Below are 115,343 nucleotides of genomic sequence, written 5' to 3'. Positions count from 1 at the left end.
CCGAGGTGGGGCCGTTGATTAAACTGGTCGATCATCGACTTCTCAACGATGTCGAAGGACTGGAGAACCCGACCGCCGAGATCATTGCCAGTTGGTTCTTTGAGCGCATTCCTGATTGCGAGAGCGTGCGGATTTATGAGAACGACGATTGTTGGGCGGAGGTTAGCTGATTGAGTTTGGGCCGGTCCGAGACGACTGGATCGCCTTTAACGACCCAACGCCTTCTCCAGCGTGATGTTGATCTCCGGCAATACGTAGCCGCGATGGTCGACCCGCTCGACCGCGAGGATGGACTTTGGGACAATTGGTGCCCGTACCAGGAATGCCGAGGAGAACCGAGTCTGATAACGGCCGCCGATCACAAGCTCGTTGGCGGCATGTGCCGCGATGACCTCGTCGTCCTGCCGGGCTAGGTCAAAGCACCCGATCCGTCCCTGGGTATCAGTGGCCGGGAGTGACCAGGCGCGATCAGCATAACGAAGGATTGCCGGGCCAAATAGTCTCCCAAGTACGCCTCGGCTTGCATCAGGATTTCCGAGCTGAAAGACGGTCGCGAGGAAATCTCGCCCGTCGATGACACACATTCCGCGTGTTGTAACGAATGTCCAATGCGACCGCGAGGATGACGCCGGTGCAGCCGACCTACGTTCCGCCGCCACGTATCCCGGTGCCGGCGCCGACCTATGTGCCGCCGCGCATTCCGACGCCGCCGATCGTGACTCCTGCGCCGCGCGCTCCGATTGATCTTCGCCCGATCAATCGCCCGTCGGCACCGGATGTCGTGCACCTGCCGCCCCAGCCCGTGCCTGCGCCGGCGCCTCGCTCCAGCCGGCTCACCGGCCCCACCGGTGAGCCGCCCAAATGGACGTCCTTTTTGCTGTCTAATCCCATCCAAACCTCCGTTCCAAGCCGGAGGCTTCTTCGCACATTCATTCTAACTCTGAAGCCAGGGTATCGGCTTCGCGCTTACGTTTGTTCTGTCGCGGGTGCCATTGTTGGGATGATTTGTTTGAGAGTTTGAAGCGCTTTGGTGGTCTGGACGCCAAGTTGGCTACGCTGCAACCAGTTTGGGGATGCGGATCAGGTTGTAGGCGATCAGATTGACCTTGGCTTCCTTCAGGCGTTGCCGAAGGGGCTCGTCGTCGACGAAGCGCCAAGCATTTTGCATCGCATCGATGAGGGTGCCTTCGTTGTAACGCGGCGGCGGCCGAGTTTCCTTGTCGTCAATTTTGGAATTCTGCAGTTGTGCGGTCTCACCTTGGCGCAGCTCCGGAAGCAATTGTGCTTCATCGCCATTTTCGTCGACGGGCTGCCAGTCCGGGAATGCTGCGTGCCAACCGAGATCGATGCTCTGGCGGCCGGAGGCGCGGAGCTCGAAGCCATGGACGTCGAGAGTTGCGTTTGTCTGCCGATAGCGGAAGTCGAGCATCAGCGCTGCCAGATAGGCCCGCGCGACGAGGTCGAACAGTTTCTTCTTATCGGATGACAGACGAAGCCAGACCTCGCGCAGCTTATCGATCGTGTTGACATTGGGAATGACGGCGTGATGGCTCGCGCCCTCCAGTCCCTTATCGTAGAAACTGCCGCTTGCACCTTTGCGGATCATCGGAGGCTCTGGCATGGGGATTGCGCTGAACGCTTGGCCTACCTGCAGTCCGGTCACGATCTTCGGAACGTCCGCTATCAAGCTCTGCGGCAGGTAGCGTACCTCCGCGCGCGGATAGGTGATGATCTTCTTGCTCTGACCGTCATAGAGTTCCTGCGCCACCTCGAGCGTCTTGCTGGCCGGCCAGCCGAAGCGAGAGCCGCACAGTTTCTGTAGTGACGGCAAATCGTGCAGCTTGGGTGGCCCATGCCGCTTTTCTTCGACGCGCACCGCAAGCGCGCCCTCGAAGCCCTGAGCTGCATTAACGATATCCTGGGCGACCTCGCGACGGACAATCCGCTCCTGCGGCGCGTGACGCATCTGGAATTGCCCTCCGGCAACCTTCGCGGTCGCAACAACCTCAAAATAGGAGAGCGGCACGAAGTTTCGGATTTCCAGTTCGCGCGTGCAGACAATCGCCAAGGTCGGCGTCTTCACGCGACCAACCCCGATCACACGCCGAGCACCTTGCCCCAGGATGACGGTCGCGGTGCGCGTGAGCGACAGGTTGTAGATCTGGTCCGCCTGCCGTCGGGCGACGGCCGCGGCGTAAAGCCTGGCATATTCGGCATTGGATTTTGCCCGCACGAACGCGTCGCGGATGGTCTGCGCGTCCTGCGCGGTGAATAGTACCCGGAGCACCCGGCCGCGGTAATTGTAATGCTCGAGAATTTCCTGACCGATGAGCTGGCCTTCGCGGTCGCAGTCGGTGGCGAGCCAAACCTGCTGGGCGGTGCGTAGGGCCTCTCGGATGGCTTTGAGCTTGGCGGCCTTGTTGCCGCCCTTTGCCGGGCGAGTACCATAAAGACCCTCCGGCCGCAGGAGAATCGGCGACCAGCGTTTCCATTCCGGCGCCACATCTTCCGGTTCGAGCAGGTCGAACAAATGACCCTCGGCCGGCAGAACATCTGCCGTAGCGCGACCCAACGGCTTCTCCAAGGAGGAGTGCGCCAACTATCTCAAAAATTCAGGGTACGTTTCCGTATAAACACATCATGCTCTAGCTGTACCGCCATTTCCGCTAGCCCGTCCTATTCGTGAGAGTGCGTTTTTTTAGTCCGATTGATGTGGCCGCACATCTGCTCTGACGAGGCGCGCGGGATTGCCTTCGGCTTTCACCGCCTGACGACCGGTACTTTGCAACGCGCTTGAGGGATGGGTTGGGCGAACGGGGGGCGGACGCCCCGCCGGTCAAGGACCGAGCGGCAGCAGCGCGCCTGGCAAGCCGCGGATCAGGTCGGCTTCGGGACATGCCGCGGCAAACGCAAGGCGAATGCGGCTCGTGGTCTCGACGACACGGGCAGCGAGTTTCAAGAGACGAAGACGCAGCGTCGCGAACTCGGCTGTGGCCAATTCCCGGGCTTTGGGAATCGCGTCGCGCACGGTCAGCATCAGCCAATAAGCGGCGGTGTCGAGAACGAGGCGGACTTGATTGGCGAGCGCCGAACGGCAGCTGGTGCGATCGGAGGCGAGCTGTGTCTTATGCACCTTGATCAGATTCTCGGCTTGGCCGCGCGCGCAATACAGGCTGTCGTAGATCCACTCGGCCGAGCCGACATCGAGGCTGGTGACGACGAAACGGATGTCGAGGCCGAGCATCGTCGCCTCAATACGGGCGACGGTACGTCGTTCGCGATCCCAGGACTTTGCCTTGTGGCGCGTCTCGGTATAGCCACGCAGAACCGGCAGGTTCTCGATGGCGCGTCGCGTGCGGATGCCGTCGGCGGCCTCGTCGACTTTTCTGGCGAGCGGCTTGGTGCCGGACAGACCGAAGATGTAGTCGATGCCGTTGGTCTCGCACCACGCCATTGCCTCCGGTGCCTCCGGCCGGGCATAGTGCCCGTCGCCACGGAACGTAATTCGCGTGTTGTGCCACCGCGTCCGGATATGCCGTATCAGGCGGCGCAGATGGGCACGCACCTCGACGCCGCCCGGCGTCTTGCCGGGCCGCAGCACGACCGCCACGGGCCGGCTCTTCTCCGTGTCGTAGACGTGGATCGGCAGGAAGCAGCGTTCGTCATAATGAGCGTTGAACAGCGAGAGCTGCTGATGGCCGTGGACGACATCGAAGGTATCATCGATGTCAAGCGTGACGGATGCCGGCTCGCGCGGGTAGCTATCCATCCATGCGTCGACCAAAGTGTAGGTCAGTCGGATCACGTCGCGCAGGCGCGGAGCATTCTCCAGCCGCGACAGCGTCGGTTGGGAACACAGATCGCGACCCGTGTCCGGCAGCCGTCCGCAGGCCAGCTTGAATGCGGGATCGGACCGCAGATGATCGAGGTCGTCGGCGTCCTCGTAGCCGCAGCAGATCGCGAACATGCGCGCGCGGAACATATCGACAAGGCTGTGCACGACCCGCGTCGGATCGCGCCGATCCGGGAACACGCGGGCCAAATTGTCGGCCAAGCCGAGACGCCGCTCGGCCATCGCCAGAAGCATCACGTCCCCGTTCGAGGTCAGCCGACCGCCATCGAAGGCAGCTGTGACTTTCTTGGCGTGAACGGCTGGAAACGAGAAGGGCAGAATCATATCGTCGGTCATGGCGGGCGTGGCGTTCGCGGTTGAGGTGATGGGGTTGGCTTCGCAACCGAATCCTACGCCGCATCAGCGCTTTACACCACGCTCGCCAGCCTCTCAGGCGCCCTCTGACGAATAAGACGGGCTAGCTCCTTTAGGTCGACGACTGTCATTTCTTTGCCTCAACCGATTCTCAACCGGCCGGCGGAACGTCGCCTAATCACTGCTTCTCTGCAGGGGCGCTGAGGCCACTAGGCGGTGCAGGCGGGGGTGATGGCGGTGGTGGAGTTTCCGCGGCGGGTGCCGCAGCAATGCAGTCGCCCGCCCAGATCTTGGTGCCCCTGACCGTGCCGACCAGTTTGCAACCCATTGGCGCTTGCGGCCTGATCTGAACGGGCGGCCTTTTAGCCGCCTTCGGGGGAGCGGCTTGTGCAAATGCGCCGGTCGTAAAGAGCAGCGCGATAAGTCCGATTAGCGGTTTCATGGGTAGGCCCGTTCTAGGGCGTCTTCCATGATATTTTCCCCACTGCTTCAAACATCGGCTTTCAATCTTAATGCAACCCAAGGGCGCGCGAAAGCCGCCCCGGGAGGGGCTTTTGGCTGGGCTGGCGGGGAGATCCAGTGCCATGCCGACAAAAGTCGCTAACCCCAATGGCTAATGGCGCGAAGCTGCGTTTTGATACAACCTGACGATGCTGCCTATTCCGCGTGGGCGGCGCCGAGTGGAAGCATCCCTGGCTTCTTTACCTGAAGAAGCCAGGGAATCGCTGAGGCACCCTTGTGGCTTGAGCGCGATCAAGAAAGCGACGCGATTAAGTTGCTGCGGCGCATCCGCCATTTTCCGGCATCGATCGGCGGGGCACAGGTCGTAGCTCCGCCTCATTCTTTCGCTGACATGGTCAGTAAGTCAGCGCGGGACACAGGCGCGCGGGCGACTGCGCCCGGAGTGAAGCGCTTGCACCGCCAGCCGCGATCGCGCTCCTCCGGGCTGCGCTTCGCGTTGCAACCGCCGCTTTTCGCTACGGTTCTCCGTTGAATAGCTCAATACGCGGCGTAGCGTAGGGAAGCGCCACACTGGCCCGCCGCCCAGCGAGGCGTTGCCCCGGCTCGGCCGCCCACGGCCCCCAGCCAGCCGGGCTGGGGCAGCCGGCTCCATCGACTACGAAGATTAGGACGGTGCCAAAGCAGCTCAAAAACCTGCGCGTAGCCCGCCAGCAATATGATGGTGGATACCGATCTCAGCGCAGCGCAAACGGCTGAAATACTCCTCGGGCTGATTAGTGCAGCTCAGCGCTCAGGAGAGCGAGATCCGGATGCTGCAGCGGGCCGGCGTCCCGACGGCATCCGCTGAACTGCTGCTCGTCCGGATGCGAGCCAAGGTCGATAATCTCTGTCGGGAGCGGGATGCCCTCAAAAAGGCTGCCACTGGGCAAGCTACCCACCCGATCGAGATCCAGCGGACCTGAGAGCTGGTTCACACTCGCCGAAGCTGCCCTCGGCTATCCTCGTCACGCCGCTTACTCTCGAGGAGACCGACGATGATCGCATTCGCCAAAGTGCTGTTGCGTTCCGCGAGCGTGGACGTCGGCGGCTCCGATGGGCTCAAGACCATCATGATCTTTTGCGGCGCAGGCCTTTTGCTCTCCCTTCTTGCGGCGATGACCTATGGCCTGAACCTCGCTGCAGACTTTTTCTGAAGGTCTGGCCGCCGCGCTGCACATCCCTATCCTTCCTTCAGCACCGCCTTGACCTCACCTGCCGACCAGCTTTCGCCCTCGGCGATCGCCCGCACCTTTGCGTCTCCGCCGACCAGCAGGTGAGAACTGAGATCATCGTCAGCCGGCATGACGACGATTTCCGTCACGGGCTTCCAGTTCAGCGTCAGATCGAGGTCGCCGGGAAATATCTTCCAGCGCGAGCCATCGTCGAGCTCGACGATGTGGCTCTCGGAATGAGATCTGATCTTCACGGCGCAGCCCAGGTGCTCGCGCGCTACTTCTGGCCCGAGGGAGCCTGAGCGTTCGAGTTGTTCGGGTTCTGCTTGTTGGCTTCGTGATATCCGACGACGCATCCCGCCGCCGCGCCGAGCTTGCCATGGCCGGCCATGTGGCCAGCGACACCGCCGACGATGGCGCCCTTAATGCATCCCTTGGCTTCCGCCGGCGACGCGAAGGCGAGTGCGGTCAGGCAGGCTATTGCCAATATCGTCTTCATGGTTCCTCTCCGAATTTATGCCTCTTCGGGAGATCAAGTCGCCTGACGGAGGGCCGTTCCGCTCTGGACGGCGGATGGTCGCCGAAAATCGTGAACATGCCGGCGAGGGCGCGACGAATTGCGCGGCTTTGCGCCACCCCGTGCACTGCGGACACGGTATTGTACGACCTTACCGAGCCTATCGGATCGCATTCCCTGAAAGATATGCTTCAGGACGCATCGGATCTGGCCGCGATGGCCGAGGCTTTGAGCCAGTCGGCCGACTACCGAGTGTTGCGGCGCCTGATACCGCGGGCCGCGTCCCAGCCGACCATCGGGCAGGTTGCAAGACCAGCGTCCTAGTGGACACCGAGACGACCGGCCTCGATCACGCCAGAGACGAGATGATCGAGTTCGGGATGCTCAAGTTCGACTATACGCCGGACGGGCGGATCGTCGGCGTCCGCGACACCTTCTCCGCCTTCCACGAGCCGAGTGGTTCTATTTTCGGCGGACGTTACGGCACTCACGGGCATCACCGCCGAGATGGTGGCCGGTCACAGATTCGACGATGCGGCCACCGCGACCTTCGTAGACGATGCAGTCATCGTCATAGCGCACAATAGCGGGTTCGACAGGAAGTTCGCCGAGCGCTACTGGCCGGTGTTCGAGCACAAGGCCTGGGGCTGCAGCATGAGTGAGATTGGCTGGCGCAAACACGGCTGCGCGGGTGCTCAACTCACTCCGCGGCAGGCAACGTAGGCAGAGCTACCTGGGTTAAACTTTGGCGGTCCTTGCATTCGTATTTATGGCCAGACTTTGATCGGGAACCGACAGTATATTGCGCCTCGATAAAAGCTTCTCGTCGACATCCAGTAGGCGAGGCAGGTCCGAACCCGGTCGAGCTCGTTGCAGCCGACGAGTCTGCGCCGGAAAGAGCGCGCCAAAAACATACGCTTCAGCAGGACATCGACGGACGAATTGGCGTGACCGTACAAAGTCAGCTCGCAGCACTTGAACGTTGCCGTGCTCGCACGATCAGGCGTCGAGCTGCACAAGCGCTTCCCGATCCAGCAAAACGAGTTGACGCTGGGTTTGTCCATCGAACCTTAGCATCTTATCATCACGCAAGATCGAAAACGCGCGCGACACGGTTTCGAGGGTCAATCCAAGATAGTCGGCGATGTCGCGGCGATTCATCGGCAAGCTCATGACGTTCGGATGAGCAAGCCGCTCGTCCATTTCCAGAAGGAATGCGGCTAACTTCTCGAGCGCCGTCTTTCGTCCTAGCAGAAGCATGTGGTTCTCGGCGTGCTGAAGATTACGCGTGACGAGGTTGAGAAGGCTTGCCTGGCCCGGCTCCCGCTGCGCAATCGTATCGAGCAGGCTGCTTCGGCTCGTGATGCGAACCTTGGCCTGAGTCACTGCTTCGGCGGTGAAGCGGTGAATTATCCCATTCTCAAGCCCGAACATATCATCCGCGAGATGGAACGAGTTGATTTGCCGGCGGCCATCGCAGAGCATCTTGTAGGTCCGGATTGTACCAGAGACGATCTGGTAGACGTACTCGGCCTCCTCTCCCTCCCCAAATACTTCCATCCCTCTGCGATAGGTAAATTCGCTACAGATGATCTGCTGGCCGGCAAGGGCCGCCAATTGCCCATCAACCGCAGGGCGGCTCACTGTGGTAGTCCTGATCAACATCGCAGAACTCCGTACAAAATGGACGTGGCGGTGAACTCGGGAACTTTAGGCAACGGGCGCATGAGCGCACTTGATCTGGCGCAATTCAAAGCAGCCTACCGTGCCCGCCATCATCAGCGAGATCGCGGAAGTCCGTCCGACGGCAAGGTGACGCGAGGGACCCGAGCAGCGCATAGCCGAGGCTGCCCAGCATAAGACCGAAGATGCCGACCTGCGGCGGCAAGCCTGATAGGGGGTATCAAGATTCGGCAATGGCAATTCTTAAGTCGTATTAATAGCTTGTCCTCGAACTTGGCCGGCGAGTGTGGCTTCGCCGGTACAGCCTACCGGCAGCATCTCCCCTACAATTAGAACTGGAATAGTGAAGTAGGCGCTCCTGCCTGGCCTCAACGCTTCGGGGACAACTGAAGCGGACTGGGAGAAACACATATGAAGAAGATTTTGGTTGGCGCGATGGCGCTGAGCCTGTCGGTACCGGCAAGCGCGGCGGATTTAGCGGCCCGTCCCTACACCAAGGCGCCTCCGCCGATGGTGGCTCCGATTTACGATTGGACCGGCTTCTACATCGGCGCCAACGGCGGCTGGGGCCAAAGCCACAACTGCGTAGATTTCGTCACTGCTGTGGGGACCGTCGCGAGCGGCTGCGGTGATCGTTCCGGCGGCGTGGCCGGTGGACAAATTGGATATCGCTGGCAAACCAATCAGTTCGTATTTGGATTGGAAGCTCAAGGCGATTGGGCCGACATCAAGAACACGCGCGTGAGCCTTTTCGATCCGACGCTCTCGACCACCGCGAAGACTGATGCAATCGGTCTCTTCACCGGCCAGCTCGGTTGGGCCTGGAATTCGGCGCTGCTCTACGTGAAGGGCGGCGCTGCTGTGACCAGCAATCGCCTGACCATATTCGACAACACCACCGGGATCGGTTTGGTCTCGGCGGATAGCACGCGCTGGGGCGGCACCTTGGGTGTCGGCTTTGAGTATGGCTTCGCCCCCAACTGGTCGATCGGTGCGGAGTACGACCATCTGTGGATGGGGCACGCAAATAACTCCTTCTCGGTGGCCGATCCCCGCCTCGCTGCCGTACTCAACGACCGGATCAGCCAGGACGTGGATATGGTCACCGTGCGCTTGAATTATCGCTTTGGCGGCTACGGCGCTCCGGTCGCGGCGAGATACTGACCTTGTCCTAATACTTTTCTCCAATCAATTAGGCCGGCATCTCTGCCGGCCTTTTGTTGGAGAGAATATGTCTGAAAGATCATCTCCCAGATCGCCAATCTGGCCGGCCTAAAGCCGTCACGAGGTGGCCGACTACATCAATCTGGCCTTTGAGACGTCGGGCATCGCCGAAATTGTCAGGGCACCGGCGCGCCATCAAATGCGTTGATTCCGGATTGCGTGTATCGACGATCGTCGCGGACCAAAACTTGTTGCTCCGCGACGCGTCACGCCAGGTAGTCTAGTCGTCGTCATCTTCGGTTTCGATCTGATGTTCAATCGCATCTCGCATCCCGCGCATCGCCGCGTATGTCGCGAATGCCATCCTCTTCTTCTGGTCCGGTGTTAGCGTCTTATAAAGCGGTTCCCACGTGTCGGCGAGCTTCTTGAGGTCAACCGCGCGTTGACTCAGTATTTCTGCTCGACGTTGCATAAGTTCGACCGGATTGCGTTCACCAATCGCTTCCATTGGGCTGCTATCGCGCAGTTCGGCCACCCGCTCGAAGCGGACTTGTCGGTTCTTCGCTCTCGCACGGATGATGGCCCCTTCCACGGGCGGCCAGTATTTTTCCTGATCGGGCGTAAGCTGCAAGGCGGCCTTGATCATGCCGACGCGCGCATCCGTCAAGGCGTTGAGGTCGGCGGCGCTAGGATGCCCCATTCCTACCGTGGAAGAGGTCTCCGCTGCGTAGGCAAGTGTTGATGCTGTTAAGAGAACTGCGGTTGCTGCAAAGGCTATCGTTCTGATCCTCATCGCAAACTCCTGGGTCTCGTGTCGTTCGCCCCCCAAGCAGAAGGCCATAGGAGTTCTGAAGCAGATTGATTTGGGTCAAGTAGACCCTCACTTACCGGCGAGTTCCGCCGGCTGTCGACTCGGACGCTCGAAAGCAGCAGGCGCAGACCTGACCGGCAAACCGCGGCTCGATGTCGGACAGCCCGTCCGGCCAGCGGTCAGCGTTCAGTAGTGCAATGTGACGCTTGCAGTGGCAGTAGGCGCGATGGCCCGCGATCGATCAGACGTTGTCCAATTCCATGTCGCCGAGAACGATGAACCGCCCGGGGGCATCCCATTCGATGCATGGCACCAGACGGGTGACAAGCTGAGCGATCAACACCGGTCGGCTTGCGGGAATGGTCCAAGCTGATTTACTGTCAACGCGATTGCTTAAGTAGGAGACGGACGGTGGCGACAGGTGTTGTGAAGTGGTTCAACGCGACCAAGGGGTTTGGCTTCATTCAGCCGGATGACGGCGGTCAAGATGTTTTTGTGCACATAAGCGCGGTTGAGCGGGCTGGCCTCTCAGACTTGCGTGAGGGGCAGAAAGTCTCTTACGAGGTCAAGGTGGATCAAAGGCGTGGTAAGAGCAGCGCAGAAAATCTGCGTGTTTGATCTTGTGTTGTAGGCACCTGATTCTCGGCCCCAGCCTCAGTCGGGCGCCCACTCGAAATGGTCCCACTGCGTTCACAGCGCTGGGGGCCGTTTCATCCTATAGATCCAGGGGCGCAGGATGCGGTCAGATCAGGCCGAGCTTCGTCGCGAGTGCCGTGGCTTGGGCGAGACTTCCCGCATCGAGCACCTTGCGGGCGTTGTTGAGATGAAAATTCACGGTCGCGAACGACATATTTTCGAGGGTGGCGATCGACTTCATCGGCTTTCCCTCAGCCGACCATTTGAGGCAGAGGGTCTGCTTGGCCGTCAGCTCGAAAGTTGGCTGCGCGGTCGGCTTCGCATTGTGCTCTTCAAGCTTGGCATGCAGGAACGCGACCGCCGTGACGGCGGCGATCTGATCGATATCCTTATCGAGGGTCAAGGACGGTTTGCTCGATGCGAGCGTCAGCATCGACATGTGCCGGCAGGCCGTCCGTATCGGGATGCTGATACCCGATCTGATCCCGAAGTCGCCGGCCTCGGAATAGAAACGCCGAACCTCCTTCGTTTCCGAATGGCGGGAGCCTCCGGAGCACCAGGTGAATGGGCGCAAAGTCGTGCTGGCGGTTTTTACGACCGGATCAATCGTCGTGTAGTCGCTGTCGAAATAGTGCTTCAGCCACTCCGGCGAATAGTTCGAGTAGGCATAAGTTCTGGATGGCTGGATGTAGAGATAGGCGTAGCAGTCAAAGCCCAATTCCTCCACGAGATCCGGCAGCGCGTCCCTCAGAACTTCCTGCGTTCTCGCGGCAGAAGTGACGTCCGTCAGTCGCTGAAACCAGGTTTTTAGGTCCATTCTCCTCGTATCCATTATTTCTCTGAAGACTTCTTTCTGGCGGCGAGCACCCGGCTCGATTCGGCGCAGGACGCAGTGATGGTGAGATTGATGTCTGGTGGTGGTGCCGACTGTGAACGGTAAAAGCTGGCGATCTTCCACGCCACACAACGATTTTCGCTGCGCCGCTTCTTGTGCACATTGTCGCGAGGGTTCAACGTGAAGCGCTACGCGGTTCGGTTCACCGCGAGATCCTCATGACACATCGTGGACAGATAGATTAAGTTGACTCGCCAACTCGGCGAAGCTCCTGTTTTCGTGGTTATGACGTTGGTGCATAGGTGTCGTTCCACTCTCCTCGCGTCTCATGCAGTTTGACGTAGCTTGTTATTTATAATTGGCGCAACAAATGCGAAAATTTAGAGGCCGGATTGCAGAAACTGGTGGATCGAGCATCGCGATCGATGGCGGCTTCAGTCGCATTGCGTGTGATCAGCCCCGATAAGCGCCCGGGAACACGATGTCCTGATCGACAAGGACGTTGAACTGATAACCGGGGCGAATCTCCAGCGTCGGCTGCACGTCGAGGTTCTTGTTGATGGTGCGCTCGGCGACGCGGCCGAAGGTTTCCGCAAAATTCCGCCTTGCGGCGTCCGACGCGGTCTGCTGCGTCGCGAGCGTCGAGCTTTGCGGGGCCGCCATATCCATGCCCGTGCCGATGATCGCGAGCAGGATCGCGGAGCCGAAGGTCTTGAAGTAGTGGTTGTCGACCTGGTCGGTGAAGCCGCCATAGCCTTCCGCGTCCGTTCCGGCCATGCCGCCGATCTGGAGCGTCGAACCGTTCGGGAAGATGATGTCGGTCCAGATGACGAGGACGCGGCTCTGGCCGAAGGAGATCTTGCTGTCGTAGCGGCCCATCAGTTTCGTGCCTTGCGGGATGAGCAGGCGGTAGCCAGTGGCGCTGTCGAAGACGTTCTGGCTGACCTGAGCGGTGATGCGGCCCGGCAGATCGGAATTGATGCCGGTGATCAGCGTCGCCGGGATGACGGAGCCGCGCTTCAGCTCATAGTAGGAGCGCGGGGGAACGACCTGGTTCGGCAGATAGCCGAGCTTGGCGAGGTCGGAGTTGAAAAAAGTCTCCTTCTTCGCTTGCCCGTTGGGATCGAGGTTCTGGCCGTTGAGCCCGGTCAGAAGCGCCAGGCTGTAGAGGTCGGTCGGCGAGGATGAGGCCGGTGTCATCGCACCCGGTTTCGCCGGCGACGTGGCCGCCGACGCAGCCTTAATCTTCTGCGTGTCGATGGCGAGCGGCGAATCCAGCGCGATGTTGCTCGCCTGCAGACGCGCCATTCTCTGGCGCTGCCGCTCCCGGAGGAGCTGTTCCTGTCCTTCGCGGGCCAGACGCGCCCGCCAGGCTTCTTCGGATTCGAGTGCGCCGCCCCTCGGCTCGGCGACGGCAGGCTGTTGCGGGACGAAGGGATTTTGCGGGGCAGGTTTCGGCTCGGGCGTCGGCGCCGCGGGCGGAGGCTGTTGGCCGTCGCCGATGAGGCCGTCGGCAACGCCGCGCTTCATCTGATCGGCGAAGGTCGTGGCGGGCGCGCCGCCGATCGAACCCGTGTCGGACGTTGAGCGGAATACAAGTCCCCGCGAGGTCAGTCCGTAGAAGATCACCGCGAGGAACACGATGCCGAGCACGGCCGCGGCGATGATCGGCAGGCGGTTGAGACGGCGAATGTCCTTCGGCGCGCCCGTCCCGCCGGAGCCGCCGCCGAGCTGCAGAGATTGGGTCATGCCTCCCCTCCCCTCAGCTGCGCTTCATCACCGAGACCGGGCTTGCCGGCAGCGCGCTGGTCGCGGTCGTGGAATAGACGCGACCGATCTCGATCGATCCGGTCGAGAGGCGGGCGAGCATCTGTCCGTCCATGGAGGCGAGCACATAGGCGAGCCGGATGGCTTTAGGATCCTTGGTGTCCTGATCGGTCGTGACCGCGTAACCCCAGCCCCGCAGCGAAGTCTCAAGGGCCGAACCGAAGGCGGAGCCGTCGGGCTTTAGGACAATCGTCGCCTTTCCCTGGCCGATTTGTTCGGCAAGGCGTGGAACGAGATCACCGGCGACGGCCGAAGCAGCGGGGGCCAAGAGTTCGGCTGGGGCGGTGCTGGCAACGAGTCCGCCGGTTCCGAAAGTCGCGCATCCGGAAAGAAGGGCGGCCGTGAGGAAGAAGGCGGCCGCGCGTGCCGGGCGAAAGGTGGAGAAGAAAGGGCGGATCATGCCGTCACCCTCGCCTCTGGATCGTGATTTTTTCCTGGCTCCAGCCGACGCCGGAGACAAGGATGGCCCTGTCGACCGCATAGTCGACGATCATCATGTTGCTCTTCATCCGATAATTGACGATGCGGTTCTGCCCGCCCGAGACTACGAACAGGACCGGCGCGTCGCGCGAGGCGACCGACTCCGGGAACTGGATGTACGTCTTGGTGCCGTCGCTATAGACTTGAGTCGGCCGCCAGCCCGCGCTGCCCGAGACCGAATAGCTGAAGTTCAATTGCTCTGCCGGCACGCCGGCGCCGCCCGTCTCGATCCGGGCGTTCACATCCGCCAGGCGCGAGGACACGTCCTCGGGATAGTCGAAGCCGACCCGCGCCATGTACTGCGTGGCGTGGGACTTGAGCTGGATGTGATAGGTCCGTCGCGACGTCGTCACCACCATGGAGGTGACGAGGCCTGGCTCGGTCGGCTTGACGATGAGGTGGATCGCCTGGCCGCCCGTCGCGCCGGAGGTCGCGGGCTCGACCTTCCAGCGCACGGTGTCGCCGACGAGCACGTCGCGCACGACCTCCCCGCCCTCCAGCTCGAGGTCGCAGACCTGCAGCGGTGAGCAGACAACAGATGGCTGCACTTCGCCATAGAGGAAGATCACCTTGCCATCGGCGCCGCGCGTCACGAGCCCGGTTCGGCCGCGCCATTGGCCGGAGATATCCATCCCCTTCGCTTCCTTCCGGTTGAGGCTCTGGGCATCGGCGCTGTGGAGGCCGGTGATGGAAACGAGGGCGGTCGCGATCAGAAGGGCCGCCCGGAATGTTGGTCTTGTTGCAGTCATAGGTAAGGGCGCGCCTTTCAGATCTGAGCGGTCCAGTCAAAATCCTTGAGGTAGAGACCGATCGGGTTGAGCCGGATCACCGCCTCATCCTGCGGCGGGATCAGCACGACGCTGGCCACGCCCCGGAAGCGCCGGGTCGCCACTTCCTTGCCCTTGCGGTCGCGCTCATACTCGGTCCAGTCGATCTGGAAGGACTGCGGCGACAGTGGCACGACATTGTTGACCTCGATCGCGACCGTCGCGGTCTTGGCCTTGTCGAAGGGAGAGCTCGAGCGGAACCAGGCGTTGACCTTTTCGGTCGCGGGGTCCGTCGTGCGCAGCATGGCGTAGACGCGGTCGATATATTGCTTCTGCACCACCGTGTCCGGCGTCACCGATCGGAAGTTGGTGATGAAGCCGGCGAGCGTGGCGCGCACCACGCGCGGGTCGGCGTATTCGATCTGGGCCGGAAAGCCCGCACTTACGGACGAACCGAGCTTGTCGACCTCGACGATGTAGGGAACGAGCTTGACCTTCGTGCTCTGGTAGAGCGCATAGGCCGTACTCATGAGCGCGAGGCCGAGGCTCGCGATGCCGACAATGCGCCAGGCGCTGGCGGCCTTCACATAGGAGCCGTAGCGCTCGGTCCATTCCTGCCGTGCGGCGATATAGGGATTTTCGGGACTGTTGGGGGAGGCCAAAACGCGTTTCTTCCGTCATTTCTCGTGTTTTTGGGGCGGAGGGGGCGGCGATCCGCCGCCGCTCTTCTCAAGCTTGGCGTTGGCGAGCCCGAGCAGAGATCCGGCATAGGCGCCGGGCGCACCGATCGCCTTGTCGTGGGCGGCCGAGGCGAGCGCGCCTCCGGCCGAGGCCGCGCCACGCAGCCCGGCAAGGGCGGCGCCGCCGACCGATGAGCCGCTCGCGCGCGCCGCCGAGAAGGCCGCTGCGCCGGCGTTGGCCCCGCCCATCGCGAGGGCAGCGCCTCCGGCCGCGAAACTCGCAGCCTGCGCGCCGTGCCGGATCACTTCCATGCCGCTGCTGACCGAGGCGCCTTGAACCACGCCCTGGACGATGGACGGCACGTACATCGCGAGGATGAAGACGACGACCGCGATGCCGGCGATGGCGAGCGCGGTCTGGTACTGGTCGCCGACCGACGTATCCTGGGCGAGGCCGATCAGTACGTCGGAACCGATCTTGGCGATCATGACGAGCGACATGAGCTTCATGCCGACCGAGAAGGCGTAGACGAGGTAGCGGATCGCAAAGTCCTTGGTGAAGGACGATCCGCCGAGGCCGAGCATGATCATGCCGGCGAGAAGGCCGACATACATCTCGACGAGCACGGCAAGGAAGATCGCCGCGACGAGCGAAAAGGCGATGACGCTGACGATCATGGCGAGCGAGGCCGAGAGCGCCAGTGCGTTGTCCTGAAACACGCCGAAGGAAATCTTCTGCGACATGGCGGAGGCGACCGTCAGGCCGGCATTGAAGACGTTCGCCGGTGAAGCCGAGCCGCTGCCGCCGCCGATCTGGAACAGGCTGTCGACCACGGCTTTGGCGAAACTCGGCCCCTCCGCCAGGACGAAGGCGAAGAAGCCGATGAACATGATCCGGCGCACGAGCTCGGCGAACCAGGCTTCGATCGTCGCGGCCTGGATGGCGAGCCAGACCGCGGCGATGCCGACCTCGATGCCGGCGAGGATCCAGAACAGCGATTTTGCGGCGTTTGTGACGGTCGATTCCCACCCCTTCGCGGCCGTGACCACCTGGTTCTCGACCGTCGTCAGCACGCCCCCATCCGCGGCGGCGATTGCCGGACCGACGGTGTGAAGAAAGACGGCCGCTGTGACAACAATGGCAAGCACCGTCGAAGGACGGGTGAGAAAGGAGGCCGTCACCATCTCGGACGCATCTCCTGCCCGCCCGACATCGACGGCGCCGTCGATTTGAAGAACTCCTGCCGGCGCGCCTGGGAGAGATCCTTCTCGGCCTGCTCCGACTGATACCAGGTCGCCATCATCGTCATCTGTTGCGAGACTAGCCCGCGCAGCTTCTGCATCTGGGCGACCTGCTGTGTCGCGATCTGGTGGCCGACCTGCAGCGCCTTCATCTGACCGTCGGCGCCTTCCGACATCGTGCGGAGCTGCGACATGGTCGCCTCCTCGCTCGAGAATTGATCGGCGGTGAGGCTGGCGGCGCGCAGCGTGCCGCCGATCGTGTCGCGGTTGGTCGAGGACCAGTTCTGATAGGTCTGCGAGAAGCTGGCGTTGTTCGGCAGACTGGTCTTGAAGTCGGCGTAGCTCTGGAAGCGTTGCTTCAACACATCGTCGATATTGCCCATCGAGAAGGCGATGCCCTGCCCCTGGCTGACGACGTTCCTGAGCTGGTTAAGATCGTTCTGGACCTGTCCCCAGACGTGGTTCGGCAACTGCGCGGTGTTCTGCAGCATGTTGCTATAGATCTTCAACTGGTTCTGAATCTGCTCGGCGAGCTGCGTGATCTGCCTGATCTGATTGTTCACCTGCTCGGCCGATTTGCCGACCAGCGAGACGAGTTCGCTGTTGTTGAGCATCTGCGTCCACTCGGTCGCGCCGCCACTGAGGGCGCCGCCGCCGGCGACGGCGGATCTCGCCATGAACGGCAGCGCCATGGCCGCGACCGCCGCGCCGCGCAAAAATTCCAATCTAGTCATGGGCGAGTAGCGTATCGGCATGAGCGATCCCCCTGGTCTGGAGCCAGTTTGCCGGCCAGGTGCGGCCGTGCGCTGTCTTGAGTTCCGTGATGCGTTTGAGATCGTCCCGTCCGGACGCGCCGACGAAGGCGAGCGCGACCGGACCCAGCGCCATCTCGAACAGACGCCGGCCGGCGGGAGAGGTGACGTAATATTCGCGCTTCGGGATCGCGTTCGAGACGATCTCGACCTGGCGCTCGTTGAAGCCGAGGCGTTCATAGAACTCGCGCGTTCCTGGTTCGCGCGCCGCTCCGTTCGGCAGGCAGATCTTCGTCGGGCAGGATTCCTTCAGCACGTCGATAATGCCGGAACGCTCGGCGTCCGAGATCGACTGGGTGGCGAGCACGACGGCGCAATTGGCCTTGCGCAGCACCTTCAGCCATTCGCGGATCTTGTCGCGGAAGACGGGATGACCCAGCATCAGCCAGGCCTCGTCGAGCAGAATAAGGCTGGGTGCGCCGATCAGGCGCTTCTCGATCCTCCGGAACAGATAGGTGAGCACGGGCACGAGGCTGCGCTCGCCCATGTTCATCAGCTCCTCGATCTCGAAAGTCTGGAAGCCGCCGAGGGTCAGCCCATCGCGCTCGGCGTCGAGCAGGTGCCCCATCGGGCCGTCGACCGTGTAGTGGTGCAACGCGTCCTTGATCTCGCGCATCTGCACGCCCGACACGAAATCGGCGAGCGACCGTCCCGGTGCCGCCGCCATGAGGGCGACCTGGCGCGAGATGGCATTGCGATGATCCGGCGTGACGCTGACGCCCTGCAGCACCACGAGTGTCTCGATCCATTCCGACGCCCAGGCGCGGTCGGCGTCGGTCGCAAGTTCGGCGAGCGGGCAGAAGGCGAACTGTATCCCCTCCCCGGCCCCGCCGCCGATCTCATAGTGATCGCCGCCGGCCGCGAGCGTCAGCGGCATCAACGACCGGCCCTTGTCGAAGGCGAAGATCTGCGCGTCCCTGTAGCGGCGGAATTGCGCGGCGATCAGCGCCAGCAGGGTCGATTTGCCCGAGCCGGTCGGACCGAAGATCAGGCTGTGACCGACGTCGTCGGTGTGAAGGTTCAGCCGGAACGGCGTCGAGCCGGATGCGACCTGCATCAGCGGCGGTGAACTTTCCGGATAGAACGGGCATGGCGCGACCGGGCTTCCCGACCAGACAGAATTGAGCGGCAGGAGGTCGGCGAGGTTGCGGGTGTGGATCAGTGGCTCGCGGACGTTCGCATACCAGTTGCCGGGCAACGAGCCGAGAAAGGCCTCCGTGGCGTTCAGCGTCTCGATGCGAGCGCCAAAACCCTCGGCCTGGACGACCCGGCGAATGCCCTCGCACTTCTCGCGTAGCCGTTCGGCATCGTGATCCTGCAGCACGATGACGGGCGTGTAGTAGCCGTAAGAGACGAGCTGCGAGGCGGCTTCCGCGATTGCGTCCTGCGTCTCGGCGACCATGGCCATGGCGTCCTGGTCGACCGAACGCGACTGGGTCTGGAACAGCTGGTCGAAGAAGGGCCGGACCTTCTGCTGCCATTTCTTCCGGGTGCGCTCGAGCCGTTCGCGCGCTTCGATCTCGTCGAGGAACATGAAGCGCGATGACCAGCGGTAGGTCAGCGGCATCAGGTCGAGGATGTTCAGGATGCCGGGCCAGCTCTCGGCCGGCAGGCCGTCGATCGCCACCACGCCGACATAGCGGCCGTCGACCGTCGGCGTCAGCCCGTGCTGATATTCGGCGGTGACGAGCCAGTCGAGGTACATCGGGACCTCGGGCAGCCGAACCGGATGGTTTTCGCCGGTGATGCAGAAGCGCACGAACTGAAAGAGTTCGTCATAGCGTGCGCTGCGGGACCCACCGCGCTCCTCGACTGTGCGGGTCCGCATGCGCTGGATCGAGAGCAGGTTCGACAGATATTGCTCGATCTCGCGGACCGAGGCCCTGAAATTGCCGAGCGCCGTGTCGGCAAAACTCGCCGAGCGGCTGTCCTTGTCGGAATAGACGTATTTGGCGAGCCCCGACTTACGCCGCTCCGGCGGCCGCCAGCTCAGGATCAGGGCGTGGCGGCTTTCGTAATGTCCGCTCTCCCGTTCGAAATGCGCGCGCCGCTCCTCGTCGATCTCGCGCGTGACCGCGTCGGGAAAATGGCCGTCCTTGCGGGCGGGATAGTCCGTGGTCGGAATGCGCAGCGCCTCGACCTGGATCATCCAGCCCGAGCCGAGGCGGGCCAGGATGGCGTTGATCTGGCGGGAGACGTCGTTGCGCTCGGCGTCGGTCGAGCTCTCCGAGTCCGGCCCGGCGAAATACCAGCCGGCCATCAACGATCCGTCCTTAAGCAGGACGATGCCGTCGTCGACCAGTCCCGCGTAAGGCACGAGATCGGCGAAGGACGGACCGGAATGGCGGAAGGAATGCAGCGCAACCATGCTCGATCCTCAGAAGCGCCGCCAGGGCGATGAGGTCGGGCGATAGAGCTGGCGGTAGCCGACATGACGCATGTAGACGCGCCGCATCGCCGGATCGGCCTTCGCCATCATCCGCAGCAGACCGACGGTGAAGGTCTAGATCGCGATGCCGAACAGCGCCGCGTACCAGGTGAGCACCACGAAAATCAGGATGACGGCCGCAAACCCCGTCAGCAGCACGAGTTCGCGGTCGGCGCCCATCAGCAGGTTGGGGCGCGAAAGGGCGCGGTGAATGCGCGAGCGGGCGAGAGCGGAGCCGGCTTCAGCCATGTGCCGCCTCCCCTGCCCGGCTGCCGGGCGAGACGGGGGCGGCCGTTGTGGCGGTCGCAACCGTGCCGATCGAGGCGCCGGTCGAGCCGAACAGGGCGACGATCTGCGTAGCACCGAGCAGGATGCCGGCGACAAGCACAATGTAAATCAGCCGCCGCGCGAAATCGTTGAGCTCGCCGCCGAAGATCAGCATGCCGCCGGCGACCGCCACGGCCGCGAGCGCGATGAAGCCGGCGACCGGGCCGGTGATGGATTTCTGGATCTGCTCGAGCGGACTTTCCCACGGCAGGCTGCCGCCCGAGGAGGCAAGCGCCGGATGAGCGATCAGGAGGCCGAGCGCGAGCCCCAATAGGATGTGGGCGGCAAGGCGTTCAGACGACATCGGCTTGCGCCTTTGGGACATAGGATTCGGTCTGGTAGCGGTCGTTGACGAAGCCCTCGACGTGGAGGATGTCGCGCAGGACGCGGCCGCTCGTGGTCCGCTCGATCGAGACGATGAGGTCGACAGCTTCGCCGATCACTTCACGCATCGGCTGCTGGCTCGCTTCGGCAGTGAGCTGCTCGAGTCGGCGCAGGGCCGACTCGGCGGTGTTGGCGTGGACCGTGGCGACGCCACCGGGATGCCCCGTGTTCCAGGCCTTCAACAGAGTAAGCGCGGCGCCGTCGCGAACCTCGCCGACGATGATGCGGTCGGGCCGGAGCCGCATGGTGCTCTTGAGGAGCCGGGCCATGTCGACGGTGTCGCTGGTGTGCAGCGCGACGATGTTGTCGGCCGGACACTGGATCTCGGCGGTGTCCTCCAGGATCAGGATGCGATCCTCCGGTGCGGTTTTGGCGATCTCCGCGATGACGGCGTTCGCCAGCGTCGTCTTGCCGGAGCCGGTGCCGCCAGAAATGACGATGTTGAGGCGCGAGGCGACGGCGTTACGAATGATGTCGGCCTGGCGCTCCGTCATCACCCGGCTCTTCACATAGTCGTCGAGCGGTATCAGCCGCGAGGCGCGCCGGCGGATCGTGAAGGTCGGCGCCTTGACGATCGGGGGCAGCAACCCCTCGAACCTGTGGCCGCCAATCGGCAATTCGCCGGAGATGATCGGCTGCTCGTCGTCGGCTTCGGAATTGAGCGCATGCGCCACGCTGCCGATGACGATCTCCGCGGCGGCCGCGGTCATCTCCCCGGCGGCAGCCATGCCGTGGCCGAGCCGTTCGATGAACAGTCGGCCGTCCGGGTTGAGCATGATCTCCACCACCGAAGCATCATCGAGGGCGACGCAGAGCTGGTCGCCGAGGGCTTCCTGCAGCTTGCGGATCAGGCGCGGATGGGAACGCAGTTGCGTCATCGCGACGGACTCCCCTCAAGCCGCATGCCGGAGCGGGTAGATCGAAAAGGCGTAACCTTCCGGCCGCACACGTTCGAAGCTCGCCTGGCCGGTGGGCAGCGGGCCGCCGTCGCCGCCGTATTGCCGATCGGCTTGGGTTCTCCGATCCGCGCCATGGGCCATCCCGCGCGGCGCAGGATCTGTTCGATGCGGACATCGGTCACGGTGACGAGCTCGGAATAGCCGTTCGCCATCGACCATTCGATGATCGCGGCGAACATCGTCCAGGTGGCGTCATGGAGCGCCTGCCCTGCCCTGCCCCTCCCCGCCTCGATCGACGTATCGACGCAGAAGCGCGAGCTCTCGATCATAGCGGCGTGGGGCTTGAACAGTCCCGACGCTATGAGTTCAGGAAGGGGCACCGACAGCACGTTCGGTCCGGTCGCCGGCAGCAATCGGGCGCAGCCCGTGACCTCGCTCCGATCGGATAAAGTCAGGATGTAGGTCGGCCGGCAATTGTCGAACTGGTCGGCTTCTCGGCCGTCCCGAACCTCGACCTCCCAGTTCATACGCTCGCGGAAGGCGCGGGCGCGAAATCTATGCATCGAATCGAGCAGGACGGCCGAGTTACTGTATGTTTTGGGTGGGACGGCGATTGCCCGCATGCGTATTGCTCCGAATCTCTCGAGTTCGGAGGCCTAAAGGCCATCATCGTCAGGGCGGCGCGACTAATGAAATTATGAGTGCGATTCGCGCCTGCGGGGGTGAGTCGGGGCAAAATGGCCCCGAAAACGGTCTCGCAACGCGGAAATTTGGGCTTTGAACCCTAATAAAAGTATGAGTGTCTCGGCTGGAGTTTATAAACGGCCGCGCGCCGGCATGGCATTGAATTCGTTTGATGATTCAGGAGACTAGCCCAGCTGAGAGGTGCAACTCTGGCACGAGGGTTAACGCCTCGTTAACTTTAATTGGCTGGACGGAATCGCAAAATCATGTCCATCCTCAAATCGGGTTGATGGCGATTTGCGGGCTATAACCCGAAAAGAGGGTTCAAGTTCGAATGCGAAGGCAAAGTGCGATTGCTGCGAGTCCTGAAGCACCCGAAGACAAGATCATACGGCACGCCGCGTTGCTGTCGGGTCAGCTTCAGTCGATTCGCGAGAAAATGTACCCGCCCGAGGCGCAAAAGACCCTCCGGCGGTTCATGACGCATGAAGTCTCGAAGCTGATCTCGCTCTCCGAAGCGACGCTGCGTGCGTTGCTACGCACCCTGTCGTCGGAGGGCAAGGGGCCGCTGCCCACACGCCTCGACAACAATTATCGCGTTTACACGCTCGACCAGGTCAACGAACTCAGGCGTCTGCTTGCGGAGCAGAGACCGTTAGAAGCGCTCCGCTTTCTCCCCCATCGGCGTGATGGCGACCACCTGCAGATTATCGGCGTCGTCAACTTCAAAGGCGGCAGTGCGAAGACGACGACGGCTGCGCACCTCGCCCACTACCTAGCGCTGAATGGCTACCGCGTTCTGGCGATTGATCTCGATCCGCAAGCTTCGCTTTCGGCAATGTTCGGTGCGCAGCCGGAGGTTGACGTCGGCGAGAATGAGACGATTTACGCTACGCTACGCTATGGGCCGGAGCGCCGGCCGATGGCCGATATCGTGCGCAAGACCTACTTCCCCGGCATTGATCTTGTTCCGGGCAATATCGAAGTCATGGAATACGAGCACGAAACACCGCGTGTGCTCGCAACGAGGTCAGCACCAAAGGATGAAATCTTCTTCGAGCGGCTGCGTCTGGCGATCGCGGAGGTGGAAGACGCCTACGACGTCGTCGTGCTTGATACGCCGCCATCCCTAGGCTTCCTCACACTCGGCGCCATCTACGCCTCGACTGGCATGATCGTTACCGTTCATCCAGCCATGCTCGACGTCATGTCGATGAGCCAGTTCCTGTTGATGATGGAAGGCCTCATCGGGACTATTCGCGACGCCGGCGGACGGCTTCAGCAGGACTTTCTGCACTACCTCATCACCCGCCACGATCCGAACGACCAGGCGCAGGCGCAGGTCGTCTCATTGTTGCGGCATCTGTTTGCCGATGATGTCCTAGCGCCAACCGCGGTTGAAAGCACTGCAGTTGAGAGCGCAGGGCTCGCCAAGCGAACGCTGTACGAACTCGAGTCTGGCAATATCGGGCGCGATACGTTCCGGCGCGCCAAAGATTCCATGGACGCTGTGAACGATAGGATTCTCGATCTGATCAAGCAAAGTTGGGGACGGTCATGACTAAGAAGCCGGGAGGCAAGTCGATCATCGCTAGCTTCGGCGCGTTGTCCGCGAACGCGGCCGAAGAACGAGATTCGCCGCCCGCATCCGGACATGGCGAGCCACCACGTCCGCTCGGCAGGGTTGGTGCGGGTATCATCGGCGCGACCCAGCGCACGCTCCAGGAGATGCGCGAGGAGCGCGATCGCCTACAGGCGCTTGTTGCGAAGGGCGGCGACCAAAAGCTGGCGCCGGACACAATTGACCCCTCCCCGTTTATCGACCGTTTGCCCGACGACGGCGAGGCGGATTTCAGAGCTTTCAAGACGTCCTTTAGCGAGCAAGGACAGAAAGTTCCAATCCTTGTCCGTAATCATCCGTCGAATCCCGGTCGCTACCAGGTCGTTTACGGACGCCGGCGTCTGCGGGCGGCCCGCGAGCTTGGGATGCCGATCCGCGCACTGGTGGCCGACCTGAGTGATCACGAATTGGCATTGGTCCAGGGCATTGAGAATTCGGAGCGCCAAGACCTCAGCTGGATTGAGCGCGCGTTATTTGCCGCTCAGATGGATGCGCAAGGGCTCAGGCCGCGGGACATCAAGGCTGCGGTCAAAGCTGATGATGCGGAAATGACGAAGTTTCGAACGGTCGTTCAGGTCGTTCCGGACGACGTGATCCGGTCGATCGGCCGGGCTCCGAAGACGGGTCGACCGCGATGGACCTTGCTGGCGTCGTTGGTCAAGAGCGATGCCGCAGCGGGGGATCGGATAAGAGAAACCTTGGCAACTGCCAAGGTTTCGTCGTCCGACGAACGCTTTCAGAGCGCTCTCGCCGCGGCTTCAAGCAAGGTGGATGATGGGAAGGCAACCGACGAGATCTCACTCCAAGCGACGAACGGTCCGGTGATTGGCAAGGCCACTTTCGGGCGCTCCGGCGTGAGGATTCAGGTGCAAAATGAGCAAGGAGCGGCGTTTGCGACCTTTCTTCGTCAGGAGTTGCCAGAGCTCGTCGAACGGTTCATCGGGCAAGCCCGGTGAATGAGGCCGGGGCCAAAACCTTGGCAGCTGCCAAGGTTTTGGCCTTGCAGGCGACAAGAAAGTCGCCCTGCCACTGTGTGCAACGAAGGAAAGGACGTAACCGCAAAAGAAAAAGGCCCCCGAAACGAATTCCGGAAGCCCTTCTCGTCTACCTAGCAGTGTTGAGAATCGCACTTCCCCGAATCGCAGTCAAGAGTCCCGCGAGGGAATAAGCGCTGTTTCGGCGAGCAGATTTCTTTTGCCTAGCGATAGGTGAAGAAAAATGGAGACGCACATTACAACGACGCCCTTCGGGCGGCGGCCGATGACGCTCGGCCAAATCTCAAATCAGATGGCTGCACGGACTGCGAAGCCCGAAGCGATCGTGCACAAGTGGCAGGTCTTCCAGAACATCCGGGAGGCGAGGGAACTTCTAGGCGCGACGGATCGATCGCTCACGATTCTCAACGCGCTCCTGACCTTTCATCCGGAGACGGCGCTCACGGGGGATGCCGAGATCGTGGTTTGGCCCTCAAACGTGCAGCTCATGGCGCGGGCCAACGGCATGCCGGCGACGACGCTGCGGCGTCACATCGCTGTGCTGGTCGACTGCGGTTTAGTCGTCCGGCGCGACAGCCCGAACGGCAAGCGCTTCGCCCGGAAGGGCCGGAGCGGGGAGATCGAGCAGGCCTATGGCTTCGACCTCTCGCCGATCGTGGCTCGGGCTGAGGAGTTCAAGGACCTAGCGGAGGCTGTTGGGGCCGAGAAGAAGGCGTTCCGTGTTGCAAAGGAACGCCTCACGCTGCTGCGCCGGGACATCGTCAAGCTGATTGAGGCCGGCATTGAGGAGGGGGTGCCAGGCAACTGGGGTAGGGTTCAGCAAAACTACCAGACGATTATCGGTCGGCTACCACGATCGGCGCCCAGGCAGCTTCTAGATGACGTCTGCATGGATTTGCATGCGCTCTATGCGGACATACGCGCGGAGCTGGAAACATTCACGAAATCACAGAATCCGGACGCCAATGAGTCCCATTCTGGTCGTCACATACAGAATTCAAATCCAGATCCTAATTTTGAATCTGAATATAGCCTTCCAAAACAAGTTGAAGCGCGCTGCACCGTCGAGGAAACCGACAACGTTCGGAGCTTGCCGAAACGTGAGCTGCCCTTGGGAATCGTGCTCGATGCCTGTCCGAATCTGCTGGAATTGGTACGAGGCGGCGAAATCCGCCACTGGCGTGACTTCCTGGCGGCGGCGGAGATTGCTCGGCCGCTACTGGGGATCAGTCCCAGCGCCTGGCGCGAAGCACGTGAGGCCATGGGTGAACAGCATGCGGCGATCACGCTGGCCGCGATCTACCAGCGGGCGGATCAGATCAACAGCGCCGGAGGGTATCTCCGCAGCCTGACCGACAGGGCGAGGGACGGTAAATTCTCGACCTGGCCGATGGTCATGGCGCTGCTGCGGGCGAAACTCGATGCGCAGAGGACCGCGGGGAATGCCGGCGGACCTCGATCTGAACGTTCGGTTGGCACCGCGCCAAGCCTCCGCGTGTCGGAAGCGCTGCTGAAAAACCTGCAAAGGCCAAAATCGCGATGAGGGCCGAATTCATCTTCCACGGAAGCCGCGGCGCTACGCCAGATCCGTTTCGGCGAAATCATTGCCCTTGTAGAGCAGGGGCAGGTGATAGGCCTTGGCGCCGGCATAGGCGAAGCAGTCGCCGAAATTCAGGTCCGCCTTGTGGCCGACTACCTTCCCGTAGCATTTGGCGGCATCCACAGCCTTTCGGCCGATATCGGCTGAAACCATGATCTCCTTGATGCCGAAATCCTCCAAGAACTTTGCGACAGCCGACTGTGAGGTTTCGATGAAGTGCACAGGCACTGGCTTACCCTTCATGCCATTCTCGTCCGCCTTCTTCCGGGCGAGGCTGATCACCGCCTCATAGACGGTCGGCGGCGACACGAGTAACTGGGACGAGGAGCTATCAAGCCGCGCCAGCAGATCCCCGGCGTCATTTTCTTCTCCCAGGATGGCCACGATCGCGGAGGCATCGATATACATCAGATGTCGCCCCACATGTCGTCGGTGAAGGTTTTCATGTCGAAGGAGCCGCCACCCGGCCCCATTGTCCTGGATATGGCAATGCTCGCTGCCGCGCGCTCGCTTGCCGGCTGTTTCTCACGGACGCGCTGCAGCTCATGCTCGAGCGCGAGCCGCACAGCCTCGGTCTTGGTCCTAGACTTTGTGGCCGCCTGCAGCTTCGCCGCAAGGGCGTCGACATCATCATCACGAATGAACAGAGGCATCAGATATCCCTTCCGAGATATCTGAATATCGCAAATTAAATATCTACGCTAGGAGATTGAGATATCTTGGCCTCAGTCGAGCCAGTTCTCAACGATCAGGCCGTCGACACGGCTGAACTCGTCGATATCGGCGGTCACCAGCGTCAAACGGTTTGGTCGCGCGCAACCTTTATAGTAAAGTAGCGCGCAACTGATGGAGATCTCATATGGCGCGGCCCAAGCATACCGATGACGGCCTGACCAAGTTTCAGCGCTACCGCCAACAGCAGCAGCATCGCGGCATGAAGCAGCTGCGCATCTGGGTGCCTGATCCCCACAAGCCGGAATTTGCCGCCGAAGCGAGGCGGCAGGGATTGCTGCTGCGCGGCCGGCCCGAGGAATCTGAGGCGCTGGATTTCATTGCCGCCGCGACTGAATGGCCTGAATCGTGAGGAGAGGGGATCTCGTCACGGTTTCGGCACAGGGCGACTACGGGAAGCCCCGTCCGGCGGTCGTCATCCAGTCCGATGTGCTCAATGCGGCGGACAGCGTGCTCGTGGTCTTGCTCACCGGCACGATCGCCGATGCCCCGCTATATCGTCTCACCATCGAGCCGACGGCCTCGAACGGTCTCAAACTCGTCTCACAGGTCATGGTCGACAAGGTTCTGGCCTATCCGCGGGCCAAATGCGGCCCGGTGATAGGCCATCTGTCAGGCGCCGATATGCTGGCGCTGAACAACATGCTGTCCGTGATGATCGGGCTCGCCGACTGATTGGACAGCAATAAAGAGGGGAAGGCCCGATGAAGATCATCTTCGACTGGAAGACACTGAGCCTTGGCAAGCCGCCAATCCACGCTCCAAAAGAATCGGCGACTAACCGTTCTCTCGAACTGTGTAGAGTCTGCACGTCGAGTTGATCCTGGCTTTTGAACGTCTGGCAGTTCCTTCGTGACAACTGGCTTTCGAACCGCGTGTTCAAATCCTACAACGACATCATCGATCACTGTTGCTACGCGTGGAACAAACTTATCGACCAGCCGTGGCGCACCATGTTTATCGGAATGCGCGATTGGGCATATCGGTTCTAATCAGCGGAGAGCGGCCTCAGAGGCCTGCCGCCTTGGTCAGATTGACGCGGAACCGATCCCGGCGGCGCTGATAGCGCCGGGTCATCTCGGCGGAGGCGTGGCCGAGCTGCTTCTGGACATAGCGCTCGTCGACCTCGGCCGAGGAGGCGAGGCCGGCGCGCAGCGAATGTCCAGCGAACTTCGTCTCTCGTTCGCCTTCGGGCAGGTCGGCGCGCACCCCGGCGGCGAGCGCCGCGCGTTTGACCAGTCGGGCGACCTGCTGGTCGGTCAGGCGATCGGGCCCGACGTCCTTGCCTTGCCCGCGCACCCGCCGAAACAGCGGGCCGTGGCCGATCCGGGCCAGTTTCAGCCAGATCTGTAGCGCGACGACTGGGCAGGTCGAGTCCGACGAGCCGCGGCCGATCTCGATCTCGCGCCAGCCGGTCTTGCCGCGCAGGGTGACAATCAGGCCTTGGTCGAGGATTTCGACCCAGCCACGGCCGTCCTCGGTGTCGTCGCGGTGGAGGTCGAGGCCGACGATTTCCGAGCGCCGCAGGCCGCCGGCGAAGCCCAGCAGCAGCATGGCGCGGTCCCGCAGGCCGCGGAGCGTGCCCCGATTGAGCGTCTCCAGCATGGCGATGACGTCCTCCGGCAAAACGGCTTCCTTCTGTCGGGGCGGGGCGGCGTGGATGTTGCGAATGCCGGCCAGGACGGTGGCGATGTGACGGTCCTTGCGGTCGAGCGGCGTGCCGCGCTGCGCGTAGGTCCAGGTCAGGGCCGAGAGGCGGCGCTCGATCGTGGACACCGAATTCGGCTTGCGGTCGGCGGTCGCGGCGCCGGAGGCGCAGGCGGTGATGTAGAGCCCGACCGTCTGCGGGGCGGGCGGAAAGACCTCGAGGCCCTGGCGCCGGCACCAGCCGGAAAAGTGCGTCCAGTCGGCGGCATAGGCCCGGCGGGTGTTGGCCGAGCTCGCCGCCTCGACATAGTCGCGGGCCCGGTCGGCGAGCCGTTCGAGATGCGCCGGCACGCCGGATTCCGCAGCCGGGAGCGGGGAGGGGAGGCCGCCGCGCGGCTCGGCCGACACCTCCGCGGTCGACAGATCGGCTTCCGCCCGCGGGCTCTCAGGCGGTGCGGCGCTCTGCGGAGCGCGATGTTCCGGGTTCTGGGCGCTGAAAACGGGCATGCCCTCTATAAAGAGCAAAACGACCGATAAGGCAACATTATCGGTCGTTGTTATCCACTGACAGGCCCGGCGGTTTCATGTAAAATGGATAGCAAAAAGCGCCGCGCAGGCTTACCCTTTCGCATGCTCGCGCGTCGCCGAATCGTCCCCGACCCGCCGCCGACCTTCGCCCCCGCGCCGGCCTGGTTGCGTCGTCGCGCACCGCCCGACTTCGTCACGGAAGCGGTGTTTTATGCCGGCGCGGCGCTGGCGGCGCTGCATCCGATCGCCCGTGACGAGCACCCGCTCGGCAGTCTTTGGCGCCAACGTCTCGCGCTCACTTGCGCGGCCGCGCTCGCGCGTCAGGGCGGGCGGACGGAGGACGAGGCGGCGCTGCGCGACCACTGGTACTTGCGCCGCGACGCCGACGACCCCGGACCGGGCGGGCGTATTCTCGCCGCCTGGCGCAAGCTCGGCGAACGCGCCTCCTCCAGCGACGTGGAGGGATGGATCTTTGCCCTTGCGACCGCGCTCGGCCATCCGCTCGGCTCGCTGCCGAGCGAGATCGTCGAACTTGCAAGCCGGCACACGCAGCGGCAGCACGCCATGCCGGTGCTGGCCGCCGCGGAGATCATCGCCGCGAGTGGCCGCGTCCTGCCGAACGAAGAATTGGTGCCGCTGTGGCTGGCCGACGCCGTCCTCGCCCACCAGCTGCGCTGGCCGGCACCGGTGCCGCTGCTCGCGGTGCATCTATCGCGCGGTGCGCTGCGCAAGGCGCAGCAGCACCTCGAAGGGGAGACTGTCTTCATGAACGCACTCTGTGCGGCCTACGCGACGGCGGCCGTGGCAGCGATCGACCTCTACAGTGATCTCGCACGGCGGGCGACACGCCTGCTCGCGGTCGCGCCGAAGTTGCGTGGCAAGGATGCCGACATCATGGTCGGGATCCTGATGGTGGAAGACGCCCAGTCCGCCGGCCCCGGCAAGACGGCGAGCGACCGCAGCACACGGCGGCTGTTCGAGCGACTGGTCTCGCTCGGCGCGGTGCGCGAGCTCACCGGCCGGCCGACCTTCCGATTGTACGGGCTCTGACATGGGCCGGCGCGCGCGGCCAAAAGCGGATCTCGACACCGAGCTGGCCGACCTGCCGCCGGAGCTGCGCTGGCGCGAATGGATGGGCCGGGTCGAAGCGGTGATCTTCGCCTCGCCCGGACCGGTGACGCGCGAGGCCCTCGCGCGCGTTGTCGGTCGCGACTGCAGCATCGACCTGCTGATCGATGACATTCGCGACGAATTGCGCGGCCGGCCTTACGAGCTCGTATCCGTCGCCGGCGGCTGGCAGCACCGGACCCGGAAAAACTTCGCCGAGGCGATCCGGGCTGCGATCGGCGCTGCCGGCGACCACAAGGCGTTGTCGCAGACCGAAGCACTGATCCTTGCCTGCATCGCCTATTATCAGCCGATCAATCGCAGCGAATTGTCATCCTTCTTCGGCAAAGAGGTCAGCCGCGATACCATCGCCCGTCTGCGCGGACTGGAGTTCGTCGCAGCCGGGCCGCGCAGCCCGCAGCTCGGCGCACCCTACACCTACGTGACGACCAAGGCGTTCCTGTCGCACTTCAGCCTGGAGACGCTGCGCGATCTTCCGGACATGGAAATGCTCGAGGAGGCCGGCCTGCTCAGCAAGGACAAAATGCTGGCGGGGGAGTTTCCTGTGCTGGCGTCGGACGAGGCCGACCAACTCGAGGCGGACCGAGACGAAGACGACCATGTGACTTGAATTGCTGCCGAGGAGTCTCCGACAATGCACTGACCGACGAGCAGTCGCCTCGTTTTCTGTGATCTCCTTGCGCTTCATGCGCAGCAACTACGCGAGCCGGCGCTCCTTACATGCCTTGACGAGATATTTCCCGGGAGCTATGCGGGAAAGTGGGTGATGACGGAATGAGATAGGCGGCGTATCGAGGCGGGTGTCGAGCCTGCCAGAACCTCTCAAGGAGAGCGATACGCCATGAACGAGACTAGCAATATTGTTGCCCTTCGTCAGCCCGACGATATCGACGATCCACTGACCAATATTCTGCGAGCTGGTGCTCGGGAGCTTCTGGCGCAGGCCGTGGAGATCGAAGTCGAGACGTTTCTTGCCACGGTGAAGGATTTGAAGCTGGCGCGACGGGCGCGCCCGTGTCGTGCGACATGGTTACGGCCCGGCGCGAACGATTGCGACCGGCATCGGACCGGTCGAGGTCGCGCGGGCAAAGATTCGGGACCGCGGGGCGGCCGGCGATAGCGAGCGGATCCGGTTCAGCTCGGCGATCCTGCCGCTGTGGGCGCGGCGCACCCGGAGCCTGGATGCGCTGTTGCCGGTGCTGTATCTGCGCGGCATCTCGACCGGCGATTTCCAGGAGGCGTTGACGGCCCTGCTGGGCAAGGACGCGCCGAACTTGTCGCCGGCGGTCATCTCCCGGCTGACGGCCGAGTGACAGGGCGAGTACGAGCGTTGGCAGAAGCGCGATCTGTCGGCGCGACGCTACGTGTATGTGTGGGCCGATGGCGTCTTCCTGTAGGCGCGCATGGAAGACCACGGCGAATGCATGCTGGTGCTGATCGGCGCGACGCCGGAAGGGAAGAAGGAACTGATTGGCTTTCAGGTCGGCGTCCGGGAGAGCGCGCAGAGCTGGCGTGAACTCTTGATCGACGTGAAGCAGCGCGGGTTGCAAATCGCCCCGGAAATTGCCGTTGGTGACGGCGCGCTCGGCTTCTGGAAGGCTCTTGACGAGGTCTTTCCCGGCACGCGGCACCAGCGCTGCTGGGTGCACAAGACCGTCAACGTCCTGGACAAGGTCCCGCTCTCGGTCCAGGCCAACATGAAGAAGGACCTGCGCGAGGTCTATTGGGCGCCGAACCGGGTGCGGCCGCCGAAGCGGCGATCGACGTCTTCGCCGAGAAATACCGCGCCAAGTACGGCCGGGCGGTCGAATGCCTCGCCAAGGACCGCGACGCGCTGCTGGCCTTCTACGACTTCCCTGCCGAGCATTGGGATCACTTGCGCACGACCACCCCCATCGAAAGCGTGTTCGCGACCGTGCGGCACAGAACCGTGCGCACGAAAGGATCGCTGTCGTCAACGACCGCCAGGCTAATGGTGTTCAAGCTGGTCATCGCCGCATCAAAAACCTGGCGGCGGCTCAAAGGCACAAATCAGTTGCCCAAGGTGATTGCAGGTGTCAGATTCAACGACGGCATCGAGGTCATCCGCATGCCGGCAAACCACGCCGCCTGATCGCCTCGTCACCCAAAATCCCGCATAGCTCATTTCCCGGTGGGTTTGCCCTTGGGGCCGCGCTCGGGGGGCGCCTGACTGGCTCACTCGCTTTCTCGTCAGCAGCGAAAGAGGCGGGTCCTTGAGCAGCTAAAGCGGCCGTAAGCAGTCGTAGCAGCGCCGGTCAGCGCATCGCGCTACTGGCCGGACTCTGCCCGTCGGAGGGGGCGTTGTCGTAATTGATCCTCACTGCAACAGCTTATTGTTCGGGCAAGCTTTCGGAAAGCTGACGAAACCCACGGGAGTTCGGTTATACGCAGGGCGTCGTCTGACGCCCCGCGCCTTAGTCGCCCAAAGCAGAACTCAGCGCTCAAAAAGATTGCAGTTGGCGTTGCCGACGATCACTGTCCGCTCGATTTGCTCCGGACAATCCTGCAACCACGCAAAGACATCTTCGAGCCTATAAGGCGTTACGACTTCACGAGCACTCGGCTTGATGTCTGGACCTTCTATCAAATAGAAGCGTCCTTCAGCCGTCCTGACCATGCGGTCCCGTATTTCACCCTCGACCCCCGTGGTCGGGTCGAAATCTGAAAATACGCGCGTTGCAAAGTTGAACGCTCCGTCAAGTTGACGACGCGCTGTCCGCTTCGGCTTCGCTCGACGTCGCTTGGTTGCGCACTTAAGCTTGCGGCCCGACACCTGTCTCTTGAACATCTGTACTCTTCCTTTGCGATGCGCCGCCGCGGATTCGGCGAGCGCGCTCTTCGCTCGCCGCCATCGCAATATGGCCAATTGAAAGAGCCCGTGCTAATCAGTAGATACGTATCTAACCAGCGGCTGTGACATTTGTAAGATCACAAACGCTCGCGAGTTTAGCGCGGCCCGTTGGAATGATGCTTCAGCTAGCCTGCACACTCCGGCCGCCACCACTTCGCACCCATTGACCGAATGCGCGCGTGAGAGCCTTGGCGACGACATTGCCGGACGACACCGCCAAGGCTCAACCACACAACCGATAGCCCCTTAGATGGCTCGTACCAGCATGGGGGCCATTTCGGCCAAACTTGGGCAGGGTAGCCCCCGTCAGCCGCGCGTACCCATCCTTGGCGGCTCATCGACCGAACGAATGAATGAGCTGCGCGCTTGCCTCAGGCTGTGCAAGTGAACCGCGGCTGGAGATCGGATAGCGGCATCTCGTCCGGCCATCTCGCCGCGTCCATCTGGACGTTGTGCGAGCACCAGTCCTTGCAAACGTCGGTCAAGCCGTCTCCAGCCGCTGCTTAATCTGCTCAGCTTGTTCCTTCGTCAGCTTCTCAGCCAAGCTGTAATCCTTCAGTTGGGCCGCCCCCTTGCGATCCCGATCATAAACCATCCAGTCGACGCTACCTCTTCGTACGAGGAACCTAGCCTGTATCGGTGCCATGTAATTCTCCGTAAATCCGTCACCCACTATGAACGACCGCAATAATATTCGCGAAGAATATGTAGCACCCGGTCTGCGATGCTTCTGTGAACTTACGCACACACACCCACCGGAGCCCAGATATAGATACTTCGACCAACGCCAATCAGCCGAAAGCCCCTCGAAGATCCCGCCTGAGGTCGTGACTCACTCTAACTCAAATCTTGGCCGCAACTCACTGCAAATACGTTCGAGCCGAGAATGTAACTCATAGAGATCCGCCGGCGCCGCTACCACAGTCGTGCGGAACCCGAGCTGCCTGTCCTCGCTGACCTGAAAGAAGTTGATCAGTCCAAACCGTTCTAGGATCAATTCATGAAGCTGGTCTTTGGTGATCTTTTGCTTTTGTAACCCAATTAAAAAAGCCGATGCTAAGATTGCCCTCCTTTTGCGTCTTCCGCAGCGCAACTGCAAGGCGCTCGTTGCGGCACCCGTAATTGCCCGGGGGGCGATTGTGAATCGACGCTGAACATTGACCCCGCACGCGCGAAGTCAGTCAAGCACTTGCGACGCCGATCGGCGTCCGGACCCCACGCAGATTCACACTGGTGGCGCTATGGGAGGCCTCGGATCGGATCTGCGGGAAGCGGCTCAGGGTAATGATTCCGACGTTGCTGCCTTCGCTGGAGCGGTATGGCCGGCTCAAGCTCGGACCAGGCCGATCGAGCACTGGTGCTCGGCGTCAGCGCAGCCAAGATTGATCGGCTGCTGGTCGAGACCAAGATTGCCGCGGCCGGCGGTAACCGCAAAGCGAAATCACGACTGGCTGGTCTCCTTTACAGTTCGATTCTTACACCGCACGGCGGCTACCGACACATATCGCCGGACGCCCATTGATCGGCCATGCAGTCGCGCTATGCATGCCAACTCGGTGGGCTCCGAAGGGGGTGACCACCGTGGTGGCTTGCCAACGACGATCCAACTGAGCAAATTGGGTTCGGGGAAGAGAGCTGTCCACAAATGGTGCTCTCGGCGACGGAGCAGATGATGCGACGATCCGCATGAAACCGCAGCCGGAACCATCAAGCCGGGAAGTTCTTGCTGGCCTTGTTGAGCGCGTCACATACCACAACGACGGGAATGGCTACTGCGTTTTGCGGATCAAGGCGCGCGGCCACCGCGAACTGGTCACTGTAGTCGGGCACGCCGCGGTGATCTCCGCTGGCGAGTGGATTACCGCATCGGGCGAATGGGTCAATGACCGCACCCATGGCCAACAGTACAGGGCGAAGTTCTTAAAGACCTCGGAACCGACATCGCTCGACGGCATCGAGAAATACCTCGGCTCCGGGATGATCCGCGGCATCGGGCCAGTCTATGCCAAGAAGCTGGTGCGCGCCTTCGGTGAGAAGGTGTTCGATACCATCGAGGCGGAGCCCGAACGGCTGCGCGAGGTAACGGGCATCGGCCCGGTTCGGGCCAACCGGATCACGGCCGCCTGGGCTGAACAGAAGATCGTTCGCGAAATCATGGTCTTCCTGCACAGCAATGGCGTCGGCACAGCGCGGGCGGTGCGCATCTATAAGACCTATGGCGCGGACGCCGTACAGGTCATGACCGAGAACCCCTACCGCCTCGCGCGCGACATTCGCGGCATCGGCTTCAAGACTGCCGACGCGATCGCGATGAAACTCGGCATCGAAAAGACCGCAATGATCCGGGTTCGGGCCGGGATCTCCTATGGGCTGACCGAGGCGATGGACGAAGGGCACTGCGGTTTGCCGACGGATGAACTGGTGCCGCTTGCCGAGAAGCTGCTTGAGGTCCCGGTGGAACTGGTGCGCATTGCGCTTGATCTCGAACGGACAGCAGGCACGGTCATCGCAGACAGCGTAGGCGAAACGTCCTGCGTATTTCTGGTGGGCCTGCATCGGGCGGAGCGCTCGATTGCCGAGCGGCTGATCCGGCTTGCGAATGGCACACTGCCCTGGCCCTGGATCAATCCAGACAAGGCACTGCCTTGGGTCGAGCAACGGATCGGGCTTACCCTTGCCGAAAGCCAGGTCGCTGCGATCCGGCTCGCATTGATGTCCAAAGCGTTGGTCATGACCGGCGGTCCTGGTGTCGGCAAGACCACCATCGTCAAAGGTATTCTCCGCATTCTCGCAGCAAAGGGCGTGAGGCTCCTGCTATGCGCGCCGACCGGCCGCGCCGCCAAGCGCATGACCGAGGCGACCGGTTTTGAGGCTAGGACGATCCACCGGTTGCTGGAGGTTGACCCCAAGGGCGGCGGCTTCAAGCGCGGCGAAGACAATCCGCTCGACTGCGACCTGCTTGTTGTCGACGAAGCCTCAATGGTAGACGTCATGCTGATGCAGTCACTCATCAAGGCAGTGCCAGACAAGTCTGCCCTTTTGATCGTCGGCGACATCGACCAGCTTCCTTCGGTTGGGCCAGGCCAAGTGCTGGCCGACGTCATCTCATCCGGTGCTGTGCCGGTGGTGCGTCTCACCGAGGTGTTCCGGCAGGCCGCGCAAAGCCGCATCATCATCAGCGCACATCGCATCAATCAGGGGGCTATCCCCGATCTCAGCCTGCCCGGCACGGATAGCGATTTCTACTTCGTGCAAGCAGGCGATCCAGAAACCGCCGTACAGCGTATCATCGAGTTGGTGAAGACACGGATCCCCAATCGCTTCGGCCTCGACCCAATTCGCGACATTCAGGTTCTGTGTCCAATGAACCGGGGCGGCGTCGGTGCGCGCTCGCTAAACATCGAACTGCAGACGGCTCTGAACCCCGCCGGCGAGCGCAAGGTCGAACGCTTCGGTTCGACGTTCGCGTCCGGCGACAAAGTGATGCAGATCGAAAACGATTACGACAAGGAGGTCTATAACGGTGACATCGGTTATATCGACGATGTCAGTTCCGAAGACAGCGAACTCACCGCAAGCTTCGACGGCCGCTCGGTCATTTATGAGTTTGGCGAGCTCGACACGCTGGTGCCGGCCTACGCAGCAACTATCCATAAGAGCCAGGGTTCAGAATACCCTGCCGTAGTGATCCCGGTGATGACGCAGCACTACACCATGCTGCAACGAAACCTGCTCTATACCGGCGTCACCCGGGCAAACAACTGGTAGTTCTGGTCGGTCAGAAGAAGGCCGTTGCCATCGCGGTTCGCAACGTTTCGGGGCGGCGAAGGTGGTCGAAATTGAACGAGTGGCTGGCGTCAAGAATAGCGTCGATGCCGACAAGATGAGGGCCGACGATGAATGTGCGCAAAGCGCATAAGATTTGGATTGAACAGTGCGAAGCGGCTCAAACGATCAAGGCGCGATTCGGGCTCACGGCGGCCTTCGACTACCTTGTCGGTGAGAAGTTGATGAGTTTTACCAGTACTGCCTCCAGACATCCCCGACTTCGCGCGGGAACTGCCGCGGTTCTTTTCCGAGGTGAGGCGCATGTTCACGCCGGATGAGATTGGCGCAAACTTGGTGCAAATCGAGCTTTCGCAAAGCGAAAGGAACGTTGATGTTTTGAAAGATGATGGTTTTCTTCTTGAGATTCCGGCCGCAGTCGCGGAGTGCGTTCTCCAGTTCATTCTGGTCAAGGAATTGCTGACCGCGCCATCCTCGGTACTTCGTGACAGAATGGCAAATTACTTCTCGATGTGGCGCGCCGCTCACCACCAAAATCGCCAACATTTCCGGTGGGGTCGTAAGGTCCCACCGTCATGATGACGCTGGAACCCGTTCTCACCCCGCATGGTTTGCTGACGCTGCGACAAACGGCGCAAGCTCCTGCGTTGGAGCCCGATCAGGGCTTGCGGCTGGAGAAAGCATTTTTACGGGGCTCAGGGCACGGATTGTTGTGGCTCGGCGCCGACGAAGTCGCGACGGTTCTCCCGCCGGTGTTGTCGTATTGGCGAGAGCTTGGAATGCGCTACATGACTGCACTGTGCGCTCTTCCTAGTGTTGGAGACGGCCGGACCAAGCCGCCTGTGCCAATCCCCGCCGATGGCGAGCTGGACACGATGGCAGCGGCCGTTCCGCCGATGACCGGCGCGGAATACCTGACGACGTCTGTCCTGGCCAATCTTTGGCGAGGTATGGATGCGGCCTTTGATGCCGAGTTGGTGCAGGCCAAGCTCTCCGTGCAGGAGTTCCTCAAGAGCCGTCATCCGGCATGGAATTTGGTTGGGCGCGTTCATTTCAACCTCGCGGAGAACCGGAAGGACGAAGAAGCCCCGTTCGCGTTTCTTGCGACCTACACGACCCGACTTTCGGCTGAGGCCAAGGCCCAGCATCTGCCGCTCGGCAAGGCCTTGCAGGAGTATTCCGGTGCGAGGAACCGCCAACGCCTGCTCTCGCTGCTGATGCCCGTCCAGCGTGCCGCCGAAAGTTGCCCTTGGTTGAAGACCATGGTCGATGCCGGCGATATCTTTCACCCGCTGCGCTGGAGCCCACAACAGGCTCTGCAATTCCTGAAGGATGTTCCCGCGCTCGAAAGCGCCGGGGTGGTCGTGCGAATGCCAGCGAGTTGGCGCATGAACCACCCCGCACGCCCGCAAGTGAAAGCAACGGTCGGGGGCAATGCGCCATCACAGCTGGGGATGGACGCGCTGCTCGACTTCCGAATGGAGGTGACGCTCGAGGGCGAAAGCCTCTCGAAGGCCGAGATCAAGCGACTCCTGGCGCATTCCGATGGATTGACCTTAATCCGTGGCAAGTGGGTCGAGGTCGATCATGAACGACTGCATCGCACACTCGAGCAATTTGAGGCCATCGAGCGCCGCGCCGCCGCCGATGGTCTTTCGTTCGGTGAGGCGATGCGTCTGCTGGCTGGGGCTGGCATTGCCGGAGATAAAACTGCCGCACCAGCCGACATCGATTGGAGCCAGACCGTTGCCGGCCCCTGGCTGGCGGAGACGCTGGCGACCCTGCGCCATCCCGATTGGCTCATGCGGGTCGACCCCGGTCAACATTTTCAGGGTACGCTGCGACCCTATCAGCAGTCGGGTGTGCAATGGCTCTATCTGCTAACGCAGCTCAAGCTTGGGGCTTGCCTTGCCGACGATATGGGGCTCGGCAAAACCATCCAGGTGTTGTCGCTGCTGCTGGTGATCAAGAATGAGGACATGGCAATTCGGAAACCTTGCCTGCTCGTAGCCCCCGCCTCGTTGTTAGCCAATTGGGCCGCCGAGATTTCCCGATTTGCGCCAACTTTGAAAACAGTCGTGGTCCATCCATCGGCTGCGCCGTCCGAGAAACTGAACACTTACAGTGCGGACAGATGCGCAGATGTCGATCTCGTAATCACGAGCTACGGCTTTCTGACGCGTACGCCTTGGCTAGAAACTACATCATGGCGGTTTGTGGTGCTCGATGAAGCACAGGCCATCAAGAACCCGGGCGCTAAGCAGACAAAATCGGTCAAGAGGCTCAAGGCAGAAATGCGCATTGCGCTGACCGGCACGCCCATCGAGAATCGGCTCGGCGACCTATGGTCGATCTTCGACTTTATCAATCCTGGCCTGTTGGGATCGTCGAAGGAGTTTTCGGCATTCGTCAAACGCCTCGCCGACCGGCCACATAACCCTTACGGTCCGCTCCGCCAACTGGTGCGCCCCTATATCCTGCGACGGCTGAAGACCGACAAGAGCATCATTGCCGACCTGCCCGACAAGACCGAGGTGAAAACCTTCTGCCCCTTGAGCCGCAAGCAGGCGGCGCTTTATCAGCAAGCAGTGGCGGAACTGGCCGGCCATCTCGAAGAGGTCGATGGAATAAAGCGGAGAGGTATCGTCCTAGCTTTTCTCATGCGTTTGAAGCAGATCTGCAACCATCCATCACAGTGGCTCGGCGACGGTGCGTGGAATGAGGAGGATAGCGGTAAGCTTGTGCGTCTGCGCGACATCGCGGAAGTGGTTGCCGCCCGGCAGGAGAAGGCACTTATCTTCACCCAGTTCAAGGAGTCAACGGCGCCACTAGTGGCGTTCCTGGGCTCCATATTCGGAAGGCCCGGCCTCGTCCTGCATGGTGAGACAGAGGTTAAGAAGCGCAAGGACCTGGTGCGCCAATTTCAGGAAGACGAAGACGTCCCGTTCTTCGTGCTCTCGGTCAAAGCAGGCGGCACCGGGCTCAATCTCACAGCGGCCTCGCATGTCATTCATTTCGACAGGTGGTGGAATCCGGCTGTCGAAAACCAAGCTACCGACCGTGCCTTCCGGATTGGACAGACCAAGAACGTGCTTGTGCACAAGTTCGTTTGTCGCGGCACCGTGGAGGAAAAGATCGACCATATGATTGAGTCGAAGAAACAATTGGCTGGGGATTTTCTTAGCGGCGGAGCTGACATCCTGTTGACTGAGATGAAAGATGAGGAGTTGCTTAGACTCGTGACTCTCGATTTGGGTGCGGCGATGAAGGAAGGGGATGAATGAGCTACTACGGGTGGCATGCTTACGTGCCGGTAGCTGAGAAGCGGCGACAGGCAGAACGCAAGTTGGCCAAGCTCAAGAAGCAGGGACGATCCGTTGCGCCCGTGAGGATCGAGGGCCGCACAATTACCAAGAGCTTCTGGGGCAGATCTTGGTGCGTCAACCTTGAACGATACAGCGACTATGAGAACCGCTTGCCGCGCGGCCGGACCTATGTCCGAAACGGCTCCGTTATCGACCTGCAAATTGCCAAGGGCGAGATATCGGCAATGGTCGCCGGGTCTGAACTCTACCAAATCAAAATTGTCATTGCACCGGTTACGCGGGCACGCTGGAAATCCATCTGTCGGGACTGCGCCGGGACCGTCGATTCGCTAGTTGAGCTCCTGCAGGGCCGCTTGGCGAAAGGCGTGATGGACCGGGTCTGTCGAGAGGGTGACGGCCTGTTTCCGTCGCCGACGGAAATCAAGCTGTCCTGCAGCTGTCCAGATTGGGCGGACATGTGCAAGCACGTTGCGGCAGCACTGTATGGTGTCGGCGCCCGGCTAGATGAAAAGCCTCAGCTTCTTTTTGTGCTGCGTGATGTGGATGAAACTGAAATGCTCGCCAGCGCTGGACAGGATTCTCCGCTAACAACGGCGCCAGGCGCGGCGAAGGTGCTTGATGAAGGCGATGTCGCCGCTCTATTCGGGCTGGAGATGGCCGAAACTCCTCATACCCCAAATCCTGCCTTAACAGTCGCAAAGAGACCCCAACAGTCCAAGGCGCAAAAAGGCAAGATATCTGCCAGAAAGACCAAACGAGCAGCGAAGACAGATGTCGCCTTACATCGTGCGACTCGGGTCAGTTCGGGAACGAAAAAGACAGCCCGAGCAAGTGCCAGGAAACGGCGCACATCGGGGATGTCCCGATCGTTGTTGAACTATGTCGGGCCGAGGTTGCCAGAATGAATGTTGCACTAAACCGCTACCGCGGTAGGGAGCAGCATGGCTGCGGCCTGAAGGGGGCCGCGCCACAGAGTGCGCGGCAGCGGCATTAACGATCCTTCGCTGCGCGTCGCGCAGTCCGACCCGTGGGTGTGAATCGACGCTGAACATTGACCCCGCACGCGCGAAGTCAATCAAGCACTTGGGGCGCCGATCGGCGTCCGGACCCCACGCCGATTCACACGCTGGTCGGGATGGCGAGGCGGCCCACGAACTGGAGGTCGAGAAGCTCCACGCGAAGATCGGACAATTGACGGTCGAGCAAGAGTTCTTAGCCAGGAGGTCCGGAAGATGAGCGCGCCGGATCGCCGAGGATTGCTTCAGCGCGATCATGAGAGTCTATCGATCCGCCGGCAATGCCAACTGCTGAGCGTTGCGCGATCGAGCGTATATAGGCCGCCGCGGCCGGCCAATGACAACGACCTTGAGCTGATGCGCGCATCGACCAGCTGTTCACGGCCTGGCCGTTCCTGGGCTCGCGGCGGATGACGGCGATGCTCAATGCCGAAGGCCGTCGCATCAATCGCAAGCGCGTGCAGCGGTTGATGCGCAAGATGGGCATCGCGGCGCTGGGACCAAAGCCCAGAACCACAAAGCCGGCGCCGGGACACAAGATCTTCCCGTATCTCCTGCGCCATATGGTGATCGACCGGCCAGGGCTTTCTATATCTGGTGGCGATCATCGATTGGGCGAGCCGTGCGGTACTGGGATGGCGCCTTTCGAACACGATGGACACATCGTTCTGCGTGTCTGCGCTCGAAGAGGCCTTGGCGCGCCTCGGCCGGCCTGAGATCTTCAATACCGACCAGGGTAGCCAGTTCACCAGCGCGGCCTTCACCGGCACGCTGGCCGCCACCGGCGTCAGGATCTCGATGGACGGTCGCGGCCGCTGGATGGACAACGTGTTCATCGAGCGGCTGTGGCGCTCGCTCAAATACGAGGACATCTATCTCAAGGGTTATTCGGATGGCCACGAGGCCAAAGCCGGAATCGCCCGACCCCATCAGGCGCTGGAAATTCGCGCGCCGATGGCGGTCTGGCAGGCCGGGGCGCATTCGGCGAAGAGGCTGTGGATATGACGCTTCTCGCAAGCGAGAAGCTTGGACAACGCTGCGCGTTGCCCACATCCCCACAGCCACAACAGCAGCAAGCAAGAGTAGCGTAAAGTATTGGGAAGAACAAACGGCAGCAGCTCCACTTAAGAACCGGACCCGGTGGTCCTCAGCAAAGGGTCCACTGCACCCAGCAGGCTACCCCCTCTTGGGTACGAAACGTTTGCGCCTGCGCAGTCTTAATGCTCGTCAGGATTTTGCACTTTACATCCTGGGGCTAGAGCCGACGTCGCCGGCGTGTAAGGGTTGCTGGGGCCGCTTCGTTTGGATTCGCCAGACGGGCCCCAAATACCTATTTTACGGGCATGTCGATCAGCCGAAAAGCGATCGAGATCCCGCCCGAGGTGGCCCGACAGTTGGCAGCGGCGCCGCCTATCGCGCGCAGGCAAATGCGCTTGAGATCGAGGCGCAGGCGAAGCGCGCGGCTAGCGGATGAATACGACGCCGCGCAGGAGCGGGGGAGAGATCAAGAGCGCTGGCAAGCCTAATTCTTCCACGCTGGGCGAGCGTTACCGAGATCGGTCTTACTCACAAAGACATTCACGAAGCCCGCATCAGACCCAAGGCAGGCAACACTCGTCGATGGTCGGGCGCCCAGGCACATCCACGATCTGAAGATCGCGAAAAATCGATAGAGCCGCTTCCGCCTCGGCCGGAAACCGCGCATCGGGCGCAAAGCGTCGTCTCGCTGACGAGCCTGACGCCGCGCAGGAGCATGGTGAAGTAGCAAGGCGGCAGAACAATCCCGGAAGCGTTGGGCATGTTCCGGAGGAGAACATAACGCCACTGCTGGCGAACTCGGCCTTTCCCGCAAGGAGCGCGTCGGGCATGGCGAGAGCAGGTCTCCTTCGCAACGCCGGCTACCGGTGCCAGTGGGCGGAGCGCGGGCAGCACTGCGACCGGGCTGGCGCGCCTCCGACCAAAGCCTGGTGCCTCTGGGGACCTTGCCGAGCGCCCCCTAGCTAGCGGCTTCACTCCACGCCGTATCGTGCGCGATCATCCGCGATGGCTCATCGTCGTTACACGAAATGGTCCGGCCGCTTCTTGCCATCTGGTAGCTGCCCTGCGGAATGGCTCGCCGGCGGGCGCCTTGTGTGCACGGCAATGCGGCACGGTCGGCGCCGTGCACGTCGTTCCGAATTGGCATGACATGGTAGGCCACGCGGTGCCCATTCACCAGAGCCCTGGAGATCGTGATGGAGTCGGCTGCCTTGGCGTCACAAGCCCGCTCGTCACCTTCGTTACTGGACCGGCCCTGTCGTCGAACCGAAATGGCTTCAAGACGGGTGCTTGGTCTTCTGCGTTGGCTGTCAGCATCACAACAGCCGGCTGAAACTTGCCGATCTTCCCGGATTGTGGACTGGTACGATATCTCCGCGCCGACTGGACTGGGGCGAAGTGATAAATTTCGCCAAAGGCGTTTCCGGCTTCGAGGTGGCCTTGCTGCGTTTGCTCACCGGCGCTAACGCTGGTCTTGAGGTTGGCGGAGAGGATGCACGATGAGCAAGGCGCGCGAGTTTATCGATTTCTGGATCGAGAATAGCGTTCACGCTGTCGAACAGTATCGGACTGTCGGCGCGTCGCAGGATGTGGCCGAGCTGAGCCGCCGCCTCATCGATGCTGCCAAGGAACAAGGTATACCGGAAGCGGACTTGGAGGCTGAGATCGGCGATATCTCCGACTACATCGCAGGGCAGCTCGAGGCGGCGAATAGGGCTGAGAGCGAACGGCGTAAGCTGACGTAGGACGCTATTCGTTCTTGACCCAACTCAGCTGTCATTTGAATACGACGACGATGATAATAAAGAGGCCGCCAACTGAGGCGCCCTTACTCATGGGCGGCTTTTGGTCCCGGGCCTTCTCCGTTTGACTTGCTCGATCAGAGGCCGGATTAGATTTTTAAAAGCAAGGCCGAGACATGTGATCACCACCAAGATCGGCCAGTATGCTCATTCCGCTCGATGTCGCCCACCAATCCGGGATGATGTCGCCCGGGGTGACGAGGCCTCTTCTGGCTCCGATACGGTCCCGCCTTTCGGCTTTGCGAAGGGGACCTGGATGCCGACGGAGAGGTTTGCGATGCGCCATGTGCGCGATATGATCAGATTGAAGTCGGCCGGGATGCCGACCCGCGAGATTGCGCGGCGGGTCGGCACGGCCCCTTCGACGGTGCGGTTGACGATCCGCCGGTTCGAGGCGGCGGGGCTGACCTGGCCGTTGCCAGACGACGTCACCGACACGGTGCCGGAGGCCCGGCTGTTCGCCAACGCCGGAGCCGGTCCGGGCACCCGGCGGCAGGCGTCACCGGATACTTCACGCCGACTTTCGCCGCGCCGCCGACGCTCTTGCGCAGCGCGTCCATCAGATCGACGACGTTCTCGCCGCGCGGGCGCTCCTTCGGAGTGATCGGCTTGCCCGCTCGCTTCTGGTTGATGAGATCGACCAGCGCCGTTTCGTACTGGTCTTCGAACTTGTCGGGTTCGAAGTTGCCGGCCTTCTGCTCGACGATGTGCCGGGCCAGTTCGAGCATATCCTTGGTGACTTTGACGTCATCGATTTCGTCGAAATACTCCTTCGGATCGCGCACTTCGTAGGGGTAGCGCAGCAGCGTCCCCATCAGGCCTGTCAATCGGCCCTTTAATTGCGGGTTGTTGTCAAGCTGTCATTCTTTCTCTCCAGTGGCACGCCCGTAGCGATTGCTCCGTCGGAGCTGGTCGCGTTGCGGAGACGGAGCGATCGCGGATGGCGACACGATCGCCTGACGGGATTGGATAATCGATGTCGTTGGCTGCTCCGGCGTAAATGGATTGATGTCGTAGCTGGGGTCATGGTCCTTTCCGAGGTCGCGAGCGCCTCATGATGATGTCCGGATCGAGCGCCTCAACGTTTGCAGCGGAGTGCGGACGAACCGCCACCAGCCGATTGACCGAGGTCGCCACGACCACCGTCCCAGCGGGACATCGCCAGTCCGGCGGGGCCGGACCAGGAGCTTAGAAAATAGGATTATGCCTCCTTCGCCTGCCCCCAGTCGAACGATGTGCCGTCCACCCAGATGCAGTGCAGGATTACGGCGATCTTCCGGGCAATGGCTACCTTTGCCTTCCTCATCCCAATCCGCTTTGCGAGCTTCATGCCCCAGGCCTTGAGGCAAGACCATTTCTTTGTTCGGTACAGCAGAATGGTTGCGGCCTCGAATAGGTAAGTCCGTAGAAGTCGATCGCCCCAACGGGATATCTTGCCGTTGGTGTCAGTTTCGCCAGATTGGTTGCGTCGCGGCGTAAGCCCCAGATAGGCGCCAACTGTCGAAGCGGATCGGAAGCGTGAGGGATCATCGATCGTATGGCGGACAGTTAGGGCAGTCACGACGCCAACACCCGGGACCGTCATCCGACGGCGCGTCGTCTCGTCCTGTTTTGCCAACCGGCGGACTTGGTCATCGAACTTATTCTGTTGCTGACACACGTTCTCATGGATCGACAAGAGCGGGGATATCACGCTCAGGAGCTGATGATCATCGCCCAAGAGCTCGTGGACCTGGTGGCGAAACTGCAGGCCGATTGCGCGAGGGAATAGTAATCCATACTCCTTGATCAAGCTGCGAATCTGGTTCTCGATATCCCGGCGAATGGTCACGAGACGAAATCGCGCAACGAGTATCGCACGAATCTTCTGGCTTTCTTCGCTCTTGACCTTCACTTCCCGGTACCAACCGACCCGCACCAGCTCGGCGAGGCCTCGCGCGTCGTTTTGATCACTCTTGTTCATGCGCACCGACAAGGCTGCGTGCGCGTGCCGAGCGTCGATACAGACCACAGGAAGATCAACCCTGCGGAGTTCATGCCACAGCCAACTCGCCATCGCGCCCGTTTCGAATCCGATGCGCTCGGCATGAGGCGCATGCTTGCGAAGCAAGTTGGTCAATGCGACCGGATCAGATTTGGCCTTTCCTTCGAAGATTACTTTTCCCATCTCGCCAACTACGCATATCGCCGTTTCCCTCTGCGAGACGTCCAGCCCAACGTATTGCTTCATCATAGCTGCTCCGAATCCTTTTGATTGCGAGAGCTCGACTATAGCGAGAGTACCTTCCTCCCGAGCGTCGACCGCAATTACGTCATCGTTTGCAAATTTGACCCCTCGTATTGCCTCAGGAAGTAATGTTACCCGGGATGAAGGTCTACGAACTGCCCCAGACCGGTCTCGAGCCTCGGGCCGTATTTCATCCACGGGCATGGATACGATGGCTGTCTCCGCCACCTTCCGCCGGAGGGACCGAAGCAGGCGCTGAACGATCGAATGCTGCTTGTCGCTGAACATCGAAGGATCGATCGTGGCGAGCCTGCCCACGATGGCCAGTGCAGTGAGCTGTGGCTCGACGGCGAGCCAGTTCTCGATGATCGCGAGATGGGGATCGAGCTTCGAGGGCATGCGAATACGCTTTTTGTATCGCCGTTTCGGCCGGCGGTGCGTGCCCCGCACTTCGGCGGTTTTTGCCGCCGTGCCGAGCGATCGGGCAAACGAGAGCGGATCAGCCGGCGATACGGTGGGAACCTTCGCAAGACCGCGCTTGCCGATCCGTTCGCCGAGCTCTTCCTGCGCCGTGCGGACCCATCGCGATTCCGATCAGCATCGAGCGTCGGCGCCTATCTAGGTCTTACACCTCGGCGCAATCAATCTGGCGAAACTGACATCAATGGCAAAATATCACGATGGGGCGACCGTCTTCTTCGAACTTACCTGTTCGAGGCCGCGACCGTCCTGCTTTATCGAACGAAGAAGTGGTCGTCCCTTAAGGCCTGGGGAATGAAGCTCGCCAAGAGGATTGGCATGAGGAAGGCGAAGGTCGCCATCGCGCGCAAGATCGCCGTTGTTCTGCACTGCATCTGGGTCGACGGCACATCGTTTGACTGGGGCCAAGCAAAGGAAGCCTGATCCGATCTTGTAAAGTTCCTGGTCCGGTCTGCCGGACTGGCGATGTCCCGCTGGGACGGTGTTGTGGCGACCTCGTTCATTCGGCTGGTGGCGCTCGACTGTACTCCGCTGCAGACGTTGAGGCGTCCGACCCGGACATCATCATGAGGCGCTGCGCGACCTCGGAAAGGACCATGACCCCGGCGAAGACATCAACCAGCCCGTACTGTCCAATGCCTGGCCAGTAGAGCATGTATCAGCCGCGCCCGCGCCGTCTCCGCAACCCCGACCAGCTCCGACGGCGCGGGCGCTACCACCTTGCCGTTGGAGAGTTCGAAAATGTGAGCTTGACAACAAACCGCAATTAAAGGGCCGAATGACATCTATGCTACCTCCGGCAAGGTCTTCACTCGGTACTTCTGATAATCGAGAACGGCCGCTGCAAGTGGCATCGAGCGCGGCACGCTCACAGGTCTGAGGGAGACGATAAGCGCTCTCATCGCCGTCCTCAATGCCTATGACCGGCCGTCAGGGAATCACGAATCGCTCGAAAGCAAAATCCCAAAACGCAAGAAACCGCGGCCCAACACCCGGCTTTCCTGCAAAATCGAATACTTTATCGAGATAACTTCTGCCTCCGTCTCAGGCCGATCTGCATTCTTCACGGACGACCACAAAGCTCTCAACAATTGGGCCGAGAATTCTCATCAGCCGACGCGGCGACGCCATGAAGCGTTTTAAATCGTCCCGTCAGGCTCAACGGTTTCTGTCAGTTCACGATCAGGACGCGAACCTTTTCCACACCCCCTATTCCGGAGCCGTCACTGCCGACTTCCGTCGCGCTTCGCGCGAGCGATCTTCAGTGCGGCGTCCGGCTTGGCGCGCGTCGACAGCCTGGCGGGATCGCGCCGTTTGGCCCCATGGGCGTGGTAGGTCGAGGGGGCGATCAGGCAACACCCGACAGATCGGCTCGACCCCATGCGCCCCACGATGATCGTCAATGAAGGCGATCATGGCTTGGACCGGCGGTCGAGCTCCGCCATCGCAAAATAAGCGCTCGCCTTGCGCAGGATCTCGTTGGCCTGTCGAAGCTCACGGTTCTCCCGTTCCAGGGCCTTCAGCTTCTCGGCCATCTCCGTCGGAACGCCGTCCGCTGCCCGCTGTCGATCTCGACCTTCTTGACCCAGTCATGTAGCGTCTGCGGTGTGCAGCCAATCTTGGCGGCAATCGATCTCACCGCCGCCCACCGCGAAGGGTGCTCGCTGGCGTGATCCGGAACCATCCGAACCGCACGGGCCCGAACCTCGGGTGAAAACTTGTTCGTCGTCTTGCTCGTCATGGCTCCATCCTCTCGGGAGTTGGAGCCTCCGGCAAACCCGGGGCGGTTCAGACTGCAACAAAAGTGAGTCAGAGCCAATTTTTACGTCGCCCGACAGCGCTCGTCAGGTACTCGACAGCTTCCTCTCATAGCAAAAATTGTGGGGAAGAACATCCGAGTGGCCGACTGCCTGCGGCGCGGACGGTTCGGACCCACAGTGGTTTGTTGCTGGATCCAACGTTGAGAGCTCATTCTGTGCCGCGGATTTGGTCGCCGCGCTGCCGTCTCGATTGCCCCGCGCATGAGATCCAAACCGAGCTCTGATTCGCCTACATCTTCGAAAGTGAGAACGGATGGATTTCACCTCAACTAGCCGACTGCAGCAACAATCGAACAGCGCCGCCCAGCAAGAGACTGCACCGGTGTCCCCGTCGACAGACGCGGCGGCCTTTGAGCGGCAGCTAAGCGAGATCACCCGTCCAGGTGATGGTGTGCTGATGCAGACCCCCCCCCATCAAGTCGCCGCATCGCCATCGGAGGCGCAGCCCATCATGCAGGCGAGCGGGCACGAATGCCCTCCAGCGTCGCAGGATGGAGGCGGCGGGCCAATGCCAGGCGCCTCGGCGCTGCAGCCTGGCCAGTCAGCAGAGGTTTACGGTACCCGCAGGCGTCCTCTTTATTCCCAAGATGCTGACCTTATTTTGGGGCTTGAGGAGGCCCTCATCAAAGGGGGGGCTGTCAAACGCACTGCCAAGGAGAATGTAGGTCATCTTCTTAGATTGGGCCGCTGGCTCTTTGAAAACAAAAAGCAGGCCATTGCTGCTCGGCTCGACGACGAGTCGTTGACCGTTGATGCGTGCGAGTTCTTCGGAAAGGGTAATCCCACGAGACTCCTTACGGCAATAGGTCATCTCCGGACCTCGCAGTCGACGGGCGGAATCGTGCCGATCGCAGACCGCGCTAAGCTGAATCCTTATCCCCAGGACGCGGCTCTCATCGAAGAGTACAAAAACGAAGCAACGACAGGTACCGTCAGTACCTATGCATTTACCCTTAGCAGTTTCAGTGACTACCTGCGTAAAAACAACAAGAAGGGCATTGCTGCTCGGCTTTCCGGCAAGGCGTTGGATGGAGATGTCGGAGACTATAAGAAGGACGTCGGTGGTAATAGGCGGATCGGTGCCGCACTGGCTCATCTCCGAAAATCGCGGGCCGGCGCTAAAGCGATGGAGCTCGAGCGCCATATTTCTCCCGGTCCTGATCCCGAACGCGCGGCCCTGATGGAGCCGAGGCGGGTCAGCGACGCCGCTGCGGAGCACCGCGCGTCGCAGGAAGCTGGCAGTTGGCCAGAGAAGCTTCCTGCAGAAGGCTACGATCAGGATTTGGTTTTGGGGCTGATGGACGAACCCGGTCCGTCGCACTCGGCGCTGCAGCCGGCTCAGTCAACTGGAGTTTTGAGAAGGCAGAGGAAGCAGCCACTTTATTCCGAGGATGGTCCCCTTATTTCGGGGCTTGAGAAGGCCCTCATCAAGAGCGGGGCCACCGAAATCAGCGCCAAGGCCAATGTATATTCTCTTCGCAGCTTTGGCCGCTGGCTTGTCGCAAATAACAAAGAGTCCATTGCTGCTCGGCTCGACGACGAGTCGTTGACCATTGATGCGCGCGAGTTCTTCGGAAAGGGTAATCCCACGAGACTCCTTAAGGCAATAGATCATCTCCGGACCTCGCAGTCGACGGGCGGAATCGTGCCGATCGCAGACCGCGCTAAGCTGAATCCGTATCCCAAGGACGCGGCTCTCATCAAAGAGTACAAAAACGAAGCAACGACAGGTACCGCCAGTACCTATGCAGTTGTTCTTAACAGTTTCAGTGACTACCTGCGTGAAAACAACAAGAAGGGCATTGCTGCTCGGCTTTCCGGCAAGGCGTTGGATGGAGATGTCGAGAGCTATAGGAAAGACGCCGCCGGGGGTAATCGGAATATCGGTGCCGCACTGACCCATCTCCGAAAATCGTCGGCCGGCGCTAAGGCGATGGAGCTCGAGCGCCATATTTCCCCCTTTCCTGATCCCGAAGACGCGGCCCTGACGGAGCCGAGGCGGGTCGGCGACGCCGCTGCGGAGCACCGCGCGTCGCAGGAAGCTGGCAGTTGGCCAGAGGAGCTGCTTCCTGCGGAAGCCCACGATCAGGATTTGCTTTGGGGGCTGATGGACGAACCCGGCCCGCCGTCCTCGGCGCTGCAGCCGGCTCGATCAACTGGGGTTCGCAGGAAGCAGCCTCTTTATTCCGAGGACGCTCCCCTTATTTCGGAGCTTGAGGAGGCCCTCATCAAGGGCGGGGCCGCTGAAGCCACCACCAAGGATTATGCAGGTTCTCTTCGCAGGTTTGGCCGCTGGCTCTTCGAAAATGACAAAAAGGGCATTGCTGCTCGGCTCGACGACGAGTCGTTGACCATTGATGCGCGCGAGTTCATCGGAAAGGGTGATCCCGCGAAACTCCTTGCGGCAATAGATCATCTCCGGACCTCGCAGTCGACGGGCGGGATCGTGCCGATCGCAGGCCGCGCTAAGCTGAATCCTTATCCCCAGGACGTGGCTCTCATCAAAGAGTACAAAAACAAAGCTGCGACAGGTACCGTACGTACCTATGCAGTTGTTCTTAACAGTTTCAGTGACTACCTGCGTGAAAATAACAAGAAGGGCATTTCTGCTCGGCTTTCCGGCAAGGCGTTGGATGGAGATGTCGAGAGCTATAGGAAGGACGCCGGGGGTAATCGGAATATCGGTGCCGCACTGGCTGATCTCCGGAAATCGCAGGCCGGCGCTAAAGCGATGGAGCGCGAGCGCCATATTTCCCCCGTTCCTGATCCCGAAGACGCGGCACTGATGGAGCCGATGCCCGTCGGCGGCGCCGCTGCGCAGCACAGCGCGTCGCAGGACGCGGGCAGTTGGCCAAAGGAGCTGCTTCCTGTAGAAGGCTACGATCAGGATTTGCTTTGGGAGCTGATGGACGAACCCGGCCCGTCGTCATCTCTTCTTGAGCCAGCCGCGCGCCATGACCAGTCATCGGATCCCGGAGAGTCCATTCGTCCCTTGAACTGGGGCTACGACCGCCAGCAGTTCCCGGACGAGCCGATCGGTGCACTTGCCAAGAGCAACCTCCTGCCAAGCGAGGAGGTCGTCATCAACGATGAGCATGACACAGCTGAATTGAGGCCAGCGAAAAGGCCGAGGACCCTAGACAATCTGCAAGGCCTTGCCATTGAGAGGCAGCTGAGCGAGATCGCCAATTCAGGCGGTCGCCTGCTGACGTCGGCCCCCACCCATCAACTGGGTGCATCGCCATGGCAGGCGCAGCCGACGATGCAGGGGAGTGGGTACCAAGATGCCACGGCGCCGCAGCGAGCTGTCAGTCGGCCATTGGTCCTCCCGGAAGGTTATGATCAGGATCTGCGTTTGATGGTGGAAGACGGCCCACCGTGGCCCGGGGTTCCCCCGGAGCAGGCGCAGGACATAGTCCAAGCTGGACAGCAGGAACCTGCCTGGTCCGCCTCAACCTGGTCGCCGCAGATGCCGCTCAACTTTGATTGGAGTATGTGGCCGATGCTGGAAGCATCGCCAGCGCACTCTACCAGGGCTCCCTCAGACATCTACGCTGGTCTTGAGCCATTTCTTGCTCTGAATGCGCCGACACCGTCCGAGTTGCGCGACGATGCTCACTTTGAGCCAGCGCAGGCTGCCAGGGTTCGCTCAAGCACCTACGGCGGTCCTCCGTTGGTTGATCTGACTGCGGCCACGCCGTCTGAATCACGCGACGATGTTAATTCTGTGCCGGCGTTTCCGAGCACCTCCTACGATGCTCAGATCGGGGCTTTAGGTCCGACAGCCTCGCCTCACGGCCGCGGGCTGGTGCTCGAGGACACGGAATGGCTGGGCGACGAGCATGTCCTGAGAGATTACCAGCTCCTGGCGCAAGAGTTGGGGGGGGACAATCCGAATCTCGCCGCCCGGACGCGGTTCGTGGATCCTCTCATAACCCTTGTTAGCCTGCGCTTGGGCACCGAGAGCGAAATGCTACGCGCATTCCAGCGCATCGTCCATGATCAGAATGGTGACGACACAGCCGACTTCCTGTTCCTGCCAGTGAACAATGCCCGTGCTACGAATCTCCCCGGCACCCATTGGTCGTTGCTGTTTGTTGATCGCCGCGACCGCGAAAGGCCGGTTGCCTATCGCTACGACTCCATGGGGGAATACAACAACACGCCCGCAGCAGAGCTCGCAGCAAGGCTGGGCGCCCGCCTGGAGTCACGCGGCATGACCCAGCAGCTGAACACTTATGATTGCGGCGTCTTCGTGGTGGACGGCACGCGGGCGCTGGTTAGGCAATTGGAGCAAGGACGAGCACCACACCTGCTGAACCTCAGCAGCCTCGTTGCCAATCGGCAGGCGCTGCAGAACCGACTCGGGGGCTGATGTCGTACGCATACGACGAAGCTTACGATTACCCACATTTTTGAGTCAGAGTGTCGCTCCCGTTGCGATATCGATGACTCGCGACAATCCGCGCCACATGATCAGATTCCCTGGTGGCGGATCGTTGGCACGGGCGAGGTAGCCGCCGAGCCTGGCGATCTTGATGAGATAATGCGACAATGTCTTTCGTTGTGCGCTGACTGGAATCTTGTCTTTGACGAGCCGATCAAGCAATTGGATTTCACCTTTGGTCAGCACAAACTCCGGTGAGGCATTTGGCGCTGAACGATTAAGCATCGTCATCCAAAAAATGCGCCAGCTCACAATGCAGAATACCGAGATCAGATTCGTCAGTCGCTGAGCGGTCCGCAGTTGCGAGACCTTCATCCCGGGTAACATTACTTCCTGAGGCAATACGTCTGGCCGACATTCCGCGCCTATGGCCATGGTCGCCGACAAGATCGTCGTGATCAGCCGCCGCGCCGGCGAGAGCGATGTCTGGACCTGGACCTCGTCCGGCGGCTCCGGATTCGAGATCGCCCGGGCCAGCGACGAGGACGCGGCACGTGTGGTGCGCGGCACCGAGATCGTCCTGCACCTGAAGGACGACGCGAAGAAATATCTCGAGACCTACGAGATCGAGCGCATCGTCGGTGCCTATTCCGACAACATCCTGTTTCCCATTGAGCTCGTGCCCGGTGAGGGCGAACCGCGCCAGATCAATTCGGCGAGCGCGCTGTGGCAGCGCTCGAAATCCGAGCTGACGGCGGAGGACTACAAGAAGGCCTATCAGCAGATCAACTCCGCCTTCGACGATCCCGCGATGACGCTGCACTACCGCGCCGAGGGCCGCTATTCCTACGCCGTGCTGCTGTTCGCGCCGTCGACGAAACCGTTCGACCTGTTCGAGCCGAACCGGAAGGGCCGGGTGAAGCTTTACGTCCGCCGCGTCTTCATCACCGATGATGCCGATCTGCTGCCGGGGTACCTCCGCTTCATCCGCGGCGTGGTCGACAGCGAGGATCTCCCGCTCAACATCTCCCGCGAGATGCTCCAGAACAATCCGCAGCTCGCACAGATCCGCAAAGCCGTGGCGACGCGTGTCGTGTCCGAGCTCGAAAGCCTCGCCGAGAAGGATCCGGAGAACTTTGCCAAGATCTGGGACGCCTTCGGCGCGGTGCTGAAGGAAGGCATCTATGAGGATTTCGAGCGTCGCGAAAAGCTGCTCGCGTTGTCGCGCTTCACCACCACGTCGGGCGAGAAGCGGTCGCTGAAGCAGGTCATCGCCGATTTCAAGCCGAACCAGACCGAGATCTATTATCTCGTCGGCGACAGCATCGAGCGGCTGAAGTCCAATCCGCGGCTGGAAGCTGCGACCGCGCGCGGCATCGAGGTGCTGCTGCTGTCCGATCCCGTCGACGCCTTCTGGACCTCGATGCCCTCGGAGTTCGAGGGCAAGCCGCTGAAGTCGCTGAGCCAGGGCGATCTCAATCTCGACCTGATCCCGCGTGTCGACGAGGCGGACGAGGCGAAAAAGGACGAGCCGGCCGCCGACGAAGCCGCCACCATCGCCGTGATCAAGGCCGCGCTCGGCGAGCGCGTTAGCGACGTCAAGGCCTCGACGCGCCTCACCAGCTCGGCCTCCTGCCTCGTTGCCGACAGCCAGGGGCCGAGCCGCGAGCTCGATCGCATCCTGTCGCAGCAGAACCGCGGCATGCGGACCAAGCCGATCCTCGAGATCAACCTGCGCCATCCGCTGGTGACGGCGATCACCAGGGCCCAGGCTAGCTCAGAGGTCGTCGACGACCTCAGCCTGCTACTGCTCGAGCAGGCGCAGATCCTCGACAGCGAGTTGCCGGAAGACCCGGCTGCGTTCGCGGCGAGTATAGCGCGACAATCAGGATGAGAGCGGCGCGTCAATCAAGATGAGACGAGGCGGCCGAGTCAGGAGATAATTGACGCTGGCCGCCTACTTGGCAAGCGTTGATTGACGCTGCGCGACAATCAAGCGGCGCTGCCAGCGTCAATCACAGTCTTGTCGAGTTCGTTGGGGGTCGTGTGAACAGGTGGCCGGCCTGGACCGCGCTTGCGATCGAGGGCAACTTTTCGACGGTAACTTTCGACGTTCATCTCGAGGATCGTGGCGTGGTGGACCAAACGATCGATGGCAGCCAACGTCATTGCCTGGTCCGGGAAGATACGCCCCCATTCGCCAAATGGCTGATTGGCCGTGATCAGCAGCGAGCGTCGTTCGTAGCGGGCGGCGATCAACTCGAACAGCACACTGGTTTCCGCCTGATCCTTGCTCACATATGTGATGTCGTCGAGGATCAGGAGGTCATAGCGATCGAGTTTGGCGATCGCGGACTCCAGCGCCAGCTCGCGCCGCGCGACCTGCAGCCGTTGCACCAGATCAGTGGTGCGCGCGAAGAGAACGCGCCAACCGTTCTCGACGAGAGCCAGGCCGATCGCCGTGCCGAGATGGGTCTTGCCGCCGCCCGGTGGACCGAACAAGAGCAAATTGGCGCCGGCCTTCAACCAGGCGTCGCCAGCGGCGAGCGCCATCGCCTGTGCCTTTGATAGCATCGGCACGCTTTCGAAGTCGAAGGTGGCGAGCGTCTTGCCGGCGGGCAAACGCGCTTCCACCATGTGTCGCTCGATCCGACGGCGGGTGCGATCGGCCGCCTCGTGCTCGGCAAGGGCGGCGAGGAAGCGGGCGGCAGGCCACCCTTCCTTGTCCGACTGTGCGGCGAGCTTCGGCCAGATCGCCTTGACGCCCGGCAGGCGGAGCTCATTGAGAAGCAGCTCGACACGGGCGGCATCGACGGAGGTAGCGATACCGGTCATGCTGCCTCTCCCAGGTTCGAGCGGCCCGACATGACGCTGACGGAGGCGAGTTCATCGTAGACGTCGAGCGGCACCAGCTGGACGGCGACACGGCGACACGTGGGATCGAGGCCGCCTCGGGTCGGAAGCGGCCGCGCAGCGCGGCAAGATCGGGTCCAGATCCATCGCGATCACCTCGGCGAGTTCTGCTTCGCAGGCGCGCTCGTGAGCCAGCGCCAGAAGCTCGACCGTCACCTTGCAGGCGCGCCGGTCATCACCATGCTCCCGCAAGGTCTCGAACAGACGTTTGTAAGCTGTACGCGGGAAGAGTTGGTCGCGATAAACGAGATTGAGGAGCGCCATCGGCTTGCGCCGCAGGGCATGGATGACGTGCCGGTAATCCACGACATGACCGCCCTGGCTCTCGGACATAGGCCGACCGCGCCGCAGCGTCACGACCGGCGTGACGCCAAGGAAGCATTCGAGCCGGTCGTCGAAGATGCGCACACGCAGGCGATGGCCGATCAATCTTGAAGGCACGGTGTAGAACACGCGCCGCAGGATGAAGCCGCCTGACGACGTCACCGGGATCACTTTCTCCTCGAAGTCGGTCGTGCGGCCTTTTGGCAGCGGCGCCAAGGCCTCCTTCTCGAGCGCGATCGGCTTGGCGAGGTTGGCGTTGCGCCGGCCGACAATCTCGTCGACAAAAGCCCGGTACGCATCGAGACTGGCGAACTCGCGCGTCCCCCGCAGCAACAGCGCATCTTCCAGTGCCCGCTTGAGATGGCCGTGCGCGCTCTCGATCGAGCCGTTCTCATGTGCGATGCCCGCATTGTTGCGCGTTGGCGCCATGCCATAGTGGCCCATCAGCCCGGCGTAGCGCTGCGTCAGATCCCCCCGTGCGTCGGCGGCCAGATTGCGGAATGCTGCCGACAGGCTGTCGCTGCGATGCTCCCGCGGCACGCCGCCAAGCGCCCACAGCGCGTTCTGCAAGCCCTCCGCCAGGGCGACGAAGCTTTCGCCGCCGAGCACGACATGGACATGCTCGAAGCCGGAGAACGCCAACCGGAAGTGATAGAGCCGGTGATCGAGCGGCTCACCCGCGATGGTAATACCGAGCGCGCTCACGTCGGTGAAGTCGGACAGACCCAGGCGGCCGGGCTCGTGCTGCTGGCGGAAGATCACGTCCTGTTCGGGGCCGTTGAGCGCCCGCCAGGCGTTGATGCGCCGCTCCAGCGTGCGGCGGATGTTCGGGTTCAAGTCATGATGCCGTCGGCGCAGCTCGTCCAGCACGCCGATCACGCGGATGCCGGGCGCAGCCTTCAGGATCGGAACGATCTCGGCGTCCCAATACTGCCCGAGCGGATCGGACCGGCGCCGGCCCCTCGGCGTCTTCTTCTGCGATGGCGGGCGACAATCGCCCTCGATTCGATACGCGCTTGCCTTCGAGAACCCCGCCTTGGCCGCGGCGGCCTCGGGGGACAGTGTCAGTCGGTACGTCATGTACAGCCTCATCTGGTGGTCGGTGATGTGGAGGCCAGGCAAGGCATCGATTCCCTCTTGTCGAGACGAATCAACAGCTTGCACCAGCCGCACCCGGCCGCCAGACGGGTCCAAAAACGCGCGACGCCGATGGGGACGGTCCTCCGGTCGGGCTGCGCCCTCCCTTCGGTCCGTCCCCATCGGCGCAGTCTCACCTTGATTGTCGCTGGAGTCTCACCCTGATCGCCGCCGCGCAGGCGAGGCTGAACCAGCTGGTGCTGCAAGGACTCGGGTAACTCGCAATTCTCAGTGTGCCCAACGGCGCGGATCACCAATGGAGGAAGGTGCCACCCAGACAGTAGGTTTGATCTGGTAGCTGGCAAGCGGCTTGTCTGAGCAAAGGCCGCCGAGGGCGGTTGAGCATCCATTGGGCCGTAACGTGAGGAAAGCCTGAGCAGATATCGAAAGTGAAATTGCAGATGCCAACCCGCCTGAGATTCGGGGAAGGCAGCGTGGGACAGGTAGCAACCGACACGAGCACCTGTCTCGATCTGCCGGGGTGGGCACGGCACGCCGGAATGGTGATTCGGGGAATTGGGAAGGCCCGCAGGGGGCGGAGGTCGCGTCTTCAACGTCGCAATTGGCGGCTCGCCTACAACCTGATCCTCATCCCCAAACTGGTTGCAGCGTAGCCAACTTGGCGTCCAGACCACCAAAGCGCTTCAAACTCTCAAACAAATCATCCCAACAATGGCACCCGCGACAGAACAAACGCCCAATTCCTTGGATTTTTCAGTAAACTGCTAGGTCGCGCTTCCTGGCAGACGACGGGGTAGCGGCCGGCGAAGCGGTGGAGACCTGAGCGCCAATGCGGCCGTCATGCGGGCGGAGGCGCTCTCGCGCAAGCCCGGCTGCGTCGGCGCGATCGCGTTCAGCCGCAGCGGGGATCCGGCGACCGGCGAGTTCGGCGACGTGCCGGACGACCTGAGCGCTTTGTGAAGCCCGACTAACCCGGGAGCGAATGCTCAAGGAAGAAGCGCAGCATCTCCCTCGTCGCGTCCGGCCCGCGGGGATCGGTGTAGGAGCCGGCGGGACTGCCTCCCGACCAGGCGTGGCCGGCGCCGTGAACGTTCCAATGCTCGGAGATGGCCCGCCCTCTCGGATCGGTCAGGTTCGTGCGGGTGTAGGCGTGCCCATGGGGCACTCGTCCGTCGCTCACCTTCGCTTTCAAACCTGCCGCCTTGATGGACTGCTCGACAATCCGGTCGCCGTTGTTCGGATGCACCGTGGTGTCGCGATCGCCATGGAAAACGATGGTCGGCACTGGCGGTCCACCATCGGCAATTTCAGACCCGCCTCCCTGCCGCATGGCGACGAACGCGGAGGGAAGATCGCTTGCCGCCCCGCAGGCGAGGCCGGAATGGATCCCGACGGCCGCGTACAGATCGGCGTGGGTCGCTGCCATGATGGCGGCGAGCGCCCCGCCGGCCGACAGACCTGCGACGTAGACCCGCTTCGGATCGATCGGATAGTCCCGCATGACCTGGCGAGTGATGCCCGCGATCAGCGAAGGCTCCCCGCCGTCCCGGTGCTGGTCGCCCGCGCGAAACCAATTCCAGCATTTCGCCTGGTTGGCTCCGCTGGGCTGCTCCGGATAGACCACGAAGCAATTTCGCTCTTCCGCCAGGAAATTCATCCGGGTCCCGGCCGCGAATTCGTCCGGCGACTGGGTGCAGCCGTGAAGCATGACGACCAGAGGAAGCGGCTTTTCTTGGGAGCGGCTTGGGACGAACAGCTTGTAATTCCGGCTTCCATTCGCGCTGCGGAAAGTGCCTGCGATGAATCTCGTGCCTTGGGGCGCGATATCCGTCGTGGCAGGCGGAGCGCGGGTCATCGGACCACGCAGGTTGAGTCCGGGGAAGTCTTTCAAGCGATCGAAGCTTTGCAAAGGAGCGGGAGAAACCCGGGTGGTTCGTCGGCTTTCCTTCTCCTCGACGATGCTGGCCTTCACGTCGATGGTCGGCGGCTCGAGCCGAGCTGGCGAGACACGAGCATGGGACGGTTCTGGCGACTCGCCGCGGAGCATGCGCTGCAGGAGCGCGGTGGCCTCGACCAGTTGGCCCGTAAGCGTGAGGCGCGTGGCCTCGGAAATCAAGTTCTGGCTCAGCATCGCATTCACCTTGTTCTGTCGGAGAGGGCGGCCTTGACCGCGGGAGTGGCGTGAAGGGCACCGAGCACCGAGACCGAAGCAATGGTGGCGCCGGCCAGCTCGGGGGTGACGTCCTGGGCGATGGTCGCGAGACCCAGCACGTTGATGTGCAGCATCTCGCCGGCGCGCCGCGCCGCTTCGAGATCCTCGCGGCTGTAGTTCCGCACGCCCAAGTCCAAGCCCTTTCGGACCGTCGACTGCTTCACGACGTCCGCGTGGCGTTCGAGCTGGTTGCGGATGGCCGTCCGGATGAAATCCGTGCGGTTCGAATAGAACCCTTCCTGCACCATCAGATCGACCTGACCCAGATCGACATAGCCAAGGTTGATCGTGATCTTCTCTGTATCGGGGATCCGAGGTCGCAGCTCGCGCACATTGTCGACCATGAAAGCATCCATTTTCACCATCCATCGGGATGGCGTAGGGATTTTATGTGGATGTTCAGGAGCTATTTTCAAGGGGGCAGCGAAAAATCGGTTAGACGCTGGCAGTTCGTCGGCCGGCCTCGTCTCGCGCCGACGTTCAGCGTTTGGCGCCGCGAACGCCGCAGCCGAGTTCCCGGCGGCGGCAGAAATCAATCCGCGGTACGCGCTTTCATACTCGCGCGCCATTCGGTCCGCGGAGAAGCGCTCCTCGAAGCGGGTGCGATGGCGTCCTGGTCCACCCCCGGATCTTCCACGATCAACCCGCGCGGGGTCAAATCGGCCATCTCGATACTCCTGTCTGAGGGGGTGGGCTCCAACACCCACATCCTCTCAGCCAGGAGGCGATCTATGCCACCTTGCCCCCTACGCCGCGGCAGCGGCTTCGTTCAATCCCGATTCCGGCAAAAAACAACATGCTCTAGAATCCACCGCGCGCAAGCTTGCTCCGACCCCGGAGCGCGATGCACTACTTCGAGACGTCGCCCGATTTCGTACGCAGTTAGCCACGGGACTGTCGGAGTTGAAGGCGAAGAAAAAATAAACGATCTCCACTGCCATGGAGCGCGTCAGGTCCGCCCGCATTCCATTCAGAGTTCCTTCACCACACCAACGCCGCGTAACGAACAAGGCAAAACCGCGATTTCATCGCAAACATGGCGGAGTATCTTGGCGTCTGGTTGGATGCAGAACAGCGGAGTTCAGCAATGGCGACGACCCACAAAGATAAGCCGCGCGGTAAGCCACGCCAGCGCAGCCGGAAGGCGGACCAGCGAAACCAGAAACCTGATGATCAACAGCAGAGCCCGAAGCTCGCCCAGCGGGGTGAGGATCGAATCGGCGCAATGGTCGCGTCAATTGACACCGTCACGAACGGCGGAACTGCGCCGGCGGAGCCTCCCTCAAGCGGCGCACCCGCCCCGGCGGATGTGCCCTTGATCGGCGAAGTCGCACCGACGGATGCTCCCCCAATCGGCGCAGTCACACCGGCGGACAACTGGCCAGTCAGTATTCAAACTATCACGAATGCCTACAGAGACTATACCAAGAGGTCGCTCGAGGAGACCGGGTCCTTTGTCGAGAAGCTCATGGCTGCGCGGTCGTTCGATAAGGCGATTGAGGTTCAGACCGAATTCGCAAGGCAGGCTTATGCAAACTTTGTGGCTGAGTCACAGAAGATTTGTGAACTCTACAGCGAACTTGCCAAGCAGATCATCCTCAGGCCTTGGGAAGGGCTTCGCGGCGAAGATGACCCAAACCGGGCGCTAGGATCTCGCAGCGGCAGTTAAAAGCGAACCGGCGGTAAAAAGAAAACCCCGATCGAGCCTCAGCGTTTAGCTTAGGATCTACCATCAGCAGTTATTATCGACCCCAGTTTGCCGACGATCGTTCCGCCTACAAGTGCGATTGAGTCTGCCGAATATCCTGGAGGTCCCGCAGCGCGAGCGTACCGCCGGCAAATACCGTCACCTTGCGACCTTGATGGCGGAGCTTGGGTGGACAGCAGTGCGCGTGCGCGACTTCACTCGTGGCGGTTACAAGGAACAGGTTCGCGGGTACGTCAGAGGAAATCGTCAATGAGCCGGTCGATTCACACCGGCAGGATATTCGTCATCCTTGCTGCGAGGCGCGACGAGTCAAAGGACGGCTTGTAAAATTAGTTTGTCCACTATATGTTCGCGCATTCAAGTTTATGTCTCGCGAGCCCGTCGTGGTTGATCAGATCGTCATCACGGAAAAAACCAGCCAGGCGAAAGACGTCCGGGCTGCCGTTGGGTCGCGCTACGGTGATGTTCTGCCGGCCGAGGGTCATTTGTGAAATGGACCCGCGGAGCGGGACCACTTGAGCCGGTTTGTTAGTTGGAAACTGACCGCTCCTGATCCGTTTCTATCACGCTGCGAGAAACCCTGTCTGCTGCTGTTGCTGTTGCTGTGGCATGTGGTCAACGCGTCAGCGTTGTCCATCATGTCCACAGCCTTCGCAGCCTGCATCCGTCCGCGCCAGACCGCCATCGGCGCGCGATAGCCGAGTGCCTGATGAAGGCGGCGACCGTTGTAGAAGGCGATCCAGTTTGCGATTCCTGCCCTGGCCTCGCGACCGTTGGCATAGCCCTTGAGATAGATGTCCTCATGCTTGAGCGAGCGCCACAGCCGCTCGATGAAGACATTGTCCATCCAACGACCGCGGCCATCCATTGAGATCTTGATCCCTGCGCCCGCCAACGCGCCGGTGAAGGCCGCACTCGTGAATTGGCTGCCTTGGTCGGTGTTGAATATCTCCGGCCTGCCATACCGTGCCAGAGCGTCGTCGAGCGCAGCGAGGCAGAACGAGGTATCCATTGTATTGGAGATACGCCACGCTAGCACTGCACGGCTCGCCCAGTCGATGATGGCAACGAGATAAAGAAATGAAATGGACCCGCGGAGCGGGGCCGCTTGAGCCGGTTTGTTAGTTGGAAACTGACCGCTCCTGATTACTTCCTATCACGCTGCCAGAGACACTGTCTGCTGCTGTTGCTGCTGTGATGGGGTGGACGCCCCCTCGACGGCATCGATGTGCCAAAGTGAAGGGTGTTGAACAGCCATCACGAGAGAGGAAGCGTCCGTGAACGAAGTTAGCACGATTGGACTAGATTTAGCGAAGTATGTCTTTCAAGACCATGGAGCCGATGCCACCGGAAAGGTCGTTTTTCGCAAACAGCTGCGCCGGAATAAGCTGCTGGCATTCTTTGCCGAGCAGCCGGCTTGCCTCGTGGCGATGGAAGCCTGCTCGGGCGCGCATTACTGGGCTCGTGAGATTGGCAAGCTCGGCCATGAAGTGCGGCTGATCCCACCGGCTTACGTGAAGCCCTTCGTCAAGCGGCAGAAGAACGACATGGCCGATGCAGAGGCGATCTGTGAAGCAGCGCAGAGGCCGACCATGCGTTTCGTTCCCGTCAAGAGTGAAGAGCAGCAAGCGAGCGCGGTGGTGTTTCGGACCCGCGACTTGCTGATCCGGCAGCGGACCCAGGCGATCAATGCTTTGCGTGGTCATCTCGCCGAATACGGGGTGATCATGGCAAAGGGAACGGCCCATGTCGGAGAGCTTGTCGAGCGCGCAATGGATCCAAAAACAAATGTGCCCGAAGCGGCACGGTTCGTACTCGACATATTGATCAAGACGATGGTGACGCTGGAAATGCAGATCAAGAAACTCGACAGCGAGATCACCCATCGCGCCCGAAAAGAAAAAGATGCCCGCCGTTTAATGACAATCCCAGGCGTGGGACCAATGACGGCGACGGCGTTGCTTGCCCTTGCGCCTGCCGCCGGAAGCTTCCGGTGCGGACGCGACTTCGCCGCATGGCTGGGGTTGACCCCGTTGCAGCGCTCCACGGGCGGCAAACAGAAGCTGGGTGCGACGTCGAAAATGGGGGAGCGAACGTTGCGACGGTTACTTATCATCGGCGCGACTGCGGTCGTGCAGCAGGCACGGCGGCGAGGCACTTCACCGTCATCGTGGCTCGGGCGCATGGTTGCCCGCAAGCCACCTATGCTGGTAGCCACCGCTCTTGCAAACAAGATGGCCCGCGTCGTCTGGGCTCTGATGGCCAACGGTGGGGTCTATAAAGCTCCGGCTGTGGCGGCATAGCCGTCCGGTCAGAGGTCGTCGAGATGTAGGAAGGTCAAACGGAAGGTATGGCGCAACAGTCGAGAGACGGGGTTGGGAAAACCAGTACATGCCCAAGTGCTATCTAAGCACGCCGCTGTGATTTGGACCTGATCCGCGAACTCCCATACGGGCCCGCGACAAATGACGGTCGCATTAAAGGCCGGACAGATGTCAGCCCCCGACTACAGCGCAGCGCTTGACGAAAGATTCTTCTTGCATCCCCGGGGGCGTCCACAGATGGGCATGTGGTCAACGCGTCAGCGTTGTCCACCATGTCCACAGCCTTCGCGGCCTGCATCCGTTCGCGCCAGACCGCCATCGGCGTGCGATAGCCGAGCGCCTGATGAAGGCGACGATCGTTGTAGAAGGCGATCAGCTCGCGATCCCTGCCTTGGCCTCGCGGCCGTCGGCATAGCCCTTGAGATAGATGTCCTCATGCTTGAGCGACCGCCACAGCCGCTCGATGAAGACGTTGTCCATCCAACGACCGCGGCCATCCATGGAGATCTTGATCCCTGCGCCCGCCAACGCGCCGGTGAAGGCCGCGCTGGTGAACTGGCTGCCTTGGTCGGCATTGAAAATCTCCGGCCTGCCGTACTTCGCCAGCGCCTCTTCCAGAGCCGCCACGCAGAACGAGACGTCCATCGTGTTCGATAACCGCCACGCCAGAACCGCACGGCTCGCCCAGTCGATGATGGCGACGAGATAAAAAAGCCACGGCCGATGGGCAGATACGTGATGTCGGCGGCCCACACCTGGTTCGGCCGGTCGATCGTCATGTTGCGCAACAGATAAGGATAGATCTTGTGGCCCGGCGCCGGCTTCGTCGTGTTCGGCTTCGGTCCCAGCGCCGCGATGCCCATCTTGCGCATCAACCGCTGCACGCGCTTGCTATTGACCTGAAGCCCCTCAGCCTTCAGCATTGCGGTCATTCGCCGCGAGCCCAGGAACGGCCAGGCGATGAACAGCTCGTCGATCCGCCGCATCAGGGCAAGGTCGTTGTCGTTAGCCGGCCGGGGCGGCCGGTAGACCCCGGAGCGCGCGATGCCAAGCAACAAGCATTGCCGACGGGATCGACAGCGCCTTGTCGGCGCGATCGAGCATTCCTCGACGGTCCGGCGTGCTCATCTTCCGGACCTCCGCGCTAAAAAATCGCGCTCGACCGTCAGTTGTCCAATCTTGGCGTGCAGCTTCTCGATCTCGCGTTCGCGCGTTTCCTCGCTCTCGCGCCCGACACCCGCATCAAAGGCCCGCGCCGCCTGGTCCAGCAGTTGCTTCTTCCAGGCATAGCTTGGCTCAGCAAGGAGGGCAACCGCACTGTCGTGGTTGACCTCGACCGGAAGGTAACACGCGAGGCGACGCCAGAAGAGCTGGAGACCGGCGTCTTCTTCGCCAGTTACGACGACTATGCAGCGAGCAACGGAATCCGAACTGAGAGGACGGCGGCGTGATCGAGCTTTCCAAATCTGACAAGGCAATGATCCGCTGTGCGGCCGGCGACCGCGACACGGCTGGCGTGCAGAACCTCGAGGCCAAAGTCGTCGCGCTTCTGACGAAGCAGATCGGCAATGGCACGCTCTCCCACGTCACCAAGAACAACGTGCGCGCGGCTATTACCCTGGTCACTGGTGCGGGCAAGTGAGCCACGAGGGCCACATTCTGGCAGAGTTGTTAGCTGATCCGCGTTTCAGTTTCAGCCTTGCATCAGAGGTTCAGCGTCAGCTTGAGCGGTTGCTTTCATCGCGGCCTCCTGATCGTTTGCCGTGCGCCGATACGTTAGTTGAGATCGTGCTCCGCTCCATCGAAGAGGCAAGCCGGGATATTTCCGGTGTTCGCGCGGCATTCGTGTCCCCGGCCATCTCAATCGGAATGCCGACGCGTTTCACGGCGCTGCGCCTGCCTCAATGAGAGAATCTCGAAAGGTCAAACATGGGTATCTCAACTTCACTAGACTTCATGGTGCCGGAAATGTCGGCCGGCGGACCCATCCAGATTATTCTCCCCGCGAGTTGCATAACGCTGTCCAACAGCGAGATCGCTGCAGACGCCGAAATTGGCGACGTGCTTGGAACGCTGGCGATTAATGCCGCCTACGAAGGCACGGTTGTTTGGGAAATGGTCGATGACTCCAATGGGCGATTTGCAGTCAATCCATCAACGGGCGTTGTGACCGTGGCCAAAAGCTTGAGCGACTGATGCTGCATGCGGCGAGCGCCGCCCAGGGCGTCGCGGCGTAGGAAGAACGATAAGCCCGGGCAGCCCGAGCCCCCCTTAGTTGGGGCTTGCCGCCCACCTCGGACCTTAGACCGAGGAGAGGTGATCGGGCGCCACAAGAGGGTTGGGTCGAGGCAGTGCATCCTGAGCGGCTGGGTGTCGCAGGCATAGGGGCATTCCTGCAGCGGGACGAATTCCCGTAGCTTTCCGGTGCAACTGGCGCGCGGCATTTGTTAGCCCCTACCAATGCCGAAGACTTTCACCCATAGGGGCGTTTCGTTCGACGTGATCCGCCGCTATGAGGATCAGTTCGAGATCGTCATTCATCTCGACGATTCAAAAACGCGGAGCACCGTGAGAACGCGCCTGCCAGAGTTGGCAAAGCGCCGCGCTGAAATGCTCATCAATCGTAAGCTGAAAGACAAAATTAGGCCAGTGTGAGATGGCTCAATTGACGGTCGCCGAATTCGCAGACCTTGCGGAATAGGTCCGGGCCGATCTCGCCCTGCTCATAGTCGGACGAATCGTAGGCCTCACTAGAATCTTAAACTAGGTTGACCGATCTTATGAAACTTATCGGATTCCAGCATAAGATCGCTATAGATTTGTAAGTTACCCTTTAGTCGGGTTGACCCAAGCCCCTTATGCAACTTAGCTCATTTGCCCATAATTTGTTTAAGAAAGCTAAAGTGGACCCAGTTGCGAACCCATATGCTCCAGGTGCCGGGAGCCAGCCGCCCGAGCTTGCCGGTCGTAGCGAGATTGTCAGCCGGACCGAAACAACACTTGCTCGTGTTAAAGCGGGGCGACATGCGAAGAGCTTTATGTTGGTCGGGCTCCGGGGCGTCGGAAAGACAGTTCTGCTGAATCGAATTGCCCAGATCGCTGAGGATGATGGCTACACCGCTACGGTGATTGAGGCGCCAGAAGGCAAGTCTCTGCCGGAGCTTCTAATCCCATGCTTGCGAAAGATTCTGTTCCAACTCGACACCAAGGAAAAAGTCACCGTCGCGGTAAAGCGCGGAATGATGGTGCTGAAGTCATTTGCCAAAGCGGTTAAGGTTACGGTGGGCGAGGTGGAAATTGGTTTGGACATCGACGCAGAGAAAGGTACCGGCGACAGTGGGGACCTCGACACAGACCTGGCTGATCTCTTCGAGGTAATTGGCGCCGCTGCTAAAGCAAGGAATACTGCGGTAGCGATAATCATCGACGAGCTTCAATACATCAAAGAGACTGAGTTCAGCGCTCTCATTATGGCCGTTCATCGCATTTCGCAGAAACAGTTACCCCTAATCGTGATCGGTGCGGGCTTGCCTCAGTTGGTCGGCCTTGCGGGCAAAGCAAAATCATACGCTGAGCGTCTCTTTGACTACCCAGAGGTGGACGCACTGAACGAAAAAGATGCCGCAAGCGCTTTGAAGGAACCCGCAAAGCGAGAGGGCGTCGACTGGCATCCTCAGGCGCTCAAACTGGCGGTCCAGCTAACACGCGGATATCCATATTTTCTTCAGGAGTGGGGATACCACTCTTGGAATGCGGCCAAAGCCGGCTCCGGTAAAATCACAACTAAAGATGTAAAGGCAGCTAGCGAAGCAGCGAGGTCTAACCTCGACGACAGCTTCTTCCGTGTGAGATTCGATCGCGTTTCGCCTCGCGAGAAGGATTACATGTTTGCCATGGCAGCGCTTGGGCCGGGAGCTCATCGCTCAGGCGATATCGCAACCGAACTCGGAGTTCCGGTCGAAAGCGTTGCTCCAGTTAGAAGCTCCCTGATAAAAAAGGGAATGGTGTATAGCCCGGCTCATGGTGATACGGCGTTCACCGTGCCGATGTTCAACGAATATTTGATTCGGATCGGCCGCTAGGGCCGCCGACGCGGTATGGCCGATCCGAACGCTTCGATACCAGACCTTCAAATCCAAACTCGCAAGCTTTCCTGAAGAGGTCGGGGCCATCTCGCCTTGCTCGAAGTCTGAAACGAAAATGCCCTCCGGCCGGCGCGCGAGAGCCGACATGCTGGTCACGGGCAATCCGGAAGACTCAGAAGATTGTCGGGAAGAAAACGATCGTTCGCGGTCTTGAGGTACTCGCGACCATCGTGTTTTTTGACGGTCACCTTGACCGTCTTGCCCTGCTCAGTGACCTCATAAGAGCTTTTGTCGCGTCTGACGTTTGCAATGGCTGTTTCTTCCAAGTCTTGCCATCCTGAACCACCGACTGCTTGAATACGCCGATGGCGGTCTTTATGGTTAGGCAGCCTGGTAATGCAGGTAATGCGGCGAGTCATGGCTCACTCCTATTCGTCTCCAGCGGCAGAACGGCATCACAGCAAATCCCCAATCAACCAAGTGAGGATACGGGGAGCAGCCTTACGGCCCGACGTGCGTCACCATTATCCCGACCAGCAGGACGGCGCTTAAGACCGCAAGGCCAATACAAATGCGAGCCGGGATTGAATAAGAACGGAAGTGTGGGTTGTTCGAATATGCCACGCACCTCTGAGTTCTTTCCTTGGGCGTCGCGGGCTTCGGGATCGCGGCCTCTCACTGTCGCTTTAGCTCTCCCGCGTCGCGACAAGGTCTCGTCCGAGAATGCCGACCCGTTTGTTCAGCGCGTGGCGCAACGCATTGCCCTCACATGCCGTCATCCTGCCAGCAGACCGCTCGGATATACAATCCGTCATGACCCGTTGAATCTGGACTAGCGTCATACTTTCGATCTGGGCAATGCGCTTCTTAACTTCGGCGCGCAAGTTGGCAGTCTCTTTAGACATCGTCAGATCCTGATGCTCCACGGAGTCCAGCCCGAAACGCTAACGACGTTTGACGGTATAGCATCAACATTGGATCGGGCTCCTACCTACTCTAGGGGGGCAGCCGGCCGACCGGATCGCGGTCAGACACCAGGCACATGCTCCTCCATCCTTCAAGCCAGAGGTCCGAAACGCCGGGCTTCGCTCAGTCGCCAGCCTGATCCGGCCGACCTCGCGCTCCTCATGGATTACGACGTGGTCGTTCTCGAGCTTATAACCGACTGACCGTTGGCGGAGGAGGGGCCATGCGGCCCGCCCTATAGCCGAGCGCAATCTGGGGTTTCACCGTGGGTGAACGAAAGTTTTCGAGATGACGTAAGCCTGATGTCAGCTGGAAATGTTTAGCCCGATCTATTCACGTGAGCACGGTCGTTCTTGACGTCTGACGGGGGCTGGCGGCTGGCGTGGGTGACCGTCCGGCCTTTTGTCACCGGGTTCTACATCAAGCTGTTTTTGTACGCGTTGGAGGAGTGGGGCGGGTGAGCGGCGCAGGCCCGGTCGGTTACGGGCCGAGCGGGAGCAGCGCGCCGGGCTTGCTGCGGAAGAGGTCGGCTTCGGGGCATGCCGCGGCGAACGCAAGGCGAATGCGGCTCGCGGTTTCGACGACCCGGGCTGCGATTTTCAAGAGACGAAGACGCAGCGTCGCGAACTCGGCAGTGGCCAATTCGCGGACTTTGGGAATGGCGCCGCGCACGGTAAGCATCAACCAATAAGCGGCGGTGTGGAGAACGAGACGGACCTGGTTGGCGAGCGCCGAACGGCAACTGGTGCGATCGGAGGCGAGCTGCGTCTTATGCAGCTTGATCAGATTTTCGGCTTGGCCGCGCGCGCAATACAGGCTGTCGTAGATCCACTCGGCCGAGCCGACATCGAGGCTGGTGACGACGAAGCGGATGTCGAGGCCGAGCATCGTCGCCTCAATACGGGCGACAGTGCGCCGTTCGTGATCCCAGGACTTTGCCTTGTGGCGCGTCTCGGTATAGCCGCGCAGAACAGGCAGGTTCTCGATGGCGCGTCGCGTGCGAATGTTGTCGGCGACCTCGTCGACTTTTCTGGCGAGAGGCTTGGTACCGGACAGACCGAAGATGTAGTCGATGCCGTTGTTCTCGCACCACGTCATGGCCTCCGGCCGAGCATAGTGCCCGTCGCCACGGAACGTAATTCGCGTCTTGTGCCACCGCGTCCGGATATGCCGTATCAGGCGGCGCAGATGGGCACGCACCTCGACCCCGCCAGGCGTCTTGCCGGGCCGCAGCACGACCGCCACGGGCCGGCTCTTCTCCGTGTCGTAGACGTGGATCGGCAGGAAGCAGCGTTCGTCATAATGAGCGTTGAACAGCGAGAGCTGCTGATGGCCGTGGACGACATCGCAGGTATCATCGATGTCGAGCGTGACGGATGCCGGCTCGCGCGGGTAGCTATCCATCCATGCGTCGACCAAAGTGTAGGTCAGTCGGATCACGTCGCGCAGGCGCGGAGCATTCTCCAGGCGCGACAGCGTCGGTTGGGAACACAGATCGCGACCGCTGTCCGGCAGCCGTCCGCAGGCCAGCTTGAATGCGGGATCGGACCGCAGATGATCGAGGTCGTCGGCGTCCTCGTAGCCGCAGCAGATCGCGAACATGCGCGCGCGGAACATATCGACAAGGCTGTGCACGACCCGCGTCGGATCGCGCCGATCCGGGAACACCCGGGCCAAATTGTTGGCCAAACCGAGACGCCGCTCGGCCATCGCCAGAAGCATCACGCCCCCGTTCGAGGTCAGCCGACCGCCATCCAAGGCAGCTGTGACTTTCTTGGCGTGAACGGCTGGAAACGAGAAGGGCAGAATCGTATCATCGGTCATGGCGGGCGTGGTGTTCGCGGCTGAAGGTGATGGGGTTGGCTTCGCAACCGAATCCTACGCCGCATCAGCGCTTTACACCACGCTCGCCAGCCTCTCAGGCGCCCTCTCGCGAATAAGACGGGCTATCTTTGGCACCGCGAAGGAGATGCCACCAATGCCGTCCTCTCCGCCGCCGGCTACAACTTCCGGCGCCTCCTCCGCTGGCTGCAGCTCGTTCCGAACTGAAGTTCAGGTTCTTCACGGACGACGCCTTCAGTGCTGCGTCGATCTTACGCCTCGTCTTCGTCATCATGCCCTCCGTCTATCAAACGGAGCGGCCCGTTCCAACTAAGCACGTGGTCCCAAAATCGGGGTCCATTTCAGAGAGTTCTTTGGCCCATCTTCCTGGCCACCCTTATCGCTGCCATCAGCGACCACTCTTCGCTGCAATCGGCTTCTTAACGGACGACTGATTATGTCATCCGATTGTGCGAAAATCGCCAGCTGTCTGTCGATCCACCGGTCGAATGCCGTGTCGACGCCACGCAGCGACTCCAGAAATGTGTCGGGCTCCTGCTGAGGCGGGAATGTTGACCGGTGAGCTTGGACGGGTCTGCCGATCCCATCGATCCAGACCCTGTTGGTCTGCAAGGATACGCGGTCTTTTTCGATGCAAAGCAACTCTGGGGCGATCGCGATGCCTCGCTTCAGCTCCATTAGGCTTTGCCGGAGACTGGCTCGTGCCTGTTCGTGCCAGCGCGTGCTCCAGAGCAACCTGGCAAGCCGGCGCCGCGGGACTGTGGAGTCTCCGCACATGGCGAGATAGGCTAGGATTGCCTGCGCTTTGCGGCCGCGCGGCAGCACGCTCTCACCTGTCCAGCGCCAAGCCTCCATTGCGCCAAAGACGCGCAGCCGGAGTAGCGGTCTGACGTTCTCTGAGTCGGTATCGAATTTCACCGTGCCCCTCTACTAAGATGATTGAGGTATATCATTGCCACCGAGTTTTCATCCAGTGGTAGTTACAGTCTCGGGCTTTTGTGTAGCGAGACCGAACTTTGGACCACCCAGAACTAGATTTTTGCGCCTCTGTCACGTTGGCGGGCTGGTGGCGCCGACGTGGTTGTGCAGCAAAATCGGCCGTCGATTGCCGATCGCGCCGTGGGGCGGTTCTTCGTTATAGTATCTGCGCCAAGTCTCCACTTTTTCTTGGGCGTCCGCAAGCGACAGGAACCAATGGGCATTGAGGCATTCGGCCCGGAAGCGGCCATTGAACGCCTCAATATAAGCATTGTCGGTCGTTTTGCCCGGGCGTGAGAAGTCCAGCGTGACGCCGCGCTGGTAAGCCCAGAGGTCGACGCCACGCGACACGAACTCGCTGCCTTGGTCGACGCGGATCGTCGCCGGGAAGCCCACTTCGTTGCAAACCCTTTCCAGCACCTCCACAACATCGGTGCCGCGGAAAGTGAGCCGCGGCTCCAGGGCGGGCCCGGCGAGGCCTCCCGGCCGATCGCCTCGCGCGCCAGCATCAGGAGTGCGTGGTTGATCGATTGCCACAATCCGCTGTCGCGCCATTGGTAGAAATAGTACTGCACCGTGGTCATTGGTGGAAACAGAGTGGGCGGCAGCATGCGCCACGGCAACCCGCCGCGCAGCAGATAGAGCACTGCCTCGACGATGTCGCGATAGCTCCATTTCGGGCGCCGCCCGCGCTTGGCCCGCACAGGAAGCAACCTCTCCAGCCCGCCCCATTCCGCATCCGTCAAGTCGCTTGGCAAACGCAGCTCCTCTCGGGCAAACTGTGCCCGGGTGATATCAGTCCACATTCTCGATCCCCTTGATGCTTCGCAACACCAATGGAACCAGAACTCGCTGATATCACTCAACTTATTTTTCGGTCGGACACTGAGCTTTGCGGCCACGCGGTAGAATGCTCTCCCCCGTTTGGCTCCACGCCCCATAGGCCACGCAGCCGCAGTAGCGGCCTGACATCCTCCAAAACCGATCTCAAAAGTCACCGCCTCATCTCTGACGCCGTTGAATGCGGGGGCGAAGGTCGACAAACAGGCGCTACGCCCTCAGGGCCGCCGCCCGCCCGGCCTCCGGGCCCGATGTGCGGATCACCGGCAGCGCCTTGAGGCCTGGCTTCGCGGCACCGCTGGACATTGAAAAACATCCAGCGCACGCACTGGAGCAGGATTGCCCGGTACGCCCTAGGCTGCGTGGACAGTTACCTTAGCCAGAGCAGAGTTGCGGCGATAGCGACGACGGCGAAGTAATTTGTCGGCCGTGAAGAACCTGCCAAGCCATTGGGCGGGAGTCGATTTTGGGAACGGAGCGAGACCAAGGCGATCAAGCCAAGTGACCTCAATCGCGTCATCGTCGACACCACGGTGCAGCCCAAGAACGTGATGTTCCCGACCGACGCGCGGCTTCAAGCGTCCTCAAGGCTCGATTGGCGCGCTTGAACTGCTTGGCGTGGGCATAGCGCTGGTGCTTGATCAGCGCGAACTTGCCGATCCGCCCATAGGATTGACGCAGCTTGATGCCGGCGGCTCCCTTTGCGAGCCGCACCAGCTGCGAGCGCTTCGAACATTCGCAGCCAGACCCCCTTGGCGCTCCACCGGCTGAAGCGTCGGAATACGCTGTTCCATTCGCCGAACGCTTCGGGCAGATCACGCCACGGCGAACCGGTTCGAACGATCCACAACACGCCTTCGACAAACATCCGGTTGTCGCGGCCCGTCGAACCACGCTGGTCCGGCCGACCGATGATCAAGCCGGAAATACGGTCCCATTGCGGCTCGCTCAGGACGAGCCGATCCATAACACCCAAGGCATTCTCCTAAAAGAAAGCCTTGAATCACGTTCCGTCTGATTTGAGAATCTGGAGGGTTCTGTGAGGTCGCGCTCACGCGAGGGCGCGGCAGGCGCTTATGACGCGACCTCATTGAAGCCGGATTGAACGAAGGCGCGGGAGGCTATTCGCGGTTTTGCAGCTATGGGGATTGTTCGAGATCGCCATGCCCGATCTGCTGGCTCGGCGCGTGAGGCAGAGACACAGGAGTGCGCATCCTGGAAGAGTTGAGATCAGACGCGCTTCGCCTGAGATCGCGATAGGCCTTTTGCTGCATCGGACGGTTGTTGTCGCGCAGTGTGACAGCACGGATTCGACATCGTCCGCGATGATCGAGACGCTGGGAGCGAAATGACGAATGATGATCGTCGTGCACGACATGACTTGGCTCACGATGTGTCGCATCGGAACGGTGATGTTCGAGGGCTGGGGCGTCTGAAGCTATGTCGAAAGCGCTCAATGATGCGCATGACGCCACCACAATCGGGACAGGCAGGAACCTCGGCCCGGGTTTGAGCCTCCGAATCCACAGGCGACGGCTGGCCATCGTTTGGGGCTGTTCGCTCATGATCGAGAAGTTCGCGGCAAAGGGCGAGCTTGGCAGCGCGATGGCGGTTGGCCATGAAGCCGAAGTGGCGGATGCGGTGGAAGCCGTCAGGCAGCGTATGAAGCAGGAAACGGCGAATGAACTCATCGGGCTTGAGATTCATGATCTTTGTCGCGCTGTTTTGGCGATAGTCCTTCCATGAGAAGGCGACATGATCGTCGTCGAGTGCGACGAGCCGGCTGTTGGCGATCGCGACGCGATGGGTGTAGCGGCCGAGATAGGCCAGGACCTGTGCGGGTCCGCCGAAGGGCCGCTTGGCGTAAACAACCCAGTTGATGCGTCGCATGGCGTCGAGGTGGGCCGCAAAGGCAGCCGGCTCGGCCAGAGCTCCGAGATCGCCGAAGAAACGCAAGGCACCGGAGTTGAAGGCTGCCGACAGACGTTTGAGAAAAAGTGTGCGAAATAGTCTGGACAACGGTTTGACGGCCAGGAAGAAGTTCGGTCGGCAAGCGGTCCAGCGCGCGCCATCGGGCGAGAGGCCGCCACCCGGAACGACGCAATGGACGTGGGGATGATGCATCAGCGTCTGTCCCCAGGTGTGGAGGACGGCGACGCCGCCGATCGCACCGCCGAGCCGGCGTGGATTGGCGGCGAGCGTCGTCATCGCCTCGGCGGCAGCCTTGAACAGGATGGCATAGACGACGGCCTTGTTCTGGAAAGCGATCGCGGCGATCGGTGCGGGAAGTGTAAAGACGACGTGGAAATAGGGAACCGGAAGCAGGTCGGCTTGACGCGCGGCGAGCCACGCGGCTCGGGCTCTCCCCTGACACTTCGGACAGTGCCGATTGCGGCAGGAATTATAGGCAACGCGTGTCGTGCCGCAGTCGTCGCAAGCCTGCATGTGGCCGCCGAGCGCCTCGGTCCGGCACGCAACGATCGCGCTCATCACGCGCCGCTCGACCCGCCCCAGATGACCGGCATGTACACGGCGATAGGCGTCGCCATGCCGGCACAGAATATCGGCAATCTCGATGGCGGGCCTGTTGGAGCGGATGTCGGAGCGGGTCATGACCCGCATCCCGCTGCGGGTCATCCAGGTGGCGTCACCTCCAGCGACAGGCGATCGAGCGGGCTCTGCGTCGCTCGGATCGTATCGGTGGCGACCTGCGTGTAGCGCGCTGTCGACGACAAATTATTGTGCCCGAGCAAGACCTGGATGATCCGGATATCGGTTCCGTTCTCGAGAAGATGTGTCGCGAAGCTGTGGCGCAGCGTGTGCAGCGTGACGCTGCTTGGTCAGGCCCGCAGCCTTCACCGCCGACCGGCAGGCGGCATGCAGCACGGTCTGATCGATCGGATGATCTTCGTCACGACCAGGGAACAGATAAAGCCGCGGCCGGGCGAGCCGCCAGTAGGTGCGCAGGATGCCCAGCAGCTGGGGCGACAGCATCACGTTGCGATCCTTCGCGCCCTTGCCGTGGCGCACCTGGATGACGCCGCGGGCGCTGTCGATGTCTTCGATCCGCAGTCCCGCAACCTCCGAGGCCCTGAGCCCGGCCGCATAGGCGGTGGTGAGCGCGGCGCGGCTCTTCAGGCTCGATACCGCTTCAAGAAACTGAACCACTTCGTCGGCGCTGAGAACGACCGGCAGCTTGCGCGGTTCTCGCGCATAGGGAATGCGCTCTGGGATGAGCGCCTCGCCGAGCGTGACGCCGTAGAAAAACCGTAGCGCACAGACGATCTGGTTCAGCGCCGGCCATGAGATGCCGGTCGAGACCAAATGCACCTGGAAGGCGCGGACGTCTTCCAGCTCTAACCGGTCAGGCGATCGGCCAAAATAGCGGCTGAACTTCGAAACCGCGCTGATGTAGGATCTTTGCGTCGCCGGCGACAGATTGCGGACGGTCATGTCTTCGATCAGGCGGCGGCGAAGAGGGCTCAAATCGGCCATCTCGATACTCCTGTCTGAGGGGGTGGGATCCAACACCCACATCCTCTCAGCCAGGAGGCGATCTATGCCACCTTGCCCCCTACGCCGCGGCAGCGGCTTCGTTCAATCCACAATCGAATTTGCAGGCTTTGGCGGTCTTTACCTCCCAATCCCTGCAATCTCAAACCGTCTCAAATCCGAAAAACAGACTCTCGCTCAATCGCTTAGAGCCTTGTTCACGGACGACAAAATAAAGGCGTTTTTATTGACTTGGCGGCTCGTGCAGCGGCACGTCGCTCCGGTATTTATTCCTGTCAAACCGGAAGCTGTTGAGAGATGTCTTCGAGAGCCACCTGCCGCCCTGTTGCTATTCTTGCCGCTACCGTCAAATCACATCCGAAGTTCTCCAGACCGACTGCCTTCGCGGCCTCTCTGGTCTCCATCGCCTTTTTCAGCGACGGCTTCCTTCACCGCACCAGCGCGCAAAGCGCTGCGCCGGAGACGGCGACAGCCTTGCCGGCGGTGACCGTCACTGCCGACGTGCCGAAGCAGCGTGCACGCCCGCGTTTGAACCCAAGTCGAAGGGCGGGCCGTCAAAGCGCGCCCGCGAATGAGCGGGCCAGGATGCAAGCGGAAGCGAACCCCGCTGCCGCAAGGCCCGGCGCACTCCCGCCCTCCTACTCAGGTGGGCAGGTCGCCCGCGGAGGCCAGATCGGCTTGCTGGGCAACAGGGATTTCATGGACACGCCGTTCAACGTCACCAGTTACACGGCGAAGAAAATCGAAGATCAACAGGCCAGCACGATAGCCGACGTCGTCAGCAACGACCCTTCGGTCCGTTTCACCGGCCAGACCGGCGGCATTCTCGACTCCTTCTCATCCGCGGCTTTCCGATCGGCGAGGGGAATGTCGGAGAAATTGCCTTCAACGGTGTCTACGGTGTTGCACCGAACTACCGTGTCTTCACCGACTACGTCGAACGGATCGAGATCATCAAGGGCCCGACCGCGCTACTTTACGGGATGGCCCCGAACAGCAGCGTCGGGGGCACCATCAATATCGTCCCGAAGCGTGCCTCTGATGTCGATCTCACACGGGTTACGACCGACTACGCGACGAACAGCCAGTTCGGCACGCATCTCGACGTCAGCCGACGGTTCGGCGAGAACCGCGAATTCGGAATTCGCGTCAATGGCAGCTATCACAATGGTGATACGCCGCTGGACAACCAGAACCGGCAGGCGCATGTCGGCGCCGCCGCATTCGATTATCGCGGTGAGAAATTCAGAGCATCGCTCGACTTCATCGATCAGGAAGAAAAGTTCGACGCGCCCACGAGACCGTTTCTGGTCGCAACAGGCGTAGCTGTCCCGACCGCGCCGGTCGGGAGGCGCAATGTCACGCAGGCCTGGGAATGGGCCAAGGTTCATGACAACTCGCTGCTGGCGCGCGCCGAATACGATGTGACGGATTCCGTGACGGTGTTCGCCGACGGCGGTGGCGGCAGGACCCAGGTCGATCGCTTGTTCGGCACGCCGACGATCCTGAACGCGGCCGGCAACACCACGTCGACACCGGGACGCTTCAAATTCGATATCGACAGGAATGTCGCCGACGCCGGTGTGCGCGCCCGGTTTGAAACTGGCGCGATCAGTCACGCCGTGAGTTTCCGGGGCAGCTACTACACGGATCAGATCTCACGGGGCTCTGTGTCCGGGACGCCGGTTCTGTCCAACATCTATGCGCCGATCGCCCGTCCTGAGCAGCTCGTTGCTGCTCCCGCGACTGTTCCGAAGCTTTCGGATACCGAATTGACCGGCTTGGCGCTGGCTGACACTTTGTCGGTTTTTCAGGAGCGCCTTCAGCTGACCGTCGGCGTGCGCCAGCAGGGGGTGAAGTCCAACAACTTCAATACCACCACGGGAGCGGTCACGTCCTCCTATGACCAGACGGCGCTCACGCCGATGGTCGGCCTCGTCGTCAAGTCCTGGAGCAACGTTTCGCTCTACACCAACTACATGGAAGGGCTCAGCAAGGGCGACGTCGCACCGACGACCGCGAGCAATCAGGGGGAAGTTCTTGCGCCTTACTTCAGCAAGCAGCACGAGGCAGGCGTCAAGGTCGACTTCGGAATGCTGGCCACCACGATCAGCGTGTTCCAGATCACCAAGCCGTCGGGACAATTGGGTGTCGACAAGATCTTCCGGGCCGACGCCGAACAGCGCAATCGCGGCCTGGAGTTCACCGTATTCGGAGAGGTGCAGCCGGGCATACGAGTCCTTGGCGGCGTGACGTTGATCGATGCGGAGCTGACAAAGACAAGCACGCCAACCAATCTCGGCAAGACGCCGATCGGTGTGCCTCAGGTGCAGGCAAACCTGTCCGCCGAATGGGACACGCCGTTCGCACCCGGACTGACGTTGGTCGCAAACACCATCTATACGGGACACCAATATCTGGATGCGGCGAACACGCAGGTCGTTCCGGCCTGGACGAGGCTCGACCTGGGTGCCCGCTACAACACGCGGATCAACAACCGGCCGGTGACGCTTCGGGCCCTGGTTCAGAACGTGTTCGATACCAATTACTGGGCTGGCGTGGCGAGCTTCTCCGCATTGTCGCAAGGTGTACCGCGAACCCTGCTATTGTCGATGTCGACGGATTTCTGAGGCGGGTCGGCTTTGACGCGTGCAACGGCGATGTTGCCGGCCCCGAACCTCACCGGACGCGCACGGCGTGGGCTTCTGTGGGCTCATCGATGGCTCGGATTGCTCGGCGGCATCGTCGTGGTGCTGATCGGCCTCACGGGAAGCTTCATCGTCTTCTATCGGGAAATCGACGCCGCCCTGAACCCGGCGCTTTACACTCCCGCCGGTCGGGAACGAGAGGCTACGTTGAGCGAGGTGATGCGCGCGGCCGCGGCAGCGGATCCCGCGCCGATTGCCACGATCCTCGCGCCGGATCGGACCTGGCCGGTCTGGGTCGTGATACATGCGCATGAAACTGCGAAAGGCCGCGACCCGAATCGCTGGACGACCATGGTCGATCCTTCGAACGGGAAGGTGCTCGGGCGGCGTGACTACATCAACGCGTTCTCCCTCAAGGTTTATCGTCTGCACTACACGCTGCTGCTCTACGAGTGGTGGGGCAAAGAGCTGGTCGGCGTTGCCGGGTTCATGCTGCTCGGCCTGGCCATGTCAGGCCTCATCTTGTGGTGGCCGAGGCCGGGTCGATTCTGGCGATCGGTGTCGGTCCGCAGGGACGTTTCGCTGCTTCGATTTGTTTTCGACGTCCACGGCACGGCCGGCTTTTGGGCGCTGCTCGCGCTCACGGTGATCTCGATGACCGGCGTCGGGATCATTTTTCCCGACGTCGTGCGTCCCATCGTTGGCCTTGTGTCGCAACCGACAGCCGATCCGTCGCCGCGGATCGAAGCGCCGCCCCCCGCAGGGACACCGCCGCTATCACCTGATGCGATCATGCGGAACGCGCAATCGGCCAAGCCGGGCATAGCGGTTGCCATGCTGAACCCGCCCACCGAAACGCGCAACACCTGGCGGGTGCAGTGCCGGGCGGAGGGTGCCGATCCCGCGCTACGTGCCCGGGGAGCGATCTGGCTCGATCCATGGAGTGGCGCGGTGGTGCACGATCGCACTTCGGCCGCGATGTCGATGGGGGATCGCTATCTGGCCGAACAGCTCTGGATCCATAACGGCGCGACGTTCGGGCTGATCGGGCGCCTGTTGGTGTTCGCAGCCGGCTTCGCACCTCTCGCCCTGTTCATCAGCGGCGCGATCATGTGGCTCAAGAAACGTCCGGGAAGGATCAGGACCGGCTCGCCGGTCTAGCGTCGCACGATCGAGCCGGAGCGGCCGATCAGGCGGGCGAGGGCGCGGAAGCGGCTGCCGACGCGGTCGGCGACGAGGTCGACGAGCCGGTGCTCGGACACCAGCATCAGATTGCGGCCCTGGCTGCGGAAATGCGTGGCCGGCAGCACACCCGGGCGTGCCGCCGAGATCAGATGGGCGACGCGGAACGCCGCGCCCAGCAGACGGGCGCGTTCGAGCTGGGCCGGTGTCAGCAGCTCCTGCATGGTCACCGGCGGCTGGTTCTCCTCGCTCAGGCCCGCATAGCGGTAGAACACGGACAGGCCGACGAAGGCGCGCTCGGTGTGGGTGATTGCGCCGAAATTGCCGTTGACGACCAGGCTCAGCGTCTGCTCGCCGCGATGGTCGGGATGCACGCGCCAGCCGATGTCGGAGAGCAGGCACGCGGTGTGGCGCAAGCGGCGGTCCTCTTCGGTCTCGCGCAGCTTCACCACGCGCGCGAGGCGGTCGGTCCAGGCGATCAGCTCGCGGGCGTGCTTTGCCGAACGCGACAGCAGCTGATTGAGCTCTTCCGCGGCGCAGATCAGCCCGTCCTTGTTGCGCTCGGATTCCGACAGTTTCTCGTGCAAGAGGCCCTCGCGCACGCCGAAGGTCGAGAACACGATGGACTTGGGTTTCGCCACGCGGATGATGTGCTCGAGCACCAGCGCCGCATAGGTGAGGAGCGGGCGCCTGGCATCCGCGACGATCTCGATGTCGGCCAGCATGTCGGCGGCCGCAAGCCGGCGGAGACGACGCGAAAAGTCGAGCGCTTCAGCTGCGGAAATGGAGTAGCCGTGCATCACCTGGAGCGGATAGCCGCTCTGGATGATGTGGATGCGCGCAAGCGCGCGCCAAGTGCCGCCGACGGCGTAGAAGGTGCGGCCGCGGCCGGCGGTGAGCTGCGGCACCTCGTCGAGCTCCTCGCGCACGATGCGGTCGGCGCGCTTGAGCGATTTGTGCGCGAGGTCCTGGAGCGCGAGGCCGCCGAGCGGCAGCGTCACGCCGCTGCGCACGCTGTTCTTGCGCACATCGATCAGCTCGAGCGAGCCGCCGCCGAGATCGCCGACGATGCCGTCGGGATGATGGATGCCGGAGATCACGCCGAGCGCCGACAGCCGTGCCTCGCGCGGGCCCGACAGGATTTCGATCTTCACGGCGCAGATGCGCTCGGCTTTCGCGATGAAGTCGGGGCCGTTGGAGGCATCGCGGCAGGCTGCGGTCGCAATCGCAAACACGCGACCGACCTGCATGACGCGGCACAGGGCCCGGAACCGCTTCAGCGAGGTCAGCGCCTTGTCGACGGCATCGGGCGCAAGCAGGCCCGTGCTCTGCACCTCGCGCCCGAGGCCGCACAGCGTCTTCTCGTTGAAGATCGGAATGAGGCTCCGCGTCAGTCCCTCGTAGACGACGAGACGGACCGAGTTGGAACCGATATCGATGACCGCGACGCTCGAGCCGCGCTTACGCGGCCGCTTCACGTCCTCGATCCCGGATCAAGATTGATGACGTTCATTACGGCGCGTGAGACGGCGCGGCGAGGATTCCTTGAGCGACTTTCCACGGCCAGATAGACTCGGATTTGTCATGAAGTAGTTGTGGACGTTGAAAGGCTCCTCGCCCTTCGCGGTCTTCATACGCGTCGAGGACCCGTCGGGCAACAATTGCCAGCTCTGCTCATTGTCCTTCAGATTCGCGACCATGATCTGTTCGAGAACCTGCTGATGCACCGTGGGATTTTGCAGCGGACACAGCACCTCGACGCGGCGGTCGAGGTTGCGTGGCATCATGTCGGCCGAGGAGATATACACAGCCGCTTTCGCGCTCGGCAGGCCCTGGCCCATGCCGAAGCAGTAGATTCGGCCGTGTTCCAGGAAGCGCCCGATGATCGACTTGACGCGGATGTTCTCCGACAGGCCTGGAATGCCGGGCCTGAGGCAGCAGATGCCGCGCACCACGAGCTCGACCTGGACGCCGGCTTGTGAGGCCTCGTAGAGCGCGTCGATGATGTCGGGGTCGACCAGCGCATTCATCTTCATCCAGACCGCGCCGGGTCGGCCATGCCGCGCATGCGCGGTCTCGCCCTGGATGTGCTCGATGATGCGCTTGCGCAACGTCAGCGGCGACACCGCCATCTTTTCCAGATCGCTCGGCGCGGCATAACCGGTGATGAAGTTGAACACGCGCGCCGCGTCGCGGCCGATGGTCGGATCCGAGGTGAAGTAGGAGAGGTCGGTGTAGATACGTGCGGTGACGGGGTGATAATTGCCGGTGCCGGTGTGGACGTAAGTGGTGAGGCCGCCGCCCTCGCGGCGCACCACCATCGAGAGCTTCGCGTGCGTCTTCAGTTCGAGGAAGCCGTAGACGACCTGCACGCCGGCGCGTTCGAGGTCGCGCGCCCAGCGGATGTTGGCCTCCTCGTCGAAGCGCGCCTTCAATTCGATCAGCGCGGTGACGGACTTGCCGGCTTCGGCGGCTTCCGCCAGCGTGCGCACGATCGGCGAGTTGTTGGAGGTGCGGTACAGCGTCTGCTTGATCGCGACGACATCGGGATCGCGGGCGGCCTGCTGCAGGAACTGCACGACCACGTCGAAGGATTCGTAGGGATGGTGGACGACGAGGTCCTTCTGCCGGATCGCAGCAAAGATGTCGCCGCCATGCTCGCGCACGCGCTCGGGATGGCGCGGCACGTAAGGGGTGAATTCGAGATCGGGCCGGTCGAGGCGGGTGAGCTGCGAGAGCTCGTTCATGGCGAGCACGCCGTCGACCAGGAAGACCTCGTCGTCGGCGGCCGACAGCGCATGCTGCACGAAGCTGCGCAGCTCCTCCGGCATCTTGCCGTCGATCTCGAGCCGGATCACGGACCCGCGGCGGCGGCGCTTCAGAGCGGTCTCGAACAGGCGGACGAGGTCTTCGGCCTCTTCCTCGATTTCGAGCTCGGAGTCGCGGATGATGCGGAAGGCGCCCTGGCCGTGGAGATTGTAGCCGGGGAACAGGCGGTTGATGAACAGCCCGGTCGCCTGCTCGAGCGAGATCAGCCGCACGACCTTGCCCTCGGCCGGCAACCGGATGAAGCGGTCGATCTTGCCGGGCATACGAATCAGCGCGTTCATCTGCTTGCCGTCGGCGGCGCGCGTGAGCTGGAGCGCGATGGTGAAGCCGAGGCTCGGAATGAACGGGAAGGGGTGAGCCGGGTCGATGGCGAGCGGGGTCAACAGCGGAAACACGTTGTTGAGGAAGTAGTCCTCGATCCAGGTCCGTTCCGCCTTGGTGACGTCCTTGCCGTCGACCAGCACGATGCCGACGTCGGCCAGCGTGCCGCGCAGGTCGCGCCAGATCGCCTGCTGGTCAGAGGCAAGCTGCGAGACGGTGCGGTTGATCAGCGCGAGCTGCTCGGACGGCGTCAGGCCGTCGGGGCTGCGCTCGGCGATGCCCTCGCGGATCTGGGCCTTGATGCCGGCGACGCGGACCATGAAGAATTCGTCGAGGTTATTCGCTGAAATCGACAGGAATCGCACCCGCTCCAGCATGGGGTGGCTGGGATTGACCGCTTCCTCGAGGACGCGGCGGTTGAAGTGCAGCCAGGAGAGCTCGCGATTGATGAAGCGCTCGGGACTTGAGGCAATCGCCGGCAGCCCCTCGGTCTCCGGAGCTTTTTCTTTAATTTCAACAGCTTGCGCAGAGTCCATCAGAAGTCGATCCATCCAGTTCGCCCCAATTTGCGACTTATGCGCAAAACCGGCGGGCGTGTGCAGCGTGACGCGCTTGGTCAGGCCCGCAGCCTTCACCGCCGACCGGCAGGCGGCATGCAGCACGGTCTGATCGATCGGATGATCTTCGTCACGACCAGGGAACAGATAAAGCCGCGGCCGGGCGAGCCGCCAGTAGGTGCGCAGGATGCCCAGCAGCTGGGGCGACAGCATCACGTTGCGATCCTTCGCGCCCTTGCCGTGGCGCACCTGGATGACGCCGCGGGCGCTGTCGATGTCTTCGATCCGCAGTCCCGCAACCTCCGAGGCCCTGAGCCCGGCCGCATAGGCGGTGGTGAGCGCGGCGCGGCTCTTCAGGCTCGATACCGCTTCAAGAAACTGAACCACTTCGTCGGCGCTGAGAACGACCGGCAGCTTGCGCGGTTCTCGCGCATAGGGAATGCGCTCTGGGATGAGCGCCTCGCCGAGCGTGACGCCGTAGAAAAACCGTAGCGCACAGACGATCTGGTTCAGCGCCGGCCATGAGATGCCGGTCGAGACCAAATGCACCTGGAAGGCGCGGACGTCTTCCAGCTCTAACCGGTCAGGCGATCGGCCAAAATAGCGGCTGAACTTCGAAACCGCGCTGATGTAGGATCTTTGCGTCGCCGGCGACAGATTGCGGACGGTCATGTCTTCGATCAGGCGGCGGCGAAGAGGGCTCAAATCGGCCATCTCGATACTCCTGTCTGAGGGGGTGGGCTCCAACACCCACATCCTCTCAGCCAGGAGGCGATCTATGCCACCTTGCCCCCTACGCCGCGGCAGCGGCTTCGTTCAACCCCAAGAGTCCACACAGCCTAAAGCGTCCCCAGGGGGGCGGTTTGGTTATTCCTGCATGCGGTCCTTGGGCGTTTGTCCGTCATCGGTGGATGTTGGTTCGGTCTTCAACTTTCTCTTCCTCTCTTGCGCTCCCGATGGTTCGTCTCGTGTTTCCTCTGCCACTCTGGCATCCAATTGGTATGCCTCTGCGATGAGCGCCTGAAATTCAGTGTCGCTGTCGTTTATTGCTGCCGAAACCAGCTTGTCTAGAATGTCGGCACCTTCGGATGGTGATTTCACTACGCCCTGCCCAAGCCTTCCTATCACAAATCTGTAGCATTCATTACTAATCTTGTTCACCGGCTTCTTGTATTTGAACGGGTTATCTTTCTTTGTGAAAGCCCTCAGTACTGGCCGGACGTCAGTTAGAAACGCTTCAACCGATCCGTTCGGCCTCAATTTGATCTGCGCAAGCAATTCTAAACCGCTCTGCATTTTGCTGACGTGTCCTCTTGTGTTTGTCGTCTCATTTGTTGCTTAGTTTGCCATTTCGATGCCCTTTAAAAGATAGCTCGGAAGGTATGGCAGGGACATGATAGTCGTTGATTCCGCGTCCACAGCCCAGCCTTGGTTGCGTTCGGCTTCGCTGGTGCCCGCTTTGGACCCACTGTGGGAACCCACGGTCAGGTCGGCCGATCGTAGAAGTCTGCTGATGTTCAACCATTGAAACTCCTCTGTGAAGCTGAACGCAGAATGTCTTGTTGTCTCGATTATACAGAAAGATCCGAAGGAAATGCCGTGAAACTCACGTTAAAAACGAGAGCCAGGTTTCACCATCGTGCGTCAGAGCGGCTCAGCGCGGATCACGAGTGAAGCCAGGCGCCATTCCAATTAGTCGTCTGGTGAAAGGGAGATGGCGACGTCTTCCCCAGATCGAGAGGCGGAACTGTGACGTTGCCCCCAGATTTTATCCAGTTCTGAGTTCGCTCAAGCCGGTGGATTTGCCCAGTTGGGCGGCGCGGGTGGCACGTGAAGGCGAACTCGGAGGGCGTCTTCCATCCGAGCTGCGAGTGCGGTCGTGTGTCGTTATACAACGACGTTTGAGAACGCCCACAGGACCGTTCTTCGCGAGGTTCTTTATCGGCATCATCCCTGGTTTGGTCGCCGAGTTTGCGTTCATGGGGCGGTCGACAAGGCTGACGATGTCGTTTTTCGCTGCACCCTGGACGGATCGCAAGCAGACCGTTGGCTGGAAGTTCCAGCATGGATGTTCGACCGGACGGCCTGCCCTGACGCCGAGCTTCTGACAGTTCGGCCGTTTGTTAGCATCGATGCACTTGCGGCGCTCGCTGCGCTTCTCGATCTGGCGTTGAAGGATCGAACGCCATCAGCTGCCCCGCTTTCTGGCGCATCCAGAGGCTCTCACGACCAGAATCGGGGAGCGACTCATGTCACGCGAGACGGCAATGCCAGGGAGCGGATACCGACACAATCGACAACCGCGGTTGCAGCAGCAGATGGATCTGTTCGGGAGCGGCCTGTCGAACGGCGCCCTCGGCGCGCCGGCATGGTCGGAGCTGCCGGCGGAAGCGCGGGCGGCCCTCACAAGCCTGATGACGCAGTTGATCCTCGACCATGCTGCGATGACAGCGACGCCGCCCGCGAAGGGGGTCGATCATGATCTCTGACAAGGTCAGGCCTCATCATCTGGAGCGTAAGGCGATTCTTTACGTGCGCCAATCCTCAGCACATCAGGTGTTGCACAATCGCGAGAGCAGCGCATTGCAATACGCCATGCGGGACCGGCTGACGGCACTCGGGTGGTCAGAGATCGAAGTGATCGATGATGATCTCGGTCGTTCAGCCGCCGGCGGCGTGCAACGCGCCGGTTTCGAGCGAATGGTAGCGGAGGTTTGCCTCGGTAAGGTTGGTGCGGTTTGCGCCCGCGAGGTCTCGCGCTTCGCCCGCAACAGCCGGGATTGGCAGCAACTCATCGAGATGTGCCGCGTGGTCGATACCGTTCTGGTCGATCAGGAGACTATCTATGCGCCAAGGCACGGCAACGACCGCCTGCTGCTCGGGCTCAAGGGCAGCCTCAACGAGTACGAACTGGATTTGTTGCGCCAACGCTCGCTCTCGGCCCGCTACGAGAAGGCGCGCCGGGGCGAGTTGGTTGTGGCGGCGCCCGTCGGCTTCGTGAAGGCCGGCGACCATTATGAGAAAGATCCGGATCGGCGTGTCCAGGAAGCGATCAAGCTGGTGTTCGACAAGGTCGAGGAACTGGGCAGCGCGCGACAGGCGCTCTGCTGGCTCCACGAGTACAATCTCGATCTACCAGTGAAGCAGTCCAACGGCGACACAGCCTGGCGGCGACCGAGTTACTCCGCCATCCACCGGATCATTGAGAACCCGGTCTACGGCGGCGCCTATGCCTATGGTAAGACGGCTGTGGCGGCGGGATACAGCGCCGGGGGCGTGAGCTTGAAGATCCGCCGCAAGACACGGAACGAATGGCTGGCGCTGAAGCCCAACACCCACGACGGGTATGTGAGCTGGGAGAGGTTCGAGGCGATCCGCACCATGGTCAGCAGCAACGTTCCCACCGGTCGGCATCACGGCGCACCCAAGCATGGTGACGCGCTGCTGGCCGGTCTGATCCGGTGCAAGCGCTGCGGCCGCAAGCTCACACTCCGGTACTCCGGCATGAAGCACCATATCCCACGCTACAGCTGCAGCCGCGCCTGGATGGACAATGGCGGTCCTCACTGCATCGCCTTCGGCGGATTGCGTGTCGATGATGCAATCGAGGAAGCACTGCTTGGCGTCGTCGGTCCGGGCGCTATCGCCGCTGCAACCGCTGCCGCCGAAGGAGCCAGGGAACGGCGGGATCAGGTGCGCGATGCGCTCAGTCGCGATCTGGAAGCGGCGCGCTATGCCGCCGACCGGGCTTTCCGGCAATACGATGCCGCTGACCCCGCGAACCGGTTGGTGGCGAGTGAGCTGGAAGCGCGCTGGAACAGGGCACTCGCTCACGCGGCGGAGGTCGAGGGCAAGATCGCCATGCATGATGCGGCCACGCCCGCACCCATTGCTGATCCAGCTTCGCTCGGCGTACTGGCCTCGAACCTCAAAACGGTCTGGGATGCGCCGACGACGGATGCTCGTCTCAAGAAGCGCATTGTACGCACCCTCGTCCATGAGGTCGTGGCCGATATAGACGACGCGGCGTCCGAGATCGTTCTCATCGTCCACTGGGTGGGTGGCGCTCACAGCGAGTTGCGCTTGCCCAAGCGCCGGCGCGGACAGCGCAACAGCACTTCCGCCGATATTATCCAAGCCGTGCGTCAACTGGTGCTGATCGCCAGCGACGATCTGATTGCCGGCCTCCTCAACCGAAACGGCCTCAAGACGGGCAACGGCAATCGCTGGACCCGCGAGCGCGTCACATCAATGCGCTCGAGCTACCACCTCCCGGTGTTCAAGCCCGCCGATGACGGGATCGAACCCTGGCTCAACCTTAGCAACGCCGCAAAGCTCCTGAAGGTCGCGCCCAAGACGCTCCGGCTCGCCGCTGAAGCCGGCGAGATCGCAGCCATCCATCCGCTATCGGACGGCCCGTGGATCTTTGCTCGCGCCTCGCTGATAACAGCTGCCGCTCAATCTATCGCCGAAGGAGCGCGACAGAACCCAAGATACCCCACAGGATCGCATCCCGATCAGCAAACTCTCTTCTCTTCAACAACATAGACAGATGGGTGTTCTGATGCGCGGTTGTAATCGGCGCGCCAGCATCCGAGCGCGACGCGGGCCTGAGCCAGCGACGCGAACAGCGTCTCGTTCAGCAATTCATCCCGGAGCCGGCCGTTGATGGGGAAGACGGTCCCGCTCCCTCGGCGCCGGCGATATACTGGCGATGGACGAACCCGCTTAAGAGCCGATCCAAGAAGAAGTTGAGTCAGGTGAATCGGTTGTGATTCTGTGATGGCGCTTGATTCGGGATGGAGCGTCTAATGTGGAAGCCTGAACACCGGTGCGCGGCTGAACGGCGCGGGCTTCGTTATCCGAGTGATCTTACCGAGGCGGAATGGGCGATGATCGCACCGAGGATTCCGCCGGCCAAGCGCGGCGGCCGGCCGCGGAATGTCGATGTCCGCGAGGTTCTTAACGCGATCTTCTACGTGTTGTGGACGGGGTGTCAGTGGAAGGCGCTGCCGAAAGACCTCCCGCCGAAGAGCACGGCGCATTACTATTTCATGCTGTGGCAGTGGGACGGCACGCTGGAGCGCATCCACCATGCACTTTACGTCGAGGCTCGTGAGCAGGCCGGCCGTGAAGCCAGTCCGACGGCGGCAATCATTGACAGCCAGAGTGCCAAGGCGGCGCAAAAAGGGGGTCTGCGCTCGACCCGCAAGGCTTTGATGCCGGCAAGAAGGTCACGGGTCGCAAACGCCATATCCTCGTCGATACGCTCGGCCTGCTGCTGAGTGTCGTAGTCCATCCCGCCCATGTGCAAGACCGCGACGGTGCTCGTGACCTGCTCCGCAGCGCACGCCGCTCGTTCCCTTTCATTAAGCGCATTTTTGCCGATGCTGGCTATCAGGGAGCCAAGATGGCAGAGGTGGTCGCCGACACCGGTTGCTGGACCATTGAGATCGTCAAGCGCAACGAACTGCATAAATTCGTCGTCCTGCCCAAGCGATGGATCGTCGAGCGGACTTTCGCCTGGATCAGCCGTAATCGCCGCTTGGCCCGCGACTTCGAGCGTTACGCCGAAACGGTCGTTGCCTTCATCCGTCTCGCCATGATCCGCATCATGCTCAGGCGCTTGACCAAGCCAGCCCCTTGATCATGAATCCCTTCTTCTTGGATCGGCTCTAAAAGGAGCATACCAATGGAAGCCGCGACAATTGGGTTGGATATTTCGAAGCACGTATTTCACATCCATGCAGTTGATAGCCAAGGCCAAGTGGCCGGTCGCCAACGTCTCCGGCGAGGCGAGATCGTGTCGTTCTTCTCTTCGCTCGCACCTTGCCTGGTCGGCATCGAGGCTTGCGCTACTGCTCACCACTGGGCGCGGGAGATTCGGCAGTTTGGACACGATGTCAGATTGATTCCGCCAGCCTATGTTAAACCCTACCTACGAAGAGGAGCCAAGAATGACGCCGCTGACGCGGCCGCGATCTGCGAAGCGGTCAGTCGTCCTAATATGCGGTTCGTTCCAATCAAGAGCGCTGAGAACCAGGGCTTCTTGATGCTTCATCGTGCAAGAGGCTTGCTGGTCCGCCAACGCACCATGACAGCTTGCGCCATTCGGGCTCACTTTGCTGAGTTCGGAATCATTGTCGGGCAAGGCCGGCAACGAGTGGATGGTTTGGCGGACTTGTTGGATGACGAGGAACTGACGCTACCGGCCCACGCTCGCATCGCCCTGGCCGTCCTTGTGAGCCAACTGAAGGAATTGCACCGGCAGGTCAAGGCCATCGAGCGCGAACTAGCTGAGATCCAGAGAGTAAATCCGATGGCGAAGTTGCTGTCCTCGATTCCCGGGATCGGTCCCATTACGGCCACGGCTCTCGCCGCGACCGTACCGGACGCGACCATGTTCCGCTCCGGGCGAGAGTTCGCGGCCTGGCTTGGCCTGACGCCTAAGCAGAATTCCACCGGCGGGAAGGATCGGCTCGGCCGGATTACGAAACAGGGCGATTCCTATCTCAGACACTTGCTTGTCATCGGAGCACGCAACGTCGTTCGGTACCCAAAGGCACGCTGCCGGGTTGGGGGCGGCTGGATCGAAGCCCTGCTTGAACGGCGTCGGCCGATGGTCGTCGCCATCGCCGTTGCCAACAAGTTGGCCCGGATCGTCTGGGCAATGATGACGACCGGGGAATTCTATCGGCCTAAGCTTGCGACCTGAATGTCGCGTATGTTGGCCACGTTATGGTGTGAGGGCAAATGACAGCATGACGGACACCGGCGGAGCTGGGGATCGAGCAAGCCCGAAGAGCTTTAAGCGCAACAAGCGCGACCCGTTGATGAGGCCTCGATCCGCGATCTCCATCAGGGCCAGCGGCCATGGCATCGGTCGTTAGTGTCCGACCGAAAAATAAGTTGAGTGATATCAGCGAGTTCTGATTCCATTGGTGTTGCGAAGCATCAAAGGGATCGAGAATGTGGACTGATATCACCCGGGCACAGTTTGCCCGAGAGGAGCTGCGTTTGCCAAGCGACTTGACGGATGCGGAATGGGGCGTGCTGGAGAGGTTGCTTCCTGTGCGGGCCAAGCGCGGGCGGCGCCCGAAATGGAGCTATCGCGACATCGTCGAGGCAGTGCTCTATCTGCTGCGCGGCGGGTTGCCGTGGCGCATGCTGCCGCCCACTCTGTTTCCACCAATGACCACGGTGCAGTACTATTTCTACCAATGGCGCGACAGCGGATTGTGGCAATCGATCAACCACGCACTCCTGATGTTGGCGCGCGAGGCGATCGGCCGGGAGGCCTCGCCGACGGTCGGCGTGATCGACAGCCAATCGGTCAAGACCACGGAAAGTGGCGGCCCTCGCGGCTACGACGCGGGAAAGAAGATCAAGGGTCGAAAGCGTCACATCGTCACCGACACCCAAGGGCTCCTGGTCGGAGCGATTGTTCACGCTGCCGACGTCCAGGATCGCGATGGCGCGCCAGATGTCCTGTGCAGCATTCGCTATCGCTTCCCCTGGCTGCGCCATATTTTCGCCGATGGCGGCTATGCCGGCGAAAAGCTCAAGGCGGTGCTGGAAAAGATCGGCCGGTGGACTGTCGAGATCATCAAGCGCTCCGATGCTGCACGGGGCTTCCAGGTGCTTCCGCGGCGCTGGGTCGTCGAACGAACCTTCGCCTGGCTCGGCCGCAATCGCAGATTAGCCAAGGACTTCGAGCGAACCATCGAAAGCGCAACTGCCTGGCTCTTCCTCGCCTCTGTCCAACTCATGACAAGGCGCATCGCAGCGATAAAAACAGCAATGCAATTTTGAGTCAGGCTCTAAGTGTCCGACCGAAAAATAAGTTGGCGTCAGCCAGGAGCCGTTTCAGCTTCGTGTTCTCGTCGTCCAGCGCCCTCAGCCTCTTGGCCTCGGACACGTCCATCCCGCCGTACTTGGCCTTCCATTTGTAAATGCTGGCGTCGCTTACGCCGTGCTTGCGGCATAGATCGGCGACCGACACCCCGGCCTCGTGCTCCTTCAAGATCCCGATGATCTGTTCTTCCGTAAAGCGGCTACGCTTCATGCTCTGGTCCTCGTCGTGGGCCAGAACGAACTTCAAACTGGATTAGGCCCCGGGGGCAAGGTCATGGCCTGGCTGCAACCGCAGTCCACTCGCGAGAGGCCGGATACATTTATGCAACTGGAAGCGTCATTTTTGCTGGTTACGAACCCTTGCACGGACAGGGCGGACCATACCGTTTTTGAAAGGAGCTCGCGAAGTGCGGCCGCATCGCCTTGAACCCTTGAACAACGCAAGTGGCGGCCAGGCGGGCTCGCCCTTTGTCACCAGCCCGGTCTGTTCACCCGAGATGGAGGCCACCACGGGAGCAAGTTCAAGCCGTCAAATATCCGCACTGAGCCACTCTGACGCACGATGGTGAAACTGCCCTCGTTTTCACGCGAGTTTCACGGCCGTTCCTTTGGACCTTCTGTATAATCGCAGTAACAAGACATTACGAGGCCAGCTTCACAGGAAGTGGTAGTGTTTGAACATCAGAAGACTTTGACTGTCGCCCGACCTGACCGTTTCGTGAGTTCGTACAGTGTATTCAGCTGACACCACCAAAGGCGAACGGTGCCGGGCGGTGCTCGTAGGCATCAACGATTATCACGGCGCAGCGAACAACCTTCCGAGCAGTGTTAACGATGTTAATGCCTTTGAGGAGGTACTCAAGAAGCAATACGGATTCGCCAACATTGTTCGACTTGTCGATTCCGAAGCCACCGTAGGCAATGTAACAGCTGCCTTGCGAGAGCTCTTCGCAGACGTATCGCCGGAGGATCGATTGGTCTTCTTTTTCTCCGGTCACGGAACGACTGCACTCCGAGGCCTCGTCATTCAAGAATGCATTGTTCTCTACGACGGCTATCTCTTCGACAACACGTTCGCGCAGATGACGCAGAACCTGCCGCCCGGAATATTGACGCTCGTTGCCGATTGCTGCTTCTCCGGCGGCCTTGAAAAGCGGATGTTGGCGCCGGCGTTCAAGTACTCCGGGTTAGTCGGACGCGCGCGCGTCAAAACCCACATGCGTTTAACCGGCGACAAATTCCTCGAACACACCAACGGGCAGGGCAGGGCAATAGCAAAGAAGCGCTTTGGTGAGATGACTTACCTTCGGAATTCACCCGTCGCGGCGAATTCGCGGGATCCCCTGGCCGGGTTGCAGGCCTCTATGCCGGAGGCCGCGTCCGGTGAGACGGGGCAGCTACAGTTAAATGGCGTCCTTCTTTCCGCTTGCCTCGAAACCGAAACGGCAGCCGCGAGCACTGCATTAACGGAAGGGAAGTCGGCCTTTACCTTTGCCCTTCTCCATTCATTGAAGGCGCTCAGCCCCGGAGCAAGCTTGGCTGAGCTTGTGGACGCCGCGAAGTTAATGATCCGGAGGGTCGGGCTTCCCCAGACGCCTCTTTTAAAGGAACCTAAGATTCCAGGGGGCACACGGCTCCGCTCCTTCATCACCTTTGCACGCCAGCGGAGAAGTGTGATCTGAGAGCCGCAACCAACCGCAAACATCAACAAGGTGATCAACAATGGACACATCTACGCTTACTCGACTGTCACTTGGCACAGCTAAAGAGAGATATCAGCTTGAGCGCGACCCTTTCGGAATAGATCATCCGAGTCTAGTTCGCGGGATCGTCTCGATGATTACGGCTGAGAACAATGACCAGCAGCCAACCCGGGAAGCTAACCAAATTGCAGGTGACCTTGCCAAAGGTCAGCAGCTTACCGAGCAGAAGCTGTTCGGCATCAACCCTGCTATTCTGATCCCGGCGATCATCTCGGCGGCGAGGGCGGTGATCAAAGGTCAGCAGCCCAACGAGTTTGACGAGAGCCTACGTGGCGACGCGATCCAAATTGCAGGTGACCTTGCCAAAGGTCAGCAGCTTACCGAGCAGAAGCTGTTCGGCATCAACCCTGCTATTCTGATCCCGGCGATCATCTCGGCGGCGAGGGCGGTGATCAAAGGTCAGCAGCCCAACGAGTTTGACGAGAGCCTACGTGGCGACGCGATCCAAATTGCAGGTGACCTTGCCAAAGGTCAGCAGCTTACCGAGCAGAAGCTGTTCGGCATCAACCCTGCTATTCTGATCCCGGCGATCATCTCGGCGGCGAGGGCGGTGATCAAAGGTCAGCAGCCCAACGAGTTTGACGAGAGCCTACGTGGCGACGCGATCCAAATTGCAGGTGACCTTGCCAAAGGTCAGCAGCTTACCGAGCAGAAGCTGTTCGGCATCAACCCTGCTATTCTGATCCCGGCGATCATCTCGGCGGCGAGGGCGGTGATCAAAGGTCAGCAGCCCAACGAGTTTGACGAGAGCCTACGTGGCGACGCGATCCAAATTGCAGGTGACCTTGCCAAAGGTCAGCAGCTTACCGAGCAGAAGCTGTTCGGCATCAACCCTGCTATTCTGATCCCGGCGATCATCTCGGCGGCGAGGGCGGTGATCAAAGGTCAGCAGCCCAACGAGTTTGACGAGAGCCTACGTGGCGACGCGATCCAAATTGCAGGTGACCTTGCCAAAGGTCAGCAGCTTACCGAGCAGAAGCTGTTCGGCATCAACCCTGCTATTCTGATCCCGGCGATCATCTCGGCGGCGAGGGCGGTGATCAAAGGTCAGCAGCCCAACGAGTTTGACGAGAGCCTACGTGGCGACGCGATCCAAATTGCAGGTGACCTTGCCAAAGGTCAGCAGCTTACCGAGCAGAAGCTGTTCGGCATCAACCCTGCTATTCTGATCCCGGCGATCATCTCGGCGGCGAGGGCGGTGATCAAAGGTCAGCAGCCCAACGAGTTTGACGAGAGCCTACGTGGCGACGCGATCCAAATTGCAGGTGACCTTGCCAAAGGTCAGCAGCTTACCGAGCAGAAGCTGTTCGGCATCAACCCTGCTATTCTGATCCCGGCGATCATCTCGGCGGCGAGGGCGGTGATCAAAGGTCAGCAGCCCAACGAGTTTGACGAGAGCCTACGTGGCGACGCGATCCAAATTGCAGGTGACCTTGCCAAAGGTCAGCAGCTTACCGAGCAGAAGCTGTTCGGCATCAACCCTGCTATTCTGATCCCGGCGATCATCTCGGCGGCGAGGGCGGTGATCAAAGGTCAGCAGCCCAACGAGTTTGACGAGAGCCTACGTGGCGACGCGATCCAAATTGCAGGTGACCTTGCCAAAGGTCAGCAGCTTACCGAGCAGAAGCTGTTCGGCATCAACCCTGCTATTCTGATCCCGGCGATCATCTCGGCGGCGAGGGCGGTGATCAAAGGTCAGCAGCCCAACGAGTTTGACGAGAGCCTACGTGGCGACGCGATCCAAATTGCAGGTGACCTTGCCAAAGGTCAGCAGCTTACCGAGCAGAAGCTGTTCGGCATCAACCCTGCTATTCTGATCCCGGCGATCATCTCGGCGGCGAGAGCGGTGATCAAAGGTCAGCAGCCTGCTGCGCGGCAATCAGGATGACAGTGGAGCGTCAATCAGGATGAGAGAGCAGGCCCCGGTTGTTTGGACAGTGCCCCGCGGAAATTAAGTGGATTCCTGCCAGGTTACACTGAATGCGGGGCTTTGCGATTTTGTCGTTGCGTCGGGAGAAGGGCGTAGCCCGACCAGAGCAACGACAAAATCGTCGGCGACGGTCATGCGGCCATCACCATCGCGTGCGTGCCAAAGTAGGCCTCGTCGGGGGTGCGTTCGTCAAGGCTCGAGTGCGGGCGTCCCTGATTGTAGAACGCCAGATATCTGGAGATTGATGCTCGCGCCTCGGACACGCTGTCGTAGGCGCGCAGGTAGACTTCCTCGTATTTGACCGTGCGCCAGAGCCGCTCGACGAACACGTTGTCGCGCCAGGCGCCCTTGCCGTCCATGCTGATCGCAATCTTTGCGTCCGGCAGCACACTGGTGAAGTCGAGGCTGGTGAACTGGCTGCCCTGATCCGTGTTGAACATCTCGGGCCTGCCGTGCTTCGCCAGCGCCTCCTGGAGCGCTTCGACGCAGAACACCGTCTCCATCGTGATCGATACGCGATGGGCCAGGACCCGCCGGCTGAACACATCGACGACCGCGGCGAGGTAGACGAAGCCACGCCGCATCGGAATGTAGCTGATGTCCATGGCCCAGACCTGGTTCGGCCGCACGATCTTCAATCCGCGCAACAAATACGGGTAGATCTTGTGGCCCGGCCCGGGCTTGCTCGTATTCGGCCGACGATAGATCGCCTCGATCCCCATGCGCTTCATCAGCGTCGCGACGTGGCGGCGGCCAATCTGCGCGCCCTCACGCCGCAACAGCGATCGCAGCATGCGCCCCCCTGCGAAGGGATAATCGAGGTGCAGCTCATCGAGCCGGCGCATCAAGACAAGTCCTCGGCCGAAACCGGCCGAGGTTCATAGTAAACCGTACTGCGGGCAAGGTTCAGGACCTTCGCCTGGCGCACGACAGACAGATCATGGTCGCGGTCGATCATCGCTTTGCGCTCAGCAGGCCCGCCTTGGTGAGCGCGCCGGACAAAAAATCGTTCTCCAACGCAAGCTCGCCGATCTTGGCATGTAACGCTTCAAATCGACCGGCGCCTCGGCCGGTCCGTTGTCCTGCCCAAACACTCCGGCGGCGCCTTCCAGAAGCTGGGTCTTCCAGGTCGTGATCTGGTTCGGATGAACATCAAACTGTTGCGCCAGGGGGCGTGATGCTTCTTGCGATGGCCGAGCGACGTCTCGGTTTGGCCAACAATTTGGCCCGGGTGTTCCCGGATCGGCGCGATCCGACGCGGGTCGTGCACAGCCTTGTCGATATGTTTCGCGCTCGCATGTTCGCGATCTGCTGCGGCTACGAGGACGCCGATGACCTCGATCATCTGCGGTCCGATCCCGCATTCAAGCTGGCCTGTGGACGGCTACCAGACAGCGGTCGCGATCTGTGTTCCCAACCGACGCTGTCGCGGCTGGAGAATGCTCCCCGCCTGCGCGACGTGATCCGCCTGACCTACACCCTGGTCGATGCATGGATGGATAGCTATCGGTGCGAGCCCGCATCCGTCACGCTCGACATTGACGACACCTGCGATGTCGTCCACGGCCATCAGCAACTCTCGCTGTTCAACGCTCATTATGACGAACGCTGCTTCCTGCCGATCCACGTCTACGACACGGAGAAGAGCCGTATCCGTCCGAGGGCGGCCGTCTTGCGAGTTTTTCCGATCTGTAGCTGACTGTCCTTATGGACGGACATAAGGACAGTGCGGTGCTGAGCCGCATGGATTTGGTGGAGACCGGTCGGCGGCGACGCTGGACGCGTGCGGAGAAGCTCAGAATCGTAGAGGAGAGCTTCTCGGGGCCACGACTGGTGTCGGCGACGGCTCGCCGGTATGGGATATCACGTCAGCTTCTGCTGAGCTGGCGCAAGGCTTGGACCTGTCATGATCCGGCCGAAGAGGATTCGATCGGCCCGACATTCGTCCCTGCGATAGTTGCGGCAAGTACGCCGCCAACGACGGAAGCTGTCGAGACAGGTCAGATCGAAATCGTGAGCCCTCAGGGGCTGCGCGTGGTCTTCGGCCCCGGTGCGGATATCGAGGCGGTCGTTCGAATTGCTCGGGGCCTGGCGCGCCGATGATCCCGATCCCGACGGGCGTGCGGGTGTGGCTGGCGACGGGCCATACCGACATGCGGTGCGGCTTTCCGAGTCTGGCTCTGCGCGTGCAGGAAGTGCTCAAGCGCGACGCCATGGGCGGCGGTCTTTTCTGCTTCCGGGGCAAACGCGGTGATCTATTGAAGGTCATTTGGCACGGTGTGCTGCAGAGCATGAAGGAGGTGAATAACCGAATTTAATGCGTACAGCTTTATGAGAGATGGAGGATGGCCCTCCTGCATCGGCGTTTCAGGCGCAGATGCAAAACCACGACACTGTGGCTTCGCTTAAAAGGCGCGGTCATGAGCAAGTGTTGCAAAAGTCCCGGGTTTACGGGGCAGGTAAGTATCCAGAAGGCGAGCGAAAGCGAATCTTCCGATGACGCGTCGAAAAATATTTAGACGTCGCCAAAATCAGGGGCGCGTGCCATCCCTGAGATCAATCCGTGAGACGCCTGGATTACTGCGCGGATGGCGACCGGCGTTTAGGGGACGCGATCTGGATACAGGCTCTTGTAGAGAACTGCAGGAACCAGTCGTTGTGATGCCAAGGGAGAAGTTCAAGCGGCGCACACCGCGAGACGAGAGTACCGAAGCACAACACTGGGGCGGATCGGCTCGTAGTAGTGATGAAGGTGCTGTAATGGAACTGGAGCGAAGGGGCCGAAACAAGTGGGTTGCGCCCATATGCAACTGTGATGAGCAGGAGGACATGTGAGTGTAACCGGACGCAAGCAGTACGATATCGACAAGCAGACAGTGATGAAGGCCTACAAACTGGTCAAAGCCAATGCGGGCGCGGCCGGCGTGGATAAGGTGTCGCTCGAAGCATTTGAGAAGGACTTGAAGGGCAACCTTTACAAGGTCTGGAATCGCATGTCTTCTGGCAGCTACTTTCCACCTGCCGTTCGGGCTGTCCCCATTCCCAAGAGGAACGGCGGACAACGCATTCTAGGTGTGCCGACAGTAGCAGATCGCGTGGCGCAGACGGTCGTCAAGCTGCAGATTGAACGAGCACTCGAGGAAATCTTCCTTCCCGATTCCTACGGCTACCGGCCCGGAAAATCCGCGCTGGACGCCGTCGGCGTCACCCGGCAACGGTGCTGGAAGATGAACTGGGTGCTGGAGTTCGACATCAAAGGCCTGTTCGACAATATCAGCCACAAGTTGCTTATGAAGGCCGTCAGGAAGCATGTGCAAGACGAATGGGCTCTGCTCTACATCGAACGCTGGCTAACAGCGCCGATGCAAGACAGAGACGGAGCGATCACCGCTCGCGACCGGGGCACACCCCAAGGCGGCGTGATCAGTCCCGTCCTTGCCAATTTGTTCTTGCATTATGCGTTCGATACATGGATGGCGCGGAACTTCCCGCAGTCGCCGTGGTGTCGATACGCGGACGACGGGCTCGTTCATTGCCGAACCAAGGCTGAAGCGGAAGCCATCAAGGCGGCGCTGCAAGCAAGGTTTAAGGAATGCGAACTCGAAATGCATCCCGACAAGACCAAGTTCGTCTACTGCAAAGACAGCAACCGCCCGGGTAGCCATGCCAGTCAGTCATTTGACTTTCTGGGATTTACCTTTCGACCGCGCAGGGCAAGAAACCATCAGAAGAAAGAAAACTTCTGTACGTTCTCGCCAGCGGTCAGCAGGGCGGCGATGAAGTCTATGCGTATGACGATCCGGCAGCTCCGGCTCAGGCTTCGCTCGCAGACGGAAGTCGACGCAATTGCCTTGGAACTGAATCCCGTCCTTCGTGGATGGATGCAGTACTACGGCAGATATGGGCGGTCTGAAATGCACAACCTGTATCGATACGTCGACGAATCTCTTAACCGCTGGGCGCGACGCAAATACAAAGGGCTGAAGAATGGAAAAGTCAGAGCCTCCACCTGGCTCAGATTGATCCGCTGCCGCAGGCCGAAGCTGTTCGCTCATTGGGCGATGTTGAGTTCTGCTTCGTTACTTGTTGAGAGCCGTATGACGTGAGAGCGTCACGTACGGTTCGGAGAGCGGCTCCGGGTGCAACTCCCGGGGCCGACTCACCATGGCCAGGGCGCCTGCTTGTTCACCAAAAGACTCGAGAGAGGCAGGTTCATCTGGCCATCGGTTGCTGGTGAATCGGTAACGATCTCTCCGGCGCAGTTGAGCTATCTGTTGTCCGGGATCGATTGGCGCAACCCTCAAGAAACCCAGCGTCCGACGCGGGTCGGATAGTCGTTTTACGGTTTGAATCTGCTGCTCGATCTGATTCAATGGCTCCATGATATCGAAGCCGGATGATCTTCCATCGGACCTTGTCAGTGCCCTGGCGGCGCTGCAGGCCGAGCGTGAGGCGCGACAGAAAGCCGAGGCGAAGGCCGCCAACTGGCAGGCGCAAGCCGCGAATGCGCAGGCGAAACTGTCGGATACCGAGGCGCTGATCGCTCATCTCGAGTTGCGCATCGAGAAGCTGAAACGCGAACTGCACGGGCAGCGATCCGAGCGCTCGGCACGGCTGCTCGAGCAGTTGGAGTTGGAGCTCGAAGAACTCGTCACCACGGCGAGCGAGGATGAGCTTGCCGCACAGGCCGCAGCGGCGAAGACGCAGAACGTCCGCCCCTTCATGCGCAAGCGGCCGGTGCGCAAGCCATGGCCTGACGATATCGAACGCGAGCGCGTCGTCATTGAGACTCCAACGACCTGCGCCTGCTGCGGTGGATCGCGGCTGGCGAAGATCGGTGAGGATGTGACCAAGACGCTGGAGGAGATCCCGCGCCGCTTCAAGCTTCAAGCTGATCGAGACGGTACGCGAGAAGTTCACCTGCCGCGATTGCGAGAAGATCAGCCAGCCGCCCGCGCCGTTCCATGCCACGCCGCGCGGCTTCATCGGCCCACAATTGCTGGCGACGATCCTGTTCGACAAGTTCGGCATGCATATCCCGCTCAACCGCCAGAGTGCGCGCTTTAAGGCCGAGGGGATCGACCTGCCGTTGTCGACGCTGGCCGACCAGGTCGGCCACGGGACCTTCGCCGTCATGCCGCTCTTCCACTTGATCGAACGCCACGTGCTCGCTGCCGAGCGCCTTCATGGCGACGACACCACCATCCGTATTCTGGCGAAGGGCAAGTGCACGACCGGGCGGATCTGGACTTATGTGCGGGATGACCGGCCGTTCGCCGGGCCTGCGCCGCCGGCAGCGGTCTATTACGCCTCGAGCGACCGACGAGGCGAGCATCCACAGAGACATCTGGCCGCCTTCGCCGGCATCTTGCAGGCGGATTGCTACAGCGGCTTCGAGCCGCTGTTCGACCCGCAGAAGAAGGCGCTGCCGATTACGCCGGCGTTTTGCGTGGCCCATGCGCGGCGGGGCTTCTTCGAGCTGGCTGATATCGAGAAAAATGCTCGGGAAGGCAAGAAAGGCAAACCGGTCTCCCCGATCGCGCTGGAGGCTGTCAGACGCCTCGATACGTTGTTCGAGATCGAGCGCGCCATCAACGGCCGCGGTGCCGGCGAGCGGCGTGCCGCTCGCCAGGAACAGAGTAAGTCACTTCTCGAGGACATGCATGCCTGGCTGCTCCGCGAGCGCGAAACCCTCTCGCGTTCCTCCGAGGTCCTGAAGCCGATTAACTACATGCTCAGGCGCTGGGACGGCTTCGCCCGCTTCCTCGACGACGGCAGGATCTGCTTGACCAACAATTGCGCTGAGCGCGCATTGAGAGGCATCGCCTTGGGAAGGCGCAACTGGACCTTCGCCGGCAGCCAGCGCGGCGCCGACCGTGCCGCCATCATGCTGACGATGATCACGACCTGTCGCCTCAACGTGAGCGTCATGCGGAGACCACGCGCTGAGGGTTGATCTGGTCGGCTAGGAAGATCTCGCGGAATGGTTTGTCGCGAGGTCACAATGTCAAAGGATAGTCGTAAGGATAGTCGTAAGGATAGCGATAAGGATAGGCATATGCCTATCCTCGAACACGGCGCCGACACGCTGCAGCGTGTCGAGATCATCACCGGGACGGGCCGACGTCGGCGCTGGTCGACCGATGCGAAGGCGGCGATTGTTGCGGAGAGTTTTGCGCCGGGTGCAAGCGTGTCCGCAGTGGCGCGGCGACACGACATCAGTCCAAGCCTGTTGTTTCTCTGGCGTCGCCAGGCTACGCGGGCGCAGGTCGCGGAGCGCGGGGACAGAGGCATGCCACCTGGCTTTGTGCCGGTCGCGATCACCGGCTGTGGGCGCCCGAGTGAGGAGCAGGCGGCGATCGAGATCGAGGTCGGCGCGATTCGCATCCGTGTCAGGGGGACAGTGGACCGGGAGGCACTGTGCGAGGTGCTGGCGGCGGTCGGGACGGTTGGTCGATGATCGGGCTTCGAGCTGGGTTGTCGATCTGGATTGCGACGCAGCCGGTCGATTTCCGCCGCGGCATGGACTCGCTGGCGATGCTGGTGAGCGAGGCCTTTGGAGCCGATCCGTTCGACGGCGGACTTTATGTCTTCCGCTCCAAGCGCCGAGATCGCGTGAAGATCCTGACTTGGGATGGAAGCGGCCTTGTCCTTTACTACAAAAGAATCGAGGGGCAGTTCACCTGGCCGCCGATCAAGGAAGGCGTCATGTCGCTATCTCATGCTCAGCTCTCGGTGCTGCTCGATGGCTCGGACTGGAAGCGTGTGCCGATGCGAGTTGTGGATCAGCCGATGCGAGCTGGTTGATCATTATCAAGAGTCGTTCGTCACTCATGCGGAGTTGTTGTAGAATCGCTCTGCATGAGTGATTTGCCTTCCGATCCAGCATTGCTCCGACAAGCCGTGATGACGCTATCGTCACGGCTTGCGGCGTTGTCGGAGGAATGCAGCACGCTGGCGACCGAGCGTGATGCAGCGATCGCCCAACGCGACGCTGCGATCCAGGAGAACGACAAGCTCCTGATAATCCTGTCCCAGTACAAGCGCACGATCTTCGGTCCGCGCTCCGAGACACTGGATATCGGACAGCTGTCTCTCTTCACCATCAGGGCACAGGCGGTTCGTGCCGCCGCCAACGACGACGTGACCGGAGGCAGGCTGCCTGACGGAGCGGAGGGCCGTGGAAAGCGACCGGCGCGACGCAACCGGGGGAAGCTTCCAGAGCATTTGCCGCGCATCGATGTCGTGATCGATATCGAGAGCCACATCTGCCCTTGCTGCGGCGAGCAGCTGCACAAGATCGGGGAGACCGTCAAGGAAGCCTTCGACGTCATTCCGATGCAGTACCGGGTCAAGCGCATCATGCGTCCACGGTACGGCTGCCGGGGATGCCGCCAGGGTGTTCTGCAGGCACCCGCGCCGGCCCAGGCGATCGACGGTGGAATGGTGACGGAAGCCTTGCTGGCCCACGTCGCGGTGATGAAATACGGCTACCAGCTGCCGCTGTATCGCCAGGAACAGATGTTTGCCGCCCAAGGCATCACGCTCGACCGGCAAACGCTGGCCTCGTGGATGGGCCGCGTCGCCTGGTGGCTGAAGCCGCTTCACGCGCTGTTGCGCCGCGCAGTGATGTCCTACCCGCGGCTGTTTGCCGACGAGACGCCGCTGCCAGTTCTCGATCCCGGCCGTGGCAGAACCAAAGTCTGCCAGTTCTGGGCGATCGCCACCGACGACCGCCCGTGGGGCGGCCCGGCGCCGCCGGCAGTAGTCTACGTGTTCGCCGAGGATCGCAAGGCAATCCGCGCCAGGCAGCTGTTTGGAGACTACGACGGCATCCTGCAGGTCGACGGCTACGCCGGGTACAAGGGGCTGATTAAAAACGGCGGCCGTCTGGTACAACTGGCGTTCTGCTTCGCGCATGCGCGGCGGAAGTTCTGGGACGTCCACATCGCGACGAAATCGCCGATTGCCGCGGAAGCGCTGCGGCGGATCGTGATGTTCTACGCCATTGAGGATCGCATTCGCGGTTTGCCGGCGACGCAGCGAGCTGCGGTGCGACAATCCGACACCAGACCGCTGATCGAGGACTTCAAGCCCTGGCTCGAGGCGCGACTGCTGGAAGTCTCGAAGAAATCCGGCCTTGGCAAGGCGATCCGCTACACCCTCAACCATTGGGATGGCCTGACGCGATTCATCGATGATGGGCGCATCGAGATCGACAGCAATACGGTCGAACGCAGCATCAAGCCGATCGGGCTGGGAAAGAAAAACTATCTGTTCGCAGGCAGTGAGGGCGGCGCCGAAACCTGGGCCACTCTCGCATCACTCATCAACTCCGCAAAGCTTCACGACATCGACCCACGGCACTATCTTACTGATGTTCTCGAGCGCATCGTCTCCGGACGTACCAAGATCAATCAGCTGAACACGCTGCTGCCGTGGAATTGGAAAGCCGAGCGCGATGGTTCGGAGCCAAAGCTCGCCGCTTGATCAGTTCGACGGCACGGCGTCGGGAACTTCCTGCGCATCGCTGGCGTCGTCGTAGATCTCTTCGCGGATCACGCGCAGCGTTACCTCGTGCAGATACACTTGCAGAGCACCCTCCAGCTCGGTGAACTCGGGCAGCAGGACTCTATCAACGAAGCCCCGTGACGCACGGACCATCACCGTGTTACGTCGCTGTCGGCGATAACGAAACGGCCGCAGCCCATATCGGCGGCAAAGCGCCAGAAACAGGTGCCGAGACCACTGGTCGGGAAGTGAGAATTGCTGTTCGATCGGTGGATCGTGGCGAGCAAGTTCCTCGACCCGGGCCCGCACCCGCTGCAGCGCGGCTTCCGCTGCAAGGCGCTCACCAGCAGTTCCGGCCCCCACGAACAACGCCTCGATCTTCCGAAGCTTCTCGCGCAGCTGCGACTCGCTGGTCATTCTGATCCCCGTTGCCCGCTCCGAACCGGGATCAACCCATCACCGCGCGCCGGCGGCGTCAATCATCCCGACCGCGCTATCCAGAGCATTCCGCGCAAGTCAAGCCCAGGCACCCGTGATCCTCTCGTGACGCTCACGCCTCAACGACGTCGATCCCAAGGCCTGGCTCGCCGACGTCCTGGCCCGTATCGCCGATCATCCCGCATCGCGTCTGCACGAGCTCTTGCCCTGGGAATGGAAGCTCCTGCGCCAGGCCGACAAGCCAGCCAATCAGCAGGCCGCCTGACCTTCACCCTTCACCCAATGCCATCATAGACCTCGCCGTGCCCGCGCGCATGCGTCAATCAGGCGGCCTCCGTCGTATGCGTACGGTACCAAGCCTCTCGCCAGAAAAGTCGACGAGGTCGCCGACAACATTCGCACGCGACGCGCCATCGAGAACCTGCCTGTTCTGCGCGGCTATACCGAGACGCGCCACAAGGCAAAGTCCTGGGATCACGAACGGCGCACTGTCGCCCGTATTGAGGCGACGATGCTCGGCCTCGACATCCGCTTCGTCGTCACCAGCCTCGATGTCGGCTCGGCCGAGTGGATCTACGACAGCCTGTATTGCGCGCGCGGCCAAGCCGAAAATCTGATCAAGCTGCATAAGACGCAGCTCGCCTCCGATCGCACCAGTTGCCGTTCGGCGCTCGCCAACCAGGTCCGTCTCGTTCTCCACACCGCCGCTTATTGGTTGATGCTTACCGTGCGCGGCGCCATTCCCAAAGTCCGCGAATTGGCCACTGCCGAGTTCGCGACGCTGCGTCTTCGTCTCTTGAAAATCGCAGCCCGGGTCGTCGAAACCGCGAGCCGCATTCGCCTTGCGTTCGCCGCGGCATGCCCCGAAGCCGACCTCTTCCGCAGCTTGCCCGGCGCGCTGCTCCCGCTCGGCCCGTAACCGACCGGGCCTGCGCCCGCTCACCCGCCCCACTCCTCCAACGCGTACAAAACAGCTTGATGTAGAACCCGGTGACAAAAGGCCGGACGGTCACCCACGCCAGCCGCCAGCCCCCGTCAGACGTCAAGAACGACCGTGCTCTCGTGAATAGATCGGGTTAGGTTCTCTCCCCTCTAACATCACAAAAACGCGACATGGTGCTTGCGATATGGTTGGCAGCTGGCGCGCTCGTGGCGCTGCTCAGGGGCCTTAATATGATAGCCGGTGCCCTAGCCTTTCTCGCGATCTGTTTTGCCACGTAGCGTAAACACTTCTCGAAGCACGATCAAGGCTCTCTCCACTTCTCTCTCAAAGCTGCCTCAGACGGCCTGGCGCGTATTTGTGGTCTTGGCATTTCAGCCCCTTTTACTTGTTTAATTTTTCTTTAGTTTGTAAGCGTTTGTTGTTGTTCTCGTTATTTCTGCTTTTGCACTCCCGACGTCATGTTGTTGTACTGTTCACTGAATTCAATTAAAAGCCAGGCAATTTTGTACGTCTGAGTCATTTTGAGATGAATAGATAAGCATTATTGTTAAACGCGATTCTCGCTTGATTTAATTGCGTTTTCTTTCAAACATAATCATCTCGCGAGCAACCCAGCCGAGGGTATAAATACAGGATGGATCAGGTCCTTCCAGCACCGCAAAAAGCACCACCGCAATAATCAAACACAAACGATCATTTTATTAATTGGCCTCGACTTATTTTCAAAGAGACTATTACAGAGAACCCGCCGCTATGACGGGCCGCCAAATACAGCTTCAAGACCCCCTAAAGGGGCAAACAAAAACATGCAAAACAATACACACAACACCACAATAAGCGCCCAGGCCAATATACGGCGACTTCGATCATTCGTTTTTCCCACGCCCCCATGCTACCACCTCGATCTCACTGGACCGGTCCGGGTCGCCCTTGACAGCGATGAACCACTCGCGCCCCCCCTCGTCCGTAGCAACTGGGCGACCGCCTCTGACCCAAGTTCCGAAAAAACGTCGACCGGACACGGTCGTTTGAGCGTCAGTCTCCGTCCCATAATAGTATGTAAGCGTAACATTGGCTTCATTCTCTGGGCCTTCATAATTTATCCTAGCGTTCTCAAGAGCGTTCCTAAGGTTGGTGGTCACAGTATGGCTGGTGAACTTCCATGTGAAACGTTCCGGCATCCTGAAACGAGATATTTAACTCTGTTTGTGATGAAAGAAGAAGTAGTGTTGTGAGATAGCAAGGATATGAATGTTATAAATAGATGACCGCTGAGGCCTTTCAAGCCTCGCAAAAAATTGCGTGCCGTTTTGGGCAAGCGAAAGAGAATAATAATGACTTTTCGGCTCTCAGCGGGAACCGAGAATATTTGGGACAACGACAGAAAATGGCGTGCTCGTCACCACCATCTTCAAAGGACGTCTTTTCGAGTGACCCGAATGCTTGAACCGTTGAGGGGAAATTTTGGTGAGGCCAAAGTGGCTGTTGGAAAATGACAGAAAATGAACATTCAGCCCCTAGAGTTATTCTTATTGGACCACGCTTTGCTCTCAACAGCTCGCACCAGATGATGCTTTGAGAGCGACGTTCAAATGGCTTTTCGCATAAGGCATGACCTGCCCCTAAGAATTTCCTCCAGAAGGATTTAGAGTCCGCCCTGACGAAGGACGGACAGATGAAGCGGAAGCGGTTCACGGAAGAGCAGATCATAGCGGTTCTGAAGGAGCACGAGGCCGGCGCGAAGACGGCCGATCTGGCTCGCAAGCACGGTATCTCGGAGGCGACGCTCTACAATTGGAAGGCCAAGTTCGGCGGCATGGACGTCTCCGAGGCCAAGCGGCTCAAGGCCCTCGAGGACGAGAATGCCAAGCTGAAGAAGCTGCTGGCCGAGCAGATGCTTGATGCAGCAGCGCTGCGGGAACTGCTTTCAAAAAAATGGTAGGGCCCGCCGCCAAGCGCGCCGCAGCGGCGCATCTGCAGGCCACGTTCGGCCTGTCGGAACGGCGGGCCTGCTCGATCGTGGGGGCGGATCGGACGATGGTGCGCTATCGGTCGCGGCGCCCGCCTGACGCCGAGCTTCGGGTCAGGCTGCGCGAGCTTGCCAACGAACGGCGGCGGTTCGGCTATCGTCGACTGTTCATCCGTAAACGGTGCGAGAGGGCCACGACTTGGCGCGGATGGCCTACGCACCGCGCTTGAAGCGTATAGGCATCCAGAACTGCCGCAGGGCCTCAACGGCTACGGGAATGTCGCGCCGGACGTTTTGAGCGACGGGCAGCGTTCCCAGCGTGTGCCGGGCCGGGGGTAGCAAGGGCCGACCGGCGTCGTCGATGCAATGGACCAAGATCGGCCGCAGCATAAGGTGTTCGGTTCCGTTCGGGGAGAGAAGCCGCGACCAGACGAGAAGCCGAAGCTTCATGACGGCGTAGAAGCCCATGCACCAGGGCTGCGGGTCGACTTCGCCGTCCGGTGATCGCACGAACAGCGGCTCGAAGCTCTCCGGTCCTGTCGACAGCGTCTCGCTGATTGCGTTGTGGCGCATCAGCGTGGCGGCGATCGCCGAGAACTCCTCGGTGTCGTGATTGAAGGCGTCGGGATCTACGCCGAGGAGCGGGCACACCCATTCCTCGGACGCCATCGAGACCGGCCCGGCAACGACCGCGGCCACCGCGCCGTCGAGCATGGAGAGCGACGTCGCCCGCGGATGCCGAAGCGTCGGCGACCTGGCGCGCTCGCTGATCCATTGCCCGAGCCGTTCGAACGACATGGCATAGTCCGCCATCGTCGTCTTGGCCCGTTTTCCTCGCCGTTGCTTCGGCTTCGTCATGCCACGGCCCGCTTTTCGGCTTCGCGTGCGGCCTTCCAGCTCCAGGCCAGAAGTTCGTGCAGCTGGTTGGTCTTCGTGGCGCCGCTCACCATGCGATCGAGAACGTCGATGAGATACGCCTCGGGGTCGAGACCATTCAATTTCGCTGTGTTAAGAAGCGAAGCGAGTATCGCCCAAGTCTCGCCCCCGCCTTCGTCACCACTGAACAACGAGTTCTTTTTTCCGATCGCAATGGGCCTGATCGATCGCTCGACCGTGTTGGTGTCCGGCTCGAGCCGCCCGTCATCCAGGAACGCCGTCAGGCCCTGCCAGCGTTCGAGCATGTAGTCGATCGCCTTGATGAGCGTCGAGCGGCGGGAGATCCCGTCCTTCACCGCGATCAGACGGATCCTCAACGCTTCCATCAGCGGCTTCGTCTCGGCCTGTCGCGTCGCGCGGCGTTCCCCGGCGTCGAGACCGCGGATCCTCTCCTCGATCGCGTAGACGGCCGCAATGCGCTCGATGACCTCCGCGGCGAAGGGTGAGTTCGTCGTCTTGTGCACCCTCACGAAGTTGCGGCGCGCGTGAACGAGACAATACGCCAGCTGGATCTGGCCCGACATCTTCGCATCGCCCGCCAGCGAGGCGTAGGCGGCATAGCCGTCGACTTGCAGCACGCCTTCGAAGCCGGCCAACTGCGCCACGATCTCCTTCTTGCCGCGACCACCTGCGAACACGTAGGCGACCGCCGGCGGCGCCGGCCCCTTCCACGCCCGATCGTCCGTCGCGTGCGCCCAGAACTGGCAGATCCTCGTGCGGCCGCGTCCCGGATCGAGCACTGGCATCGGCGTCTCGTCGCAGAACAGCCGCTCGAAGCCGTGCATAGTCTTCAGTTGCAGATCGTAGAGGCCCCTGACCAGCCACGCCGCGCTCCCCATCCAGCGCGCCAGCGTCTGACGGTCGACGACGACACCCTGACCCGCCAGGATCTGCGTCTGGCGGTAGAGCGTCGATTGCCAGGCATATTTGGCCGCGGCGATATGCGCGATCAGCGCCGTCGTCGCCATGCCGCCCTCGACGAGCCGCGCCGGTGCCGGGGCCTGGACAATCGCGCCCTCACAGGAGCGGCAGGCGTATTTTGGACGGATCGTGCGGAGCACACGCAGCCACCCGATCGAGCGCTTCGCTGCTCTCCTCGCCGATCCGATGCATCTGACCCGTGCAGCACGGGCACCGCGTGGACGCCGGCTCGATCACCCGCTCGATCCGGGGCAGATGCGCCGGCAGTGCGCCGATGTTGCGCCTCGCTTTGCGCCGCTTCGGTCTCGGCGCGTCCGGTTTGTCGTCATTGGCCGGGAGCTGTGAGCCGGCGGTCGGTTCCAGATCAAACGCGATCTGTTCGGCGCAGACAGTGATCACCTCGATCCGTTGATAGGAGGCGGCATCATGCCTGTCTTGATGTCTGTCTTGATGCATGGAACGAGCGTCCCTCGCGTTGTCAAATCCACGCGCGAGTCTTGCTCATCCCGTCCACTTAAACGAGGTGGGGTTGTCGTACCGCTATCCGATCATCGACCAATCGCCCCGACTGCCGCCAGCCAGCTCTTAGCATGCCTCTGTCCCGCGCTCCGCGAGCTGCGCCTGCGTTGCCTGGCGACGCCAGAGAAACAACAGGCTTGGACTGATATCCTGCCGCCGCGCCACCGCGGACACGCTTGTCCCCGGAGCAAAACTCTTCGCAACAATCGCCGCCTTCGCGTCAGTCGACCAGCGCCGACGCCGGCCCGTCCCCGTGATGATCTCGATGCGCTGCAGCTCGAAAAACGAACTGCTCATCGAGCACCCACGGCCTCGTAAGCCAAGGCTCGCTCCTTATTGTGGCGGGCCTTGTTCCAGAGCACGACCGCGCTGATCATGAGAACAGCGACGATCCCAATCACGACCCAGTTGGGGCCGCGGCTTAGGATTGTATCGCCGCCGCCAAGCGCCACACCGGCGGACCAAGTCCACTTCGCGCTCTTCGTGTGGGCGACAGCCTTGTTTCGTGCAGCGATGCTATCGTTATTGATCTCCGCACGGTCTTCTTCCGTTAGCTTGCTGGCCCCGCGCGTCAGCCACAGGGCAACGGCTTTCGCTTCAACCTCAGCAATGCGCCGCGACCAGCCTCTCCCGAAAAAGTTGCTCGACGAAAGGGATTGCACAAAACCTCGCCGTTTGGCGCAAATCCGCAGGATGGTCGCTTTGCCGTTCGCGGCGATCGCCTTCGCAATCGTCTCGCTTCCGGCAAGGCCGTCCTGTTTCGCGCCGACTGCCGCTTGCAACCAGCGAACGCCTCGCCGAGGTCCGGACATTACGCCAGCGTCAAACGTCGCAAGATCGACACCGTAAGGGAGGCTCTCACCGCGCACTGGGTTCCAATAGTCTCTTTCATAAATTGACTCTGCATCAGCAAGCGTCAGGTTTTTGATGTCGAGAGTCGGATATGCATGAGCGGCGATCCCGTATTTCGTTCCTTTCAAAACTCCGACACCGCGCTTCTTGCCAGTCCAATTCCCCCGATCATTTGGATCGTTCGAGTATCCACCTTCATATTTGAGAGTTACGGCCAGACACGATGGTAAACGTCCGATTGCCATAGCAGTTTTCCCAACGGAAATTTCGTCGCGGAGACTCTTAGAGAGCAGACCGGCATACTCTCATCACACGGTCTCGTTGTTAAGATCAGCGAATGTTTGTTGCTTCGCGCGAAGGGCGGCTTTCTCATCCGACCGCCCGCTTGCGGCGCGCGCTGGCGCGATTGCCCGCCCGACTATGGTCCTTACACCACGATCTACAATCGTTTCAATCGGTGGGCTGAGCGCGGACATTGGCAGGCGATCTTTGAAGCGCTCGCCCGCTGCGGCAAGGACGGCGTGACTCTGTCCATCGACTCCACTTCGATCAAAGCGCATCGCTCGACGAGCGGTGGAAAAGGGGGAGAATGAACAGGCGATCGGCCGCTCGCGCGATGGGCGGGCCACGAAAATCCACGCGCTGAGCAACTCTGATTGCAAACCTTGCGCATTTCATCTCACTCCAGACGCAAATATTGCCGCAGGACCAGCCCTTTTGAAGCTGCGCCGCCGATGTCTACCCTCATTGGGGATAAAGGCTGCGATGGCGACGGCTTTCGCGCCGAAATCGTCAATCGCGGCGCGAAGCCCGTCATTCCCAACAAATCCAACAGGGTAACCCTCCACAGCTTCAGCAAACGCGCCCTACAAAGGGCGCAATGTCATCGAGCGCTGTTTCTGCCGGCTCAAGGATTTCAGGCGCGTCGCAACTCGCTACGACAAACTTGCCAAAACTTTCTTTGGCTGCCATCCACCTCGCCGCCATCGTTGCCTATTGGATCAATCGAATCGGAACCCTAGAGGTACGCATCGCCGCGCGGTCGTGTTGCTCGTAAGGCACAGTGGCTGGACCCGTCCGCGCCGTCCGTTGGACCTCACCCAAAGTAATAACCGAGTGTGCCCAGACCATAGACGAGTCTACGCTTCGTCTGCCGCCACGACCACACGTTTGCCCCAATCAGAGTGACACTTTGCGTGGCTAGGATTCTGATGCGAATCTCCGCTCGTTCGGGCGTCCAGGAAATCGTGAGCCCCGAAAAAGGCGCCGCGATCTCCACGACGACCTGACGTGCCATCGTTGATTTCGGAGACGATCCTAGGGCACGCTTGTGTTAGGTGACAACCGATACCTCGTCCAATGGGGCGCATTGGGGCCGGTCAAGATGTGTACTCCTCGGCTAGAACGGGCGAGATCCAGTCGCAGGCCACTTGTAACGCCTCCCTGGCGAGCGGGCCGAGACTGGCTTGCCGTCCAAGGTAGCGCGACGCGATCCTGTGGACTTCGTTTCCGGCTGCAGAATGCTGGGTCCATGTGCCTTCTCCGAGTTCGCGATGAAGCTAGCGATACACAGACAATAGCATTCAAAAGAAAGCGGCAGGCGTGAATAGCGCGCTAAAAGGTGCTCCGGCCAGACACACTGACGAGCCACGCGCGGTCATCGTGAGAAATCAATCGAGCTTACGCCGGTGCAAGAACCTCAGCCCCCTTCTCACCAGCCCCATGATCTTACGGGATCATTTCGATCGGTCTTGAGCGGCATGGCGCGAAAGCGCCGCGCTTACCAAATTGACGGCGTATATGAGTGCGCGTTTTCATTTAGGGCGGGTCGGCCCCGCCATTTTGATCAAGAGCCGGCATGCCGGCTTGCTGCGCAACAGCCTTCAGAATTTTGAGCGGACACCGGCGTTAGCCGGAGGAGCGATGCCTAGTCAGAGACATTTGAGTGGTGCTGTAGGTAAGACACAATGTCGTAGCCCCAATCTACTGTAACGAGCGCTCCGTCTTTCGAGACGGGATTACCGTGATACTGGGGTTCGGCATGGTGAACGATCTTTCCATCGACGAGCGCAGCCCTTCGTTTTGACGGCCTGTTCTTCAGCAAGATCGGGACAGTACTTATGAAGGCGCCTCCTTCTTTTAGCGTCCTTGCGATTTCCTGGATTGCCAAGTCAGGTCGGAATATGTGCTCGAAGACGTCCTGGGTGATGACTATGTCGAAGATGCCATCACCAAAGGTCTGCGCCTGAAGGTCTTCCGACCGGTAATTCTTCGTCGGGTGTGTCGAACCAAATCGAATGTCTAGCCCGTCTTATTCGCGAGAGGGCGCCTGAGTGTCCGACCGAAAAATAAGTTGAGTGATATCAGCGAGTTCTGGTTCCATTGGTGTTGCGAAGCATCAAAGGGATCGAGAATGTGGACTGATATCACCCGGGCACAGTTTGCCCGAGAGGAGCTGCGTTTGCCAAGCGACTTGACGGATGCGGAATGGGGCGTGCTGGAGAGGTTGCTTCCTGTGCGGGCCAAGCGCGGGCGGCGCCCGAAATGGAGCTATCGCGACATCGTCGAGGCAGTGCTCTATCTGCTGCGCGGCGGGTTGCCGTGGCGCATGCTGCCGCCCACTCTGTTTCCACCAATGACCACGGTGCAGTACTATTTCTACCAATGGCGCGACAGCGGATTGTGGCAATCGATCAACCACGCACTCCTGATGCTGGCGCGCGAGGCGATCGGCCGGGAGGCCTCGCCGACGGCCGGCGTGATCGACAGCCAATCGGTCAAGACCACGGAAAGTGGCGGCCCTCGCGGCTACGACGCGGGAAAGAAGATCAAGGGTCGAAAGCGGCACATCGTCACCGACACCCAAGGGCTCCTGGTCGGAGCGATCGTTCACGCTGCCGACGTCCAGGATCGCGATGGCGCGCCGGATGTCCTGTGCAGCATTCGCTACCGCTTCCCCTGGCTGCGCCATATTTTTGCCGATGGCGGCTATGCCGGCGAAAAGCTCAAGGCGGTGCTGGTAAAGATCGGCCGGTGGACTGTCGAGATCATCAAGCGCTCCGATGCCGCACAGGGCTTCGAGGTGCTTCCGCGCCGCTGGGTGGTCGAACGAACCTTCGCCTGGCTCGGCCGCAACCGCAGATTGGCCAAGGACTTCGAGCGAACCATCGAAAGCGCAACTGCCTGGCTCTTCCTCGCCTCTGTCCAACTCATGACAAGGCGCATCGCAGCGATAAAAACAGAAATGCAATTTTGAGTCAGACTCTGAGAGGCTGGCGAGCGTGGTGTAAAGCGCTGATGCGGCGTAGGATTCGGTTGCGAAGCCAACCCCATCACCTCAACCGCGAACGCACGCCCGCCATGACCGATGATACGATTCTGCCCTTCTCGTTTCCAGCCGTTCACGCCAAGAAAGTCACAGCTGCCTTCGATGGTGGACGCCTAACCTCGAATGGGGGCGTGATGCTTCTGGCGATGGCCGAGCGGCGTCTCGGTTTGGCCGACAATTTGGCCCGGGTGTTCCCGGATCGGCGCGATCCGACGCGGGTCGTGCACAGCCTTGTCGATATGTTCCGCGCGCGCATGTTCGCGATCTGCTGCGGCTACGAGGACGCCGACGACCTCGATCATCTGCGGTCCGATCCCGCATTCAAGCTGGCCTGCGGACGGCTGCCGGACAGCGGTCGCGATCTGTGTTCCCAACCGACGCTGTCGCGCCTGGAGAATGCTCCGCGTCTGCGCGACGTGATCCGACTGACCTACACTTTGGTCGACGCATGGATGGATAGCTACCCGCGCGAGCCGGTATCCGTCACGCTCGACATCGATGATACCTGCGATGTCGTCCACGGCCATCAGCAGCTCTCGCTGTTCAACGCTCATTATGACGAACGCTGCTTCCTGCCGATCCACGTCTACGACACGGAGAAGAGCCGGCCCGTGGCGGTCGTGCTGCGGCCCGGCAAGACGCCGGGCGGCGTCGAGGTGCGTGCCCATCTGCGCCGCCTGATACGGCATATCCGGACGCGGTGGCACAAGACGCGAATTACGTTCCGAGGCGACGGGCACTATGCTCGGCCGGAGGCGATGACGTGGTGCGAGAACAACGGCATCGACTACATCTTCGGTCTGTCCGGTACCAAGCCTCTCGCCAGAAAAGTCGACGAGGTCGCCGACGATATCCGCACCCGACGCGCCATCGAGAACCTAGCTGTTCTGCGCGGCTATACCGAGACGCGCCACAAGGCAAAGTCCTGGGATCGCGAACGGCGCACCGTCGCCCGTATTGAGGCGACGATGCTCGGCCTCGACATCCGCTTCGTCGTCACCAGCCTCGATGTCGGCTCGGCCGAGTGGATCTACGACAGCCTGTATTGCGCGCGCGGCCAAGCCGAAAATCTGATCAAGCTGCATAAGACGCAGCTCGCCTCCGATCGCACCAGTTGCCGTTCGGCGCTCGCCAACCAGGTCCGTCTCGTTCTCCACACCGCCGCTTATTGGTTGATGCTTACCGTGCGCGGCGCCATTCCCAAAGTCCGCGAATTGGCCACTGCCGAGTTCGCGACGCTGCGTCTTCGTCTCTTGAAAATCGCAGCCCGGGTCGTCGAAACCGCGAGCCGCATTCGCCTTGCGTTCGCCGCGGCATGCCCCGAAGCCGACCTCTTCCGCAGCTTGCCCGGCGCGCTGCTCCCGCTCGGCCCGTAACCGACCGGGCCTGCGCCCGCTCACCCGCCCCACTCCTCCAACGCGTACAAAACAGCTTGATGTAGAACCCGGTGACAAAAGGCCGGACGGTCACCCACGCCAGCCGCCAGCCCCCGTCAGACGTCAAGAACGACCGTGCTCTCGTGAATAGATCGGGCTAGATCCCATTGCGTCCCGACGTATCGCGTGTCTCTGCGGCCTTCAACTGTTCCTGGAGGCGAGTGATTTCTTCGCGGATCTTCGACGACGGTTTCTTCATTTTCGGTTGAGCCTCCGTGCTGGGCAGTGTTGCGGGACTGCGCGGAGGATTTCGGAAGTCGCTGGCCCGAGCGACTAATAAAAAAGCTAGTCGGCAAAGCCGACGCCGCTTGAGATCATCCCGGCCGCTCGATGAGAGCGGTCCAAGGGCGCAGTAATACGTCGCATCCGCGACGTCCTGTTTTCCCGCCTGCCGGGGTGTCCCACCCTGGCGTGGCCCTGCCGCCGCCCCCGACGAGCATCTGTGTTCCGCCCTCGTCCGGGAGATCGCGCCGCCTTGGCCATCACGCATTTCACGCCCCAGCTCATTTCGCGCGGTTCCGGCCGCAGCGCCGTGCTGTCGG

Annotated in this window: 84 protein-coding genes, 34 pseudogenes and 1 other annotated feature (2 of these 119 cut by a window edge); of the genes and pseudogenes, 60 read left to right on the top strand and 58 right to left on the bottom strand. The window is 61.2% G+C overall.

Annotated elements, in window-relative coordinates; genetic code table 11:
• Positions 1–170 carry the 3' portion of a 6-pyruvoyl trahydropterin synthase family protein gene (locus tag HU230_RS42225; protein ID WP_166218067.1) on the top strand. It extends 244 nt beyond the left edge of the window, so the window shows 170 of its 414 coding nt (coding positions 245–414); its start codon lies beyond the left edge, outside the window; it ends in the stop codon at positions 168–170.
• Positions 171–206: 36 nt separating this feature from the next.
• On the opposite strand, the gene HU230_RS42220 is transcribed toward HU230_RS42225, so the two are convergent.
• The 3 genes from HU230_RS42220 to HU230_RS42210 form a co-directional block, all read right to left on the bottom strand.
• Positions 207–584: a hypothetical protein gene (locus tag HU230_RS42220; RefSeq protein WP_166218064.1), complete on the bottom strand. Its 378-nt coding sequence runs from the start codon at positions 582–584 to the stop codon at positions 207–209.
• A gap of 467 nt (positions 585–1,051) precedes the next feature.
• Positions 1,052–2,530, bottom strand: a complete 1,479-nt coding sequence (locus HU230_RS42215) for a DNA topoisomerase (RefSeq protein ID WP_248114221.1) — start codon at positions 2,528–2,530, stop codon at positions 1,052–1,054.
• Between the two features lie 306 nt (positions 2,531–2,836).
• A complete protein-coding gene (locus tag HU230_RS42210) occupies positions 2,837–4,189 on the bottom strand; it encodes an IS1380 family transposase (protein WP_176535496.1) in 1,353 nt (450 codons plus the stop codon).
• 1,514 nt (positions 4,190–5,703) lie between these two features.
• On the opposite strand from HU230_RS42210, the gene HU230_RS42200 reads away from it, so the two are divergent.
• The gene (locus HU230_RS42200) at positions 5,704–5,862 is read left to right on the top strand and encodes a hypothetical protein (protein ID WP_166107226.1); all 159 of its coding nucleotides are present in this window, start codon (positions 5,704–5,706) and stop codon (positions 5,860–5,862) included.
• A 26-nt stretch (positions 5,863–5,888) separates the two neighbouring features.
• On the opposite strand, the gene HU230_RS42195 is transcribed toward HU230_RS42200, so the two are convergent.
• Positions 5,889–6,134, bottom strand: coding sequence for a hypothetical protein (locus tag HU230_RS42195; RefSeq protein WP_176535495.1), 246 nt, complete (start codon positions 6,132–6,134; stop codon positions 5,889–5,891).
• A 23-nt stretch (positions 6,135–6,157) separates the two neighbouring features.
• A complete protein-coding gene (locus HU230_RS42190; RefSeq protein ID WP_166107228.1) occupies positions 6,158–6,379 on the bottom strand; it encodes a hypothetical protein in 222 nt (73 codons plus the stop codon).
• A gap of 474 nt (positions 6,380–6,853) precedes the next feature.
• Here HU230_RS42190 and HU230_RS42185 point away from each other — a divergent pair, with 474 nt between their 5' ends.
• On the top strand, positions 6,854–7,120 hold the full coding sequence (locus HU230_RS42185; protein WP_224497273.1) for a hypothetical protein: 267 nt from the start codon (positions 6,854–6,856) through the stop codon (positions 7,118–7,120).
• A 276-nt stretch (positions 7,121–7,396) separates the two neighbouring features.
• Here the strand turns inward: HU230_RS42185 and HU230_RS42180 are convergent, their stop codons facing one another.
• Both HU230_RS42180 and HU230_RS43565 read right to left on the bottom strand, forming a co-directional pair.
• A complete protein-coding gene (locus tag HU230_RS42180) occupies positions 7,397–8,062 on the bottom strand; it encodes a helix-turn-helix domain-containing protein (protein ID WP_176535494.1) in 666 nt (221 codons plus the stop codon).
• 93 nt (positions 8,063–8,155) lie between these two features.
• Positions 8,156–8,294: pseudogene (locus HU230_RS43565) on the bottom strand (SulP family inorganic anion transporter); the annotation flags it as partial.
• Between the two features lie 197 nt (positions 8,295–8,491).
• Between HU230_RS43565 and HU230_RS42175 the strand changes: the two are divergent.
• Positions 8,492–9,244 carry an outer membrane protein gene (locus HU230_RS42175; protein ID WP_166218055.1) on the top strand — a complete coding sequence of 251 codons (753 nt, stop codon included), beginning with the start codon at positions 8,492–8,494 and terminating at the stop codon, positions 9,242–9,244.
• Between the two features lie 280 nt (positions 9,245–9,524).
• On the opposite strand, the gene HU230_RS42170 is transcribed toward HU230_RS42175, so the two are convergent.
• Entirely contained in the window at positions 9,525–10,037 is a 513-nt protein-coding gene (locus tag HU230_RS42170; RefSeq protein WP_224944386.1) for a Spy/CpxP family protein refolding chaperone, read from the bottom strand.
• Between the two features lie 429 nt (positions 10,038–10,466).
• Between HU230_RS42170 and HU230_RS42165 the strand changes: the two genes are divergently transcribed.
• On the top strand, positions 10,467–10,673 hold the full coding sequence (locus HU230_RS42165) for a cold-shock protein (protein WP_166218049.1): 207 nt from the start codon (positions 10,467–10,469) through the stop codon (positions 10,671–10,673).
• A gap of 124 nt (positions 10,674–10,797) precedes the next feature.
• On the opposite strand, the gene HU230_RS42160 is transcribed toward HU230_RS42165, so the two are convergent.
• From HU230_RS42160 to traI, 12 genes and pseudogenes are all read right to left on the bottom strand, one after another.
• Positions 10,798–11,508, bottom strand: a complete 711-nt coding sequence (locus tag HU230_RS42160) for an autoinducer binding domain-containing protein (protein WP_166107311.1) — start codon at positions 11,506–11,508, stop codon at positions 10,798–10,800.
• A gap of 471 nt (positions 11,509–11,979) precedes the next feature.
• The gene (trbI, locus tag HU230_RS42155; protein WP_166107234.1) at positions 11,980–13,275 is read right to left on the bottom strand and encodes an IncP-type conjugal transfer protein TrbI; all 1,296 of its coding nucleotides are present in this window, start codon (positions 13,273–13,275) and stop codon (positions 11,980–11,982) included.
• Positions 13,276–13,288: 13 nt separating this feature from the next.
• A complete protein-coding gene (gene trbH, locus HU230_RS42150) occupies positions 13,289–13,753 on the bottom strand; it encodes a conjugal transfer protein TrbH (RefSeq protein WP_166107236.1) in 465 nt (154 codons plus the stop codon).
• A gap of 4 nt (positions 13,754–13,757) precedes the next feature.
• Positions 13,758–14,582, bottom strand: coding sequence for a P-type conjugative transfer protein TrbG (gene trbG / locus HU230_RS42145; protein ID WP_166107238.1), 825 nt, complete (start codon positions 14,580–14,582; stop codon positions 13,758–13,760).
• 17 nt (positions 14,583–14,599) lie between these two features.
• Positions 14,600–15,262 carry a conjugal transfer protein TrbF gene (gene trbF, locus HU230_RS42140; RefSeq protein ID WP_166107241.1) on the bottom strand — a complete coding sequence of 221 codons (663 nt, stop codon included), beginning with the start codon at positions 15,260–15,262 and terminating at the stop codon, positions 14,600–14,602.
• Between the two features lie 15 nt (positions 15,263–15,277).
• Positions 15,278–16,465 (bottom strand): P-type conjugative transfer protein TrbL, encoded by a 1,188-nt coding sequence (trbL, locus tag HU230_RS42135; RefSeq protein ID WP_166218043.1) that lies wholly within the window; start codon positions 16,463–16,465, stop codon positions 15,278–15,280.
• A complete protein-coding gene (trbJ, locus tag HU230_RS42130; protein ID WP_166218040.1) occupies positions 16,459–17,277 on the bottom strand; it encodes a P-type conjugative transfer protein TrbJ in 819 nt (272 codons plus the stop codon). The genes trbL and trbJ overlap by 7 nt, the downstream gene beginning before the upstream one ends.
• Positions 17,249–19,702 carry a conjugal transfer protein TrbE gene (locus tag HU230_RS42125; protein WP_176535491.1) on the bottom strand — a complete coding sequence of 818 codons (2,454 nt, stop codon included), beginning with the start codon at positions 19,700–19,702 and terminating at the stop codon, positions 17,249–17,251. The genes trbJ and HU230_RS42125 overlap by 29 nt, the downstream gene beginning before the upstream one ends.
• A gap of 9 nt (positions 19,703–19,711) precedes the next feature.
• A pseudogene (locus HU230_RS42120) lies at positions 19,712–20,011 on the bottom strand (conjugal transfer protein TrbD).
• Positions 20,004–20,393 (bottom strand): TrbC/VirB2 family protein, encoded by a 390-nt coding sequence (locus HU230_RS42115; RefSeq protein WP_166218034.1) that lies wholly within the window; start codon positions 20,391–20,393, stop codon positions 20,004–20,006. Before HU230_RS42115 ends, HU230_RS42120 begins: the two are co-directional and overlap by 8 nt.
• Positions 20,383–21,351, bottom strand: coding sequence for a P-type conjugative transfer ATPase TrbB (gene trbB / locus HU230_RS42110; RefSeq protein WP_166218031.1), 969 nt, complete (start codon positions 21,349–21,351; stop codon positions 20,383–20,385). The genes HU230_RS42115 and trbB overlap by 11 nt, the downstream gene beginning before the upstream one ends.
• Positions 21,348–21,995 carry an acyl-homoserine-lactone synthase gene (gene traI, locus HU230_RS42105; protein ID WP_312022737.1) on the bottom strand — a complete coding sequence of 216 codons (648 nt, stop codon included), beginning with the start codon at positions 21,993–21,995 and terminating at the stop codon, positions 21,348–21,350. Before traI ends, trbB begins: the two co-directional genes overlap by 4 nt.
• Positions 21,996–22,390: 395 nt before the next feature.
• Between traI and repA the strand changes: the two genes are divergently transcribed.
• From repA to repC, 3 genes are all read left to right on the top strand, one after another.
• Positions 22,391–23,617 carry a plasmid partitioning protein RepA gene (gene repA, locus HU230_RS42100; RefSeq protein WP_166218028.1) on the top strand — a complete coding sequence of 409 codons (1,227 nt, stop codon included), beginning with the start codon at positions 22,391–22,393 and terminating at the stop codon, positions 23,615–23,617.
• Complete coding sequence (gene repB, locus HU230_RS42095) at positions 23,614–24,633, top strand: plasmid partitioning protein RepB (protein ID WP_166218025.1); 1,020 nt, start codon at positions 23,614–23,616, stop codon at positions 24,631–24,633. Before repA ends, repB begins: the two co-directional genes overlap by 4 nt.
• Positions 24,634–24,895: 262 nt before the next feature.
• Positions 24,896–26,215: a plasmid replication protein RepC gene (repC, locus tag HU230_RS42090; protein ID WP_176535490.1), complete on the top strand. Its 1,320-nt coding sequence runs from the start codon at positions 24,896–24,898 to the stop codon at positions 26,213–26,215.
• Between the two features lie 33 nt (positions 26,216–26,248).
• Here the strand turns inward: repC and HU230_RS42085 are convergent, their stop codons facing one another.
• Both HU230_RS42085 and HU230_RS42080 read right to left on the bottom strand, forming a co-directional pair.
• On the bottom strand, positions 26,249–26,680 hold the full coding sequence (locus tag HU230_RS42085) for a type II toxin-antitoxin system VapC family toxin (RefSeq protein ID WP_166107257.1): 432 nt from the start codon (positions 26,678–26,680) through the stop codon (positions 26,249–26,251).
• Complete coding sequence (locus tag HU230_RS42080) at positions 26,680–26,925, bottom strand: type II toxin-antitoxin system VapB family antitoxin (protein ID WP_166107259.1); 246 nt, start codon at positions 26,923–26,925, stop codon at positions 26,680–26,682. The genes HU230_RS42085 and HU230_RS42080 overlap by 1 nt, the downstream gene beginning before the upstream one ends.
• Before the next feature lie 206 nt (positions 26,926–27,131).
• Between HU230_RS42080 and HU230_RS42075 the strand changes: the two genes are divergently transcribed.
• From HU230_RS42075 to HU230_RS42065, 3 genes and pseudogenes are all read left to right on the top strand, one after another.
• Positions 27,132–27,356 carry an antitoxin MazE-like protein gene (locus tag HU230_RS42075; RefSeq protein ID WP_166218010.1) on the top strand — a complete coding sequence of 75 codons (225 nt, stop codon included), beginning with the start codon at positions 27,132–27,134 and terminating at the stop codon, positions 27,354–27,356.
• A complete protein-coding gene (locus HU230_RS42070; RefSeq protein ID WP_130230294.1) occupies positions 27,353–27,679 on the top strand; it encodes a type II toxin-antitoxin system PemK/MazF family toxin in 327 nt (108 codons plus the stop codon). The genes HU230_RS42075 and HU230_RS42070 overlap by 4 nt, the downstream gene beginning before the upstream one ends.
• 158 nt (positions 27,680–27,837) lie before the next feature.
• A pseudogene (locus tag HU230_RS42065) lies at positions 27,838–27,996 on the top strand (IS630 family transposase); the annotation flags it as partial.
• Between the two features lie 16 nt (positions 27,997–28,012).
• Here the strand turns inward: HU230_RS42065 and HU230_RS42060 are convergent.
• A complete protein-coding gene (locus HU230_RS42060; RefSeq protein ID WP_176535488.1) occupies positions 28,013–29,158 on the bottom strand; it encodes a tyrosine-type recombinase/integrase in 1,146 nt (381 codons plus the stop codon).
• Positions 29,159–29,242: 84 nt separating this feature from the next.
• On the opposite strand from HU230_RS42060, the gene HU230_RS42055 reads away from it, so the two are divergent.
• The 3 genes and pseudogenes from HU230_RS42055 (at position 29,243) to HU230_RS42045 (ending at position 32,420) form a co-directional block, all read left to right on the top strand.
• Positions 29,243–30,229 carry a DUF1403 family protein gene (locus HU230_RS42055; protein WP_224497275.1) on the top strand — a complete coding sequence of 329 codons (987 nt, stop codon included), beginning with the start codon at positions 29,243–29,245 and terminating at the stop codon, positions 30,227–30,229.
• 1 nt (position 30,230) lies between these two features.
• On the top strand, positions 30,231–30,917 hold the full coding sequence (scpB, locus tag HU230_RS42050; RefSeq protein WP_166107266.1) for an SMC-Scp complex subunit ScpB: 687 nt from the start codon (positions 30,231–30,233) through the stop codon (positions 30,915–30,917).
• 231 nt (positions 30,918–31,148) lie between these two features.
• Positions 31,149–32,420 (top strand): annotated as a pseudogene (locus tag HU230_RS42045) (IS256 family transposase).
• A gap of 342 nt (positions 32,421–32,762) precedes the next feature.
• On the opposite strand, the gene HU230_RS42040 reads toward HU230_RS42045, so the two are convergent.
• Positions 32,763–33,116 carry a hypothetical protein gene (locus HU230_RS42040; RefSeq protein WP_166309244.1) on the bottom strand — a complete coding sequence of 118 codons (354 nt, stop codon included), beginning with the start codon at positions 33,114–33,116 and terminating at the stop codon, positions 32,763–32,765.
• Between the two features lie 1,381 nt (positions 33,117–34,497).
• On the opposite strand from HU230_RS42040, the gene HU230_RS42035 reads away from it, so the two are divergent.
• The 9 genes and pseudogenes from HU230_RS42035 to HU230_RS44345 all read left to right on the top strand — a co-directional run.
• A complete protein-coding gene (locus tag HU230_RS42035) occupies positions 34,498–34,701 on the top strand; it encodes a hypothetical protein (protein ID WP_176535487.1) in 204 nt (67 codons plus the stop codon).
• A gap of 164 nt (positions 34,702–34,865) precedes the next feature.
• A pseudogene (gene recD2, locus HU230_RS42030) lies at positions 34,866–37,066 on the top strand (SF1B family DNA helicase RecD2).
• A 202-nt stretch (positions 37,067–37,268) separates the two neighbouring features.
• A complete protein-coding gene (locus HU230_RS42025) occupies positions 37,269–37,544 on the top strand; it encodes a chalcone isomerase family protein (protein ID WP_224944385.1) in 276 nt (91 codons plus the stop codon).
• The gene (locus HU230_RS42020; protein ID WP_176535485.1) at positions 37,541–40,249 is read left to right on the top strand and encodes a DEAD/DEAH box helicase; all 2,709 of its coding nucleotides are present in this window, start codon (positions 37,541–37,543) and stop codon (positions 40,247–40,249) included. The genes HU230_RS42025 and HU230_RS42020 overlap by 4 nt, the downstream gene beginning before the upstream one ends.
• Positions 40,246–41,196: an SWIM zinc finger family protein gene (locus tag HU230_RS42015; RefSeq protein WP_176535483.1), complete on the top strand. Its 951-nt coding sequence runs from the start codon at positions 40,246–40,248 to the stop codon at positions 41,194–41,196. The genes HU230_RS42020 and HU230_RS42015 overlap by 4 nt, the downstream gene beginning before the upstream one ends.
• 235 nt (positions 41,197–41,431) lie before the next feature.
• Positions 41,432–42,138 (top strand): annotated as a pseudogene (locus tag HU230_RS44460) (IS3 family transposase); the annotation flags it as partial.
• On the top strand, positions 42,127–42,312 hold the full coding sequence (locus tag HU230_RS44455) for an integrase core domain-containing protein (RefSeq protein WP_476727279.1): 186 nt from the start codon (positions 42,127–42,129) through the stop codon (positions 42,310–42,312). The pseudogene HU230_RS44460 and the gene HU230_RS44455, both read left to right, overlap by 12 nt.
• Positions 42,313–43,844: 1,532 nt before the next feature.
• Positions 43,845–44,090, top strand: coding sequence for a hypothetical protein (locus HU230_RS42005; RefSeq protein ID WP_166107283.1), 246 nt, complete (start codon positions 43,845–43,847; stop codon positions 44,088–44,090).
• Positions 44,091–44,403: 313 nt separating this feature from the next.
• Positions 44,404–44,502 (top strand): annotated as a pseudogene (locus HU230_RS44345) (hypothetical protein); the annotation flags it as partial.
• 73 nt (positions 44,503–44,575) lie between these two features.
• Here HU230_RS44345 and HU230_RS42000 read toward each other — a convergent pair.
• Both HU230_RS42000 and HU230_RS41995 read right to left on the bottom strand, forming a co-directional pair.
• Positions 44,576–44,968, bottom strand: a pseudogene (locus HU230_RS42000) (Ku family protein); the annotation flags it as partial.
• A 380-nt stretch (positions 44,969–45,348) separates the two neighbouring features.
• Positions 45,349–46,377, bottom strand: coding sequence for an IS110 family RNA-guided transposase (locus HU230_RS41995; protein WP_176535480.1), 1,029 nt, complete (start codon positions 46,375–46,377; stop codon positions 45,349–45,351).
• A 576-nt stretch (positions 46,378–46,953) separates the two neighbouring features.
• Between HU230_RS41995 and HU230_RS41990 the strand changes: the two are divergent.
• Together HU230_RS41990 and HU230_RS44340 are read left to right on the top strand one after the other, a co-directional pair.
• A pseudogene (locus HU230_RS41990) lies at positions 46,954–47,277 on the top strand (transposase); the annotation flags it as partial.
• A 651-nt stretch (positions 47,278–47,928) separates the two neighbouring features.
• A pseudogene (locus HU230_RS44340) lies at positions 47,929–48,115 on the top strand (IS6 family transposase); the annotation flags it as partial.
• Here the strand turns inward: HU230_RS44340 and HU230_RS41980 are convergent.
• Positions 48,111–48,595: pseudogene (locus HU230_RS41980) on the bottom strand (transposase); the annotation flags it as partial. The pseudogenes HU230_RS44340 and HU230_RS41980 overlap by 5 nt on opposite strands.
• Positions 48,195–48,312 (bottom strand) — a sequence feature (AL1L pseudoknot). Its footprint overlaps the pseudogene before it by 118 nt.
• Before the next feature lie 332 nt (positions 48,596–48,927).
• On the opposite strand from HU230_RS41980, the gene HU230_RS41975 reads away from it, so the two are divergent.
• Positions 48,928–53,049 carry a Ulp1 family isopeptidase gene (locus HU230_RS41975; protein WP_176535478.1) on the top strand — a complete coding sequence of 1,374 codons (4,122 nt, stop codon included), beginning with the start codon at positions 48,928–48,930 and terminating at the stop codon, positions 53,047–53,049.
• A 45-nt stretch (positions 53,050–53,094) separates the two neighbouring features.
• Here HU230_RS41975 and HU230_RS41970 read toward each other — a convergent pair whose 3' ends face one another.
• Complete coding sequence (locus tag HU230_RS41970) at positions 53,095–53,436, bottom strand: IS4 family transposase (RefSeq protein WP_224581103.1); 342 nt, start codon at positions 53,434–53,436, stop codon at positions 53,095–53,097.
• Between the two features lie 58 nt (positions 53,437–53,494).
• Between HU230_RS41970 and htpG the strand changes: the two are divergent.
• Positions 53,495–54,955, top strand: a pseudogene (gene htpG / locus HU230_RS41965) (molecular chaperone HtpG); the annotation flags it as partial.
• A 98-nt stretch (positions 54,956–55,053) separates the two neighbouring features.
• Here the strand turns inward: htpG and istB are convergent.
• Together istB and istA are read right to left on the bottom strand one after the other, a co-directional pair.
• Complete coding sequence (gene istB / locus HU230_RS41960; RefSeq protein ID WP_176535476.1) at positions 55,054–55,896, bottom strand: IS21-like element helper ATPase IstB; 843 nt, start codon at positions 55,894–55,896, stop codon at positions 55,054–55,056.
• Positions 55,897–55,981: 85 nt separating this feature from the next.
• A pseudogene (istA, locus tag HU230_RS41955) lies at positions 55,982–57,420 on the bottom strand (IS21 family transposase); the annotation flags it as partial.
• A 754-nt stretch (positions 57,421–58,174) separates the two neighbouring features.
• Between istA and HU230_RS41950 the strand changes: the two are divergent.
• Positions 58,175–58,356 (top strand): annotated as a pseudogene (locus tag HU230_RS41950) (hypothetical protein).
• Between the two features lie 7 nt (positions 58,357–58,363).
• On the opposite strand, the gene HU230_RS41945 reads toward HU230_RS41950, so the two are convergent.
• Both HU230_RS41945 and HU230_RS41940 read right to left on the bottom strand, forming a co-directional pair.
• A complete protein-coding gene (locus HU230_RS41945) occupies positions 58,364–59,527 on the bottom strand; it encodes an extracellular catalytic domain type 1 short-chain-length polyhydroxyalkanoate depolymerase (RefSeq protein ID WP_176535475.1) in 1,164 nt (387 codons plus the stop codon).
• 5 nt (positions 59,528–59,532) lie between these two features.
• Positions 59,533–59,952: a CopG family transcriptional regulator gene (locus HU230_RS41940; protein ID WP_029084654.1), complete on the bottom strand. Its 420-nt coding sequence runs from the start codon at positions 59,950–59,952 to the stop codon at positions 59,533–59,535.
• Between the two features lie 743 nt (positions 59,953–60,695).
• On the opposite strand from HU230_RS41940, the gene HU230_RS44335 reads away from it, so the two are divergent.
• On the top strand, positions 60,696–61,277 hold the full coding sequence (locus HU230_RS44335; RefSeq protein WP_420840931.1) for a phasin family protein: 582 nt from the start codon (positions 60,696–60,698) through the stop codon (positions 61,275–61,277).
• Positions 61,278–61,989: 712 nt separating this feature from the next.
• Here HU230_RS44335 and HU230_RS41930 read toward each other — a convergent pair.
• Positions 61,990–62,397 (bottom strand): annotated as a pseudogene (locus HU230_RS41930) (DDE-type integrase/transposase/recombinase); the annotation flags it as partial.
• A 196-nt stretch (positions 62,398–62,593) separates the two neighbouring features.
• Here HU230_RS41930 and HU230_RS41925 point away from each other — a divergent pair.
• On the top strand, positions 62,594–63,619 hold the full coding sequence (locus tag HU230_RS41925; protein WP_176535471.1) for an IS110 family RNA-guided transposase: 1,026 nt from the start codon (positions 62,594–62,596) through the stop codon (positions 63,617–63,619).
• Positions 63,620–63,947: 328 nt separating this feature from the next.
• Here HU230_RS41925 and HU230_RS44330 read toward each other — a convergent pair.
• Positions 63,948–64,626: pseudogene (locus HU230_RS44330) on the bottom strand (IS3 family transposase); the annotation flags it as partial.
• Positions 64,627–64,809: 183 nt separating this feature from the next.
• Between HU230_RS44330 and HU230_RS41915 the strand changes: the two are divergent.
• The 5 genes from HU230_RS41915 (at position 64,810) to HU230_RS41895 (ending at position 67,722) form a co-directional block, all read left to right on the top strand.
• Positions 64,810–65,091 (top strand): hypothetical protein, encoded by a 282-nt coding sequence (locus HU230_RS41915; RefSeq protein WP_176535468.1) that lies wholly within the window; start codon positions 64,810–64,812, stop codon positions 65,089–65,091.
• The gene (locus tag HU230_RS41910) at positions 65,088–65,282 is read left to right on the top strand and encodes a hypothetical protein (RefSeq protein ID WP_176535466.1); all 195 of its coding nucleotides are present in this window, start codon (positions 65,088–65,090) and stop codon (positions 65,280–65,282) included. The genes HU230_RS41915 and HU230_RS41910 overlap by 4 nt, the downstream gene beginning before the upstream one ends.
• Positions 65,279–65,548 carry a hypothetical protein gene (locus tag HU230_RS41905; protein WP_176535465.1) on the top strand — a complete coding sequence of 90 codons (270 nt, stop codon included), beginning with the start codon at positions 65,279–65,281 and terminating at the stop codon, positions 65,546–65,548. The genes HU230_RS41910 and HU230_RS41905 overlap by 4 nt, the downstream gene beginning before the upstream one ends.
• 21 nt (positions 65,549–65,569) lie before the next feature.
• Positions 65,570–65,836, top strand: coding sequence for a hypothetical protein (locus tag HU230_RS41900; RefSeq protein WP_176535463.1), 267 nt, complete (start codon positions 65,570–65,572; stop codon positions 65,834–65,836).
• A 662-nt stretch (positions 65,837–66,498) separates the two neighbouring features.
• Positions 66,499–67,722, top strand: a complete 1,224-nt coding sequence (locus HU230_RS41895; RefSeq protein ID WP_210284700.1) for an AAA family ATPase — start codon at positions 66,499–66,501, stop codon at positions 67,720–67,722.
• A gap of 155 nt (positions 67,723–67,877) precedes the next feature.
• Here HU230_RS41895 and HU230_RS41890 read toward each other — a convergent pair whose 3' ends face one another.
• From HU230_RS41890 to HU230_RS41850, 9 genes and pseudogenes are all read right to left on the bottom strand, one after another.
• The gene (locus HU230_RS41890; protein ID WP_176535459.1) at positions 67,878–68,144 is read right to left on the bottom strand and encodes a DUF3892 domain-containing protein; all 267 of its coding nucleotides are present in this window, start codon (positions 68,142–68,144) and stop codon (positions 67,878–67,880) included.
• Between the two features lie 267 nt (positions 68,145–68,411).
• The gene (locus HU230_RS41885; protein ID WP_176535457.1) at positions 68,412–68,630 is read right to left on the bottom strand and encodes a hypothetical protein; all 219 of its coding nucleotides are present in this window, start codon (positions 68,628–68,630) and stop codon (positions 68,412–68,414) included.
• A gap of 541 nt (positions 68,631–69,171) precedes the next feature.
• Positions 69,172–70,515 carry an IS1380 family transposase gene (locus tag HU230_RS41880; protein WP_176535456.1) on the bottom strand — a complete coding sequence of 448 codons (1,344 nt, stop codon included), beginning with the start codon at positions 70,513–70,515 and terminating at the stop codon, positions 69,172–69,174.
• A 1,068-nt stretch (positions 70,516–71,583) separates the two neighbouring features.
• Positions 71,584–71,979 (bottom strand): annotated as a pseudogene (locus tag HU230_RS41875) (integrase core domain-containing protein); the annotation flags it as partial.
• 2 nt (positions 71,980–71,981) lie between these two features.
• Positions 71,982–72,317 (bottom strand): annotated as a pseudogene (locus HU230_RS41870) (transposase); the annotation flags it as partial.
• A 610-nt stretch (positions 72,318–72,927) separates the two neighbouring features.
• A pseudogene (locus HU230_RS41865) lies at positions 72,928–73,077 on the bottom strand (IS5/IS1182 family transposase); the annotation flags it as partial.
• Positions 73,070–73,327, bottom strand: a pseudogene (locus HU230_RS41860) (transposase); the annotation flags it as partial. The pseudogenes HU230_RS41860 and HU230_RS41865, both read right to left, overlap by 8 nt.
• Positions 73,328–73,737: 410 nt before the next feature.
• Positions 73,738–74,964 (bottom strand): IS91 family transposase, encoded by a 1,227-nt coding sequence (locus HU230_RS41855; RefSeq protein WP_176528572.1) that lies wholly within the window; start codon positions 74,962–74,964, stop codon positions 73,738–73,740.
• Positions 74,965–74,984: 20 nt separating this feature from the next.
• Positions 74,985–75,846, bottom strand: a pseudogene (locus tag HU230_RS41850) (tyrosine-type recombinase/integrase).
• Between the two features lie 603 nt (positions 75,847–76,449).
• Between HU230_RS41850 and HU230_RS41845 the strand changes: the two are divergent.
• A pseudogene (locus HU230_RS41845) lies at positions 76,450–78,494 on the top strand (TonB-dependent receptor).
• A 99-nt stretch (positions 78,495–78,593) separates the two neighbouring features.
• The gene (locus HU230_RS41840) at positions 78,594–79,673 is read left to right on the top strand and encodes a PepSY-associated TM helix domain-containing protein (RefSeq protein WP_234633916.1); all 1,080 of its coding nucleotides are present in this window, start codon (positions 78,594–78,596) and stop codon (positions 79,671–79,673) included.
• On the opposite strand, the gene ppx is transcribed toward HU230_RS41840, so the two are convergent.
• The 4 genes and pseudogenes from ppx to HU230_RS41820 form a co-directional block, all read right to left on the bottom strand.
• A complete protein-coding gene (gene ppx, locus HU230_RS41835) occupies positions 79,670–81,172 on the bottom strand; it encodes an exopolyphosphatase (RefSeq protein ID WP_176535452.1) in 1,503 nt (500 codons plus the stop codon). The genes HU230_RS41840 and ppx overlap by 4 nt on opposite strands.
• A gap of 15 nt (positions 81,173–81,187) precedes the next feature.
• Positions 81,188–83,380, bottom strand: a complete 2,193-nt coding sequence (locus HU230_RS41830) for an RNA degradosome polyphosphate kinase (RefSeq protein WP_063983670.1) — start codon at positions 83,378–83,380, stop codon at positions 81,188–81,190.
• A 117-nt stretch (positions 83,381–83,497) separates the two neighbouring features.
• Positions 83,498–84,073, bottom strand: a pseudogene (locus tag HU230_RS41825) (tyrosine-type recombinase/integrase); the annotation flags it as partial.
• A gap of 195 nt (positions 84,074–84,268) precedes the next feature.
• Positions 84,269–84,697, bottom strand: coding sequence for a hypothetical protein (locus HU230_RS41820; protein ID WP_176535451.1), 429 nt, complete (start codon positions 84,695–84,697; stop codon positions 84,269–84,271).
• Between the two features lie 1,022 nt (positions 84,698–85,719).
• Here HU230_RS41820 and HU230_RS41815 point away from each other — a divergent pair.
• Together HU230_RS41815 and HU230_RS41810 are read left to right on the top strand one after the other, a co-directional pair.
• Positions 85,720–85,890, top strand: a complete 171-nt coding sequence (locus HU230_RS41815) for a hypothetical protein (protein WP_176529003.1) — start codon at positions 85,720–85,722, stop codon at positions 85,888–85,890.
• Complete coding sequence (locus HU230_RS41810) at positions 85,880–87,949, top strand: recombinase family protein (RefSeq protein ID WP_176529004.1); 2,070 nt, start codon at positions 85,880–85,882, stop codon at positions 87,947–87,949. The genes HU230_RS41815 and HU230_RS41810 overlap by 11 nt, the downstream gene beginning before the upstream one ends.
• An 8-nt stretch (positions 87,950–87,957) precedes the next feature.
• On the opposite strand, the pseudogene HU230_RS41805 reads toward HU230_RS41810, so the two are convergent.
• Positions 87,958–88,068: pseudogene (locus tag HU230_RS41805) on the bottom strand (integrase core domain-containing protein); the annotation flags it as partial.
• A gap of 144 nt (positions 88,069–88,212) precedes the next feature.
• Between HU230_RS41805 and HU230_RS41800 the strand changes: the two are divergent.
• The 3 genes from HU230_RS41800 (at position 88,213) to HU230_RS41790 (ending at position 91,213) form a co-directional block, all read left to right on the top strand.
• Positions 88,213–89,048 (top strand): IS5 family transposase gene (locus HU230_RS41800; protein WP_176535449.1). Its coding sequence is split into 2 segments (ribosomal slippage): positions 88,213–88,597 and positions 88,597–89,048, totalling 837 coding nucleotides; the frame shifts between segments, so codons are not numbered across the junction.
• A 45-nt stretch (positions 89,049–89,093) separates the two neighbouring features.
• Positions 89,094–90,116 carry an IS110 family RNA-guided transposase gene (locus HU230_RS41795; RefSeq protein ID WP_176535447.1) on the top strand — a complete coding sequence of 341 codons (1,023 nt, stop codon included), beginning with the start codon at positions 89,094–89,096 and terminating at the stop codon, positions 90,114–90,116.
• A gap of 254 nt (positions 90,117–90,370) precedes the next feature.
• Positions 90,371–91,213, top strand: coding sequence for an IS5 family transposase (locus HU230_RS41790; protein ID WP_176534619.1), 843 nt, complete (start codon positions 90,371–90,373; stop codon positions 91,211–91,213).
• A gap of 28 nt (positions 91,214–91,241) precedes the next feature.
• Here the strand turns inward: HU230_RS41790 and HU230_RS41785 are convergent.
• Positions 91,242–91,466 (bottom strand): annotated as a pseudogene (locus HU230_RS41785) (transposase); the annotation flags it as partial.
• Positions 91,467–91,986: 520 nt separating this feature from the next.
• Between HU230_RS41785 and HU230_RS41780 the strand changes: the two are divergent.
• Together HU230_RS41780 and HU230_RS41775 are read left to right on the top strand one after the other, a co-directional pair.
• The gene (locus HU230_RS41780) at positions 91,987–92,937 is read left to right on the top strand and encodes a caspase family protein (protein WP_176535445.1); all 951 of its coding nucleotides are present in this window, start codon (positions 91,987–91,989) and stop codon (positions 92,935–92,937) included.
• Positions 92,938–93,091: 154 nt separating this feature from the next.
• Entirely contained in the window at positions 93,092–94,906 is a 1,815-nt protein-coding gene (locus tag HU230_RS41775) for a hypothetical protein (protein ID WP_176535443.1), read from the top strand.
• A gap of 173 nt (positions 94,907–95,079) precedes the next feature.
• Here the strand turns inward: HU230_RS41775 and HU230_RS41770 are convergent.
• A pseudogene (locus HU230_RS41770) lies at positions 95,080–96,117 on the bottom strand (IS3 family transposase); the annotation flags it as partial.
• Between HU230_RS41770 and HU230_RS41765 the strand changes: the two are divergent.
• The 9 genes and pseudogenes from HU230_RS41765 to tnpC (HU230_RS41725) form a co-directional block, all read left to right on the top strand.
• Positions 96,114–96,626: pseudogene (locus tag HU230_RS41765) on the top strand (transposase); the annotation flags it as partial. The pseudogenes HU230_RS41770 and HU230_RS41765 sit on opposite strands and share 4 nt — an antisense overlap.
• Before the next feature lie 29 nt (positions 96,627–96,655).
• Positions 96,656–97,051: an IS66-like element accessory protein TnpA gene (gene tnpA / locus HU230_RS41760; RefSeq protein WP_166202956.1), complete on the top strand. Its 396-nt coding sequence runs from the start codon at positions 96,656–96,658 to the stop codon at positions 97,049–97,051.
• Complete coding sequence (gene tnpB, locus HU230_RS41755; protein ID WP_166294299.1) at positions 97,048–97,266, top strand: IS66 family insertion sequence element accessory protein TnpB; 219 nt, start codon at positions 97,048–97,050, stop codon at positions 97,264–97,266. Before tnpA (HU230_RS41760) ends, tnpB (HU230_RS41755) begins: the two co-directional genes overlap by 4 nt.
• A gap of 561 nt (positions 97,267–97,827) precedes the next feature.
• Positions 97,828–99,054 (top strand): group II intron reverse transcriptase/maturase, encoded by a 1,227-nt coding sequence (ltrA, locus tag HU230_RS41750; protein ID WP_176535508.1) that lies wholly within the window; start codon positions 97,828–97,830, stop codon positions 99,052–99,054.
• A 33-nt stretch (positions 99,055–99,087) separates the two neighbouring features.
• The gene (gene tnpB, locus HU230_RS41745) at positions 99,088–99,282 is read left to right on the top strand and encodes an IS66 family insertion sequence element accessory protein TnpB (RefSeq protein ID WP_176535441.1); all 195 of its coding nucleotides are present in this window, start codon (positions 99,088–99,090) and stop codon (positions 99,280–99,282) included.
• Between the two features lie 46 nt (positions 99,283–99,328).
• A pseudogene (gene tnpC / locus HU230_RS41740) lies at positions 99,329–100,868 on the top strand (IS66 family transposase); the annotation flags it as partial.
• 138 nt (positions 100,869–101,006) lie between these two features.
• Positions 101,007–101,408 carry an IS66-like element accessory protein TnpA gene (gene tnpA / locus HU230_RS44325; RefSeq protein WP_166202958.1) on the top strand — a complete coding sequence of 134 codons (402 nt, stop codon included), beginning with the start codon at positions 101,007–101,009 and terminating at the stop codon, positions 101,406–101,408.
• Positions 101,405–101,755 (top strand): IS66 family insertion sequence element accessory protein TnpB, encoded by a 351-nt coding sequence (tnpB, locus tag HU230_RS41730; RefSeq protein WP_166202960.1) that lies wholly within the window; start codon positions 101,405–101,407, stop codon positions 101,753–101,755. Before tnpA (HU230_RS44325) ends, tnpB (HU230_RS41730) begins: the two co-directional genes overlap by 4 nt.
• Before the next feature lie 99 nt (positions 101,756–101,854).
• Positions 101,855–103,438 (top strand): IS66 family transposase, encoded by a 1,584-nt coding sequence (gene tnpC / locus HU230_RS41725; protein ID WP_176535507.1) that lies wholly within the window; start codon positions 101,855–101,857, stop codon positions 103,436–103,438.
• Here the strand turns inward: tnpC (HU230_RS41725) and HU230_RS41720 are convergent, their stop codons facing one another.
• Positions 103,439–103,876, bottom strand: coding sequence for a hypothetical protein (locus tag HU230_RS41720; protein ID WP_166202962.1), 438 nt, complete (start codon positions 103,874–103,876; stop codon positions 103,439–103,441).
• A gap of 136 nt (positions 103,877–104,012) precedes the next feature.
• Between HU230_RS41720 and HU230_RS41715 the strand changes: the two are divergent.
• The 3 pseudogenes from HU230_RS41715 to HU230_RS41705 form a co-directional block, all read left to right on the top strand.
• Positions 104,013–104,162, top strand: a pseudogene (locus HU230_RS41715) (transposase domain-containing protein); the annotation flags it as partial.
• Positions 104,163–104,246: 84 nt separating this feature from the next.
• Positions 104,247–104,816 (top strand): annotated as a pseudogene (locus HU230_RS41710) (transposase); the annotation flags it as partial.
• A 1,699-nt stretch (positions 104,817–106,515) separates the two neighbouring features.
• Positions 106,516–106,997: pseudogene (locus HU230_RS41705) on the top strand (transposase); the annotation flags it as partial.
• Positions 106,998–107,022: 25 nt separating this feature from the next.
• On the opposite strand, the gene HU230_RS41700 reads toward HU230_RS41705, so the two are convergent.
• The 5 genes and pseudogenes from HU230_RS41700 to HU230_RS41680 form a co-directional block, all read right to left on the bottom strand.
• Positions 107,023–107,667: a UPF0149 family protein gene (locus HU230_RS41700; protein ID WP_224943706.1), complete on the bottom strand. Its 645-nt coding sequence runs from the start codon at positions 107,665–107,667 to the stop codon at positions 107,023–107,025.
• The gene (gene tnpC / locus HU230_RS41695; RefSeq protein WP_176535439.1) at positions 107,664–108,806 is read right to left on the bottom strand and encodes an IS66 family transposase; all 1,143 of its coding nucleotides are present in this window, start codon (positions 108,804–108,806) and stop codon (positions 107,664–107,666) included. Before tnpC (HU230_RS41695) ends, HU230_RS41700 begins: the two co-directional genes overlap by 4 nt.
• Positions 108,763–109,065, bottom strand: coding sequence for a hypothetical protein (locus HU230_RS41690; RefSeq protein ID WP_176535437.1), 303 nt, complete (start codon positions 109,063–109,065; stop codon positions 108,763–108,765). The genes tnpC (HU230_RS41695) and HU230_RS41690 overlap by 44 nt, the downstream gene beginning before the upstream one ends.
• Positions 109,066–109,296: 231 nt before the next feature.
• A pseudogene (locus HU230_RS41685) lies at positions 109,297–109,482 on the bottom strand (transposase); the annotation flags it as partial.
• Positions 109,479–110,282, bottom strand: a complete 804-nt coding sequence (locus HU230_RS41680) for a glycoside hydrolase family 108 protein (protein ID WP_176535433.1) — start codon at positions 110,280–110,282, stop codon at positions 109,479–109,481. The gene HU230_RS41680 and the pseudogene HU230_RS41685, both read right to left, overlap by 4 nt.
• Positions 110,283–110,426: 144 nt before the next feature.
• Here HU230_RS41680 and HU230_RS41675 point away from each other — a divergent pair.
• Positions 110,427–111,094: pseudogene (locus tag HU230_RS41675) on the top strand (IS5 family transposase); the annotation flags it as partial.
• 870 nt (positions 111,095–111,964) lie between these two features.
• On the opposite strand, the gene HU230_RS41670 reads toward HU230_RS41675, so the two are convergent.
• Complete coding sequence (locus HU230_RS41670; protein ID WP_234633917.1) at positions 111,965–112,246, bottom strand: class I SAM-dependent methyltransferase; 282 nt, start codon at positions 112,244–112,246, stop codon at positions 111,965–111,967.
• Positions 112,247–112,450: 204 nt separating this feature from the next.
• On the opposite strand from HU230_RS41670, the gene HU230_RS41665 reads away from it, so the two are divergent.
• Together HU230_RS41665 and HU230_RS41660 are read left to right on the top strand one after the other, a co-directional pair.
• Entirely contained in the window at positions 112,451–113,293 is an 843-nt protein-coding gene (locus HU230_RS41665; protein ID WP_176535347.1) for an IS5 family transposase, read from the top strand.
• Between the two features lie 104 nt (positions 113,294–113,397).
• Positions 113,398–114,741 (top strand): IS1380 family transposase, encoded by a 1,344-nt coding sequence (locus tag HU230_RS41660; protein WP_176535387.1) that lies wholly within the window; start codon positions 113,398–113,400, stop codon positions 114,739–114,741.
• Between the two features lie 181 nt (positions 114,742–114,922).
• On the opposite strand, the pseudogene HU230_RS41655 reads toward HU230_RS41660, so the two are convergent.
• A pseudogene (locus HU230_RS41655) lies at positions 114,923–115,000 on the bottom strand (conjugal transfer protein TraC); the annotation flags it as partial.
• Between the two features lie 276 nt (positions 115,001–115,276).
• On the opposite strand from HU230_RS41655, the gene traA reads away from it, so the two are divergent.
• Positions 115,277–115,343 carry the start of a Ti-type conjugative transfer relaxase TraA gene (gene traA, locus HU230_RS41650; RefSeq protein ID WP_176535431.1) on the top strand. The gene runs 3,239 nt beyond the window's last position, so 67 of the gene's 3,306 nt are visible here — the first part of the coding sequence; its start codon is at positions 115,277–115,279; the stop codon falls past the right edge of the window.

This window comes from Bradyrhizobium quebecense (assembly GCF_013373795.3).
GTDB lineage: Bacteria > Pseudomonadota > Alphaproteobacteria > Rhizobiales > Xanthobacteraceae > Bradyrhizobium > Bradyrhizobium quebecense.
The sequence above is the reverse complement of the archived record's forward strand: the minus strand, read 5'-3'. Positions and strand labels throughout refer to the sequence as shown.

Coding starts and splice junctions, on each gene's coding strand:
- HU230_RS42220 (WP_166218064.1), bottom strand. CDS start 584: ATGTGTGTCATCGACGGGCGAGATTTCCTCGCGACCGTCTTTCAGCTC.
- HU230_RS42210 (WP_176535496.1), bottom strand. CDS start 4,189: ATGACCGACGATATGATTCTGCCCTTCTCGTTTCCAGCCGTTCACGCC.
- HU230_RS42200 (WP_166107226.1), top strand. CDS start 5,704: ATGATCGCATTCGCCAAAGTGCTGTTGCGTTCCGCGAGCGTGGACGTC.
- HU230_RS42190 (WP_166107228.1), bottom strand. CDS start 6,379: ATGAAGACGATATTGGCAATAGCCTGCCTGACCGCACTCGCCTTCGCG.
- HU230_RS42180 (WP_176535494.1), bottom strand. CDS start 8,062: ATGTTGATCAGGACTACCACAGTGAGCCGCCCTGCGGTTGATGGGCAA.
- HU230_RS42175 (WP_166218055.1), top strand. CDS start 8,492: ATGAAGAAGATTTTGGTTGGCGCGATGGCGCTGAGCCTGTCGGTACCG.
- HU230_RS42170 (WP_224944386.1), bottom strand. CDS start 10,037: ATGAGGATCAGAACGATAGCCTTTGCAGCAACCGCAGTTCTCTTAACA.
- HU230_RS42160 (WP_166107311.1), bottom strand. CDS start 11,508: ATGGACCTAAAAACCTGGTTTCAGCGACTGACGGACGTCACTTCTGCC.
- trbI (WP_166107234.1), bottom strand. CDS start 13,275: ATGACCCAATCTCTGCAGCTCGGCGGCGGCTCCGGCGGGACGGGCGCG.
- trbH (WP_166107236.1), bottom strand. CDS start 13,753: ATGATCCGCCCTTTCTTCTCCACCTTTCGCCCGGCACGCGCGGCCGCC.
- trbG (WP_166107238.1), bottom strand. CDS start 14,582: ATGACTGCAACAAGACCAACATTCCGGGCGGCCCTTCTGATCGCGACC.
- trbL (WP_166218043.1), bottom strand. CDS start 16,465: ATGGTGACGGCCTCCTTTCTCACCCGTCCTTCGACGGTGCTTGCCATT.
- trbJ (WP_166218040.1), bottom strand. CDS start 17,277: ATGCCGATACGCTACTCGCCCATGACTAGATTGGAATTTTTGCGCGGC.
- HU230_RS42125 (WP_176535491.1), bottom strand. CDS start 19,702: ATGGTTGCGCTGCATTCCTTCCGCCATTCCGGTCCGTCCTTCGCCGAT.
- HU230_RS42115 (WP_166218034.1), bottom strand. CDS start 20,393: ATGTCGTCTGAACGCCTTGCCGCCCACATCCTATTGGGGCTCGCGCTC.
- trbB (WP_166218031.1), bottom strand. CDS start 21,351: ATGACGCAACTGCGTTCCCATCCGCGCCTGATCCGCAAGCTGCAGGAA.
- traI (WP_312022737.1), bottom strand. CDS start 21,995: ATGCGGGCAATCGCCGTCCCACCCAAAACATACAGTAACTCGGCCGTC.
- repA (WP_166218028.1), top strand. CDS start 22,391: ATGCGAAGGCAAAGTGCGATTGCTGCGAGTCCTGAAGCACCCGAAGAC.
- repB (WP_166218025.1), top strand. CDS start 23,614: ATGACTAAGAAGCCGGGAGGCAAGTCGATCATCGCTAGCTTCGGCGCG.
- repC (WP_176535490.1), top strand. CDS start 24,896: ATGGAGACGCACATTACAACGACGCCCTTCGGGCGGCGGCCGATGACG.
- HU230_RS42085 (WP_166107257.1), bottom strand. CDS start 26,680: ATGTATATCGATGCCTCCGCGATCGTGGCCATCCTGGGAGAAGAAAAT.
- HU230_RS42080 (WP_166107259.1), bottom strand. CDS start 26,925: ATGCCTCTGTTCATTCGTGATGATGATGTCGACGCCCTTGCGGCGAAG.
- HU230_RS42075 (WP_166218010.1), top strand. CDS start 27,132: ATGGCGCGGCCCAAGCATACCGATGACGGCCTGACCAAGTTTCAGCGC.
- HU230_RS42060 (WP_176535488.1), bottom strand. CDS start 29,158: ATGCCCGTTTTCAGCGCCCAGAACCCGGAACATCGCGCTCCGCAGAGC.
- HU230_RS42055 (WP_224497275.1), top strand. CDS start 29,243: ATGGATAGCAAAAAGCGCCGCGCAGGCTTACCCTTTCGCATGCTCGCG.
- scpB (WP_166107266.1), top strand. CDS start 30,231: ATGGGCCGGCGCGCGCGGCCAAAAGCGGATCTCGACACCGAGCTGGCC.
- HU230_RS42040 (WP_166309244.1), bottom strand. CDS start 33,116: ATGTTCAAGAGACAGGTGTCGGGCCGCAAGCTTAAGTGCGCAACCAAG.
- HU230_RS42035 (WP_176535487.1), top strand. CDS start 34,498: ATGGCCGGCTCAAGCTCGGACCAGGCCGATCGAGCACTGGTGCTCGGC.
- HU230_RS42025 (WP_224944385.1), top strand. CDS start 37,269: ATGTTCACGCCGGATGAGATTGGCGCAAACTTGGTGCAAATCGAGCTT.
- HU230_RS42020 (WP_176535485.1), top strand. CDS start 37,541: ATGATGACGCTGGAACCCGTTCTCACCCCGCATGGTTTGCTGACGCTG.
- HU230_RS42015 (WP_176535483.1), top strand. CDS start 40,246: ATGAGCTACTACGGGTGGCATGCTTACGTGCCGGTAGCTGAGAAGCGG.
- HU230_RS44455 (WP_476727279.1), top strand. CDS start 42,127: ATGGACAACGTGTTCATCGAGCGGCTGTGGCGCTCGCTCAAATACGAG.
- HU230_RS42005 (WP_166107283.1), top strand. CDS start 43,845: ATGAGCAAGGCGCGCGAGTTTATCGATTTCTGGATCGAGAATAGCGTT.
- HU230_RS41995 (WP_176535480.1), bottom strand. CDS start 46,377: ATGAAGCAATACGTTGGGCTGGACGTCTCGCAGAGGGAAACGGCGATA.
- HU230_RS41975 (WP_176535478.1), top strand. CDS start 48,928: ATGGATTTCACCTCAACTAGCCGACTGCAGCAACAATCGAACAGCGCC.
- HU230_RS41970 (WP_224581103.1), bottom strand. CDS start 53,436: ATGAAGGTCTCGCAACTGCGGACCGCTCAGCGACTGACGAATCTGATC.
- istB (WP_176535476.1), bottom strand. CDS start 55,896: ATGACCGGTATCGCTACCTCCGTCGATGCCGCCCGTGTCGAGCTGCTT.
- HU230_RS41945 (WP_176535475.1), bottom strand. CDS start 59,527: ATGCTGAGCCAGAACTTGATTTCCGAGGCCACGCGCCTCACGCTTACG.
- HU230_RS41940 (WP_029084654.1), bottom strand. CDS start 59,952: ATGGTCGACAATGTGCGCGAGCTGCGACCTCGGATCCCCGATACAGAG.
- HU230_RS44335 (WP_420840931.1), top strand. CDS start 60,696: ATGGCGACGACCCACAAAGATAAGCCGCGCGGTAAGCCACGCCAGCGC.
- HU230_RS41900 (WP_176535463.1), top strand. CDS start 65,570: ATGGGTATCTCAACTTCACTAGACTTCATGGTGCCGGAAATGTCGGCC.
- HU230_RS41895 (WP_210284700.1), top strand. CDS start 66,499: ATGCAACTTAGCTCATTTGCCCATAATTTGTTTAAGAAAGCTAAAGTG.
- HU230_RS41890 (WP_176535459.1), bottom strand. CDS start 68,144: ATGACTCGCCGCATTACCTGCATTACCAGGCTGCCTAACCATAAAGAC.
- HU230_RS41885 (WP_176535457.1), bottom strand. CDS start 68,630: ATGTCTAAAGAGACTGCCAACTTGCGCGCCGAAGTTAAGAAGCGCATT.
- HU230_RS41880 (WP_176535456.1), bottom strand. CDS start 70,515: ATGACCGATGATACGATTCTGCCCTTCTCGTTTCCAGCCGTTCACGCC.
- HU230_RS41855 (WP_176528572.1), bottom strand. CDS start 74,964: ATGACCCGCTCCGACATCCGCTCCAACAGGCCCGCCATCGAGATTGCC.
- HU230_RS41830 (WP_063983670.1), bottom strand. CDS start 83,380: ATGGACTCTGCGCAAGCTGTTGAAATTAAAGAAAAAGCTCCGGAGACC.
- HU230_RS41820 (WP_176535451.1), bottom strand. CDS start 84,697: ATGCAGAGCGGTTTAGAATTGCTTGCGCAGATCAAATTGAGGCCGAAC.
- HU230_RS41815 (WP_176529003.1), top strand. CDS start 85,720: ATGGATCTGTTCGGGAGCGGCCTGTCGAACGGCGCCCTCGGCGCGCCG.
- HU230_RS41810 (WP_176529004.1), top strand. CDS start 85,880: ATGATCTCTGACAAGGTCAGGCCTCATCATCTGGAGCGTAAGGCGATT.
- HU230_RS41795 (WP_176535447.1), top strand. CDS start 89,094: ATGGAAGCCGCGACAATTGGGTTGGATATTTCGAAGCACGTATTTCAC.
- HU230_RS41790 (WP_176534619.1), top strand. CDS start 90,371: ATGTGGACTGATATCACCCGGGCACAGTTTGCCCGAGAGGAGCTGCGT.
- HU230_RS41775 (WP_176535443.1), top strand. CDS start 93,092: ATGATTACGGCTGAGAACAATGACCAGCAGCCAACCCGGGAAGCTAAC.
- tnpA (WP_166202956.1), top strand. CDS start 96,656: ATGGACGGACATAAGGACAGTGCGGTGCTGAGCCGCATGGATTTGGTG.
- tnpB (WP_166294299.1), top strand. CDS start 97,048: ATGATCCCGATCCCGACGGGCGTGCGGGTGTGGCTGGCGACGGGCCAT.
- ltrA (WP_176535508.1), top strand. CDS start 97,828: ATGAAGGCCTACAAACTGGTCAAAGCCAATGCGGGCGCGGCCGGCGTG.
- tnpA (WP_166202958.1), top strand. CDS start 101,007: ATGCCTATCCTCGAACACGGCGCCGACACGCTGCAGCGTGTCGAGATC.
- tnpB (WP_166202960.1), top strand. CDS start 101,405: ATGATCGGGCTTCGAGCTGGGTTGTCGATCTGGATTGCGACGCAGCCG.
- tnpC (WP_176535507.1), top strand. CDS start 101,855: ATGACGCTATCGTCACGGCTTGCGGCGTTGTCGGAGGAATGCAGCACG.
- HU230_RS41720 (WP_166202962.1), bottom strand. CDS start 103,876: ATGACCAGCGAGTCGCAGCTGCGCGAGAAGCTTCGGAAGATCGAGGCG.
- HU230_RS41700 (WP_224943706.1), bottom strand. CDS start 107,667: ATGACGAAGCCGAAGCAACGGCGAGGAAAACGGGCCAAGACGACGATG.
- HU230_RS41680 (WP_176535433.1), bottom strand. CDS start 110,282: ATGGCAATCGGACGTTTACCATCGTGTCTGGCCGTAACTCTCAAATAT.
- HU230_RS41665 (WP_176535347.1), top strand. CDS start 112,451: ATGTGGACTGATATCACCCGGGCACAGTTTGCCCGAGAGGAGCTGCGT.
- HU230_RS41660 (WP_176535387.1), top strand. CDS start 113,398: ATGACCGATGATACGATTCTGCCCTTCTCGTTTCCAGCCGTTCACGCC.